General features: G+C 44.6%; 125 protein-coding genes, 5 tRNA genes, 1 other RNA gene and 1 pseudogene (2 of these 132 cut by a window edge). 121 read left to right on the top strand and 11 right to left on the bottom strand.

The genetic code is table 11. From position 1 onward, the window contains the following. Window positions 1-960 carry the final stretch of a SpaA isopeptide-forming pilin-related protein gene (locus ACAW68_10155; protein XGA15804.1) on the top strand. It extends 2190 nt beyond the left edge of the window, so 960 of the gene's 3150 nt are visible here — the last part of the coding sequence; the start codon falls outside the window, past its left edge; the stop codon is at window positions 958-960. Window positions 961-1174: 214 nt separating this feature from the next. Here the strand turns inward: ACAW68_10155 and ACAW68_10150 are convergent, their stop codons facing one another. From ACAW68_10150 to ACAW68_10135, 4 genes are all read right to left on the bottom strand, one after another. Continuing rightward, entirely contained in the window at window positions 1175-2323 is a 1149-nt protein-coding gene (locus tag ACAW68_10150) for a tyrosine-type recombinase/integrase (GenBank protein ID XGA15803.1), read from the bottom strand. Between the two features lie 174 nt (window positions 2324-2497). After that, the gene (locus tag ACAW68_10145; GenBank protein ID XGA15802.1) at window positions 2498-2875 is read right to left on the bottom strand and encodes a DUF1304 domain-containing protein; all 378 of its coding nucleotides are present in this window, start codon (window positions 2873-2875) and stop codon (window positions 2498-2500) included. A 49-nt stretch (window positions 2876-2924) separates the two neighbouring features. Continuing rightward, window positions 2925-3332, bottom strand: a complete 408-nt coding sequence (locus ACAW68_10140; GenBank protein XGA15801.1) for an ImmA/IrrE family metallo-endopeptidase — start codon at window positions 3330-3332, stop codon at window positions 2925-2927. Window position 3333: 1 nt separating this feature from the next. Then, entirely contained in the window at window positions 3334-3699 is a 366-nt protein-coding gene (locus ACAW68_10135; GenBank protein ID XGA15800.1) for a helix-turn-helix domain-containing protein, read from the bottom strand. A 272-nt stretch (window positions 3700-3971) separates the two neighbouring features. On the opposite strand from ACAW68_10135, the gene ACAW68_10130 reads away from it, so the two are divergent. The 38 genes from ACAW68_10130 to ACAW68_09945 all read left to right on the top strand — a co-directional run bounded on the left by ACAW68_10130 (window position 3972) and on the right by ACAW68_09945 (window position 32464). Beyond that, window positions 3972-4172, top strand: coding sequence for a helix-turn-helix domain-containing protein (locus tag ACAW68_10130; protein XGA15799.1), 201 nt, complete (start codon window positions 3972-3974; stop codon window positions 4170-4172). Window positions 4173-4237: 65 nt separating this feature from the next. Next, window positions 4238-4867 carry a Rha family transcriptional regulator gene (locus ACAW68_10125; protein XGA15798.1) on the top strand — a complete coding sequence of 210 codons (630 nt, stop codon included), beginning with the start codon at window positions 4238-4240 and terminating at the stop codon, window positions 4865-4867. Continuing rightward, window positions 4860-4991, top strand: a complete 132-nt coding sequence (locus ACAW68_10120) for a hypothetical protein (GenBank protein ID XGA15797.1) — start codon at window positions 4860-4862, stop codon at window positions 4989-4991. Before ACAW68_10125 ends, ACAW68_10120 begins: the two co-directional genes overlap by 8 nt. A 90-nt stretch (window positions 4992-5081) precedes the next feature. Continuing rightward, complete coding sequence (locus ACAW68_10115; GenBank protein XGA15796.1) at window positions 5082-5675, top strand: hypothetical protein; 594 nt, start codon at window positions 5082-5084, stop codon at window positions 5673-5675. Between the two features lie 290 nt (window positions 5676-5965). Further along, complete coding sequence (locus tag ACAW68_10110) at window positions 5966-6220, top strand: hypothetical protein (protein XGA15795.1); 255 nt, start codon at window positions 5966-5968, stop codon at window positions 6218-6220. 12 nt (window positions 6221-6232) lie between these two features. Continuing rightward, the gene (locus ACAW68_10105) at window positions 6233-6601 is read left to right on the top strand and encodes a hypothetical protein (protein ID XGA15794.1); all 369 of its coding nucleotides are present in this window, start codon (window positions 6233-6235) and stop codon (window positions 6599-6601) included. Beyond that, the gene (locus ACAW68_10100; protein XGA15793.1) at window positions 6594-6965 is read left to right on the top strand and encodes an HTH domain-containing protein; all 372 of its coding nucleotides are present in this window, start codon (window positions 6594-6596) and stop codon (window positions 6963-6965) included. The genes ACAW68_10105 and ACAW68_10100 overlap by 8 nt, the downstream gene beginning before the upstream one ends. 82 nt (window positions 6966-7047) lie before the next feature. After that, complete coding sequence (locus ACAW68_10095; GenBank protein ID XGA15792.1) at window positions 7048-7323, top strand: hypothetical protein; 276 nt, start codon at window positions 7048-7050, stop codon at window positions 7321-7323. 10 nt (window positions 7324-7333) lie between these two features. Next, complete coding sequence (locus ACAW68_10090) at window positions 7334-8239, top strand: hypothetical protein (protein XGA15791.1); 906 nt, start codon at window positions 7334-7336, stop codon at window positions 8237-8239. Further along, a complete protein-coding gene (locus ACAW68_10085; GenBank protein XGA15790.1) occupies window positions 8239-9501 on the top strand; it encodes a phage/plasmid primase, P4 family in 1263 nt (420 codons plus the stop codon). The genes ACAW68_10090 and ACAW68_10085 overlap by 1 nt, the downstream gene beginning before the upstream one ends. Window positions 9502-9744: 243 nt before the next feature. Next, window positions 9745-10056, top strand: coding sequence for a hypothetical protein (locus ACAW68_10080; GenBank protein ID XGA15789.1), 312 nt, complete (start codon window positions 9745-9747; stop codon window positions 10054-10056). A 19-nt stretch (window positions 10057-10075) separates the two neighbouring features. Further along, complete coding sequence (locus ACAW68_10075; GenBank protein XGA15788.1) at window positions 10076-10231, top strand: hypothetical protein; 156 nt, start codon at window positions 10076-10078, stop codon at window positions 10229-10231. Window positions 10232-10510: 279 nt separating this feature from the next. Further along, window positions 10511-10906, top strand: a complete 396-nt coding sequence (locus tag ACAW68_10070; protein XGA15787.1) for a hypothetical protein — start codon at window positions 10511-10513, stop codon at window positions 10904-10906. Window positions 10907-10909: 3 nt separating this feature from the next. Further along, a complete protein-coding gene (locus ACAW68_10065) occupies window positions 10910-11224 on the top strand; it encodes a hypothetical protein (GenBank protein XGA15786.1) in 315 nt (104 codons plus the stop codon). A 559-nt stretch (window positions 11225-11783) separates the two neighbouring features. Next, window positions 11784-12251: a phage terminase small subunit P27 family gene (locus tag ACAW68_10060; protein ID XGA15785.1), complete on the top strand. Its 468-nt coding sequence runs from the start codon at window positions 11784-11786 to the stop codon at window positions 12249-12251. After that, entirely contained in the window at window positions 12251-13048 is a 798-nt protein-coding gene (locus ACAW68_10055; protein XGA15784.1) for a terminase large subunit domain-containing protein, read from the top strand. The genes ACAW68_10060 and ACAW68_10055 overlap by 1 nt, the downstream gene beginning before the upstream one ends. Beyond that, a complete protein-coding gene (locus ACAW68_10050; protein ID XGA15783.1) occupies window positions 13020-13325 on the top strand; it encodes a transposase in 306 nt (101 codons plus the stop codon). Before ACAW68_10055 ends, ACAW68_10050 begins: the two co-directional genes overlap by 29 nt. Beyond that, window positions 13322-13723, top strand: coding sequence for a DDE-type integrase/transposase/recombinase (locus tag ACAW68_10045; protein ID XGA15782.1), 402 nt, complete (start codon window positions 13322-13324; stop codon window positions 13721-13723). The genes ACAW68_10050 and ACAW68_10045 overlap by 4 nt, the downstream gene beginning before the upstream one ends. Before the next feature lie 256 nt (window positions 13724-13979). Then, entirely contained in the window at window positions 13980-14186 is a 207-nt protein-coding gene (locus ACAW68_10040) for a MerR family transcriptional regulator (protein ID XGA15781.1), read from the top strand. A gap of 146 nt (window positions 14187-14332) precedes the next feature. After that, window positions 14333-14944: a transposase gene (locus tag ACAW68_10035; GenBank protein ID XGA17030.1), complete on the top strand. Its 612-nt coding sequence runs from the start codon at window positions 14333-14335 to the stop codon at window positions 14942-14944. 106 nt (window positions 14945-15050) lie between these two features. After that, entirely contained in the window at window positions 15051-15239 is a 189-nt protein-coding gene (locus ACAW68_10030) for an IS110 family transposase (protein ID XGA17029.1), read from the top strand. An 892-nt stretch (window positions 15240-16131) separates the two neighbouring features. After that, entirely contained in the window at window positions 16132-17022 is an 891-nt protein-coding gene (locus ACAW68_10025; GenBank protein XGA15780.1) for a YveK family protein, read from the top strand. A gap of 15 nt (window positions 17023-17037) precedes the next feature. Further along, complete coding sequence (locus tag ACAW68_10020) at window positions 17038-17814, top strand: CpsD/CapB family tyrosine-protein kinase (GenBank protein ID XGA15779.1); 777 nt, start codon at window positions 17038-17040, stop codon at window positions 17812-17814. A 21-nt stretch (window positions 17815-17835) separates the two neighbouring features. After that, the gene (gene rfbA / locus ACAW68_10015) at window positions 17836-18720 is read left to right on the top strand and encodes a glucose-1-phosphate thymidylyltransferase RfbA (GenBank protein XGA15778.1); all 885 of its coding nucleotides are present in this window, start codon (window positions 17836-17838) and stop codon (window positions 18718-18720) included. Continuing rightward, a complete protein-coding gene (gene rfbC, locus ACAW68_10010; GenBank protein XGA15777.1) occupies window positions 18710-19282 on the top strand; it encodes a dTDP-4-dehydrorhamnose 3,5-epimerase in 573 nt (190 codons plus the stop codon). Before rfbA ends, rfbC begins: the two co-directional genes overlap by 11 nt. Next, window positions 19282-20319, top strand: a complete 1038-nt coding sequence (gene rfbB, locus ACAW68_10005) for a dTDP-glucose 4,6-dehydratase (GenBank protein XGA15776.1) — start codon at window positions 19282-19284, stop codon at window positions 20317-20319. Before rfbC ends, rfbB begins: the two co-directional genes overlap by 1 nt. A gap of 60 nt (window positions 20320-20379) precedes the next feature. Further along, window positions 20380-21225 (top strand): dTDP-4-dehydrorhamnose reductase, encoded by an 846-nt coding sequence (rfbD, locus tag ACAW68_10000; GenBank protein ID XGA15775.1) that lies wholly within the window; start codon window positions 20380-20382, stop codon window positions 21223-21225. A gap of 72 nt (window positions 21226-21297) precedes the next feature. Then, complete coding sequence (locus tag ACAW68_09995) at window positions 21298-21960, top strand: sugar transferase (protein XGA15774.1); 663 nt, start codon at window positions 21298-21300, stop codon at window positions 21958-21960. A gap of 9 nt (window positions 21961-21969) precedes the next feature. Then, complete coding sequence (gene cps2T / locus ACAW68_09990) at window positions 21970-23136, top strand: beta 1-4 rhamnosyltransferase Cps2T (GenBank protein ID XGA15773.1); 1167 nt, start codon at window positions 21970-21972, stop codon at window positions 23134-23136. A gap of 11 nt (window positions 23137-23147) precedes the next feature. Continuing rightward, window positions 23148-23987 carry a hypothetical protein gene (locus tag ACAW68_09985; GenBank protein XGA15772.1) on the top strand — a complete coding sequence of 280 codons (840 nt, stop codon included), beginning with the start codon at window positions 23148-23150 and terminating at the stop codon, window positions 23985-23987. Window positions 23988-23990: 3 nt separating this feature from the next. Next, complete coding sequence (locus tag ACAW68_09980) at window positions 23991-24803, top strand: phosphorylcholine transferase LicD (protein ID XGA15771.1); 813 nt, start codon at window positions 23991-23993, stop codon at window positions 24801-24803. Between the two features lies 1 nt (window position 24804). After that, window positions 24805-25719 (top strand): glycosyltransferase, encoded by a 915-nt coding sequence (locus ACAW68_09975; GenBank protein ID XGA15770.1) that lies wholly within the window; start codon window positions 24805-24807, stop codon window positions 25717-25719. Window position 25720: 1 nt separating this feature from the next. Beyond that, window positions 25721-26971: a hypothetical protein gene (locus ACAW68_09970; GenBank protein XGA15769.1), complete on the top strand. Its 1251-nt coding sequence runs from the start codon at window positions 25721-25723 to the stop codon at window positions 26969-26971. After that, window positions 26968-27894, top strand: a complete 927-nt coding sequence (locus ACAW68_09965) for a glycosyltransferase (protein XGA15768.1) — start codon at window positions 26968-26970, stop codon at window positions 27892-27894. The genes ACAW68_09970 and ACAW68_09965 overlap by 4 nt, the downstream gene beginning before the upstream one ends. 46 nt (window positions 27895-27940) lie before the next feature. Then, entirely contained in the window at window positions 27941-29368 is a 1428-nt protein-coding gene (locus ACAW68_09960; protein XGA15767.1) for an oligosaccharide flippase family protein, read from the top strand. A 34-nt stretch (window positions 29369-29402) separates the two neighbouring features. Continuing rightward, window positions 29403-30485: a glycosyltransferase family 4 protein gene (locus tag ACAW68_09955; GenBank protein ID XGA15766.1), complete on the top strand. Its 1083-nt coding sequence runs from the start codon at window positions 29403-29405 to the stop codon at window positions 30483-30485. A gap of 9 nt (window positions 30486-30494) precedes the next feature. Further along, window positions 30495-31463: a capsular polysaccharide synthesis protein gene (locus ACAW68_09950; protein XGA15765.1), complete on the top strand. Its 969-nt coding sequence runs from the start codon at window positions 30495-30497 to the stop codon at window positions 31461-31463. A 5-nt stretch (window positions 31464-31468) separates the two neighbouring features. Further along, a complete protein-coding gene (locus tag ACAW68_09945; GenBank protein ID XGA15764.1) occupies window positions 31469-32464 on the top strand; it encodes a DUF6625 family protein in 996 nt (331 codons plus the stop codon). A gap of 595 nt (window positions 32465-33059) precedes the next feature. Here ACAW68_09945 and ACAW68_09940 read toward each other — a convergent pair. Next, on the bottom strand, window positions 33060-33947 hold the full coding sequence (locus tag ACAW68_09940; GenBank protein XGA17028.1) for an LCP family protein: 888 nt from the start codon (window positions 33945-33947) through the stop codon (window positions 33060-33062). 107 nt (window positions 33948-34054) lie between these two features. Here ACAW68_09940 and ACAW68_09935 point away from each other — a divergent pair. After that, a pseudogene (locus ACAW68_09935) lies at window positions 34055-34800 on the top strand (tyrosine-protein phosphatase). 322 nt (window positions 34801-35122) lie between these two features. Beyond that, a complete protein-coding gene (locus ACAW68_09930; GenBank protein ID XGA15763.1) occupies window positions 35123-35437 on the top strand; it encodes a hypothetical protein in 315 nt (104 codons plus the stop codon). Between the two features lie 836 nt (window positions 35438-36273). Here the strand turns inward: ACAW68_09930 and ACAW68_09925 are convergent. Next, window positions 36274-36345, bottom strand: a tRNA-Asn gene (locus ACAW68_09925). A gap of 201 nt (window positions 36346-36546) precedes the next feature. Here ACAW68_09925 and ACAW68_09920 point away from each other — a divergent pair. From ACAW68_09920 to ACAW68_09715, 42 genes are all read left to right on the top strand, one after another. Further along, window positions 36547-37269, top strand: a complete 723-nt coding sequence (locus ACAW68_09920) for a MucBP domain-containing protein (GenBank protein ID XGA15762.1) — start codon at window positions 36547-36549, stop codon at window positions 37267-37269. Window positions 37270-37306: 37 nt separating this feature from the next. Then, complete coding sequence (gene manA / locus ACAW68_09915) at window positions 37307-38272, top strand: mannose-6-phosphate isomerase, class I (GenBank protein XGA15761.1); 966 nt, start codon at window positions 37307-37309, stop codon at window positions 38270-38272. 190 nt (window positions 38273-38462) lie between these two features. Continuing rightward, complete coding sequence (locus tag ACAW68_09910; GenBank protein XGA15760.1) at window positions 38463-39815, top strand: MurT ligase domain-containing protein; 1353 nt, start codon at window positions 38463-38465, stop codon at window positions 39813-39815. 5 nt (window positions 39816-39820) lie between these two features. After that, entirely contained in the window at window positions 39821-40531 is a 711-nt protein-coding gene (locus ACAW68_09905; GenBank protein ID XGA15759.1) for a type 1 glutamine amidotransferase, read from the top strand. Window positions 40532-40670: 139 nt separating this feature from the next. Then, window positions 40671-41429 (top strand): hypothetical protein, encoded by a 759-nt coding sequence (locus ACAW68_09900; GenBank protein XGA15758.1) that lies wholly within the window; start codon window positions 40671-40673, stop codon window positions 41427-41429. Window positions 41430-41465: 36 nt separating this feature from the next. Further along, window positions 41466-41780 carry a hypothetical protein gene (locus ACAW68_09895; GenBank protein XGA15757.1) on the top strand — a complete coding sequence of 105 codons (315 nt, stop codon included), beginning with the start codon at window positions 41466-41468 and terminating at the stop codon, window positions 41778-41780. Between the two features lie 120 nt (window positions 41781-41900). Further along, window positions 41901-42500, top strand: a complete 600-nt coding sequence (locus ACAW68_09890; GenBank protein ID XGA15756.1) for a thymidine kinase — start codon at window positions 41901-41903, stop codon at window positions 42498-42500. A 31-nt stretch (window positions 42501-42531) separates the two neighbouring features. After that, complete coding sequence (gene prfA, locus ACAW68_09885; GenBank protein ID XGA15755.1) at window positions 42532-43617, top strand: peptide chain release factor 1; 1086 nt, start codon at window positions 42532-42534, stop codon at window positions 43615-43617. 6 nt (window positions 43618-43623) lie between these two features. Continuing rightward, the gene (gene prmC, locus ACAW68_09880) at window positions 43624-44487 is read left to right on the top strand and encodes a peptide chain release factor N(5)-glutamine methyltransferase (GenBank protein XGA15754.1); all 864 of its coding nucleotides are present in this window, start codon (window positions 43624-43626) and stop codon (window positions 44485-44487) included. A gap of 1 nt (window position 44488) precedes the next feature. Further along, window positions 44489-45517 carry an L-threonylcarbamoyladenylate synthase gene (locus ACAW68_09875; GenBank protein ID XGA15753.1) on the top strand — a complete coding sequence of 343 codons (1029 nt, stop codon included), beginning with the start codon at window positions 44489-44491 and terminating at the stop codon, window positions 45515-45517. Between the two features lie 48 nt (window positions 45518-45565). Next, window positions 45566-46816 carry a serine hydroxymethyltransferase gene (glyA, locus tag ACAW68_09870; protein XGA15752.1) on the top strand — a complete coding sequence of 417 codons (1251 nt, stop codon included), beginning with the start codon at window positions 45566-45568 and terminating at the stop codon, window positions 46814-46816. A 43-nt stretch (window positions 46817-46859) separates the two neighbouring features. Further along, window positions 46860-47489, top strand: a complete 630-nt coding sequence (gene upp, locus ACAW68_09865; GenBank protein XGA15751.1) for a uracil phosphoribosyltransferase — start codon at window positions 46860-46862, stop codon at window positions 47487-47489. A gap of 105 nt (window positions 47490-47594) precedes the next feature. Next, window positions 47595-48239, top strand: a complete 645-nt coding sequence (locus ACAW68_09860; protein XGA15750.1) for an NAD(P)H-binding protein — start codon at window positions 47595-47597, stop codon at window positions 48237-48239. A gap of 223 nt (window positions 48240-48462) precedes the next feature. Beyond that, window positions 48463-49740 (top strand): solute carrier family 23 protein, encoded by a 1278-nt coding sequence (locus ACAW68_09855; GenBank protein ID XGA15749.1) that lies wholly within the window; start codon window positions 48463-48465, stop codon window positions 49738-49740. A 343-nt stretch (window positions 49741-50083) separates the two neighbouring features. Continuing rightward, window positions 50084-50806 carry a F0F1 ATP synthase subunit A gene (gene atpB / locus ACAW68_09850; GenBank protein ID XGA15748.1) on the top strand — a complete coding sequence of 241 codons (723 nt, stop codon included), beginning with the start codon at window positions 50084-50086 and terminating at the stop codon, window positions 50804-50806. Between the two features lie 31 nt (window positions 50807-50837). Further along, a complete protein-coding gene (gene atpE / locus ACAW68_09845) occupies window positions 50838-51056 on the top strand; it encodes a F0F1 ATP synthase subunit C (protein ID XGA15747.1) in 219 nt (72 codons plus the stop codon). Window positions 51057-51080: 24 nt separating this feature from the next. After that, a complete protein-coding gene (gene atpF, locus ACAW68_09840) occupies window positions 51081-51596 on the top strand; it encodes a F0F1 ATP synthase subunit B (GenBank protein ID XGA15746.1) in 516 nt (171 codons plus the stop codon). Then, window positions 51596-52138 carry an ATP synthase F1 subunit delta gene (atpH, locus tag ACAW68_09835; protein XGA15745.1) on the top strand — a complete coding sequence of 181 codons (543 nt, stop codon included), beginning with the start codon at window positions 51596-51598 and terminating at the stop codon, window positions 52136-52138. Before atpF ends, atpH begins: the two co-directional genes overlap by 1 nt. A 75-nt stretch (window positions 52139-52213) precedes the next feature. Beyond that, window positions 52214-53725 carry a F0F1 ATP synthase subunit alpha gene (gene atpA, locus ACAW68_09830; GenBank protein XGA15744.1) on the top strand — a complete coding sequence of 504 codons (1512 nt, stop codon included), beginning with the start codon at window positions 52214-52216 and terminating at the stop codon, window positions 53723-53725. Window positions 53726-53742: 17 nt separating this feature from the next. Further along, complete coding sequence (locus ACAW68_09825) at window positions 53743-54621, top strand: F0F1 ATP synthase subunit gamma (GenBank protein ID XGA15743.1); 879 nt, start codon at window positions 53743-53745, stop codon at window positions 54619-54621. A 45-nt stretch (window positions 54622-54666) separates the two neighbouring features. Next, window positions 54667-56067 (top strand): F0F1 ATP synthase subunit beta, encoded by a 1401-nt coding sequence (atpD, locus tag ACAW68_09820; protein ID XGA15742.1) that lies wholly within the window; start codon window positions 54667-54669, stop codon window positions 56065-56067. A 12-nt stretch (window positions 56068-56079) separates the two neighbouring features. Continuing rightward, complete coding sequence (locus tag ACAW68_09815; GenBank protein XGA15741.1) at window positions 56080-56499, top strand: F0F1 ATP synthase subunit epsilon; 420 nt, start codon at window positions 56080-56082, stop codon at window positions 56497-56499. 99 nt (window positions 56500-56598) lie between these two features. Beyond that, complete coding sequence (locus tag ACAW68_09810; GenBank protein XGA15740.1) at window positions 56599-57384, top strand: D-alanyl-D-alanine carboxypeptidase family protein; 786 nt, start codon at window positions 56599-56601, stop codon at window positions 57382-57384. 70 nt (window positions 57385-57454) lie between these two features. Beyond that, entirely contained in the window at window positions 57455-58105 is a 651-nt protein-coding gene (locus ACAW68_09805; protein ID XGA15739.1) for a deoxynucleoside kinase, read from the top strand. 16 nt (window positions 58106-58121) lie between these two features. Then, window positions 58122-59405 (top strand): serine--tRNA ligase, encoded by a 1284-nt coding sequence (serS, locus tag ACAW68_09800; GenBank protein ID XGA15738.1) that lies wholly within the window; start codon window positions 58122-58124, stop codon window positions 59403-59405. A gap of 229 nt (window positions 59406-59634) precedes the next feature. Further along, entirely contained in the window at window positions 59635-60918 is a 1284-nt protein-coding gene (locus ACAW68_09795) for a serine hydrolase (GenBank protein XGA15737.1), read from the top strand. Between the two features lie 247 nt (window positions 60919-61165). Continuing rightward, window positions 61166-61247 (top strand) — tRNA-Leu (locus tag ACAW68_09790). A 22-nt stretch (window positions 61248-61269) separates the two neighbouring features. Continuing rightward, window positions 61270-61342, top strand: a tRNA-Thr gene (locus tag ACAW68_09785). Window positions 61343-61348: 6 nt separating this feature from the next. Beyond that, window positions 61349-61421 (top strand) — tRNA-Gly (locus ACAW68_09780). A gap of 34 nt (window positions 61422-61455) precedes the next feature. After that, window positions 61456-61528, top strand: a tRNA-Arg gene (locus ACAW68_09775). Window positions 61529-61772: 244 nt separating this feature from the next. Next, window positions 61773-62249 carry a CtsR family transcriptional regulator gene (locus ACAW68_09770; GenBank protein ID XGA15736.1) on the top strand — a complete coding sequence of 159 codons (477 nt, stop codon included), beginning with the start codon at window positions 61773-61775 and terminating at the stop codon, window positions 62247-62249. A gap of 1 nt (window position 62250) precedes the next feature. Further along, window positions 62251-64746: an ATP-dependent Clp protease ATP-binding subunit gene (locus ACAW68_09765; protein XGA15735.1), complete on the top strand. Its 2496-nt coding sequence runs from the start codon at window positions 62251-62253 to the stop codon at window positions 64744-64746. A gap of 268 nt (window positions 64747-65014) precedes the next feature. Further along, complete coding sequence (rpoB, locus tag ACAW68_09760) at window positions 65015-68626, top strand: DNA-directed RNA polymerase subunit beta (GenBank protein ID XGA17027.1); 3612 nt, start codon at window positions 65015-65017, stop codon at window positions 68624-68626. A 163-nt stretch (window positions 68627-68789) separates the two neighbouring features. Then, window positions 68790-72446, top strand: coding sequence for a DNA-directed RNA polymerase subunit beta' (rpoC, locus tag ACAW68_09755; protein ID XGA15734.1), 3657 nt, complete (start codon window positions 68790-68792; stop codon window positions 72444-72446). 439 nt (window positions 72447-72885) lie between these two features. Beyond that, window positions 72886-78426, top strand: a complete 5541-nt coding sequence (locus ACAW68_09750; GenBank protein XGA15733.1) for a KxYKxGKxW signal peptide domain-containing protein — start codon at window positions 72886-72888, stop codon at window positions 78424-78426. Further along, entirely contained in the window at window positions 78423-82472 is a 4050-nt protein-coding gene (locus ACAW68_09745; GenBank protein ID XGA15732.1) for a hypothetical protein, read from the top strand. The genes ACAW68_09750 and ACAW68_09745 overlap by 4 nt, the downstream gene beginning before the upstream one ends. A gap of 155 nt (window positions 82473-82627) precedes the next feature. Then, on the top strand, window positions 82628-83827 hold the full coding sequence (locus ACAW68_09740) for an iron-containing alcohol dehydrogenase (protein XGA15731.1): 1200 nt from the start codon (window positions 82628-82630) through the stop codon (window positions 83825-83827). A gap of 232 nt (window positions 83828-84059) precedes the next feature. Beyond that, on the top strand, window positions 84060-84596 hold the full coding sequence (locus tag ACAW68_09735) for a GNAT family N-acetyltransferase (GenBank protein XGA15730.1): 537 nt from the start codon (window positions 84060-84062) through the stop codon (window positions 84594-84596). After that, window positions 84583-85431: a methyltransferase domain-containing protein gene (locus ACAW68_09730; protein XGA15729.1), complete on the top strand. Its 849-nt coding sequence runs from the start codon at window positions 84583-84585 to the stop codon at window positions 85429-85431. The genes ACAW68_09735 and ACAW68_09730 overlap by 14 nt, the downstream gene beginning before the upstream one ends. Window positions 85432-85568: 137 nt before the next feature. Then, window positions 85569-85970: a helix-turn-helix domain-containing protein gene (locus tag ACAW68_09725; protein ID XGA15728.1), complete on the top strand. Its 402-nt coding sequence runs from the start codon at window positions 85569-85571 to the stop codon at window positions 85968-85970. Window positions 85971-85982: 12 nt separating this feature from the next. After that, window positions 85983-86828, top strand: a complete 846-nt coding sequence (locus ACAW68_09720) for an SAM-dependent methyltransferase (GenBank protein ID XGA15727.1) — start codon at window positions 85983-85985, stop codon at window positions 86826-86828. A 115-nt stretch (window positions 86829-86943) separates the two neighbouring features. Further along, a complete protein-coding gene (locus ACAW68_09715) occupies window positions 86944-88173 on the top strand; it encodes a chloride channel protein (GenBank protein XGA17026.1) in 1230 nt (409 codons plus the stop codon). Between the two features lie 106 nt (window positions 88174-88279). Here the strand turns inward: ACAW68_09715 and ACAW68_09710 are convergent, their stop codons facing one another. From ACAW68_09710 to ACAW68_09700, 3 genes are all read right to left on the bottom strand, one after another. Then, window positions 88280-88582 carry a type II toxin-antitoxin system RelE/ParE family toxin gene (locus ACAW68_09710; protein ID XGA15726.1) on the bottom strand — a complete coding sequence of 101 codons (303 nt, stop codon included), beginning with the start codon at window positions 88580-88582 and terminating at the stop codon, window positions 88280-88282. An 8-nt stretch (window positions 88583-88590) separates the two neighbouring features. Then, window positions 88591-88905, bottom strand: coding sequence for a type II toxin-antitoxin system RelB/DinJ family antitoxin (locus ACAW68_09705; GenBank protein XGA15725.1), 315 nt, complete (start codon window positions 88903-88905; stop codon window positions 88591-88593). 283 nt (window positions 88906-89188) lie between these two features. Next, window positions 89189-90997: a M3 family oligoendopeptidase gene (locus ACAW68_09700; GenBank protein ID XGA15724.1), complete on the bottom strand. Its 1809-nt coding sequence runs from the start codon at window positions 90995-90997 to the stop codon at window positions 89189-89191. A gap of 189 nt (window positions 90998-91186) precedes the next feature. Here ACAW68_09700 and ACAW68_09695 point away from each other — a divergent pair, with 189 nt between their 5' ends. Both ACAW68_09695 and ACAW68_09690 read left to right on the top strand, forming a co-directional pair. Continuing rightward, window positions 91187-91393 carry a hypothetical protein gene (locus ACAW68_09695; GenBank protein ID XGA15723.1) on the top strand — a complete coding sequence of 69 codons (207 nt, stop codon included), beginning with the start codon at window positions 91187-91189 and terminating at the stop codon, window positions 91391-91393. A 104-nt stretch (window positions 91394-91497) separates the two neighbouring features. Further along, window positions 91498-92463 (top strand): alpha/beta hydrolase, encoded by a 966-nt coding sequence (locus ACAW68_09690; protein ID XGA15722.1) that lies wholly within the window; start codon window positions 91498-91500, stop codon window positions 92461-92463. A gap of 46 nt (window positions 92464-92509) precedes the next feature. Here the strand turns inward: ACAW68_09690 and ACAW68_09685 are convergent, their stop codons facing one another. Continuing rightward, a complete protein-coding gene (locus ACAW68_09685; protein ID XGA15721.1) occupies window positions 92510-93064 on the bottom strand; it encodes a TIGR00730 family Rossman fold protein in 555 nt (184 codons plus the stop codon). Window positions 93065-93180: 116 nt separating this feature from the next. Here ACAW68_09685 and ACAW68_09680 point away from each other — a divergent pair, with 116 nt between their 5' ends. The 18 genes from ACAW68_09680 to tsaD all read left to right on the top strand — a co-directional run bounded on the left by ACAW68_09680 (window position 93181) and on the right by tsaD (window position 105499). Continuing rightward, window positions 93181-93798 (top strand): class I SAM-dependent methyltransferase, encoded by a 618-nt coding sequence (locus ACAW68_09680; protein XGA15720.1) that lies wholly within the window; start codon window positions 93181-93183, stop codon window positions 93796-93798. After that, the gene (gene tadA, locus ACAW68_09675; GenBank protein XGA15719.1) at window positions 93779-94324 is read left to right on the top strand and encodes a tRNA adenosine(34) deaminase TadA; all 546 of its coding nucleotides are present in this window, start codon (window positions 93779-93781) and stop codon (window positions 94322-94324) included. The genes ACAW68_09680 and tadA overlap by 20 nt, the downstream gene beginning before the upstream one ends. A gap of 14 nt (window positions 94325-94338) precedes the next feature. Further along, window positions 94339-94437: signal recognition particle sRNA small type (gene ffs / locus ACAW68_09670), an RNA gene on the top strand. Between the two features lie 119 nt (window positions 94438-94556). Further along, window positions 94557-96362, top strand: a complete 1806-nt coding sequence (gene dnaX, locus ACAW68_09665; protein XGA15718.1) for a DNA polymerase III subunit gamma/tau — start codon at window positions 94557-94559, stop codon at window positions 96360-96362. A gap of 30 nt (window positions 96363-96392) precedes the next feature. After that, window positions 96393-96701, top strand: coding sequence for a YbaB/EbfC family nucleoid-associated protein (locus ACAW68_09660; GenBank protein XGA15717.1), 309 nt, complete (start codon window positions 96393-96395; stop codon window positions 96699-96701). 38 nt (window positions 96702-96739) lie between these two features. Then, entirely contained in the window at window positions 96740-97339 is a 600-nt protein-coding gene (recR, locus tag ACAW68_09655; GenBank protein XGA15716.1) for a recombination mediator RecR, read from the top strand. Continuing rightward, entirely contained in the window at window positions 97339-97599 is a 261-nt protein-coding gene (locus tag ACAW68_09650) for a YaaL family protein (GenBank protein ID XGA15715.1), read from the top strand. The genes recR and ACAW68_09650 overlap by 1 nt, the downstream gene beginning before the upstream one ends. Before the next feature lie 30 nt (window positions 97600-97629). Continuing rightward, complete coding sequence (locus ACAW68_09645) at window positions 97630-97845, top strand: hypothetical protein (protein ID XGA15714.1); 216 nt, start codon at window positions 97630-97632, stop codon at window positions 97843-97845. Between the two features lie 83 nt (window positions 97846-97928). Next, entirely contained in the window at window positions 97929-98573 is a 645-nt protein-coding gene (gene tmk, locus ACAW68_09640) for a dTMP kinase (protein ID XGA15713.1), read from the top strand. A gap of 13 nt (window positions 98574-98586) precedes the next feature. Beyond that, the gene (locus tag ACAW68_09635) at window positions 98587-98916 is read left to right on the top strand and encodes a cyclic-di-AMP receptor (GenBank protein XGA15712.1); all 330 of its coding nucleotides are present in this window, start codon (window positions 98587-98589) and stop codon (window positions 98914-98916) included. Window positions 98917-98925: 9 nt separating this feature from the next. Then, window positions 98926-99933, top strand: a complete 1008-nt coding sequence (gene holB, locus ACAW68_09630; protein ID XGA15711.1) for a DNA polymerase III subunit delta' — start codon at window positions 98926-98928, stop codon at window positions 99931-99933. Next, window positions 99933-100808 (top strand): 16S rRNA (cytidine(1402)-2'-O)-methyltransferase, encoded by an 876-nt coding sequence (gene rsmI / locus ACAW68_09625; GenBank protein XGA15710.1) that lies wholly within the window; start codon window positions 99933-99935, stop codon window positions 100806-100808. The genes holB and rsmI overlap by 1 nt, the downstream gene beginning before the upstream one ends. Next, a complete protein-coding gene (locus ACAW68_09620; GenBank protein XGA15709.1) occupies window positions 100808-101551 on the top strand; it encodes an acyl-[acyl-carrier-protein] thioesterase in 744 nt (247 codons plus the stop codon). The genes rsmI and ACAW68_09620 overlap by 1 nt, the downstream gene beginning before the upstream one ends. Window positions 101552-101593: 42 nt before the next feature. Continuing rightward, window positions 101594-102586, top strand: coding sequence for a UDP-glucose 4-epimerase GalE (gene galE, locus ACAW68_09615; protein ID XGA15708.1), 993 nt, complete (start codon window positions 101594-101596; stop codon window positions 102584-102586). Between the two features lie 162 nt (window positions 102587-102748). Beyond that, on the top strand, window positions 102749-103471 hold the full coding sequence (gene tsaB / locus ACAW68_09610; protein ID XGA15707.1) for a tRNA (adenosine(37)-N6)-threonylcarbamoyltransferase complex dimerization subunit type 1 TsaB: 723 nt from the start codon (window positions 102749-102751) through the stop codon (window positions 103469-103471). Next, window positions 103455-104042 carry a ribosomal protein S18-alanine N-acetyltransferase gene (rimI, locus tag ACAW68_09605; GenBank protein ID XGA15706.1) on the top strand — a complete coding sequence of 196 codons (588 nt, stop codon included), beginning with the start codon at window positions 103455-103457 and terminating at the stop codon, window positions 104040-104042. The genes tsaB and rimI (ACAW68_09605) overlap by 17 nt, the downstream gene beginning before the upstream one ends. Further along, window positions 104020-104472, top strand: coding sequence for a ribosomal protein S18-alanine N-acetyltransferase (gene rimI / locus ACAW68_09600; protein ID XGA15705.1), 453 nt, complete (start codon window positions 104020-104022; stop codon window positions 104470-104472). Before rimI (ACAW68_09605) ends, rimI (ACAW68_09600) begins: the two co-directional genes overlap by 23 nt. Window position 104473: 1 nt before the next feature. Then, complete coding sequence (gene tsaD, locus ACAW68_09595; GenBank protein XGA15704.1) at window positions 104474-105499, top strand: tRNA (adenosine(37)-N6)-threonylcarbamoyltransferase complex transferase subunit TsaD; 1026 nt, start codon at window positions 104474-104476, stop codon at window positions 105497-105499. A gap of 49 nt (window positions 105500-105548) precedes the next feature. Here the strand turns inward: tsaD and ACAW68_09590 are convergent, their stop codons facing one another. Continuing rightward, complete coding sequence (locus ACAW68_09590; GenBank protein ID XGA15703.1) at window positions 105549-106538, bottom strand: polyprenyl synthetase family protein; 990 nt, start codon at window positions 106536-106538, stop codon at window positions 105549-105551. Window positions 106539-107020: 482 nt separating this feature from the next. Between ACAW68_09590 and rpsJ the strand changes: the two genes are divergently transcribed. The 18 genes from rpsJ to rpsE all read left to right on the top strand — a co-directional run. After that, window positions 107021-107329: a 30S ribosomal protein S10 gene (gene rpsJ / locus ACAW68_09585; protein ID XGA15702.1), complete on the top strand. Its 309-nt coding sequence runs from the start codon at window positions 107021-107023 to the stop codon at window positions 107327-107329. A 90-nt stretch (window positions 107330-107419) separates the two neighbouring features. Then, the gene (gene rplC, locus ACAW68_09580) at window positions 107420-108046 is read left to right on the top strand and encodes a 50S ribosomal protein L3 (GenBank protein ID XGA15701.1); all 627 of its coding nucleotides are present in this window, start codon (window positions 107420-107422) and stop codon (window positions 108044-108046) included. 24 nt (window positions 108047-108070) lie between these two features. Continuing rightward, window positions 108071-108694, top strand: a complete 624-nt coding sequence (gene rplD / locus ACAW68_09575) for a 50S ribosomal protein L4 (GenBank protein XGA15700.1) — start codon at window positions 108071-108073, stop codon at window positions 108692-108694. Further along, window positions 108694-108981 carry a 50S ribosomal protein L23 gene (rplW, locus tag ACAW68_09570; GenBank protein ID XGA15699.1) on the top strand — a complete coding sequence of 96 codons (288 nt, stop codon included), beginning with the start codon at window positions 108694-108696 and terminating at the stop codon, window positions 108979-108981. The genes rplD and rplW overlap by 1 nt, the downstream gene beginning before the upstream one ends. 16 nt (window positions 108982-108997) lie before the next feature. Continuing rightward, complete coding sequence (rplB, locus tag ACAW68_09565; protein ID XGA15698.1) at window positions 108998-109831, top strand: 50S ribosomal protein L2; 834 nt, start codon at window positions 108998-109000, stop codon at window positions 109829-109831. Window positions 109832-109888: 57 nt separating this feature from the next. Then, on the top strand, window positions 109889-110170 hold the full coding sequence (rpsS, locus tag ACAW68_09560) for a 30S ribosomal protein S19 (protein ID XGA15697.1): 282 nt from the start codon (window positions 109889-109891) through the stop codon (window positions 110168-110170). Between the two features lie 17 nt (window positions 110171-110187). Continuing rightward, window positions 110188-110535, top strand: coding sequence for a 50S ribosomal protein L22 (gene rplV / locus ACAW68_09555; protein XGA15696.1), 348 nt, complete (start codon window positions 110188-110190; stop codon window positions 110533-110535). 13 nt (window positions 110536-110548) lie between these two features. Next, a complete protein-coding gene (gene rpsC, locus ACAW68_09550; GenBank protein XGA15695.1) occupies window positions 110549-111217 on the top strand; it encodes a 30S ribosomal protein S3 in 669 nt (222 codons plus the stop codon). 1 nt (window position 111218) lies between these two features. Further along, window positions 111219-111638 carry a 50S ribosomal protein L16 gene (gene rplP, locus ACAW68_09545; GenBank protein ID XGA15694.1) on the top strand — a complete coding sequence of 140 codons (420 nt, stop codon included), beginning with the start codon at window positions 111219-111221 and terminating at the stop codon, window positions 111636-111638. Further along, window positions 111638-111844: a 50S ribosomal protein L29 gene (rpmC, locus tag ACAW68_09540; protein ID XGA15693.1), complete on the top strand. Its 207-nt coding sequence runs from the start codon at window positions 111638-111640 to the stop codon at window positions 111842-111844. The genes rplP and rpmC overlap by 1 nt, the downstream gene beginning before the upstream one ends. Window positions 111845-111863: 19 nt before the next feature. Beyond that, entirely contained in the window at window positions 111864-112130 is a 267-nt protein-coding gene (gene rpsQ / locus ACAW68_09535; protein ID XGA15692.1) for a 30S ribosomal protein S17, read from the top strand. A 45-nt stretch (window positions 112131-112175) separates the two neighbouring features. After that, window positions 112176-112544 carry a 50S ribosomal protein L14 gene (gene rplN, locus ACAW68_09530; protein XGA15691.1) on the top strand — a complete coding sequence of 123 codons (369 nt, stop codon included), beginning with the start codon at window positions 112176-112178 and terminating at the stop codon, window positions 112542-112544. Between the two features lie 32 nt (window positions 112545-112576). Continuing rightward, window positions 112577-112885, top strand: a complete 309-nt coding sequence (rplX, locus tag ACAW68_09525) for a 50S ribosomal protein L24 (protein ID XGA15690.1) — start codon at window positions 112577-112579, stop codon at window positions 112883-112885. A 30-nt stretch (window positions 112886-112915) separates the two neighbouring features. Next, window positions 112916-113458, top strand: a complete 543-nt coding sequence (gene rplE / locus ACAW68_09520; GenBank protein XGA15689.1) for a 50S ribosomal protein L5 — start codon at window positions 112916-112918, stop codon at window positions 113456-113458. A 43-nt stretch (window positions 113459-113501) separates the two neighbouring features. After that, window positions 113502-113900 (top strand): 30S ribosomal protein S8, encoded by a 399-nt coding sequence (gene rpsH, locus ACAW68_09515; protein XGA15688.1) that lies wholly within the window; start codon window positions 113502-113504, stop codon window positions 113898-113900. A gap of 32 nt (window positions 113901-113932) precedes the next feature. Then, window positions 113933-114469, top strand: a complete 537-nt coding sequence (rplF, locus tag ACAW68_09510) for a 50S ribosomal protein L6 (GenBank protein XGA15687.1) — start codon at window positions 113933-113935, stop codon at window positions 114467-114469. Window positions 114470-114561: 92 nt separating this feature from the next. Continuing rightward, the gene (gene rplR / locus ACAW68_09505; protein ID XGA15686.1) at window positions 114562-114918 is read left to right on the top strand and encodes a 50S ribosomal protein L18; all 357 of its coding nucleotides are present in this window, start codon (window positions 114562-114564) and stop codon (window positions 114916-114918) included. Between the two features lie 19 nt (window positions 114919-114937). Next, window positions 114938-115343, top strand: partial view of a 30S ribosomal protein S5 gene (gene rpsE / locus ACAW68_09500; GenBank protein XGA15685.1) — the 5' portion only. The gene runs 98 nt beyond the window's last position; only the first 406 of its 504 coding nucleotides appear in the window; it begins with the start codon at window positions 114938-114940; its stop codon lies off the right edge, out of view.

Below are 115343 nucleotides of genomic sequence, written 5' to 3'. Positions count from 1 at the left end.
AACGGCTCAGACTGGGCAGTCGGGGTTAACGTACGTCATTCGGTTGCGGAATATTTGACTGATGCAACCTACACCCAACAAGCCGCGGTTTCATATACGTTCAATAACGTGTTGTGGAACCGTACGCAGCAATCAAACGTGGTGAGCCACCAACGTAAGGGAAAGGAGGAAGCGCCTGCTGAAGAGAAGCAGATTTCCTTTGCGGTTAAGAATACGAACCGTGCCGGTGACCTAACGTTGCTGGGTGGTGAATTCGAACTGTTTGATGAGTCTGGTAAGCAATTGGCTAAGCAAAATTCAGGTAGTCACACGACATTGTGGACAGGTTTAGCAGATGGCAAAACCTATACGTTGCGCCAAACTGGTGTTGCCCACGGTTATTGGATTGATGAAAATGAGTATCAAGTTCATGTGACAGACGGTATTGTGACAACGGATTTGCCGACAAGCAAGCATCGTGCTGCGACAGATGTGCATGAGGTTCTTTTTGCCAATGAAGTTAACGGCGTCGTGTTCCGCAAGTTTGCCTTCGGGGATGACCCTGATAAGCCGCTTGCTGGTTCTACTTATCGATTGACGCGTGTCAGTTCAGGTCACGGCCGTGAGTTTACGACCCGTGAATCAGGCCAAACGTTGCCTGGATTGAGTCAGGGGCTTTATACGTTAGAAGAAGTTGAAGCACCGGCTGGGTTTGAAGTTGATCCAAAGGTCTACTGTTTTGAAGTTACAGCGGGCGGTATTAACGGCGAGCCGGCGGAAATGTCGGTGGATTGTGTGCCACTGGGTGACAAGCTGAAGTTCGACACCGGACGTGGTGAATGGTTGGTAGACCTACCGACGAAAAAGATGAAGTCGATCTTCCCACGTGTTGGTGGACCAGGCGTCCGAATCTTTTGGGTTGTGCCAGGCGTGCTATTGCTTATTAGTGGCGGCATGGCTTACCGCCAACGTCGACGATAGAAATAGTTATTGAGATGCGTAGTGATACGCATCTTTTTTTATATGGCAAACAAATAGCGCCGGCTCCAAACGGAACCGGCGCTACATGCGAAATTACTGACTGCTCTGGCTGGGAACCGACCAATCAGCTTGAAACCCTTGTCGTATAGGCGTTTTAAGTATTGAATTCTATTCACTCCCCCAGTTACTCCCCCAGTTACTCCCCCAGTTGTCGTTAAAAGCTGACTAACTGAGTGAAAATATCGGCCGTCTTTGATCGCATTTCATCTGTGACGGTAGCATAAATTGCTAAGGTAGTTTTTACGTCATCGTGTCCAACTTGTGACTGCAAAGTCTTAATATCCATGCCAGCTTGAACTGCAAGTGTGATATATGTGTGCCGTAACCCGTGAATGTTAATTTGAGGGACGTCCGTATCACGTATGGCTGATAGTAGCCACGAACGTGGTTGATTGCCTGAAATACGATTATCAAGTCGCTGGTTGGTCCAAACAATGCCATTGGCAGATATACCACGTTTCATCATTTGTTGTCCTTGAATAGCCCGCCAGTGTCTTAGGATGCCGGCGGTTTTTTTGTCTAACATAACCTTGCGATTGCCCGCCTTTGTTTTAGGTGGGTTAATAACGACACCATGGCCAGTTGTTTCGCTAGTGGTCTTGCTAACGATAATATGTGGCTCATTGCCATCTAAATGAATATCGGACCATTCAAGCGCACGAACCTCACCATTGCGCATCCCCGTAAATGCTAACAAACGGAGATAGGCGTACTTGTGATAGTTGATAGCATTATCATACTTGTCTTGTACAGCTTGCATGAATGATTGGAGTTGCTGGCGATCGTAAAATTCAACTCGATATGACCTATCAGGCTTTGACACTGCCGTAGGGTATCGAACGTCATTAAGCGGGTTACTTTCTAGCAGTTCATAAGATACAGCAATATCTAATGCTTTTCTGAAGTGATCCACTTTGCGTTTGTACGATGAGAACTGGCCAGCTAACCAATTAATCCAGCGTTGTAATTCAACTTTGGATAGTTTGGCCACTTTAACGTTATCGAACCATTTAGGCGTGAGTACGTACATTTCAAATGAGCGGGCCACCTTGCTTGTGGTTGATAGCCTTTTACCGCGCACGTATTCTTGCAGATACATATCAACAAGTTCATTAACGGTTAAGTCAGTCGTGACACCGTCAAATTTGCCGGCGTCAGCATCCAATGTTGCTTGCCGTTCCCAATGCTTTGCTAGTGTTTTAGTTTCAAATTTAGTTTTTGTCTTTTCACGGCGCTTGCCCTGTTTGTCCGTCCAACGGATACGCACGGAGTAGGTGCCGTTTTTTTGTTTCGTAATACTCATAGTTAAGCCTTTCCATGCGAGCAGCCAACTCTATGTATGGCATTAAGGTTTGAGTATGTGAAGAGGTGGCCGAATTTTCGGCGGGCCTCAATTTTTAAGGTATCGTCAAAATTAACGAACCCCCATTTGGTTGGCGCAATATTGCGCAGACCCCTGATTAGCAATGCCTGCTAATTATCCCAGAATCATTTGAACTAACAACAAAACTACCACGATGACGGCCAAAGTTCCTTGCTTGAAGAAAATTGACTTGTTTCCTGATGAGAAACTTCCGTATAATGCCACCAAAATAATGTATAGCATAATGGCAAACAAGCTATTGTTGTAATTTTGCGTAAAAATCAACAAATAAAGTATTCCAACGCCAATAAGACCGTTATAAATACCTTGATTTTTAAGTAGAGTGTTTACCTTTTCATTTTGAAGATCATCTTTTGACATTCTGAAAGTTTCAGCAGTGCGAGATGAAGTTGTTGCGAATGTTTCCAAATACATAATGAAAAAGAACTCCAAAGCAACTAGTACACTTAAAATAGCGATTAGAATATTCATTATTTAATTCTCCTTCAGCTTTTAACGTCGATCCTTTCTGGACGTTTCATCAGTCGTAAATAATTTCCTTTACAATGCCTTCGAAATAACTGGGTAGGTTGAAAATATCAATAAAGTGTTCCCAATTTCTGCATTCAAGTGGCGTATCGCGGTAGACAAAGTCAGAAATCAGTCGGATCGCGTTCTTGTTGGCAATCTTTTCTTCAGTCTTTCTGAACAACAATGAAAAAGGGTAGTACTGTTCGCCATTAGGATCGCCGTAAATGGCATGGGCCAGTTCGTGAGCTAGTCCAAATTCATAAGTTGCCTTTGTTTCATTCGGATTCATAAATATCTTGTTGAACACGCGGACGTACATATGTGTACCTGAAGTGGATAACATATCCTCAACGTCAATATCGTGTCGGCGGGCAAGGCTAAGTAGGTAGTCTCTCAACTCTCTCAATTCATCGGTCAAATTACTTACCACCTTGTTGATTGTTGCGTGACATCTCTTTAGCCATGTTATATAGGAGCATCCTCTGGTCGTCTGTTAATTCGGCACCACCAAACATCACAGGGTTAACCTGCTTCAAAACTTCCTCTAAATCATTGGGTAGTTCTGGTTCTGTGCTGGTAGGGTGCATCTCATCAGTGTTACCTAATAGGTAGTCTACTGATACGCCGAGGACGTCCGCAACGGCTTTAAGCGTGGGGTATTTTGGTTCAACTCCTTGGTTGTACCTGTATAGAGCATTTTCTGACAGGCCTGCATTTTTGGCCACCGTCTTCAGGTTCATTCCTCTTGCTTTTGCAACTTCTTTTATTCGTTCAAATACAGTCATATCAATCGGTTCCTTCAACTAATAGGGTAGCTGACGAAAAAATTACACAAAATTAACACAAACACTTGTATTAATTTACACTACGTGCAATAATGAATTCATCAAGTAATTGAGCAACAAAAAAACAGACCTAAAATAATCAATGCTTTGGCGAGCGAATGTTGATATACAGGCGTTTATTGTGCTTTTTTTGTATGCCTTTATATTACACCTTGTGTAAATAATGTGCAATAACTTGTGTAAACAATCAACAACATAAAAGGAGACGCAAAATGACAGAACTAGAAATTGCAGCAAAGAAGACTAAGGAAAAATTTGATATTGCACGTATTAAAAGTGGTTTGGGGTACAAAGATGTGGCAGCAATGCTAAACGTTAAGCCACAACAATTCTCAAGGGCTTTAACAGGGACGCAACCGCGTGATATTCAAATTCAAAAGGCAGCAGCACGTATTTACAACATTGAAATTTAAAGACAAAAAAACACCACAGCGAGCAGGCCGTGGTGTCAGATAACTATAAGGAAGGTAATTATACCATGGATGAATTGGTAATGTACGGCACACCAGCAGAAGGTGTTTATACAACAAGTGAAATTGTGGCGAAGTATACGGGTGTATCTGTTGAACACGTCCGACACCTAACTAACAAGTATCACGATGAATTAGAACGATTTGGAGTTTTGGTTTTTGAAAACCCAAAACTAGGAGAGACCGGAAGACCACAAAAGCTTTGGCACTATAACGAACAGCAAGCAACTTTGCTTATCACATTTATGCGTAATACACCGGCAGTCATTGAGTTTAAGAGCGATCTAGTGGAGGCGTTCTATTCACAACGTGAGGAACTAGCACATAAGACAATTGCCCTTGCCAACATTAAGCCAGTGAATAAATCCATTAGTGAAGTGGTCCATGATAGTTGGCCAGATAACCCGCATATGTATTCAACGATCCATAACTTAGCGTTAAAAGTTGTCACGGGCAAGAATGCAAAGCAACTCAAGACAACGTTTGATGTAACTGATGCAAAAGAGGCGTTGAACTCAACGCAGTTGGAACATTTGGAACGTGTTAAAGAGTTGATGAAGCAGCTTATTTTGAACGGGTACAGCTACCAAGAGATTAAGGCAACGGTATTAAAGGAACGAGGTGTGGTTAATGCTTAATCAATGGCACGTTTTATTACCGATGTTTTGGTTGCTGACTGGCTTAGGTGGGTTAGCGTGGGTAATTTCAATTATCACAGATTTTTACTGGGGCGCATTGGTGATTGAAGAAGTAGACGATTAACGATGTGACCTCGGCAAGTCTGAAAACTACCACAGTATCTAGTAACGCATGGGGATGCATCCCCAATACAAAAGAAAGATGGTTTTGATTATGAATAAGTATGACTACACGGCGAAGAAGCACCCAGCACTACAAACGGAACGGTATGTACCTGTAACGGTCAATGTACCTGATAAGTACGATTTAGTGGGGACTGTGTCTGAATTGTTGACGGCAATGCACGCAGTAGACATGGAGACGGTAGAAGGTGATGCCGTTGAGACAGTCGAGCGAAGCCCAATGGTAACGGATGCATGGGTCCGCCTAACAATGGCTATTGAAGAATTGGCCAAAGATATGGGGACAGAAGCAACGTTTGATTTCGTACCGGCTAGTCAACAACCTAATGACCCAATGGGGCTATATGACGCAACTGGAAAGCTATATAAGGCGATTGAGAGTAAAGACATTGAGAAGGCGCTAACACACGTTAAGTACATGGAAGAAATTGCCCGTACTTATGCAGACCCACGCTGCGCTGCACACGATCCTTTTAACTTGTTTGAATTAACCGAGAAGTTGAACGGTGCCATCGATGCAGAGGACAAGAGCCAAGCAAATGATGTACTAGCAGAATTGGCCGAAAAGGTGCAAGACGGCTTGAAACGTGCCAAGGCAGACCGAGAGTTTAACGAAAACAACTAAACACAGACGCCACAGGGCTCACTGGTGGCGTCATACATACACAACAAACTAATTAAAGGACAACTTTATTAGTTATTGCCGTGCCAGCGCCTTGTATGTGGTGGCTGGTGTACATAACGTGACCCAAGCAAGTCCTTAAACTGCCCAGTGGACAGTCTTTGTGTTTATCAAAAATAAACCGAATGCGAGCAGCCAACTCACCACAAAGAAAAACGACTAGTAACCTGTGCCGACCAAAGCCCGTTACTAATCGTTACCACGCACCCAAAAGAAAGGACACGGTTTTATTTATGAATGCTACCAGTATACCAGATATTGAGAGCTTAGTTGCGGCGCTAGACCGGCTAACCGCAGCAGTCATGGCGCCAGAGAAAAGCCCATGGTTATCTAAGATTAAGGCTTATAACTATTTGGATGTGTCGCCTAAGACCTTTCAAAAATTGATAGATAAAGGCGTGATTAAGCCACATTCACTGTTTGAATTTGGAGTAGCCCGGGAATTATTTAATCAATCAGAATTAGATGAAGCCATAAAGCGATTATAAGGAGGTGATGGGATGAAAGGACTAGACAACGCCACAATTAGACTGGTGGCAAGTGATGTGAATGATTTGATTAAGGAAAGTGGGCACAGTCAACTAGCCGTTATTGCAACGAGTGGGGTGGCTTTGACCTTGCAAGCACTTATTAGTGCAAAAACGGCTGACGAGTTGCCATATATGGTGACAAGCAATGTACGTAGTCTATTGCGTGAATTGAATAAGTCGAAGATGAGTTCAGATTTTGAATTAGGTTTCATGTTGGCAGTATCAGTAGCTGCACAAGCTATTACAGAAACAGATCTAACCCAGTATACGAAGAAACATGTACTTGAAGTAATAAACGCTAAGTTAGGTGATTTGAAAGGAGTGGACACAGATGAGTGAAGAAACATTAACGGAACAGCTTGAGCAGTTGGTGGCAATGTTGCCAGAAGGCGCAGAGAAGCCCGTAAGTATCTCTGAAATTGCGACACGCCTAAATACCAACAAACGTACAATCACGGCATGGGTGGCGTTCCTGATTAACCATAAGGGTGTACCAATTGGTAGCCGACGCAGTGCGCCGAGTGGGTACTACCTGATTACCAGTGATGAAGAACGAAACAATGCGATTGCCCCACTCGCGGCCCAAGCATTGGAGGAGTTGAAGCGTGCTGAAAAGTTGCGGTCAATTGACTTGCATACGTGGCGTAATAATTTCAACGATAACAAAAAAAGCAACCACAGGCGTTCCGTTGAACACGCGTAGTTGCTTTGTACCTTACTCACGGCGAAGTTTCCCGACCGATACCGTGAACACTCTCAAAAACAAAAGGAGATTTCTATACATTATGGAACAATCGACAAAAACGTGCAAGCTGGCAGATATATTGGATGAAGCTGAACAACGAAGCGCAGCATTAGCTGGATTGGCTGATGTTGTATCTGACTTAAGCGAAGATGAAGGATCAGTAATCGTTACTGTTAATTCAAGTAAAGAAACATTTGAGTTAGCCAACAACAGTTTAAACAACTACCGAAAAATAAGTGGCGTCTCATTATCATTGCTAATACTGGCTAACGACGTTTTAAAGCTAACTAGTGAAGCAAATATGTCTGCTGAATAGGTGGAATCTAATGATTTATACACAAACAGGCGTATTGGCCAAACAATATACAGTAGTCGACGGTATGGATGATTTTGCACACCTTGTCACGACCACGGCAACACCGACACAAGCGCAGAACCTGACGAACAATCAACTGGAGACCTTTAAACATACCAGTGCACCGTACGTCGTTTATGGGCTTTTTGACGGAACAGACCGGGCCGATAGTGAAGTGACAGCCCGGACCATCTTGTTTTTGGATGTGGATGGTAATGAAGCCGCGTATAACGAAGTGAGAGACAGTATAACTACTGGGTTATTAAACCAGTACAATCTAGTCGCCTATCCAACAATCAGCAACGGTATTAAGGAAGGTGCACGAATACGTATTGGTATCGACTTAAGCCGACCAGCACCACCAGATGACTATATCAAGGTGTGGCGAGTAGTGAGCTATTTACTAAACGTCACAGCGGACGAAGCTGGGGCGACAAGGCAGTTTAAGCAGTTGGCTGGTACATATGTACTAACAACGCAAAACAGGCACAGTGAGCCTCTTATTAACGCAAACGACACGGTAGCTTTGCCGGTTGATGAGTTCGTCAAGATATTTGACGAGAACCCAAACCGATATGAACCTAATCAATCAAAAAGCTCGCAACGTTTTGAGAACAACGAAGATCGAAAACCTTGGATGGTCACTAACGCACGAATGGTTACAGCACTACTAGACCCTGAGAATAATTACGGGTTGTTTGGAGGCTGGGATAACATGCTAACAAGTGTATGCGGTTGGGTTTATCGAAATACTGGTGGCAATATACGATTCACGTTGGATGTCGTCGAGCATTTAAATAGTTTAGGAAGTGACCCGATTCCAATTAGTGAATTGGGTCCAAAGTTTAAAAGTTGGGTGAAGAATTGGAGGTACTAATGGCGGAAAGTTTGAATGAGCAAGAGCTAGCAGAGTTATCGGCAGAGCAACCTATTAAGGTGGAAAAAGATAAGGAACAAGTTTTGCTAGAAGAATTTGCAAAGGAGGCGCCAGTATTTGGTGAAAATGCGGTGTATGTGTTCCTAAAGCGTAAAGGACGTTTGAACAGCCGTCTTTTGAAGAATATTACAACCTTGGTAAAGGCTGAAGCGAATAGCGTAGGGGTAAATAATGACCCGAATCTAATTAACACTTATCACGGGGTATTCAACATTGATACAAGACAATTGGAACCGCGTGGCAGTCGATTATTCGATCATATCCTGCCAGAGTACGACCCACGAGCAAGTGCACCAGCCTTTACAACGTTATTGAATAATTACAATACACCTGAATACCCTAATTTATCTGATGATTTGTTGAAGTTATTTGGGTATCAGCTTTTTGGAAATAATCGACTAAAGACTTTTTTTATTATTCATGGGGACGGTGACAATGCTAAAAGTACCCTGTGGAATCTGATGGAGAACGCCTTGGGGAGTGAGGAATCTGATGGTTATGCCACTAAGCTAGACAGTGAGACATTCATCAATAAAAGTAGCAACTTTGTAGTTGGCTTGAACTCGATTAACAACAGTCGATTCTTGTTTTCGGATGAGATGAAGCAAGGGGTAGAACTAGAAGGCAACCTGATAAAACAGTTAGTAGCTGGTGAAGGTTCAACTGTAAAATTTGAAGCAAAAGGTAACAAGAAGCAACAGAGTGCTAATGTCATTAGCCCCGTTGTATTGCTGGTAAATGATGTACCAAGTTTTAAAAATGCAGATGACGCCACCCGCAATCGAATTGCCATTGTGGAGTTCACGAAAAAATTTGTACGTAATGACCCAGAAGCGGCAAAGCTAATTAAGCAAGCAAAGGATGAACGTGCCGGTATATTCAATATGATTGTGAACGCTTATGATCCTGATTGGCAAGTACCTAAGCGTTGGCTATCTGATGCAACTAATATCGTAACCGCACAAGCTGATGATGAAGATGAGGTATACCACTTAGAACAGTCTTTGCCATTGGTTATCGTTGAAACGGGCGATACACAAGACCGGGTCCGACGTGGCGAATTACACCAAGCGTTGAAAGCAAAATACTATTTACCAAAAGAAGTTAGTTTTCCAAACACAAGACGGTTGGCTATCTTATTACCTCACAATTTTAATATTGGAGTTGATGGTAACTTTTACACGAAGGTAGAACTGCTTTGATGCTCACTTATCAAAACTTATCATCTCCTTATCAACGCAAAGACCGGTATTATCACACTTATCACACTTATCAATATTTAATTAGTTATATAAGGTCAGATGTAGTGCTTACTGTGTATGTAAGTAACAAATTATTGATAAGTTGATAATTGCGATAATACCGCGGTTTATAGCGATAAGGGAGTGATAAGAGAGTGATAAGTTTGGAAATTGAACCCGATTTTTAGAGAGGAGGACAGCAAGGTGAGATACGAACATTACGAGCCAAGAGCAACATTAGACAACACCAAGGAATTGCGTAACGCAGTCATGAAAGCATTGACTGTGATTGATGGTGAGGCATTACGTGACGCACTATTTGATTCTTTAACAGCGACTAAGGCGTACGCTGACAATGAAGACGAAAATATGGACGGCCACGTAAACGAACTAGAAGCACGATTGGATGGCTTAGAAAATGATCTGATGGCTGCATGTTATGACGATACAAATATGCGTGAATATGCTGAAAGATTAGAGGCACGTATTGAAAAGTTAGAAGCGTTTATGCAATAAGTAGAAAAGAGGAACGAGCATGGCAGCATGGAACAGTGGCGAATATTACGAGGGCGAACGCATTAAGTTGCATAAATTTTTAGATACTGTTGATACATCAAAACTAAGTGAGCTAGGACGTATCGAGTATGTAAAGGCAGCCGCCCTAATGGAAATTGTCCGTAAGTTGAAATAAATATAATTAGAACGCTGGTAAGTTTCACGACTTGCTGGCGTTTTTTCTTTATAAGAACAGTTACATGTTTACACTTGTTGACCTTCACAGAGTGAACAACCTAATAAAACTCCACGATATGAATAAAAGGGGGCCTATGGTTAGGCTAAGGAGAACCGATGCAGTAGTCTCGTTTTCCATAGCGAGCCAATTTTTCGTATGAGGGGGGAGTTATAAACGTTGAACACGTTGTACAATAAATAGATGTAATTTGCATGCGTGAAAAGATGAGGTGAGTATATGGCAAAATTGATTGAAACGGTAGATAACGCAGCAACAGCAAAAGAGGTTAGGGACTTTTTAAAGTCGGAGGCAATTAGAATTTTGTTCATTTCCCAGTTTGATGTTTATCAGGCAGACCCCGAACAGCTTAACAGGGTTCCGATGACGGGGAAATCATCAACTGATGATGTGGTTGGATATGCCAACAGCTTAATAGAAGCCCTTATGAGTTTAGACAAGCTAAAGCGTGTGTTGATATGGCGTAAATACATTTTAAAAGAAACCCACGGAGCTATTAGTTGTGATACTCATCTTTCGTCTAGGCGATCACAGGAAATAATGCAAGAGGGGTTGATAGAGTTTGCTATCACTTTTCGTGATACGTATGATTTCACAGTGACGCTGCAGGGGTGAATAATGGCTGATAGATACGATAAGTTATTAACTGACTATTTCAACGGTATACTAGACAAGCATGTAGCAAGCTATGAGGTGTCAGGTTGGTTTTTAGAAACACATAGAGATGAGTATGACGATGTGAAGCGGGTGAGTTTGATTGTAGATAACGTGGTGTATGATACGCTTACAACTTTCTATCAGAATGTATTTAAAGCAAAGTATGGAGATAGAATGACGTTTGATGATCTACACACCACTTTTGACGGAACACCAACAGCCATACGGAAGCAGAAGTACAAGGTGAAGCGAAAACTTAAAGAGGCTGGTTTATAAATACTACAATTGTTCTAGTAAGAGCTGTACATGGGTAGCGCGTCTATATGATTGATGACCTAAGGGTATTGTCAATGGAATTCAAATTATTTGTTGGCTGCTTTGTTTTATCAAGTTACTATGACTACTGTGTAAAATTGATTTTGTAGTTCGTGAGTTAAGCTACCTTTTACAAGGTATAGTTAATAAAATTCTCTCTCTCTCTCTCAGAATGGCTTAATTTACACTCAAAATTAACTGTTAATGTTTGTTTATTGTCCACCTTCGGTATTTTTGACGGATTCAGCATTTACCGAACGAACAATGCAGTGTTTTCGGATCACACTAGGTAGCAATCAAATAGATTGCTGCCTTTTTATTTGGCGTAACGTATTGCGTGAGAAACCATAGGAGCGCGTGTGAGACGTTTTAAATCTCAGTCAGTAATTAGCTGATTGTTCATTTTAAATCATTTATACCCCCACCTGCGTCGCTTAGGAAGTAACCGAATATCAAATAGTGCCGTCTCTTCAACACGCTGCAGTTATTATTATTTTTTGGATTGAAAGGAGGTGAGACCGTGCCACGAAAAGCAAAGTTAACAAGCGATGAATCGGATCGTAAAGACCAACGTGAGCGCACAGAGAAGCTTCACATGACGTTGGAAAGTGCTGATAAGTTATCTGAGATTGCACCGCAACATTTGACTGGTGAGGCCAAGAAAATGTGGGAAACAATCGTGCCTTTCTTAAATGAATCAGGTTACGTCATTAATGCAGATAGTTCAGCAGTTGAGACATTGGCCATGAATTACCAGATGTTGCGTGAAGCATATGAGTCAGTGAAGTCCATTGGTATCTTGTATGAAGCAGGCGAAAAGTATTTTAAAAATCCTGCTGTTGGAATTATTGATTCAGCAACTAAGGTTATTAAATCGGTTGGGAGTGATTCAGGATTATCACCGCAAAGTCGAGCAACCTTAATTGATATGGCTAGTTCAGACGACGATGATACCAAAGATTGGGCAACTCATTTCGGGGGTGAATAATGCGGAAGTATAAAGAATTATTTGAAAAATACCCAGACGATCCAGCGTTAACGTACGCAGTCGATGTCTTACGTGGTCGAATTGTTGCCGGTGAGAAAATTAAACGTGCAGCGGAACGTCACGTTTCAGACTTGGAACGCATTAAAGATGATGCTGGATTTATCTACACATATAACGCTGATGAGGCTAAGAAGATTGTTGAGTTTGCAACGTTGCTGAAAGATGTGACGTCAGGTGAACCTTTCAATCCTTCACCTTATCAGCATTTTATTTTGGCCATGATTCAAGGTTGGCGTAATCCCGAAACGCAAGGTATGCGGTTTAAGAATATCTTCATCAGCATGGCGCGAACGAATGGTAAGACACAATTGTTGTCAGCTTATACCTTGTACAATTTCCTGTTTGGATTTCCAAAGGTTAATCGACAACTAGCCGTTTCAAGTATTGATATTAGTCACACGAAACCACTGTATAAGTACATGACTTATAATTGGACGCAATTGCAAAATGGTCCGTTTAAGAAGTTGGCCAAAATGTGGGGCGTTGAATATAACCAAAATGAAATGCGTATTGAATCACAGTCGACATCAATGAAGCGCTTATCTGCTCAAGGTAGTGATTCCGATGGAGACCACTACACAACAGGTATTGTTGATGAGTATCATTTATTTGGCCAAGGTGAACGTAGTTTGGTGCTTATGCTAGTTTCATGGAGTGTTTTTAGAACCATTTCCTGTAAAATGAAACCAGCAGGAGCGTCTTTTTATTATGACTACACGAAATTATTATTCCCCTGAACAGAAGGCAGCTATCGCTGCCCTACATTGGGATGAAAAACAAACATTAAGCCAAATTTCACGTGAAAATAAAATCTCAATAAGCGCCGCTCGGCGCTGGGTCCGTGAGTATTCACCTGCGGTGAATGACAATGGCGAAAAAATTACCAAGAAAACAGTCTCTGAACTTGAAGCGAGAATTGCCGAACTCGAACAAGATAACCAAATTTTGCGTGAAGCAGTCACTTTAATGGACAAATACTCACGTGAACAGATAAAAAAATCCAACCGACGATGAGTTTAGCGGAGCGCGCCGTCGTTGGCTATGATATGACATCTGATTTAACTAAACGAGCACTTCAAACAGCTATGCATCAAATTCCTAAATCGATTCTCAACGCCGAAACATCAATCATTTTGCACTCAGATAACGGTTCCCACTTCATCAGTGAGGAATACGAAGATACCGTCTCATTTTATGGCCTCAAGCACTCATTCAGATCACCAGGGCATCCCGAGCACAACACAATCATCGAAAACTATCACTCATTTTTCAAATCAGAATTCTTCAACCCACGTCGCTTAAGTTGGTCAATCAATGCGATTATTGCAGGAGCGCATCGCTATGACTACTGGTGGAACACCACCAGAATATCTACAAATACCCGTCCGGTAGCTATACCACTTGCTGCTTAACATAATGCCGGTTATCGGCACTAGCCGGTACGACGCCGTTTATAAGCCGTCACTTGTGAATTTCAAAAATTCACCTTGTGAAGGCTTATTTGTTGCACGATACAACTTGTGAAATTCGGCTGGTTCACAATCTATACCACCTGTTTTCTCTCACCGGTAGGGCTCGGCCTGTTCCACCTACAAAAACACCCAGAAATCACGCCGTTTTAAGCTGAAATCCGGGTTTTGAAAAATTTTCGGAGTGCGGTACCTCTAGGTGCCAAAAAAGCCTGTCCATAATCTTGACATCAGCGCCGTGTTCGAAGACGACCCGACTACCATTCCAGCCCGTAAAGACATTCTAGGCGAAGCAATTAATACGCTTAACGAAAAGGTAAAAGAAAATGTTGATGCCCGTGATTATTTACAGTGGAAAATTGACAACTATGATTCTCACATGATTGAATCCGAAAATAAATTATAGAAAACAAACGAGGTCCGGGCGATGATTGCCTGGACCTCGTTTATTCTTTTTGATTAAACTTTCGGGGTAGCTCCGGCCCCTCGCGGGGCTATCTAAAAACCACTCCAAAGTATTGACATTATTCCCAAACGACTCACAACGGTGATATCACTCTCGATGCCATTGGGTTTCAAAGTTTAAAGTCAATTATCCAATCCTATGGTGGTCCGGAGGTCGAATTAGAGGCAACCGGCGTCTACTCACGTCGACTAGAGAAATATCTTATCGACAACAGCATTCTGTATCACATACTTAATCCCCTAGTAGCTAAGAAGCGTCTAGATGATGGATCCCGAATGCGCAAGAACGACGTTCGTGACGCACGAGGCCTTGCCATAACAGAATTCACCAAGGAACCAGTGCCTTACGTGCCCCGTTTCTCAGATCCCTTGTATCGTGAGCTGTCAGACATGAGTCGATATTACGACCAACAAACTGAAGATATAAAGCGCGAGAAAAACCGCGTTCATAAATTGATTCAGTTTTCATTTCCCAATTTCACAGATGAAATTGATGTGGATAAAACCTCAAGTCTAGAAGTTCTTCGTTTATTTCCACACCCAGATATGATTGAGGGGCATACGATAACAGAAATCATGGATAGCATTCTTGGATTAGGAATACGTGGTATTGGCCAAGGACGTGCACAAACACTGGCAGAAAGACTGTGGCGAGCCACGGAATTTCCTATCCGGCGATTGAATCAACATCATTCGTAGTTAAACAGCTCCAACATCAAGTCACAAACATCCTCAAAATGACTGTGGAACGAGAAATTGTCATCGCCAACATGGTTTATGTAGCGAAGGCCTTACCGAATTCAAGATTCTCTTAAGCATTCCTGGAATAGCTGACAATACCGCGGTTAGGCTAATCCGTGAACTCGGTGATATTCGACGGTTTGAAAAGCGTTCTCCGTTAAATAGTTTTATTGGACTTGATTTAACGGAGATTCAATCTGGTGATTACGTCGCACAGCGACACATCACCAAGTACGGTAACCCACATGCCTGAAAGATTCTTTATTGGACCGTTGTAAATATGATTAGTTCAACTGCGCAGCCAAACCACATTAGGGATAGATACGAAAAGAAACGAGCAACAGCAACTCGAAAGAAGCCATTACTCGTTTCCTCAATGGATCGCCTTATCAAGACGATTCATTACCTTATAACCACCAATCAATTTTACTCATACGAGCTGGCCGGCTCATTGTAAAACGCTTGGGTCATAGTTAGCTTAACAGCCTTGAAAAAATTTTTATACCCTCAAGGCTTATTCAAGTGTGTCAAAAACCATAAAACTAAGATTTTTAAAACAAAAAATCGTTCTAGTAAGTTGAATAAATCAAATTTACTAGAACGATCAGAATAGCTATATATCAACATCTGTGTTGACAAAGCGTAGAAAAAAAGAGCTGCTATTGTTTTCACCAAAAGGGTGAAAGCGCAAAACCCGCTGAAACGGTATTAACTTGCTGTTTCAGCGGGTTTTTGTTTGTCTTGATGAATAATCCGGGTAAACAGCTCCTACAGATCATTTTCGATTTGCAAGAGCTTTTTTGTAGTCAATATTAATAGTTTGTTACAAATTACAAGGTTTTTGGAATTGAAAAAATGTTATTGATAATTATCCGTAATATCCGGGTTATATTTCTGTAATCTGTTACCGAAATATGAGAAATAAGGGGCAAAAATACAATTTAAGTCCGAATATACAGATAAAAATCATTAAAGAATGGGATAAATACCTGTAAAAATGATACTTTATGCGATTATTTCTTAACATAACCCTACCTTAAAAAATGATAGACTTAAATGTGTCTTTTCTGTGTGCGATTATTTTGCGAAAAACGGAATTTTTTTGAAGGTATTATTACCAATTTAGAATAGGTGGGTTTATTTATATGGATAACGTAATCAATCTTGGTCGACTATGGTTGATTGTTCGTCGTAACTGGACGTTTATGCTGGCACTTGGGGTGATTGTTGGCGGTGTTGCTTTCGGTGTGTCTAAGTTTGTGGTTCATCCACAGTATAGTTCATCAGCTGCGTTGCTTGTTAATCGCAAGCAAGATGGATCGCAACAAGGATTGCAACTTGGTGATCAACAAGCCGATGTGCAAATCATCAATACATATAAGGATATTATTACGCGGCCAATTATTTTGAACACGGTCGTCAATAATTTAACAAAGCCACACAAGGAACAAATTCAAGCGGCAGTACCAGCTCAATATGAGACCGATGCTTATGGTAAGCAGGTGCAAACTGCACCTGCTCAACCGGCTAAGTATAAGTTGGTAGCTGCCAAGTATGACGATACTGACTTAACAGCTGATTCAGTGGCTAAGATGATTAGTATTTCCAACCAGACAAATTCACAAGTGTTTTCAGTGAATGTTAAGTCGGGCGATGCCAAGATGTCTAAGGATATTGCGAATACAATTGCGGAAGTGTTCAAGGACAAAGTTGCTTCAATTATGTCTGTTTCAAACGTATCAATTGTTTCAAAAGCAATGACAAATTCAAAGCCCGTTGCACCAAATGTTAAGTTAATTACTTTAGCTGGATTTTCACTTGGTGTATGTGCTGGCTTTGCATGGGGCTTCATTAAGGAAGTAACTGATCGTACGGTTAAGGATTTGGAATTCCTAACGGATGAATTAAAACTGACTAATTTAGGTGTTATCGGATATATAGGTAAGATTCGCGATGTGAAGGATGTCGTTGCAGCTAATGAAAAGAAGAATACAAGCAATGAAACACGTACGTCACGTCTGGGTCAACGCATTTAACGGGAGAGATAAAAGATGAGTTTTAATTTTTTGAAGAAAAAGCACGTTGTCAATTCTGAGACACAAGATAATGGTGCACGCTTGGTGACTTTCGTTGAACCGAAGCACGTTATTTCAGAGCAATTCCGTACGTTGCGCACGAATATTGAATTTGCTGGTGCAGCTTTGGACAAGTTGCAAGTTGTGATGTTTACATCGGCTGAAATGTCAGATGGAAAGACGACGGTTTCATCTAACGTAGCGGTTACTTGGGCACAAGCTGGAAAAAATGTCCTTTATGTTGATGCAGATTTGCGTCGTCCAACGGCACATTCAACTTTTGATTTGTTGAACACACGCGGATTAACGACGATTTTGGCTAGCAATGCACAACCCAAAGATACAGTGCAAAAGACGTTTGTGGAGAACTTAGAAGTTTTGACTTCTGGACCGGTGCCACCTAATCCAGCAGAACTATTGAGTTCAGCACGTATGGCTTCTTTGGTTGAGTGGATGCGTAATAACTATGATGTCGTAGTCCTTGATGTCCCGCCAGTAATGGCTGTTACGGATGCTCATGTTTTAATGCCACTTGTTGATGGTGCGATTTTGGTTACGACATTTGGTAAAACACTTAAAGTTAACCTCCAACGTACTGTTGAAACGTTGCGTTTAACGGATACAAAAATTTTGGGAATTGTGCAGCGTGTTCGTGGTGGTAAAAATGATGCGGGTTATGGCTATGGCTACGGTTATGGCTATGGCTACGGTTATGGCTATGGCTACGGTTATGGTCATGTAGAATCAAATTAAGTAAGAGTAGGTGAGTGAGTTTTGAAAGGAATTATTTTAGCCGGTGGGTCCGGCACACGTCTGTATCCAATTACTAAAGCAACCAGTAAGCAATTGGTTCCTATTTATGATAAGCCAATGATTTACTATCCAATGTCTGTTTTGATGTTGGCAGGGATTAAAGAAGTTTTGATTATTTCTACTGATGAGTTTATCAACCAATTTGAAGAGCTGTTTGGAAATGGTCACGAATTGGGCTTGAAAATTGAATACAAAGTGCAACCAGCTCCTAATGGATTGGCCGAAGCTTTTATTCTTGGTGAAGAATTTATTGGCGGTGACTCTGTTGCCTTAGTTTTGGGCGATAACATCTATTACGGTGCGGGCTTGTCTAATATTTTGCAAGAGGCTGCATCAAAGAAAACGGGAGCAACTGTATTTGGATACCAAGTTCATGATCCAGAACGATTTGGAGTTGTTGAGTTTGATGAGAATAATAAAGCAATTTCTATTGTTGAGAAGCCTGAGCACCCTAAGAGTGACTATGCAGTTACAGGTTTGTATTTCTACGATAATGATGTTGTTCAGATTGCAAAGTCTATCGAGCCATCACCTCGTGGAGAACTTGAAATTTCAGATGTGAATGCGAAGTATTTGGAACGCGGTGATTTGGATGTACAAGTTATGGGACGTGGGTTTGCTTGGCTAGATACCGGTACACACGATTCACTTCTTGAGGCGTCAAGCTACGTAGCTACAATTCAGAAACAACAAAATTTGAAGGTAGCTTCACTTGAAGAAATCGCATACCGAATGGGGTACATTTCAGTTGAACAACTAGAAAAGTTAGCACAACCACTTAAGAAAAATGATTATGGACAATACTTACTTCGTATTGTCGAGGAGGATAAGAAAAATGGCAATTAAGATTATTCCTACAAAGTTGCAGGACGTTAAGCTTGTTGAAACAGAAGTGTTTGGTGATCACCGTGGCTTCTTTACGGAGACTTACACACGTAACAAGTTTGAAGAAGCCGGAATCAACTTTGATTTTAATCAAGACAATCAATCATTGTCTACACAACCTGGTGTGCTCCGAGGAATGCACTACCAACTAGCTCCTTATACACAAACAAAGATTGTTCGTGTTGTAACTGGTGCGGTGTATGACGTATTGGTTGATATGCGTAAGGGATCACCTACCTATGGGGAATGGGAAGGTTACATTTTGAGTGAGTATAACCACCGCCAATTGTTGGTACCACGCGGGTTCGCACACGGGTTTGTGACATTAACGCCAAACGTAAACTTTGCATATAAGGTGGATGGATACTACGAGCCAAAGGCAGATCGTGGTATTGCGTTTGACGATCCAGAAATCGGTATCAAGTGGCCAATGTCAGTTGATCATTTGGTGATGTCTGACAAGGACAAGGCACACCCCTCATTGGCAGAAGCAGAAAACAACTTTATTTACGGAGAAATTTAATGTCACAATACAAGCATATCTTAGTTACTGGTGGTGCCGGATTTATTGGTGCCAATTTTGTTCGTTACGTAGTAGATGAGCACCCGGACGTTTTTGTTACTGTTTTGGATAAGCTGACTTATGCAGGTAACGAAGCTAACCTTGCCGGATTGCCTGAAAGTCGTGTCAAGTTAGTGGTTGGCGATATTGCAGATGCTGAATTGGTCGATTCACTTGCCAAGGACGCTGACGCCATTATTCACTATGCAGCAGAGAGTCACAATGACAACTCATTGAAGGATCCATCACCATTTATTCAAACTAATTTGATTGGTACGTATACTCTGATTGAGGCGGCACGTAAGTACGACATTCGTTTCCACCACGTATCAACAGATGAAGTATACGGTGATTTGCCTCTTCGTGAGGATTTGCCAGGGCATGGCGAAGGGGAAGGTGAGAAGTTTACACCAACGACTCGCTATAATCCATCGTCACCTTATTCGTCAACAAAGGCTGGATCGGATTTGCTCGTTCGTGCCTGGGTTCGTTCTTTCGGATTGAAGGCTACAATTTCAAACACGTCAAACAACTATGGACCTTACCAACACATTGAAAAGTTTATTCCACGACAAGTCACGAACGTTTTGAGTGACATTAAGCCAAAACTTTATGGAAGTGGCAAGAACGTTCGTGATTGGATTCACACTTATGATCACGCTACTGGTGTTTGGGCTATTTTGGAAAAGGGTCGTATTGGTGAAACGTACTTGCTTGGTGCTGACGGTGAAAAAGATAACTTGACTGTCTTGAAGATGATTCTTAAGGACATGGGCAAGGCTGAAGATGATTTTGATTTCGTTCAAGATCGTGCAGGTCACGATTTGCGCTATGCAATTGACGCTACTAAAACACGCACAGAGCTTAGTTGGGCGCCAAAGTATACAAACTTCGACGAAGGGCTTGCTGCCACTATCGCTTGGTATCGGGATAACGAATCTTGGTGGGCTGGTGAAAAAGCTGAAGTCGAAGCAAAATATGCTCAAAATAATCAATAACATTGAAATGCTCGGATTCCGAGCATTTTTACAATGAAAAACAAAATGGAGTTTAGATATATGAAATATCTAGTAGTAGGTGCAAACGGGCAACTTGGTCAAGAGTTAGTGAAGCTGTTACGTGAGCGTCAGGAACAATTCGTTGCTTTTGATTCGCGTGGTTTAGATATAACTAATCGTAGCCTTGTTTTTGAAGTATTTGAAACAGAAAAACCAGATGTCATTTTAGACGCGGCGGCCTATACCGCGGTCGATGCGGCAGAAGATGAAGGCAAGGAATTGAATTGGTCTGTAAATGCAGATGGTTCAAAGAATTTAGCTGATGCGGCGAAGTTTATTGGCGCTAAATTAGTGTTTGTTTCAACTGATTACGTGTTTAGTGGTGCTAAGAAAGGCATGTATCTAGAAAGTGACCCAGTTGAACCAAAGAATGAATATGGCAAGGCTAAGTTGGCGGGTGAACGTGCTATACAAGCTAGTGGGGTACAGTACTACGTTGTGCGTACATCCTGGGTCTTCGGCGAGTTTGGCAACAATTTTGTGCACACAATGCAAAAGTTGGGGAAAAAACTCGAGAAACTAACGGTTGTGGATGACCAAAAAGGACGACCAACATGGACTCGTACTTTGGCCGAATTTATGATGCACTTGATTAAAGTTGATGCAGAACAAGGTGTTTATAACTTAAGTAACGATGGTGAAGCCTCTTGGTATGAATTTGCCAAAGAAATATTACGTGATGAAGAGGTTGATATCGAGCCTGTTTCGTCAAACGAATTTCCGACTAAAGCCTATCGTCCTGCAAACTCTGTATTGCATTTGGGTAAGGCGAAATCTACGGGATTTGAAATTCCAAGCTGGCAAGATGCTTTGCACATGTTTGAAGCGAGCGACCACCAGGGATAGGTGTATTGCATCTCTTAAGTCGTCATTAAATAACTTGGTTGCCACTCGACGTTTATATCAGAGATTGAACAAATGTTAACGAATAACGGATTTGATAAAAAACGTTTGAAGCAAATTGATTTTGGAATGAGTTGGAGAAATATGTATAGAAAAATTGTAAAAAGGAGTTTTGATGTTATGTTTTCAGCAATGCTAATAATAGCATTGCTGATACCGATGGCAGTTATTGCGATAATTGTAAAATCAACTTCTAAAGGTCCGATTTTGTTTAAACAAGAACGTTTTGGTATCGGGAATACAACGTTTGTGATACTGAAGTTCCGATCGATGGCTAACGATGCGCCGATATTATCAAATCAAAATTTTTCTCAAATAGATTCCTTCGTGACCCCTTTTGGTTCGTTTATGAGGAGAACGTCACTAGACGAATTACCTCAATTATTCAATGTTTTGTGGGGGAAAATGAGTTTTATTGGACCACGTCCTCTCGCTAGAACGGATATTGATGTGGTTAATTTAAGGAGTCAATCAGGGGCAAATCGTGTACAACCGGGGATTACAGGATTAGCTCAAGTCAGTGGAAGAAACATGATTTCTGATCAGGCAAAGGCTAGTTTTGATGCGGAGTATGCGGCAAATGTTAGTTTTTGGTTGGATTTAAAAATAGTTTTTTACACGCTTGCTAAAGTTGTTTCGCAAGAAGGCATTAATCAGAATGATTATGAAAGAAAGTAGGAGAATTAGTTGAGAAATGTATTTGTTATTGGTTCACGGGGGTTGCCAGCACGTTACGGCGGGTTTGAGACTTTCGTAGAAAACCTTATAAAAAACCAAAGCGATAAGGACATTAAGTATTACGTGGCATCTCAATGGGATAATTCGGATTTTTCAGATGAGAAGTACTTTGACTTCGAAGGAGCGACCGTATTTCAAATAGAATTACCTCAAATCGGATCCGCTAAAGCAATTCTATATGATTTATATGCCTTCCGCGAATCTTTCAAAATCATTAAGGATAAAAAAATCGAGGCACCTGTTTTTTTGCTATTAGGTAATACAATTGGTGGGTTGATTAGCATTGTTAAAGCGAAGATTGATAAGGTCGGAGGACGTTTAATTGTTAATCCTGATGGGCTAGAGTGGCGCAGGGCTAAATGGGCCTATCCAGTACGTAAATATTTCTTGTTTGCAGAGGGACGAATGGTTAAATATTCTGATCATATCGTTGCTGATAACGAGGGAATTCAACAATACCTATCAACAAAATATCAAAATAAACTCGGTTCAAATTCCGTTATTGCTTATGGTACGGATGTGGCTACTTCCGATTTAAATGAAAAATCCGAAACGGTCCAAGCTTTCTATTCTAAAAACTCAATTGCTGATAAGGAATATTACTTGGTTGTTGGGCGATTTGTACCTGAAAATAATTATTCGACAATTATCGAATCTTTTTTGAAGTCAAACACGAAGAAAGACTTAGTTATCGTCACAAATTATAAAGAAGGACATTTGTATGATGAGCTGGTGGAAAAAACTCACTTTAATCTAGACCCTCGAATTAAATTTGTGGGTACGGTATATGATAAAAATCTTCTTGTTTATTTGCGTGAGAATGCATATGGATATATACATGGTCATTCTGTCGGCGGTACGAATCCTAGTCTGCTGGAAGCACTTAGTCACTCAAAGTATAACTTGCTGTTTGATGTATCGTTTAACAGATTTGTAGCAGAGACATCAGCATACTATTGGCAGGATTCAGATGCCTTGACAAAAGTGCTGAACAACCCTGCGTCAGATAATGAGGTGGAGTTGAAGGGCGCGGAAGCTAAAGCAATTATCCAACAAAATTACACTTGGCGGAAAATTGTGGATCAGTATGAGCAGCTCTTTAAAGAAGAAGTTTAGGGACGCGTTGAATGAGCAAGATTGCATTTATTGTAGTTTTATATAATACCCGTTGGAAAGATTCTATCGCAGCACAATCATTAGAATCTGCGGGTATTTCTTTATCGAATGTGTTCGTCTATGACAACTCAAATGACGGACATATTCAGAAAAGTAATGAAGACTTTAGGTTGGCAAACTATTTTTCGTTAGGTGAGAATAGGGGCCTTTCTTTTGCCTATAATTATTTGGTAAACGAGATCGGGAATGTTCCCGACACGCAGTACGATTATGTCGTGTTTATGGATTCTGATACTGTTTTTTCAAACACTTACTTTGATGCTTTGAGAGATGTGAATCAACAGAAGACAGATGTCTTTTTACCTATCGTAGAAGATGTCAGTAAACCTGGAACTATTGTGAGTCCAAATCAAAAAGGGGTTTTAAAAAATAAATTTTCATCTGAAAACGAACTGCCTAATCTTACTAAAATTAACGCCATCAACTCAGGTATGGTAGTTTCTAAATTGGTTTTAAATCAAATTAAATTCGATGAAACACTTTTCTTGGACGAAGTAGATTCGGCATTTTTCGACGAGTTAAGACGAGCAAGAGTAACTATCGGATTGTTACAGGTGAAAATTCAGCAGAATTTTTCAGCATCATCGATTTCAAATTCCGATGGAAGTAGATTCAGGTTTAGACTTCGTGCAAGAGATTTGCTGATTTATTATTCGCACCAAAAGTGGTTTGTAAGACCGTTTGGAATGGTTAAAGTTTTGCTACTTGGATTACGGAATGGATTACATGCGAGAAGCTTACGCTTTTTCGGTATTGCTGTCAGTGAGATTTTTAATTATTTTTGGAGGTAGTTAATGTTGTCTGAAATTCAACAGGTAGAACTTGAAGCAATCAAGTTGATCAAGGCTGCACTTGAAGAAGAAAATATACCCTTTCTTTTAAGAGGGGGGTCAGTTATGGGTGCCGTGAAGTATCAGGGATTTATTCCTTGGGATGATGATATGGACATAATGATTCCTAGACGCTATTTTTCAGAAGCTATCATTGCTTTGCAACGAAATGCTAATTTGAATATGCATTTCTACGTCGCTTCATACAAGAACGGTGATGAAATTCATTCTTACATTCCACGCCTCTTAGTCTCTGAAGAATATAGAAAGCTAAAGAAACTGCCTCAAAATAATCATCTAGGTTTAACGATAGTAGATATTTTGCCACTTGATAGGGTGCCGACGAATCCAATTTTTAAATTCTTGTTTGTAAACTATGTTCGCATTATACGTATGTTTGGCGCTGTTTGGTCGTTAGATGTGACAGATTCAATTTCAAACTTTAGTTCTAAGAGGGAAAGAGTCCTTAATATGTTACGTAAGATAGGAGTAACTAAATTTTATACTCAAAATCAAACGTACAATTATATCGACAAAGTGTACACATGGGTTGACGGACATAGTTCAAAAGGAATCGGTAATATAACAGGGTCTTTGTTTGATCGTGAGCTGTTCGACCATGACGTTTTTTTACCTGCAAAATACGTTGAATTTGAGGACACGATTTTGCCTGTTCCGGGAGAGTATGACGCATATTTAAAACAGCTATATGGTGACAACTACGCCACATATGAACCCGAGTACAAGAAATCACATTTGGAAAGTCACAGGTCCTGAAATGTTGTTTGCGTATATTATTTTAAATTTCCGTACTAGTGATATTACAGTACAAAGTGTGGAAAATATAACGTCGACTGTCCTTGGTGATTATAAGATTATAATTGTCGACAACAATTCGAATGATGGAACTGCAGAGAAGCTTCAGGAGCTTAGCGACTCTCATTCGAATATCCATGTGTTATTTTTAGACAAAAACGTTGGTTTTGCAGAAGGCAACAATGCTGGTATTTCATATGCTAAGCAATTTAATCCGGACTATTTTGTAGTTATGAACAACGACGCTGAAATTGTTCAACCAAATTTTCAGGACAAGGTTTCCAAATCTTTTGCTGATAATGCCGTCGGAATCATTGGTCCGGATATTGTTGTTAAAAATACAAATGTTCATCAAAACCCAAAAAGGCACGAACCTATATCTGAAGGTGAGGCCAGAAGAAAACTGGCGGCAAGTTCAAAGTTAATGTCTTATTCTGATAGATACTTAGCCACGCGAGAATGGTTTAAGTCGAATAAGTGGTTGAAAAATACGGTTCGGGTTGCAAAAGATAGAATCAGCGGATCGAGAAAAAAGGCAGATTATGACATTAGCGAAATTGGTAATTTAATTTTACACGGGTCTTTTTTTGTAATTAGTAGCGCTGCCGTTGTAAAGCTAGGCACTGTCTTTGACAGGCGAACATTCTTTTACATGGAAATGGAAATACTAAGTTTAAGACTTAAATCATTGGGGATTAAGAGTAAATACGACAATAGTATCAAAGTTTTCCATATGCAAAATGCGTCTACGAACGCCACATTTCACTCGAGAATTAAAAAAATAAGATTTCAAGGAAATCAAATGAAGGAATCAACGGCTGTATATTTGAAGGTGCTTGAAGAGCTCGGAGAGCTCGGAGACGTTGAGGAGGGGTGATGTGTCAAAACGATTCATATTAAAAATACTGATTTTTATTGTGCTGGTCACACAATTTTATTTTTTTGACCTCGTTCCAAAACTTAACTATGGAATTGGAGGAATTAATTCGGAGGCGTCTAAAAAATTACTCTTCGGATTTCTTATAGCTATAGTAGTGATTTCTATTCTTCCGGAAAAAACGAATATTATTGAAAAAAACCGTAAATATCTTTTTACTTTGCCTGTTTGGTTTCTTGTGGTTGCTGATATATACGTCACAATCATGACAGCAAGACTATACGACCAAACAATAGTTGAGAGTTTAGCTAATGGATATAATTTTCTTTTGATAATTGGATATTTTGGGTTGGCATATTTCTTGACTGATCAACAGAATTTTGAATTTTTTTACCGAGTTATTAGAGGATTTGGTTTTTTTTATCTAGTTTTGCAAATTTTGCAAGGGATTCTCTACAAGTTAACGGGTGCTATTTTTCTCCAATATCTCGGTGGAACGCTAGCTAATTTAAGTAATTTAGGTAGATTCACAGAAGGAACGGATATTGTCACATTTGCAAGTGTTTTAGTATCTATTTCACCATTTCTCTTTAAAAGAAAATGGGAGGTAATGGATATTTCGTTGATGATCCTTGGAATTGCATATCATGCAATATTCGCACAGGGGCGAATGTATTTGGTGATTTCTGTGGGAGCAATTGTTATTTCAACTATGTTTCAATTGGGTAATTCACGTTACTTTTCAATATTTAAGTATGCCTTTTATTTTGTAGGAGCGTTGTTACTTGTTGTTGTTGTTCAAAAAATGAACTTTTTCAGTAGTGGTGAGAGAGCCTTGAGTCTATCAATGCGTCAATTGTCATTTGAGTATTACTGGAACAAAATTTTTAGCAATGTCACATTTGGTATTGGCTTTCCCAACCCAATCACATATAAAAACTTGCTAAAAGGGACTCCAGGTATCGATACCGCCGGAGGGTACTACAATCCTGCGGACGTTGGAGTTGTGGGTACGGCTGGTATTCTTGGTGTCTCGGCTATGGTTTTCTTTATTTGGGTGTTGTTAATTATGATAAAAACCTATTCAAAAATGAAGGATGCACAAAAAAAAGCGTTGTTAATAGTAATGTTTTATATTGGACTGTCCTTAACCACGCTATCACCGTTAGATATGCAGCGAGTATTTTTGCTTGTTTTGACACTCGCAACTGCAGACTTTATCTACAACCAAAAGGAAGAGGTATCGGTATGAGCGATGTTCAACGAATTGCAGTGATTATGTCGACGTATAACCCCGGGAATGAAGCGGAAGCACAGGTGAAAACGATTTTGGAACAAGAGAATGTTTCAGTTGAATTGTTCATTCGAGACGATGGCTCTGCGATTGAATCTCGAGAGCTATTGAAAAAACTAGCAATTTCAGATCGAAGGATACACCTTACGCTGGCTGATAATGTTGGATTTAAGAGGAGCTTTATGCTTGCAATCAAGGCGGCGCCCGATTTTGATTTTTATGCATTTTCAGATCAAGATGATGTTTGGAGTCCCACTAAGTTATGGAAGCTGATTCAAAAAATTCAATTAGAAGAGTCTGATGTTCCTGTATTAGGTTTGGGAAATGGTGTTGTTACCAGAGATTCAAAATTTTTAAGCAAGTTATATCCAAATATTCAAATGTATCAAACGCCCATGGACGTGTCCTTTAGAGCGACATATGGTATGAGCTTTGTTATGAATAAGGCGTTATTTGATTACTTAGAAGATGAAGATGTTGCGGCGTTTGATAAGTTCGCTCATGATCAGTTAGCGGCATTGCTGGCGACGTTATTGGGAAAAATCGTAGTTGTTGATGAAAATATGATCGAATATATACAAAGTGATCGAAATGCATCAGGGTACAAGGAAACTCATAATACTTTGTTCAAAAAACTATCGTTGTACTTCGAAAGATTTAAAGATTGGTCAGATAGGTTGAGCCAAAACCTTGTTGAAGTGGCATATTTTCTGCAAACGAAGGAACTGACTGCGCAGGCAAATGATATTTTAGAAGTGGTGCTTTCTTCAAAACGCACTATTTTTGGGAAATTAAAACTAATTATGACACCCACTTGGCATAGTCATAGTTTGCCGCAAAATATAGTTACGTTTATTTTGATAATTAAAGGTAGAGTGTAGGTTGTAGCGCTAGTGATTTGCGGTTAACCTTGAAGGGAGATTCAGATTGAAAGTTCTAAAAAATTATCTGTTTAATAGTGCATTTCAAATTTTTCAAATTTTTTTACCGCTGATAACTGCGCCGTATGTATCACGAGTACTTGGACCGACTGGTGTTGGTGATTACGCGTTTTCGAATTCAGTAGTTGTATACTTTGGCATCCTCGGAGTTTTAGGCTTAACCCAATATGGGAATAGAATGATTGCTTTTTATATGGATGAATTCGAGAAGCGTTCACAATTGTTTTGGGATGTATTCATTGTTAGAGCAATATCAGTCAGTGTTGCGCTATTGATTTATTTAGGGGTCTTAATGCTACTCCCTAGAGGCCAGCGTATCTTATTTTTAATCCAAGCAGTGTATCTATTTTCTGTTGTATTCGATATAAGCTGGTTTTTTAACGGTATCGAAAATTTCAAAATCACTGTTACTCGTAGTTTTATAATTCGAATCTTAAGCGTAGTTTCTGTTTTTGTTTTTGTGAAATCAAATGACGACTTGTGGTTATATGCATTAATAATGGTTGGCGGAACGACGTTAGGGAATTTAACTCTATGGCCATTTTTAAAAGGGCTTATTCGTCCTCCTATGATTAAATTTGGCAGATTGCTGACAGTCTTAAAACAATCTATGGTCTACTTTTTACCAGGTATAGCGTCATCTGTCTATTTAGTATTGAACAAAGTAATGATAGGAGTATTGGATTCGAATGTAGCTGCGGGATATTTTCAGCAATCTGATCAAATCGTTAGACTAGCTCTGTCCTTAGTTACTGCTATGAATGCGGTCTTGTTGCCGAGAGTGGCGAATGAGTTTAAAAATAAAAACTTCGAGTTGATAGAAAAGTACATACACAAGTCAGTTTCGTTAACATTATTCATTAGTTTGCCTGTTATGTTTGCATTATTTGAGCTTGGTAAAGTATTTGCACCGGTGTATTTTGGACCGGGGTTCTCAGAAGTTGGAAACTTAATGGCAATTGAAGGAACCATGGTTGTGTTTATTGGGTTGAACAGTGTGGTCGGATGGCAATATATGATGCCGATTGGAATGGTAACTCAAATGTCTACCTCAGTTTCCGTGGGAGCTGTTGTTAATTTTGTCCTAAATGTTGTTTTGATTCCTTTTTTTGGAGCTAGAGGAGCTGCGCTATCTTCAGTCCTTTCTGAGTTGGTGATTCTGGTAATTATGGTAGCTTATACAAAAAATAAATTGAATTTTGCCAATGTTTTCAATGGTATGTGGAAGTATGTTTTGGCAGCCATTGTAATGTATTTAACGTTGCTAGTCTTACATGCTTTTATACCCTCAAATGTTGTATTTCTTTTTGTTGGCATTTTGCTGGGTTTTATAGTCTATATGATGATGTTAGTTTTGTTCAAAGCATCGATCGTATTTGATTTTTTGAAGATGATACATTTTTTTAAATTCTGATGTGATCAACGTGTAGTTCGGAGAAAGTATATATATGAAGATTTTAGTAGTTGTAGGATTTCACGATGATACGCCATCTGGTGGACGCAAAATATTATATGAATACTCCAATTTATTGGCTGCAGATGGCCATGACGTAGAGATGAAGTTTGTTGCGAACACACAATTTCCCGGGAGAAAGCGTAACCTCTTGGTCAATGTAAAAAATGTGATTAGATACATTCGAGATGTTAAAAAACAGTATGATGTTTCATGGTTTAAGTTAAATAAAAAAATAAAAATATCAACCATTTTCCGTAGTAGCCAAATCGATTATTCTGGATTTGATCGTGTTATTTTATTTAGCTTTGCTATTGCATTGGGTGTGGATCTTACGAACAATAATCCAGAGAAGTTTTTTTATTTTGTCCAAGCAGATGAAAAAGTTAACTATGACACTAGAGTTGTTCGAAAAGCTTGGCAATTACCAATTCGTAAAATAGCAGTTAGCAAGTGGTTAGCAAATCAAGTTTCAACATATGATTCCAACGTCAAGGTTGTTCAAAATTATGTTGATGTAAATGAATTTTATATTACAAGGCCAATTGCTTCTCGAAAAGCTATTGCACTCCTGAATCATGCAAGTCCCGCTAAAGGAACTGCGTTTGGAATCGATGTGTTACAAAAAGTGCTCGTAAAATTTCCAAATACGGAAATTATAATGTTTGGCAATCCGACCAAGCCTGATAATCTGCCATTTGATGTTACTTATTATCAATCTGCGAATCACAATGAGTTACGTGAAAAAGTATATAACAAGGCTGCTGTTTTTTTGTTCACAAGTAAACTTGAAGGATGGGGACTGGTGGCATCGGAAGCTATGGCGTCTGGTGCGACGTTAGTTACAACGAAAAATGGTGGAGTCGAAGACTTCGCGTTACAAAATCAAACGGCTTTGTTAGGTGAATTTGGAGAAGTAGATCAAATGGTTGAAAACATTACGACACTTCTTTCGAATGAACAGTATCGAGTACGGCTTGCACAAGCAGGTGCTTTAGAAATGGAAAATTTCACGATTGAAAAAAGTTTTTCAAAGTTCAAACGGGCGCTTAATATCGATGATAAAGCTACAGAATAAGGAGATGTCATGCTTAATTTAAGCGGGATTAGCATTAATAGAGCGTTTCAAGAGTTTCATACGATGAAACAGTTTTTAACTGCTGGGTTTGGTTTGCTTGTTAATGGAACGTCAAAAACGTCGTTAGAGTTAATAAGGATGCAAAAAATGTTGCAGGTAAAAAACAAATTGGCACGACGTTACAAAGACAAACTTGTTATCACTCACCAGGAAACCGTTGAACGACAACCTGGAGATACGGTTTGGGTTTATTGGAATTCGGAAAGAGTAGAAGATGCGCCTTTACCAATTCAAGCTGCAGTGCGAAGCATTAAGCGAGCCTTTCGAACAAAACGAGTTGTTGTTTTAAATGATTCGAATTTGGAAAAGTACATAACTATTCCTCAAGATATTTTAACAAAGAAAGAAAATGGCGTTATTAGTTTGGCTATGTTCTCTGACATTGTTAGACTGAACCTGCTGATAAAGCATGGTGGCATTTGGCTAGATTCAACCGTACTGGTCGAGGATGATATCGAGAACACTAAAATTTACAAAGCTATAGATGATAGTAAGTTATTCTTTTTTCAAAATTTACGACCGGGCAGAATGGGAAATAGTATATATTTATCAAGCTGGTTGATTTCAGCCTGGTCTAATGATCCTACGATGATTAAGACTTTAGACATTGTAAATGATTACATTTCAGGAGTTCACAGCAAGTGGCAAATTGCTGATTATTTCTTATTGCACATTGTTTGGCATTTGGTTTTTGAAAATAATCCCGGTTATCTTGAATCAGTAAAGAAAGTCCCTAATAGTTTGCCACTTTCTTTACTGTATGAGTTGACTAGTGATTATGAAGAAGAGAAAATAAACGCAATTTTTGAAATGATGCCGTTACAAAAGATTACGTACAAGGGGTTCGATGAGGCCAAAGAGTCGAGCACCTTTAAAAAGGTAGTAGCCAAATACTTAGTGAATAAGAAGGAGCAGTGAACTTAATGAAAATTATGATGTTAACTGTTTACTTTGGACGGTTACCGCAAACGTTTAAATTGCTGATTGAATCAATGAGGCACAATTCTTCTGTTGATTTTCTGATTATCACGGATAATGAATTGTTAGAGTATGATGTGCCAGCAAATGTCAAAGTTGATTTTACTACTTTCGAAAAGTTTAAAAGAAACAGAGTCAGCAAAGTATTTAAAAAATATAAGATGCTAAATCCATACAAAATATCCGATTATAAACCAATGTTTGGTGTGCTTTTTAGTGAAGAGCTGACAGGATACGATTATTGGGGATTCATGGACAGTGATATAGTATTGGGCGATATAAGAACGTTCGTTACGGATGAATTGCTGAAAGCAAATACAAAATTGTACTCGTTTGGCCATTTTCAAATTTATAAGAACAATGATACTGGCAACAATCTCTTTAAAGTTAAAACGAGAGATTTCGAAACATACCAATGGGAAGACGTAGCAAAGTTCAACCAAGCTATCGCTTTTGATGAGTGGTCTGGTAGTTTGGGAGGTGGCTTGAGTCGAAAGCTATATAATGCTGGATTCAGTTATTATGACAATGTTGATTATTTGGACGTTTATTCAGAAAAATATGATTTGTTCATGGTGGATAGACCGTGGAATTTGAAGCCGATTACCAATTTGCGGTATATACAGGGACGTTTGCTTGCTGAAATTGAAGGAACAAAAAGGGAGTTTTTGTATGTGCATTTTCAGAAGAGACAAATGAAAGTGCGAGTAAATCGATTTAATGAGTACAGTATTTATCAATCCCTAATTACTGATTCTGACGAAGAAATAATTTCGGATCAATTTGATAAGAAGGCATGGGAAGAAACTAGGCGTAAACGAGTCTGGAAGCATCGGGCTAAAATGATGGTTTCATATGAATACTGGTATAGGAAAATGAAATTTTCTAAGCCGGGGAAACAAGTGCGTAAGTTTGTTTCAAAGCTCAGAAGGAATGACTGATGTTTGATATGCAATCAAACGGTGCTAGTGATTGGCAAAGTCTAAAGGCGATAGCGTGTTAGTTTAGAAGACAATATTCTGCATATAAATGAAGGTTCAAAGTCAAATGGTACTGATGACCGGTAAAATTTAATATTTTGAACCTTACTTAGGCAGCTGATTTCACATTGTTGAGATCAGCTGCCTTTTGCTTATAGTTCAGTAAGCCGGTAAACACCACACGGGTATAAAATAAAACGCCAGCAGGTAAACTGAAATCAGAAATGATCAGTTCGCCTGCTGGCGCTTTTGATTTTAACGGCAAGTTTGTTGAACTTCATCAGCCCATGGCCCTTTACACCAATCTGTCCTTTTTATTTTGTCACAAAAAAAGGTACCGACAACCAATCACGTAAGTGAGTGGTCATCAGTACCAAAAATTATAGAGCCGATATACATGGGTTTGCGCCTGCTTTTATTCAAAATATTCAGCTGAGTTTTGTCCCAGCCTCATTTTTTCTGATTTCAGTTTACCTGATGGATTTTCGGATTTTACCCATGCGGTGTTTACTGGCTTACAACCAATTAAAATATTTTGCGATGAATTTATTGATGCTTACTTTCCCGCATCCCCAATCTCATCATGAACACGCGTAATCTCATCTTGAGACATCTCTTGATAAGAAACGCCATCAATCATCACGCCAGTACCAGTCATCTGGTCGCGGTTGATTGTTTCACCTGCATCACGGTACTTGGTAGCCAAGTTACGCATTGAAGTCAGTGAAATGTTTGAACGAACGTTATCTGAAACAGCATCAAGGAAGTCGTTGTTCAGCGCTGACTTTGGATCGGCCTTCAACTTGTTCATGACGGCTTCGATTACCAATTGTTGACGAATTTGACGACCGTAGTCACCACGTGGATCATCATAACGCATGCGAGAGAAGGCCAATGCTTCCGTACCGTTCATTGTGACATCTTTGTTTTCAGTAAATGAGTATTCTTCATATGAGAAGGTGAGGGGAGATTTAACAGTCACGCCACCAACGGCATCAACTAATTGCTCCATCCCCTTCATATTAACCAATAAATACCCATCGAGCTTAATATCAAGCAATTGCTCAACGGTTGTCATGGCTTGCTTGGCGTCCCCAAGTGCATAAGCAGCGTTCAACTTTTCAGTCATACCATCAATAGTAATCTTAGTATCACGTTGCAAAGAAACCATGGTCGTTGTCTTCGCATTAGGGTTAACCGTCATTACCATCATGGTATCGGTACGACCCTTTTCCGTGCGACCTAATGCACCGGTGTCAGTTCCCAACAAGAGGTAGGAAACTGGCTTACCAGCAGAAGTCTTTGTATCTGATGCCTTGCTCAATGAGCTATCCATTGAGTGAATCTTCGAAGCCGTGTTGTGTAGGGCAAATGCAGCGACGCCACCACCAATCACAATCAGGGTAACAGCGATACCCAAAATCCAAAGCAACACCTTTTTAATCATGGGAAAAACTCCTTAATATGTATTCAAAACATAAATAATTATATAACAATCCATGAATAATTAGGGTATAGTTACAGAAAGAGAAAAGGTTTAAGGAGACGGACATGATTGATATTCACACCCACTTATTACCCGGTATTGACGATGGGTCAGAGAGCCTTGACGTTTCGTTGCAGATGGCGTGACGCACGCGCTTATGACGCCACACCACATGAACGGAAGTTATGTAAATCATGCATCAGACGTGATTAAGTTAACGGCTGATTTTCAAACTGAATTGAACAATGCGAATATTCCATTGGCGGTTTTCCCGTCTCAAGAAGTTCGCATCAATGGTGGCTTGTTGTCAGCGTTGGATGACGGGGACATTCTCACAACGGATGAGCAGGGAACCTACATATTAATTGAATTTCCATCAGATGATGTACCAGCATTTACGATGGATATGTTGTTCCAAATACAACAACGCGGTTTGGTACCAATCATTGTGCACCCAGAACGCAACACGCGCCTAATGAAGGAACCACAATTGTTGTATGACATGGTGTCACGGGGGGCATATGCACAAGTGACCGCTAGTTCATATGTTGGTACATTTGGTAAAGCGGTGACGGCCTTTAGTGAAGATATTATCGCTAATGGGTTGGCACACTTGTTTGCATCAGATGCACACCATATTCCAGGTCGCAAATATAAAATGACAGCTGCATTCGATAAACTAAAAGCAGCATATGGCTCTGATTCAGCAAAGCAATTTGATGATAACGCCAAGGCGTTGGTCAACGGTGAGCGTTTATCTCGTCAGCACCAAACACCAATTAAGAAAAAGCGTTTCTTTTCAGCATATTAAAAAATGGGCAACGACTCTAGCGTATAAGTTTACATGTGAACTTGAAGGCTTAACAGAAGCTCAGGCAGATTTACTAGAAGGTAAAGCTATAGAGTTGTTTGATAGAAAAAAAGAAGTCCTGCTCATGAGAATTCCCGAAACAGGAAAGCAAGTTGAAATTGATTACCAAACAGCTAGTGTAACAAAGAGACTGAGTAATCCAGAATTATGTTACATCAGTTCGTTTGTAATTTTAAATTAAGATACTGATTTTGATGAAGACGGACATATAAGTATTGAATTTATCGAAGATGTTAGTGATATAGCTAACGGGAGACCATTCATGCTTATTGAACTGAGTTCATTAAAAAGAAGTGTAACGAATTTTCTTTCAGAGCAAGACAACTATGACGACAAGGCATATAGCGGACCTATAGAATATACAGATGAACCGTTTAGAGATGAAGATGCTGTGTCTTTAATATTCCGAAAGAGATTGAAATATAAAGGCCAAAGAGAATCCAGGATAGCAATACTTAAACCCGAAGGAACTAGTTACCCACCAACAGGAATAGATATAAAAAGAATGGATCAACCTGTACAGGTATTTGATTATGACTCATTGAAATCTATCAAAAAAATGATTAGCGAGTTATAAGCGGATAGTAGATTATTTGAACATGACTGTCTCTATGCGGTTATTATTTTCCAACAGGAGTAGCATTTGAATATACGTAAGAGAGCAAGTTGTGAGTGGTGGGGTAACGTATTGCTTGAGAAGCCACAGGGGCGTGTGTGAGACGTTTTATATTTCAACGAGTAATTAGCTGATGGATATTTAAAAATCGTTTATCCCCCCGCCCTGTTGCTTAGGAAGTAGCCGGATATCAAATAGTGCCGTCTCTTCAACGCGCTGCAGTTATTATTATTTTTTGAATTGCTGGTACGGGCACTCTTTAACTATTAACATCATGCTGATGCCTCATATGTCAGTCCAAAATATAGTTACCCCCCCTATGTAAAATTTTTCAAAATCCAACTTTTCTACAAGAACACAGTAATGTGTGTGCTTTTCTTTTTGTGAAGTAGGGGCGGGGGGTTCTTTTTTAAAGACTTGATAAAACATAGATTTATCGGTGATTTGCCAATCGGGTCGTTGTTATAACTTGATTTAATGTTGTGTAGTGAGTAGTATTCACTTGAGAAAGTCAACTAATTGTGAGAAAAACACAGGCTTAACGTTATTAAGCGAGTATAAACCCGATGTGGTGAGTTAAAAAACAAATAAAAAAGCCGTTTCAATATTTAGAAACTGGCTTGGATAGAGTTGGTTGCTCGTATTAAATTTTACTCCCCCTTTTACTCCCCCAGTTTGATGCCAATTGGTACAAATCAGTGCCAAGAAAAAGGGGGAGTAAGTGGGGGAATTGGTGCTAAAAACCCCGCCATACAGGCGTTAAGCCTTGATATGACAGGGTTTCGAGTTTTCTATGACTGCTCTGGCTGGGATCGAACCAGCGACCTCCTCATTAACAGTGAGTTATTCTACCGCTGAACTACAGAGCATTTATTCCTTTTGCTAAGGTATGTTTATAATATACCGGATGGTTTATGAGAAGTCAACAAGTTAAATGAGAATAATTTAATATTCGTTTATGAACAATTTTGACACCTAAACAAAACGTTAAGCAAGGACAGTCATGTAGGCGGTTACATGGTTTCCCTGTTAGAATAGACATAAGAAACTACAACTAGGAGGCAGCAAAGATGGCTGACTTTGAATTACAAGGCATGCCCGTTTGGGTATACAGCAAGGATGCTGATTCAAAAGCATCTATTGCGCCATCTCGCTTGATTGAGGGGACAGTTGGGGAGCATTTCTCACTTGATCCAGCGGATGTTGCAGGATATCGCTTTGTTTCATCAGAAGGAACTCTAACGGGAACGTTTGATGAGAAGACGATGCACACGGTAACGTTCTATTACCGCCGTGATGCTATTGCAGAAACTGAAAAAATCCATGATAAGTACTTGCACATGCTAGATAGCGTGCAACCGGTTGATGAAATTGAATCAACGACGCCGCTGGGCCAAAAGCTTTGGGCGGATTCATACATGAAGGTCGTGGAACGTGTTGCGACACGCGACGGTAAGTTCTGGTATCAACTAGCCGATTCACGTTGGGTGGCTTATGACATGCAAACGATGAAGCTAACCGATACCGACGGTCGCGTGACGAAGCCGGTTTCTGAATGGAACCGACCAACGACGTGGGCACCTAAGCCATTTGTGGCCCGTGCGACGATTGATTACCTGCCAGGTGGGGATGTGGCAGTGTATGCACAACCATACGGACGTGAAATCGGTCGTGTGATTCACGGCGCTGTTGTGGATATCACAGAGCGCGTGGACGATCCATCTGGTGTCGTTTGGTACCACGTGGCACAACACGGTTGGTTGTCAGGTATTTACCTACACTTCAACAATTAAATAGATAGTTTCATGTACATTTCGGGGGAGATTTATTATGACTGAACCATTGATTTTGCAACCAGCATTGCACGAAAAGATGTGGGGTGGCACTGCGCTACGTGACGTTTTTGGCTTTGATATTCCATCAGAGACCACGGGTGAAGCTTGGTTAATTTCGGGACACAAGAATGGGAATGTGTTCTGTGAAAATGGTCGATTCGCTGGGAAGACGGTGGCTGAATTGTGGCGTGAGGAACCACAACTGTTTGGCAACACGAATCCTGACAAGCCGTTTCCACTGCTAGTAAAGCTGTTGGATGCGCACCAGGATTTGTCAGTGCAGGTTCACCCAGATGATAGCTACGCTGGGGAACATGCTGGCGAATTGGGGAAAACAGAATCTTGGTACATTGTGGCTGCGGAGCCGGGTGCTGAGATTTATTACGGACACAACGCGCAGACAAAGGCGGAATTTGATGCTGCCGTTGATACGGGTGACTGGGACAACTTATTGCGCAAGGTACCAGTAAAGGCGGGCGACTTCTTTTACGTGCCAGCTGGAACACTCCACGCTTTGGGGGCTGGTGTGCTAGCACTTGAAACGCAACAATCATCAGACGTAACGTATCGTGTTTACGATTTTGACCGTGTTGATGCCAAGACGGGCGAATTGCGTGAGCTGCATTTGGAAGATGCGAAGAATGTGACGACGGTACCGTTTGTACCTGAGCAGCCAGAACGCAAGTCAGCCCAATATGCTGGCTTGAATGTGACGACGTTGGTCGAAGCGCCATACTTCAATGTTTACAAGTGGACGTTGGACGGACGCGCAACGTTGGATGCACGTGATCCATATCTATTGGGAACTGTTATTGACGGTGAACTCGACATGACTGTTTTCGGGGTGACCTATCACCTTGAAAAGGGTAAGAGTTTCATCTTGCCAAACGACATTGAGGCTTGGACATTGCAAGGTGACGCGACCCTTATTGTGTCTACACCAGGACCGCTATCTAAATAAATTTTCGAGACCGGAATAATCCGGTCTTTTTTGTTATTTGCGTCACCTATTGAAACCAAGTCCAAAATTGCGTACTATTAAGTTTCGTTTGTTTACCTATTACCCTAACTTTTTATGCGGGACAATGGTAAACTGTAAGTTAGTTAATTTGACAGATAAACATCGTTTAACGATGCAGTAGGAGGACGACATGAGCTTTAAGAGTGCATTGGCAACTTTTGTTGGTAAAAGTTCATACGTGGTATTGCACGACATTTTGCGTCGTGGCGGTACATCATTGCCAGGAAAGTTGGCAACGAAGATTGATCCTGAAGTGATGACGACGTTGGCAGAACACTACGACGTTATTTTGATCACAGGAACTAACGGAAAGACGTTGACGACAACTTTGACGACCCGCGTTTTGCGTGAAAAGTACCCTGACGTTATCACGAACCCATCAGGTTCAAACATGATGCAAGGAATCACGGGAACGATGTTGACGGCCAAGGTGACCGATAAGTCACAACGCCCAATCGCACTTTTGGAAGTTGATGAAGCTAACGTGGAAGCCGTTGCGCGTCAATTGAAGCCTAAGGCGTTTGTTTTGACAAACATCTTCCGTGACCAATTGGACCGATTCGGTGAAATTTACACGACCTACGACAAGATTTTGAAGGGAATTCGTTTGTTCCCTGAGGCAACGGTTATCGCCAACGCAGATTCACCAATCTTTATGCGTGGTAACTTGCCAAATCCAAAGGTTTACTTTGGTTTCAACCACTTGCCAGCTGATGGTGACATGAAGGCACCACACAATACTGACGGTATTTTGTCACCAACTGACGATACGGTGCTACACTATCACTTTATGACGTTCGGGAACCAAGGTGACTACTTCTCAGTTACCGACGATTTCAAGCGTCCAGAGTTGGATTATGCCGTAACAAAGGTTAATGAGATGACGCCACGTTTCTCAAACTTTGATATCGATGGTGAGACGTACCAAATCGAAATTGGTGGGATGTACAACATCTACAACGCCTTGGCTGCTTACGCCGTTGGTCGTTACCTAGGTGTTTCTACGGAACAAATTCACCACGCCTTCGAATCAAATGCCCAAATCTTTGGTCGCCAAGAAGCGGTTAAGGTGAACGGCAAGGAAGTGACGATTGTCTTGATTAAGAACCCAGTGGGTGCGAACCAAGTTATCGACATGATGAAGACGGATGATCAATCATTCTCATTGATTGCTTTGTTGAACGCCAACTATGCTGACGGTATCGACACAAGCTGGATTTGGGACACTGATTTCGAGTCTTTGCAAGATTCTGGTATGCAAAAGATTGTCACTGGTGGTGAACGTTATAAGGACTTGTATGTCCGTTTGAAGATGGCTGGTTACGGTGATCTTCCGGTCTACCAAGACCTCAAGCAAATTGTTAAAGCAATCGACAGCATGCCTACTGAGCGTGTTTACATTGCGGCAACCTACACTGCGATGTTGCAATTGCGTGCTCAATTGGCACAAGAAGGCTTCATCAAGACTGGTATGGGAGAATAAGGAACATGGCAGCAGAATACGTTTTGCACACCGCACACTTGTACGGTGATTTGATGAACACTTACGGTGACTATGGAAACATCGTGGCGATGCGTTATTACGCTTCACAAATCGGTGTCGACGTAGATGTTCAATTGATTTCATTGGGCGATGAGTTTGATGATAAGAAGTACGACTTCGTTTTGTTCGGTGGTGGTCAAGACTACGAAGAGCAAATCGTTGCGGAAGACTTGAAGTTTAAGGCAGATGCCATCAAGCGTTACATCGAATCTGATGGACCTTTGTTGGGCGTTTGCGGTGGCTTCCAATTGTTGGGTCACTACTTCTTGATGGCTGATGGTACGCGTGTTGAGGGTATCTCAGTTATGGATCACTACACGTTGAACCAACAACACAGCCGTTTCATCGGTAACGTGTTGATCAAGGACGAAGTTAACGGTAACGAATACCGCGGTTTCGAAAACCACCAAGGACGTACGTTCCTAGGTGAAGGAGAGCGTCCTTTGGGTATGGTTCTTCAAGGTAAGGGAAACAACGGTGAAGACGGCGGTGAAGGTTTGGTTTACCGCAATGTTTACGGTACGTACTTCCACGGACCTATCTTCACGCGTAACGGAAACTTGGCTTTGCACGTTTTGCAAAAGGCATTGGAGCGCAAGTACCCTGAAGTGAACTGGGCAGAAAAGATGGCCAACATCGAGCCAGAATCATTCTAAACAAGAAATTGAAGCACTCACTGTCATGGTGGGTGCTTTTTATTCGGCATTAAGCAGACTTATTAAAAGACAATCCTGCAAACTTTTTGTAAACTGTTTGTATTAATCAAAAACAAAAAGTTGAAGGTGGGACTGTACGATGGAGTTCAAGAAATCAGCAATCGTTTTGGGAGCGATTGCAGCAGTTGCTGGCTTGGGGCTAATGACCTCACATGCTCATGCAGCTGGTATTGAGTTTGGGATTACGAATGCGCGTGCCGATAAGGACGTCGACACATATGTTCACAAGACGTTTGCTAATCAAGTGAAGGCATACCACAAAGTTGCGCCATCACTTTGGCCAAAGAACAAGAATGTTAATCAATACGCCATCGTTAATGGTGTGGACGATAAGAAGTTCTGGATGGTCACGCCGACTGGTAAGGTGTCAGACATGACTAAGAAGGAAGCACTTAGCTATGACATTGACCCACAACCAATATCAGGTTGGTTCATGGCATTTAATGCACACGGCAAGTCAGGTGCGTTCATGGCTGTAACGAATGAGGAGTTGCACGACACGAAGCGTTTGGTACGTTACCCACACTTGGGAACGTACGATTTGTTCATCACATACGCGCACGAAATGTTCCACGCAACGGAACAAGAGGGCTGGCCTTCACCAAAGAAGCACTACAATGCTGAGCAAAATGAATTCATGAAGCATACTGATGCGCGTCGTATTCGTTTGCAATTGCAAGAACAATTGATGGCGGCTTATACGAATAAGTCTGAAAAGTCATTGGCGCAAGCATTGGCAACGTACCGTTACTACAAGCAAAACTACGAGAAGGACTACAAGGCAACCTTTGAGGACGATCGTATGGAAGGAACGGCGTACTACTACGAGATTCGTTGATCACTATTTGCGGGTTATCCAGATAAGGTGAAGACGATGAAGCAAAACGATGCCGCTGTGCGCACGCTGTTTAAGCAAAACCGCTTGGCTTACCTAGACAGTGGTGCATATGCTGAGACATACAATGTCGGAGCATTGGCGTCATTTGTGCTCGACTGGCAAGCCGACAAGCAAGGTGTGTCACGTGATACGTGGAAGAAGGCCATGGATTCTGCTAAGACGAACCCAATGGACTACCTTGATAAGCACGCCAAGATTTTCTATATCCCACCATACAAGGCCACGATGACGAACGCTGAGTATAAGACGATGTACAAGAAGATTTTGAACTATAAGAATCTAGCTGACTAAAATTTCAAGAAGGGAACTGTTGCGAGTTCTCTTCTTTTTTTATAGGCGAAATTTCGTTATACTGTTAAATGAGTGTCAAACTAACTAATTTTCAATTTGGCAGAAGGAAGGTGGCAACACATGGCGCAACTGTTTTTTAGATATGGTGCAATGGCGAGTGGAAAAAGTATTGAGATTTTGAAGGTCGCTCACAACTATGAAACGCAACAACGTCACGTGTTGCTACTAACAAGTGCCTTAGACAACCGTTCAGGGGTTGGTGAAATTGCGTCACGTATCGGGATGCAACGTTCAGCGTTAGCGATTAGCGATGCGGATGACTTGTTCAAGTTGATTCAAGATCAACAAGACGATGTCGCAGCAGTCTTGATTGACGAGGCGCAATTTATGACCAAGGAGCAAGTGCTTGAGTTGACGCAAGTTGTTGATGACTTGAACATTCCGGTGCTGGCGTTCGGGTTGAAGAACGATGCCTTCAATAACTTGTTCCCAGGTTCAGAAGCGCTATTGATTTATGCCGACAAGATCGAGGAAATGAAGACGCTTTGTTCATTCTGCGGTCGCAAGGCAACGATGAATTTGCGTATTTCTGATGGGCAACCAGTTTATGAAGGTGCTCAAGTCCAAATTGGTGGGGATGAAGCCTACATGCCTGTATGCCGTTACCACTACAACCACCCTGATATGGCTGCTATTGCACGTCGTATGGCAAAGAACTAATACATATTTAAGAAAAGGAATTTGAATCAACATGGATGAGATTTTTGAGAAGGTCCAAGCGGTTGTTGACCGTTATGATGAAATCAGCGAATTGATTTCTGACCCTGATGTCATTTCAGATACACAACGTTTCATGGCGCTTTCTAAGGAAGAAGGTAGCTTGCGTGAAACAGTTGAGACGTTCAAGCGTTACAAGGAAGTCGTAGAAGGCATCGAAGGTAACGAAGAGATGTTGAACGAAGGTCTTGGCGACGCTGAATTGGAAGAGATGGCCAAGGAAGAGTTGAAGGAGTTGAAGGGCGAGAAGGAAGAGATCGAAGAGAAGTTGAAGATCTTGCTTTTGCCTAAGGACCCTAACGACGACAAGAACATCATCATGGAAATCCACGGTGCTGCTGGTGGTGACGAAGCTGCTTTGTTCGCTGGTGACTTGTACGACATGTACTCACGCTACGCTGAAAAGCAAGGCTGGAACGTTGAAGTCATCGACGAGAACAAGACTGAAATCGGTGGTTACAAGGAAATCGTTTTGATGATTACTGGTGACAACGTTTACTCAAAGTTGAAGTTCGAAAACGGTGCGCACCGTGTGCAACGTGTGCCTGACACTGAATCAGCTGGTCGTGTTCACACGTCAACGGCGACGGTTGGTGTTATGCCTGAATACGAAGATGTCGACATTGAAATCGAAGACAAGGATTTGCGTGTCGATGTTTACCGTTCATCAGGCGCCGGTGGACAGCACGTTAACAAGACGTCATCAGCCGTTCGTATGACCCACTTGCCTACGGGTATCGTGGTTGCCATGCAAGACCAACGTTCACAGCAACAAAACCGTGCGAAGGCCATGGAAATCTTGAAGGCCCGTGTCTACGACTACTACGCTTCACAAAACGAAGCTGAGTATGCTGAGCAACGTAAGACGGCCGTTGGTACTGGTGATCGTTCAGAGCGTATCCGTACGTACAACTACCCACAAAACCGTGTGACGGACCACCGTATTGGTTTGTCATTGAACAAGTTGGACCGTATCATGAACGGTGAATTGGGCGACATTATCGACGCCTTGATTATCGCTGATCAAACGGCCAAGTTGGAAGAATTGAAGCAAGGATAAGACACAATGTTTGATGAACAATGGATAATTCAAGCAGTTCGCGATTGGGGTGATTGGCAACTTGAGCCATACATTCACGATGAAGAAGAGCGACTAGCACAAATCGATTATCTACTAACTGGGATGATGGATTGGAATTATGCGCAATTGGCGAATAACTTGAATACCGTCTTGGAAGATGAGAAGCGCTTGCGTTTCATGGTGGCCGTGCGTGCCATCAAGGGTGGTCAACCGGTGCAATACGCATTGGGCCACGCGGCTTTCTACGGGCGCGAGTTCAACGTTGATCGACGTGTATTGATTCCCCGTCAAGAAACTGAAGAGTTGGTGGAATGGGTTCTCAATGATTACAAAGCCAGTGGTGAGCCTAAGCGCGTCCTTGATATTGGGACGGGTTCAGGTGCCATTGCGGTAACCATCGGGGCTGAACGCCCAACTTGGGATGTGACGGGCGCTGATATTTCAGTTGACGCCCTTGAAGTTGCCAAGTCAAATGCTGAGCAATTTGCCAAGCAAGTGCAATTGATTGAGAGTGACTTGTTTAGTGCGGCTTCAGGCCAATACGACATCATCATTTCAAACCCGCCTTACATTAGTGAGCAAGAGCGCGACGTGATGGATGAATCAGTCATTATGTACGAACCAGATTTGGCGTTGTTTGCGGACGACGAAGGATTGGCGTTGTACAAGAAGATGGCTGCTGAACTACTAGATTATCTAAGTCCACAAGGAGCAGCGTACTTTGAAATCGGCTATCAACAAGGACCAGCTTTGCTAGCGGTCTTTGGCGAGTTGCCAGGTGTCTCAGTATCATTGCGCCAAGACATGAGTGGACATGATCGCATGATTAAAGTGTCACGGGAGGCATAACATGGCAGAGACAAAAATTTGGTCAGCTGATGAATTGCCCGCAGCGGTTCGCGCCATTAAGCGTGGGTCACTCGTTGCATTCCCAACTGAAACAGTCTATGGCTTGGGCGCGGATGCGTTTAACGATACGGCTGTTGGTAAGGTGTACGCTGCAAAGGGTCGTCCATCTGACAACCCGTTGATTGTGCACGTTTCCGACCCAGAACAAGTTGACCGCTTTGCTGAGGTGAACGACTGGGCGAAGAAGTTGATGGACGCCTTTTGGCCTGGTCCATTGACAATGATTTTGCCAGTTAAGCCTGGCACGGTGTCAACGACGGTGACGGGTGGCTTGGACACAGTGGCAGCGCGCATGCCAGATAACGATTTGACGCGTGCATTGATTCGTGAGGCCGATGCGCCATTGGTTGGGCCATCTGCTAACACATCAGGTAAGCCATCACCAACCACGGCGAAACACGTTTACCATGATTTGCATGGTAAGATTGCCGGCATCTTGGATGATGGGGCAACAAAGATTGGGGTTGAATCAACGGTCATTGACCTATCAACTGATCAACCAGCCGTTTTGCGTCCAGGTAAGATTACGCCTGGTCAAATTGAAGACGTGTTGGGTGTGGCGGTTGATTCTGAGATTCGTCACGTGGATGCTGATGAAGCACCCAAGGCACCAGGTATGAAGTACCGCCACTACGCACCTGACAAGGATGTGTACATGGTGGCACCAGAAGACTGGACGCAAGCCATCATTTGGGCCCAAGGACAATTGGAACCGGTTGGCTTGATGTTGACGAATGATTTAATTATTCAACACCAGTTGGCTGGCATGGACTTTGTGTGGTCTCTCGGGGATAATGGAGATACCGCAGCAGCAAAATTGTTTGCCGGTTTGCGTTACTTTGATGATCGCAAGGATGTGCGGACGGTTTTGGTTGCTGCCATGCCATCGACACCAGAAAACAGTGCCTACAATAACCGTCTTGGAAAGTCTTCCGGCGGACATTGGGTAACGGAACTGTTAGCTGATTAATTTTGGGGATATCGTTTATATTTGGGGATTTAATAGGAGGTCATGTGAATGACAAATTATCGTGAGTTTGATCCGGAGTTGTGGGCTGCCGTTGACCGCGAGGCTGACCGTCAAGAGCACAACATCGAGTTGATTGCATCTGAAAACATTGCATCAGCAGGGGTGCGTGCTGCGCAAGGTAGCATTTTGACGAACAAGTACGCTGAAGGTTATCCTGGCAAGCGTTACTACGGTGGAACTGAGTTTATCGACCAAATCGAGCAATTGGCGATCGATCGTGCCAAGGAATTGTTCGGTGCGGACTACGCCAACGTGCAACCACACTCAGGTTCACAAGCCAACGCAGCTGTTTATGCAGCTTTGCTTGAGCATGGTGACCACGTGTTGGGGATGGACCTCGACGCTGGTGGTCACTTGACGCACGGTTCTCCTGTTAACTTCTCAGGTAAGACGTACCAATTCCACGCCTATGGTTTGGATGAGAACGAGTTGATTGATTATGACCAAGTCCAAGCTTTGGCTGAAGAATTTAAGCCTAAGTTGATTGTGACGGGTGCATCAGCCTACTCACGTTTCATTGACTTTGACCGTTTCCGTAAAATCGCTGATTCTGTTGGCGCATACTTGATGGTTGATATGGCACACATCGCCGGTTTGATTGCTGCTGGGGTTCACCCATCACCAGTTGGTATCGCTGATGTGGTCACGACGACGACGCACAAGACATTGCGCGGACCTCGTGGTGGTATGATTTTGGCCAAGGAAGAGTTGGGTAAGAAGTTGAACTCAGCCATCTTCCCTGGTACGCAAGGTGGACCTTTGGAGCACGTGATTGCTGGTAAGGCCGTTGCGTTCTACGAAGCGATGCAACCAAGCTTCAAGGAATACGGTAAGCAAATCGTGGCTAACGCTAAGGCTATGGCTGAAGTATTTAGCCAATCAGATTTGGTTCGCGTCATTTCTGGTGGTACGGACAACCACTTGTTCAACCTTGATTTGACGGCCACTGGTTTGACGGGTAAGGAAGCCCAAAACTTGTTGGACAGCATTCACATTACGACCAACAAGGAAGCCATTCCAAATGAGCCTCGTAGCCCATTCATCACATCAGGTATCCGTATTGGAACGCCAGCAATTACGACGCGTGGATTCAAGGAGCATGAAGCTCGCGAAGTCGCACACATGATTTTGCGTGCCTTTGAGAACCACGATAACCAAGAAGTTCTTGATATGATTGCCAAGGAAGTTATTGCATTGACGGATAAGTTCCCATTGAGTGGAATTGAACACGCTGAATAACAATTACCTGTATAATAGTAGAAAATGAATTGGAGTACATGACATGAGCAAGCTAACTGTTTTTGATCACCCACTAATCCAACACAAGTTGACGATTATCCGTGATAAGAATGTTGGAACGAAGGAATTCCGTGAGATCGTTGATGAAATTGCTTCATTGATGGCCTATGAAGTCACACGTGATTTGCCAGTTGAAGATGTTGAAATCGAGACACCAGTTGCCAAGACGACGCAAAAGCAATTGGCTGGTAAGAAGTTGGCCATCGTGCCAATCTTGCGTGCTGGTTTGGGGATGGTCGACGGAATCATGAAGTTGATCCCAGCTGCACGTATCGGTCACATCGGTATGTACCGTGATGAAGAGTCATTGGAGCCAGTTGAATACTTCGTTAAGTTGCCAGAAGACATCGACCAACGTGAAGTTTTGGTTGTTGATCCAATGTTGGCTACTGGTGGTTCAGCTGTTATGGCTATTGACGCTTTGAAGAAGCGCGGTGCAACTAAGATTAAGTTGATCACGTTGGTTTCTGCACCAATCGGTGTTGAGACTGTACAAAAGGCCCACCCTGATGTTGATATCTATACGGCTGGTTTGGACGAAGGTTTGAACGAGCACGGATACATCATCCCAGGTTTGGGTGACGCGGGTGACCGTTTGTTCGGTACTCACTAATTAGTTAAAGAAAATTTGGAGACTGCAAGAATTAATTCATGCGGTCTCCATTTTTGTCTTTGATAATAGTAGTGAAGATGATAATAGAAATTGAGGAGATACGCGATGAAGGTATTAGTAGTAGGCGCAAGTGGGCGCGTCGGCGAAGAGTTGGTTAAGAATCTTGTGGCGGATGGCCGTCAAGTGATTGCGGGAACGCGGCACACGGACCAAGACTTTGGTGAAGGTGTTGAAGTAAAGAACATTGATTTGCTGGCAGATGAAGCAACGTTGGTTGGCGAATTGCGTCCATTGGAATTGGATGCCATTTACTTCGTGGCTGGATCACGTGGTAAGAACTTGTTACAAATCGATGCTTTCGGTGCCGTGAAGCTTGAAAATGCTGCGGACAAGTTGGGCGTCAAGCGCTTTATCATGTTGTCATCATGGCACTCACTATCACCTGCTGAGTGGCAAGACGAGAGCATGATGAACTACAACATCGCGAAGTTCTTTGGTGATCACTGGTTGATGCACCACACGGAATTGAACTACACGATTTTGCAACCGGTTGGATTGACGGAAGAACCTGCCACGGGCAAGGTTGACTTGAATCCAAAGAACGCCGGTACGGGCAAGAACACGATTGCCGATGTGGCTAAGGTGTTGTCAGAAATGTTGAAGTGTGAGAACACATTCCACCGCGTTATTTCAATGCGCCAAGGTGAAACTGACATCAAATTGGCACTAGATACACTTAAGTCAATTTAATATAGAAGGTTAAACGTTTAATGTGGAGCTGGCTTGTTTACTAACTTTGTTAACTAGTTTATACTGAGTGAAGTTAAGAAAAGACGTCTTTAAGTCAGCCCAGCGAGACTGACAAGTTCGGGTCAACGTGCAACCGTACGTTAGAAGATTTTTTACAGCTGGGATGACATGGTCGTCCTGGCTGTTTTTTGTATAAAGACGGGAATTATAGAGGAGTTTGCTCATGGATATGAAGCGTGACGTCGTACTTGACGTTAATGAGAAGCCTGGGTTCTTGCAATGGATTGGATTGTCATTGCAACACATGTTCTCAATGTTTGGGTCAACGGTTTTGGTACCGTTGTTGGTTGGTTTGAATCCTGGAATTGCCTTGTTCAGTTCTGGTGTGGGAACTTTGCTCCACATCTTGATTACGAAGAAGCAAATTCCAGCGTACATGGGTTCTAGTTTTGCCTTCATCATTCCGATGGTGGCCTTGATGAAGACCACAGGATACCCTGGTGTTGCCACTGGTGTTATCTCAGTTGGTATTGTTTACTTGATTGTGGCTGCAATCGTTGCCGTAATCGGTACGAACTGGATTGAAAAGTTGTTGCCACCGATCGTGGTCGGGCCAATCATTATGGTTATCGGTTTGTCATTGTCATCATCAGCTGCACAATCAGCAACGTTGTTGAACGGTAAGTACGACATCCGCGTCTTCGCGGTTGCGATGATCACGTTGGGATTGACGATTGTCTTCAACATGTTCTTGAAAGGCTTCCTTGGTTTGATTCCAATCTTGTTGGGAATCGTTGGTGGATATATCTTCGCTATCTTGTTCGGGTTGGTTGATTTGGCACCAGTTGCACACGCTGCTTGGTTCGCCTTGCCAGACTTCGACATTCCATTCGTTGATTACAGGCCAGTCATGCACTGGGGCGCAATCATCGTTATGGCGCCATTGGCTTTGGTAACGATCACGGAGCACTTGGGTCACTTGATGGTCTTGGATGACTTGACGGGACGCGACTTCATGCGTAACCCAGGTTTGCACCGTACGTTGGCTGGTGACGGTACTGCCTCAATCTTTGCCGGATTGGTCGGTGGACCTTCAGTGACATCATATGGTGAAAACATTGGTGTTATGGCCATTACGAAGGTGCACTCAGTTTACGTTTTGATTGGTGCCGCCGTATTCGCCATCTTGTTCTCATTCGTTGGTAAGTTGTCAGCGTTGATCCAATCAATTCCTGGCGCCGTTACGGGTGGTGTGTCATTCTTGCTATTCGGTGTTATCGCAGCGTCAGGTTTGCGTATCATCGTTGAAAACAAGATCGACTTCAACTTGAAGCGTAACTTGATGATTGCCTCATCAGTTTTGGTTATCGGTATCGGTAACGCTTACCTACAAGTGGGTGAGGGTAACGACATCATCCAATTCTCTGGTGTTGCCATCGCCACTGTCTTGGGGATTTTCTTGAATTTGGTATTGCCAGAAAAGGCTGCTTCAGAGAAATAGTTAATAATTATACAAACTCAAACCGCGGTTTCCGATATGGAATACCGCGGTTTTTTCTTGTAAAAAGTGGGAATAGGCGTTGGTATGACTAGGATTATGCTATTTTTTAGAATATCTAAAATATCAAATTATGGATATAAATATGAAACTATTCCGAAGTGGAATGTTTAAAACCGCGGTTTTACGGCGTTTCTAAATCTGATTGCACATTTGGGACAAAAGTGTTGAAGCTTAAAACGTTGAATTCACATATAAAAGGCGTAATATTAGGGGGTAAAAGTTTTAAACGGTCTGTGTTCTGCGCATCACCGCGATTATTTAGAAAGGAAAGAGGTGGATTTCTGTGGGTGAGAAGACCGCAACCTTTAGCATTGCGGGGCTAACGTTCGACTGGAGCATCATTATTTCAACGACTGTTACATTCGCTATTGTTTTCTTCTTGGCGTTTTGGATGTCTCGTAAGCTGGTTATGAAGCCAGCTGGCGCGTCAAAGCAAAACTTCCTTGAGTGGATTATCGATTTTACCAACGGTATCGTTGATGGATCGCTTCCAAATCGAACTGGAACTAATTTGAAGTTCTTCGCATTCTCAATGTTCATGTTCATCTTTGTTGCCAACCAACTAGGTGTTGCCTTCGTGGTTGACTTCAATGACGTAACGTTCTTGCGTTCTCCAACGGCTAATCCGTTGGTCACGATGACCTTGGCATTGATTGCAATCGGAATGTCCCACTACTTGGGTGTTCAAAAGCTCGGATTCAAAAACTACTTCAAGTCAGTTTACTTGAGTCCATTCAGCGCATTGCTGCCAATTAACATTATTGAACAATTCACGAGTTTCTTGACATTGGGACTTCGTTTGTTCGGTAATATTTTTGCCGGTGAAATGGTCTTGTCTCTTCTTTGGGAATTGGCAAAATCAGCCGGTGTCGTATCATTCGTTCCAGCATTCTTGCTAACGATGATTTGGCAAGCATTCTCTTTGTTTGTCGGAAGTATTCAAGCTTATGTCTTTGTGACGTTGACGACAGTTTACGTTTCAGAAAAGACTGAGATTGAAGAGTAATTTTTTCTTAATTAATCGGAGGATTAAAAAAATGGACGTTGCAACCATTGGTGTTGGTGTTGCCGCAGCGGGTGCCGCAATTGGTGCCGGAATTGGTAACGGTATTGTTATTTCAAGCATGATCTCAGGTATGGCTCGCCAACCTGAATTGGAAGGTAAGTTGCGTTCTAACATGTTCATCGGTGTTGGATTGGTCGAGGCCGTGCCTATCATTGCCATCGCCATTGCCTTCATGTTGTTGAGCAAGTAATAGTAACGCGGAGGCCAACTAATTATGATTAATCAAATTGTTCTAGCAGGTGCTAGCGAAGGGTTGGCTTTGGGTAACATGTTGTTTGTACTAGTGGCATTCCTTGTGTTGATGCTTCTTTTGAAGTACTTCGCTTGGGGTCCAGTAGTAAAGATGATGGAAAAGCGTGCGAAAAAGGTTTCTAACGATTTGGACTCTGCTGAAGAGGCCCGTAAGCAAGCCGAAGCTGATGCAGCTGAGCGTTCAGCTCAATTGCAATCAGCTCGCACTGAAGCAAACGGCATCATCGCTGACGCTAAGACTGCTGCAGGAAAACAACGTGATCAAATCGTTGCGGACGCGCACGCAGCTGCCCAAGCTACTAAGGATCAAGCTTCAGCTCAAATCGAGCAAGAGCGTGCCGAAGCAATGGCTGGCGTTAAGAACGATGTTGCTGAATTGTCAGTGACGATCGCACAAAAGATTATCCAAAAGGAACTAAAGTTAGATGATCAAAAGGCGTTGATTGACGCCTACATCGAAGGGTTAGGTAACAAGTAATGGCATTGGATCAAGCAACGATTGCTAAGCGATATGCCGTTGCTTTGTTCGAATTAACCCATGACCAAAACACGGATGCTGCTACTTTGGCCGAATTGGTTGAAGTACGTACAGTATTGGTGGAAAACCCAGAATTGACGAAGGCTATCGAATCAATGCGTGTGCCTGAGTCAGCTAAGCAACAAATGGTAGCAACGCTATCTGATGGTGCTAGCCAAGTGGTTAAGAACTTGTTGCAAATGGCGTATGATTATCGCCGTTTCAGCGACCTACCTGCAATTATCACAGCTTATGAAGACTTGGTTAACAAGTCTGAAGGTGTGGTATATGCCGAGGTTAAGACTGCTGTTGCTTTGAGCGACGAACAAGCTGCCCGTATGACGGAACAACTTGCAAAGCGCTTTGAAGCTAAGGAGATTAAGTTGACACAAGTTGTCGACGAAGCCTTGCTTGGTGGTGTTGTTGTACAAGCGAACAACCAGATTTTGGATGGGTCATTAGCAACTAAGTTAGCTGCTATTCGTCAGAGTATCATCCGCTAGTAATCTGAAAATCTAGTAGAAATTGATGTTGTGTGTGATGAATAGACACACTTTAAAGAAAGAGGAACTGCTGAAATGAGCATCAAAGCTGAAGAAATCAGTTCACTCATCAAGAGCCAATTGGCCAACTATCAAGACGAATTGACTGTTCAAGAAACGGGAACTGTTACCTACGTTGGTGACGGTATTGCCCGTGTAACCGGTTTGGAGAACGCTCTTGCCGGTGAATTGGTCGAGTTTGAGAACGGCGTATTTGGTATGGCACAAAACCTTGAGTCTAATGATGTTGGTATCATTATCTTGGGTAAGTACGACGAGATTCGCGAAGGCGATACTGTTAAGCGCACTGGTCGTATCATGGAAGTGCCTGTTGGTGAGGGATTGATCGGACGTGTTGTTAACGCATTGGGTCAACCAATCGACGGAATGGGACCAATTAACACGACGAGCACTCGTCCTGTTGAAGTAAAGGCCCCAGGTGTTATGGAGCGTAAGTCTGTTTTCGAGCCACTACAAACTGGTTTGAAGGCCGTCGACGCTTTGGTTCCAATTGGACGTGGACAACGTGAATTGATCATCGGTGACCGTAAGACTGGTAAGACGTCTGTAGCCATCGATACAATCTTGAACCAAAAGGATCAAGACATGATCGTTATCTACGTGGCTATTGGTCAAAAGGATTCAACTGTGCGTACGCAAGTTGAAACTTTGCGTCAAATGGGCGCTTTGGATTACACGATTGTTGTGTCAGCCGGTCCTTCAGAACCAGCTCCTATGTTGTACTTGGCTCCTTATGCCGGTGCAGCTATGGGTGAAGAGTTCATGTACAACGGCAAGCACGTCTTGATTGTGTACGATGATTTGTCAAAGCAAGCTACGGCTTACCGTGAGCTGTCATTGATTCTTCGTCGTCCTCCTGGACGTGAAGCCTACCCTGGTGACGTCTTCTACTTGCACTCACGTTTGCTAGAACGTGCTGCTAAGTTGTCAGACGAATTGGGTGGCGGTTCAATGACTGCTTTGCCAGTTATCGAAACGCAAGCGGGTGACGTTTCTGCGTACATCCCAACTAACGTTATCTCAATCACTGACGGACAAATCTTCTTGGATGCCGACCAATTCTACGCCGGTGTTCGTCCTGCCATCGATGCCGGAACTTCTGTTTCACGTGTTGGTGGTGACGCCCAAATCAAGGCGATGAAGAAGGTTGCCGGAACGTTGCGTTTGGACTTGGCTTCATTTAAGGAGTTGGAGTCATTCGCACAATTCGGTTCTGACTTGGATGCGGCAACGCAAGCTAAGTTGGCCCGTGGTCGTCGTACGGTTGAGTTGTTGAAGCAACCTTTGCACCAACCATTGCCTGTTGAAGAGCAAGTTTTGTCATTGTACGCCTTGACTCGTGGCTTTATGGACGATGTTGCTGTTGAAGATATCCAACGCTTCGAATCAGAAATGATCGCTGCTGTTCGTGCTTCACACAACGACTTGTTGCAAACGATTGTTGACACAAAGGACTTGCCTGATGCAGATGCTATGAACGCCGCTATTACGGAGTTCAAGGCAACCTTTGCGCCAAGTGCCCAATAATTAGGGAGGGGCGATAAATGGCAGCTTCTTTGCAAGATATTCAACGCCGAATTGCCTCAACAAAAAAGACGCGACAAATCACGAGTGCCATGCAAATGGTCTCAACGGCTAAGTTGAGCCAAATTCAACGTCACGGTGGATCATACACAACGTATGCTAACGCCTTGCACGACGTTGTGGCTCACTTATCTAATGCGCACATCAACAATGTTTCTGGTACTTTGCTAGAACAACGTGATGTGAAGAAGGTTGGCTTCTTGGTCATCTCTTCTGATCGTGGTTTGGTTGGTGGTTATAACTCAACGCTATTGAAGGGTATGATGGCGATTATCGAAGAGCGTCAATTGACGCCTGACCAAGTGGTTATTTTGGCCGTTGGTGGTAATGCCTCAGACTTCTTCAAGAAGCGTGGCTACAACGTTGCGTACGAGTACCGTGGTGTGTCTGACGTGCCTACCTTTAACGAGGTTCGCGAAATCGTTAAGACCGTTACGACGATGTACGATAACGAAGTCTTTGATGAGTTGACTGTTGCATACCAACACTTCGTATCACGTATTCAAAATGAATTGCGTTTGGAGAAGATGTTGCCAGTTTCTACTGACGACATGGAACCAACGTCTGAAGATTCAGTGAAGGCGGATTACGAAATGGATCCTTCTCCAGAACAAATTCTTGGTGTGGTTTTGCCACAATATGCTGAGAGTTTGGTCTACGGTGCTATCTTGGATGCCAAGACGGCTGAGCACGCGGCTTCTGCCAACGCAATGTCATCTGCAACTGATAACGCTAAGGAAATCATCCGTACGTTGGAATTGCAATTTAACCGTGCGCGTCAAAGTGCGATTACGACGGAAATTACAGAAATTACAGGTGGTATGGCTGCTTTGGATTAATCCAAGCGTCATAGCAACCTTTTGAAATGAAGGAAGGAAACGACAATGAGTACCGGACGTGTTGTTCAAGTCATTGGTCCAGTCGTCGACGTTGCCTTTCCATCAGGAACTCAAGTACCTGACATCAACAACGCTTTGATCATCGATAAGGGTGAGCAAGGTACGTTGACGGTCGAAGTATCTTTGGCTTTGGGTGATGGTGTCGTACGTACGATCGCCATGGACTCAACTGATGGTTTGCAACGTGGAATGGCCGTAGAAGACACTAATGCACCAATTAGTGTGCCTGTCGGTGAAGCTACGTTGGGACGTGTGTTCAACGTTTTGGGTAACCCCGTTGATGGTGGTGAAGAGTTGGGTGAGGATGTTCCTCGTGACCCTATCCACCGTGAGGCCCCAGCTTACGACCAATTGGCCACATCTACTGAAATCCTTGAAACTGGTATCAAGGTTATCGATTTGTTGGCACCTTACATCCGTGGTGGAAAGATCGGATTGTTTGGTGGTGCCGGAGTTGGTAAGACAGTTTTGATTCAAGAGTTGATTCACAATATCGCTCAAGGTCACAACGGAATCTCTGTATTTACTGGTGTTGGTGAGCGTACCCGTGAAGGTAACGACATGTACCACGAAATGCAAGATTCAGGCGTTTTGAAGCAAACGGCCATGGTTTATGGTCAAATGAACGAGCCTCCTGGAGCACGTATGCGTGTTGCGTTGACTGGTTTGACAATCGCTGAGCACTTCCGTGATGTTAACGGACAAGACGTGTTGTTGTTTATCGACAACATCTTCCGTTTCACGCAAGCTGGTTCAGAGGTTTCAGCCTTGTTGGGACGTATCCCATCAGCCGTTGGTTACCAACCTACGTTGGCAACTGAAATGGGTCAATTGCAAGAGCGTATTACGTCAACGCAAAAGGGTTCAGTTACGTCAATCCAAGCCGTTTACGTGCCTGCCGATGACTATACTGACCCTGCTCCTGCGACGACATTTGCCCACTTGGATGCCACGACTAACTTGGAGCGTGCTTTGACGCAACAAGGTATCTACCCAGCCGTGGATCCATTGGCATCAACGTCAACTGCTTTGACGCCTGAGATTGTTGGTCAAGAACACTACGAAGTAGCTACGGAAGTACAACGTACTTTGCAACGCTACCGTGAGTTGCAAGACATCATCTCAATCTTGGGTATGGATGAGTTGTCAGATGAAGAGAAGACGATCGTTAACCGCGCTCGTCGTATTCAATTCTTCTTGTCACAACCATTCTCAGTCGCTGAGACGTTTACTGGTTTGAAGGGTGAGTACGTACCAGTTGCTGAAACTGTACGTAGCTTCAAGGAAATCTTGGAAGGTAAGTACGACCAATACCCTGAAGATGCCTTCCGTAACGTTGGTGTCATCGAACAAGTAGCTGAAAAGGCTGCTACGATGGCTCAATAGTGAGGGCGCGCCATGAATGAACACAGCCTACATGTTAAGGTGGTAACGCCGAACGGTGTCGTGTTCGATTATGAGACTGCTACGTTGGTTGTGCTTAGCACGACTGGCGGTGAAGTAGGTGTCATGGCGAACCACGCACCAATTATCGCTGCTTTGAAGGTTAGCGAAGTTAAGATTGTCGATGACGTCAACGGTGTTGAAGAACGCCTTGCCGTTAGTGGCGGTTTTGCCGAGTTTTCTTCAAACGAGTTGACGGTTGTCGCTGACGCTGCAGAGCGTGCTGCTGACATCGACATTACTCGTGCGGAGTCAGCCAAGGAACGCGCTGAGCGCCGTTTGGCTGATGATAACTCAACTCGTGATGTGGAACGCGCACAGGTCGCTTTGTTGCGTGCCGTAAACCGTATCCACGTTGCTTCTGGAAAGAAGTAATAGATTGCGAATTTAAGGGTCTTGAACATTTTGTTCAAGGCCCTTTTTGCATACAAAATGGTACACTAGAAGCAATGATATTATGAGGGGAATGCGAGAATGAAATTTGGAAAACTTGTTGGTACCGGTCTGGTCGTCGTTGCATTGGCCGGTGGTGGTTATTGGTTATTGCACCAAGACCAACCAGCCGAGAAGACGCAAACAACGACCAAGCAACCAGCTAAGCAACAATCAAGCAGTGAGAAGAAGGCATATCCGGTGACGATTAAGCCAGGTAGCGAAGAAGCAACACTATTGATGGTTGTGAATAAAAAGCACCCATTGCCAGCTGACTACAACCCTTATAACGGTGGTTTGAGTCCGCGTACGGAAACGGCTAAGGATGAACTGATTGCGGCGATGAAGCAAGCTGGCTTTGACGTTGGTGACACAGTCTCAGGTTACCGTGGCTATGATTATCAAAAGACGTTGTACGATGGTTATGTCGCTTCTGAAGGGCAAGCTGGAGCTGATGCGGTGTCAGCCCGTCCAGGTTACTCAGAGCACCAATCTGGGTTGGCGTTCGATTTGCGTAACGGTAGCGGTGGCTTGTTTGCGGAAGGTGGTTCTGATCCAGCTGCCGCAAAGTGGTTGCGCGACAATGCCTACAAGTATGGTTTGATTGTCCGTTACCCAGCTGACCTAACGAGTTCAACCGGATATTCCCACGAGGAATGGCACATGCGCTATGTTGGCATGACCGCTGCCAAGGTGATTAAGGAACAAAATATCTCCCTTGAGCAATACACTGGTAATGCCGGTGGCGATTACAACAAGACAAAGAGCGATGATATTCCAGCGCTCGAAGAATATACGGCAAAATACAGCGACCGCTTAACCAAATAAGGGAGTTTTAAGCACGCGGAAAATTTGCTAAAATAGAATTAATTATGATTTGAGAAAGCAGGACGACACGATGATTGTATTATCGGGAACTATTGGAGCTGGGAAGACCAGTTTGACGACGATGCTCGCTGAGCACTTGGGAAGTGAAGCATTTTATGAGTCCGTAGATGATAACCCAATTTTGCCTTTGTTCTACGAGAATCCAAAGAAGTACGCGTTCTTGCTACAAAATTATTTCTTGAACAAGCGTATGGATAACATCAAGGACGCACAAGGAAGCAAGTTGAACGTTATTGACCGTTCAATCTTTGAGGACTTGTTGTTGTTCCAATTGAACGCTGACTTGGAGCGTGCAACGCAAACTGAAGTTGCCATTTACGGTGACTTGTTGAACAACATGATGGAGCAAGTTGATTTTTCTGACGATGCCATTGTGAAGACGCCAGATTTGTTGATTTACATCCACGTTAGCTTCGACACGATGTTGGCCCGCATTCAAAAGCGTGGTCGTGACTTCGAGCAAATCGACCACGATCCATCATTGTACGATTACTACAAGAAGTTGAACGAACGCTACATTGCTTGGTTCGAAAGTTATGATCGTTCACCAAAGCTAAGTATCGATGGTGACAAGCACGACTTTGTGAATGACCCAGAAGCTGCTAAGGCAGTATTGGCATTGATCGACGAAAAGATTGATGAATTGGGTTTGCGTGATTAATTAGGAGAATAAGAATATGTTAGATATGAAGTTGATCCGTAACGAAACGGAAAGCGTCAAGGAACGTTTGGCAACGCGTGGTGTTGACCCATCAGAAATTGATGCATTGATTGCTGACGATGCTAAGCGTCGCGAATTGTTGGTGCAAACTGAAGAGTTGAAGGCGCGTCGTAACACGGTTTCAGATGAAATCGGTTTGAAGAAGCGCAACAAGGAAGATGCTTCAGAGACTATCGCCGAGATGCAAGCAGTATCTGCTAAGATCAAGGAATTGGACGAAGAAGTTGCTAAGGTTGACGAGGCTATCCAAGACCGCATGTTGCACTTCCCTAACTTGCCAAACCCAACGATTCCAGTTGGTGCTGACGAAGAAGCCAACCGCGAAGAGCGTACTTGGGGAGAAATTCCTTCATTCGACTTCAAGCCAAAGGCCCACTACGAAATTGGTGAAGACCTTGGTATCTTGGACTGGGAGCGCGGTGCTAAGGTTGCCGGTGCTCGCTTTGTCTACTACGTTGGTCAAGGTGCCCGCCTAGAACGTGCCGTTTACAACTTCATGTTGGACGAGCACCAAAAGGAAGGCTACAAGGAAATGATCACGCCATACATGGTTAAGGATGCTGCTATGTTTGGTACGGGACAATACCCTAAGTTCATGGAAGACGCTTACCGTGTTGGAACTAACGAAGATATGACGTTGATTCCAACGGCCGAAGTGCCTTTGACGAACTACTTCCGCGAAGAAGTGATTGATGCTGACAAGTTGCCATACTCAGTAACGGCTGTTTCACCATCATTCCGTCAAGAAGCTGGTTCAGCTGGTCGCGACACGCGTGGATTGATTCGTATGCACCAATTTAACAAGGTTGAAATGGTTAAGTTTACGAAGCCTGAGCAATCATACCAAGCTTTGGAAGACATGACGGCTAACGCTGAAAACATCTTGCAAAAGTTGAACTTGCCATACCACGTTATCACGTTGTCAACGGGAGACATGGGATTCTCAGCTGCCAAGACTTATGACTTGGAAGTTTGGATGCCTGAGCAAGACATCTACCGTGAGATTTCATCAGTTTCAAACACGGAAGCCTTCCAAGCACGTCGCGCACGTATCCAATACCGTGACGAAGAGGGTAAGTTGCAATTTGTACACACGTTGAACGGTTCAGGTTTGGCTGTTGGACGTACGGTTGCTGCTATCTTGGAGAACTACCAAAACGAAGACGGAACGGTTACGATTCCTGAAGTTTTGCGTCCATACTTCGGTGCCGATAAGATTGTGCCAGAAGACACGTTGTAAAATTAAACAGTAAATTAGCTCAACAATCAGTTTTTGGTTGTTGGGCTTTTTGTTTGGCGATTTTTATGTAGTGGTGTGTGTCGACGCACACCACAAACTCCCTTTTCCCAACGACCACATTTTCTTCATATTTCAGGCAAATAATGCATAAGTTATTTGTAAATAATAAGTATATTAAGTAATGCGTTACGGAATGATGACTGTGGCGCGATAAGAGTGAGGAAAAGATATGCGTAAGGTTACGAAGCAAATGATGGCAGGTTTGATGGCAGCAGGTGTGTTGGCATCAGTTGGGACGAGCGCGAGTGCCGCTTTGGTTGACCCAGGCCTACAATCAACAAAGGCGGGTGTTGTGGTTGACGCCCAAACTGGTCAAGTTATCGCTGATCAAAACGGAACGGAGCGTTTGCCAATCGCTTCAACGACTAAGTTGATTACGATGTACATGGTTAAGGAAGCTATCAAGTCAGGCAAGATTTCATTGTCACAAAAGGTGAAGGTGCCTGAGGACATCGCGGCCTTCAGTCAAGACTTGTCAGTGGCAAACACGCCAATGACGGCTGAGAAGACGTACACGGTGCAACAATTGATCGACGCGATGATGGTGCCATCTTCAAACGGTGCTGCTTTGTTGTTGGCGAACTTGTTGGGTGGTAGCCAAGCTAAGTTCGAAAAGATGATGGAAGCTAAGTTGGAAAGCTGGGGAATTGCTGGCGTGAAGATTTACTCACCCTCAGGTTTGACGAACGGTGACATGAAGAAGTTCAAGGATTCATCAGCTGACGAAGATGTTGAAAACGAAATGTCAGCCCGCGAATTGGCTGTGGTGTCCCGTCGCTTGGTATTGGACTTCCCTGACGTGTTGAAGACAGCACAACAAAAGACGGTTGAGTTCCCTGCTGTTTCAGGTGGTACTGAAACGATGAACAACACGAACGAATTGTTGGGTAACGAAACGTTTGATTTGAACTGGCTTGGTTTGAAGACGGGAACGACGCCTAACGCCGGTGGAAACTTTGTTGGTGTAACGAAGATTCAAGGCCGTCCAGTTGTCTCAGTTGTTTTGAACTCAGGCGACAATGCTGATGCCGCTGCTAAGTTTAACGCAACGTTGACGATGGTTAAGAAGGCTGACGATGCAGTTAAGGTGCAAAAGGTTGCCTCAGGTTTGAAGCCAGCCAAGAATACGGTCTCAGTTTTGACGGCCAAGGATGGTAAGATCTCATACAAGACTAAGGGAACAGCTACTTTCTTCGTGCCAGCTGGTGAGTCAGCAACGACGAAGGCTGTGAACGCAAAGTTGAGCAAGAAGATCACAGCACCATTGAAGCAAAACGAGAAGTTGGGAACGGCGCAATTGGAATCATCATTTGCAGCAGCCAACGACTGGTTGACGGGTGCTCCTGAAGTTGAGTTGGTTTCAGTTTCAGAAGAGCCACGTGCAAACTGGTTCGCAACGACTTGGCGTGGTATGTTCGGTAAGAGCAACTACGACATTACGGCAACTAAATAATTAGATAGAAGGGTGATCACAACAGGTGGTCACCTTTTTTGTATGAAATGCGTTTTTTCTATGAAAAAAGTATTGCCAAATGGCATTGGGGCGAGTATTATATATCAAGTGGTTAGGCGACATGCCTACCGGGGCCGCTGCCAAGCGTTCCAAAATAACAAAGTCTGAAAAAAGTGTTGACACTTGCTTCTGTACTTGTTATTATATAAAAGTTGTTTCAAGCGAATAACTTGAAAAGACGTCTGTTGCGGATGTGGCGGAACTGGCAGACGCGCTGGATTTAGGTTCCAGTGCCTTCGGGCGTGCAGGTTCGATTCCTGTCATCCGTATTATCGGTTATCCGATAGACATGCCGACTTAGCTCAGCTGGCAGAGCACTTCACTAGTAATGAAGGGGTCGCTGGTTCGAATCCAGTAGTCGGCATTTGATGCGAATATAGTTCAGTTGGTAGAACGCTACCTTGCCATGGTAGAGGTCGCGGGTTCGAATCCCGTTGTTCGCTTCTGATTCTTTATAGGATCAAATAATTAAATAATGGGCTTATATGCTAATTGGATAAACACCCCGGCTACGAACCGGGTATTGCAGGTTCGAGTCCTGCTAGGCCCATCGATTGGAAAAACCATCAAGTAATAACTTGGTGGTTTTTCTGTCGTGTTTTACCACAAGATTTCGAACTGAATAGGCAAACTTGTTTGGTACGATTTACATAATCGATTAAGTGTGAAATTTTTTGTTTGGTTTTTGTGTTTAATGGTAAACTTACCTTAAGTCAGAACGACGTGACGAATTATTGGCATTAGTGAACCGCACGTTCTATAATAATGTCAACATTGGTCAAGGAGGCGCAAAGATGGCTGAACAAAATATGTCAGACTATATCGAAGCATATCTCAAACAGATTTTGCAGCAATCAGAACAGATTGAAATTCGGCGCGCAGAGCTTGCGGAACGATTCGACGTTGTGCCTTCGCAGATCAACTATGTCATTAAGACACGGTTTTCAATTCAACAAGGTTATCGCGTGATTTCAAAACGCGGTGGCGGTGGCTTTATCCGCATTGAGCGGGTGCCGCTGAGGGCTGATCCTCATTATATTGAAGAGTTGTTATCAAGTCTTTCTGACCAGGTGAGTGTTCGTGAGGTTCGCGATATCTTATCTAGTCTAGTACGCGATGAGATATTAACGGAACGGGAGCAGGAGCTGCTGCTGACAATGTTGTCGAAGGAAGCGTTGGACGTTGGGGATGTTCAAGTTGAAGGACGTCTACGCGGACGATTGCTACGTCAATTATTAAACCGAATGCGGTTTGAAAGTGAGCGTAATTAATATGGATAATCAATACACACCAAGCGCCAAGAACGTACTTGTTTTGGCGCAAGAACAAGCAAAGTATTTTAAGCACCAAGCAGTTGGTACTGAGCACCTTTTGTTGGCTTTGGCCATCGAGAAGGAAGGTATCGCTAGCAAGGTAATGCAACAATTTAACATCTCTGACGATGATATTCGTGAGGAGATTGAGCGATTCACTGGTTACGGTACGTTGTCACGTGCTGAAAAGGAAGCTTACTTGCCATACTCACCAAAGGCTGGTGAAGTGTTGCAAATGGCCGGTGAAGAAGCACGTAACATGCAACAAGGCCGCGTTGGTACGGAACACATCTTGTTGGCATTGTTGGCTGATGATTCAATTTTGTCATCACGTATCTTGATTTCATTGGATGCAAATCCAGGTGAGATGCGTCGTGTCATTTTGCGTAAGCTTGGTATCAATGATACGGCACGCAAGAAGGATGCTCGTGGTGGCCGTCGCGGTAACCAACAAGCACAAGAAGGAACGCCAACCCTTGATTCATTGGCGCGTGATTTGACGCAACAAGCGCGTGATCACCGCATGGATCCAGTTGTCGGCCGTTCTGCTGAAGTTAAGCGTGTCATCCAAATTTTGTCACGTCGTACGAAGAACAACCCAGTCTTGATTGGTGAGCCTGGTGTTGGTAAGACGGCGATTGCTGAAGGTTTGGCCCAAAAGATTGTCGCTGGGGATGTGCCAGCTGACATGGCAAAGAAGCGTTTGATGATGCTTGATATGGGTTCTTTGGTTGCCGGCACGAAGTATCGTGGTGAGTTCGAAGACCGTTTGAAGAAGGTTATCGACGAAATCCAACGTGACGGAAACGTCATCTTGTTCATCGATGAGTTGCACACGTTGATTGGTGCTGGTGGTGCAGAAGGTGCCATCGACGCCTCAAACATCTTGAAGCCAGCTTTGGCTCGTGGTGAGTTGCAAACGATTGGTGCGACAACGTTGGATGAGTACCAAAAGTACATTGAAGCTGATGCTGCTTTGGAGCGTCGTTTTGCCCAAGTGCAAGTTGACGAACCAACGGAAGCTGATGCCATTGAAATCTTGAAGGGCTTGAAGTCACGTTATGAGCAACACCACCAAGTTGCCATTTCAGATGATGCCGTAGTTGACGCTGTTAAGTTGTCAGTGCGTTACATCACGGATCGCTTCTTGCCAGACAAGGCCATCGATATCATGGACGAAGCTGCGGCTAAGGTTCGTATCGATCGTTCAGGTCACAAGACGCCATTGGCTAAGTTGGAAGAGAAGTTGCAAGCTATCCGCGCTGAAAAGGATGCCGCTATCGAGTCTTTGGACTTCGAATTGGCAGCGCAACTTCGTAAGAAGGAAATGACGCAAAAGAAGAAGGTTGATAAGTACATCGCCGAACGTGATGCTGAGCAACCTGAAGGAACGTCAAACTACGACTTGGAAGTTACGACGCACGATGTTGCTGAAGTGGTTTCAGAGCAAACTGGTATTCCACTAACGCAAATGGAAAAGTCAGAACAAGAGCGTTTGTTGAACTTGGAGAAGGTTTTGCACGACCGTGTTATCGGTCAAGACGAAGCCGTTTCAGCAATTGCCCGTGCCATTCGTCGTGCCCGTTCAGGTTTGAAGGATCCACAACGCCCAATTGGAACATTTATGTTCTTGGGACCTACTGGAACTGGTAAGACTGAATTGGCTAAGGCATTGGCTGAAGCAATGTTTGGTTCAGAAGACAACATGATTCGTGTTGATATGTCTGAATACCGTGAAGCATACTCAGCAAGCCGTTTGGTTGGTTCAGCACCTGGTTACGTCGGTTATGACGAAGGTGGTCAATTGACTGAAAAGGTTCGTCGTAACCCATACTCAGTTGTCTTGTTGGACGAGGCTGAAAAGGCTCACCCAGACATCTACAACTTGATGTTGCAAGTGTTCGACGATGGTTACCTAACGGATGCTAAGGGACGTAAGGTTGATTTCCGTAACACGATTATCATCATGACGTCTAACTTGGGTGCAACGCGTTTGCGTGATGAGAAGTCAGTTGGATTCGGTGCGGTCGACAAGTCTAAGGACTACGACGCAATGAATGCGACTGTTCGTCAAACATTGCGTGAGACGTTCCGTCCAGAATTTATTAACCGTATTGACGAAGTCGTGGTCTTCCACGCTTTGACAAAGCCAGAACTACACCAAATCGTGAAGTTGATGGCCAAGTCAGTGTTGAAGCGTATTTCAGAACAAGGATTCGATGTTAAGATGACGCCAGCTGCTATTGATGCAGTGGCCGAAGCTGGCTTCGATCCTGAATACGGTGCCCGTCCAATTCGTCGTGCGCTACAAACGAAGGTTGAAGATCGTTTGTCAGAGGAATTGTTGAGCGGTAAGATTACAACGAATGATGTTGTGACAATCGGTGCGAAGGCCGGTGAAATCACGATTAACGTGAAGGCGAAGGCTGAGCCAAAAGAGACGGTCACAGAATAACCATAATTTATTTGAAAAAGCGAGTATTGACAAAGGACGCAAACCTTGATAATGCTTGCTTTTTCTTGTATACTATAAGGTAGTTTAATTGTGCATAGACAACGGCTGACAGGAAATATTGTCCCTGAAAGCCTTTATAGCAGGGGCAGTGGCGTTTTCGAAGTCGAAAATGTCGTTGTCTTTTTTGCACTCAAAAACCGGTAAAAAACAGATTTTGTAATCAAACTGTAAAGAAACTGGTGTGCGCAGTTGGCCAAATCAAAGCGAGGTGGAAAACTTGGTAGGAACGCTTGTAAAGTACGGTAAGCACCGTGTTCGTCGCAGTTACGCACGAATCAAGGAAGTCCTTGATTTGCCTAACTTGATTGAGATCCAAACGGACTCATACAACTGGTTCTTGGATGAAGGATTGCGTGAAATGTTCACTGACATTTTGCCAATCGAAGATTTCCAAGGAAAGTTGTCATTGGAATTTGTGGACTATAAGCTCATGGAGCCTAAGTACACAGTAGAAGAAGCTCGTAACCACGATGCAAATTACTCAGCACCATTGCACGTAACGTTGCGCTTGACGAACCAAGAAACTGGTGAAATCAAGTCACAAGACGTGTTCTTCGGTGACTTCCCATTGATGACGCCATCAGGTACGTTCATCATTAACGGAGCTGAGCGTGTTATCGTTTCACAACTTGTTCGCTCTCCTGGTGTTTACTACAACGAGGAATTGGACAAGAACGGTCGTCCTAACTACGGTACGACGTTCATCCCAAGCCGTGGTGCTTGGTTGGAATTTGAAACAGACGCAAAGGGATTGAGCTACGTACGTATCGATCGTACGCGTAAGTTGCCTGTTACTGAATTGGTTCGTGCCTTGGGTTACGGATCAGATTCAGAGGTTTTGCAAATCTTGGGTGACCAATACGATTCAATCTCATTGACGTTGGATAAGGACGTTCACAAGGACATCAACGACTCACGTGTCGAAGAGGCCTTGAAGGACATCTACGAACGCCTACGTCCAGGTGAGCCAAAGACGGCCGATTCATCTCGTGCCTTGTTGACGGCTCGCTTCTTCGACCCAAAGCGTTACGATTTGGCACCTGTTGGTCGTTACAAGATCAACAAGAAGTTGTCATTGAAGACGCGTTTGATGGGCTTGACGTTGGGTGAGACGTTGGCCGACCCTGATACTGGTGAAGTTATCGCCGAAAAGGGAACGGTTGTCGACAAGAAGGTTATGGCTGCTTTGGCACCATTCCTTGACCGTGACGACTTTAAGACGACGACATTTACGCCTTCAGACGAAGGTGTTGTGACGACGCCTATGACGTTGCAAACTATCTTGGTTGAAAACCCAGAGGATCCTGAAAAGGTTTTGCCAGTGATCGGTAACGGTCAATTTGACGAATCTGTTCGTACGATCCAACCAGCTGATATTATCGCTGGTATGAACTACTTCTTGAACTTGCCATTGGGCATCGGCGCAACGGACGACATTGACCACTTGGGTAACCGTCGTATCCGTCGTGTGGGTGAATTGTTGCAAAACACATTCCGTATCGGTTTGAGCCGTATGGAGCGTGTGGTTCGTGAGCGTATGTCTATCCAAGACCCAGATACGGTTACACCACAACAATTGATTAACATCCGCCCTGTTGTGGCAGCTGTTAAGGAGTTCTTCGGTTCATCACAATTGTCACAATTCATGGACCAAACTAACCCTCTTGGAGAATTGACGAACAAGCGTCGTCTATCTGCCTTGGGACCTGGTGGTTTGACTCGTGACCGTGCCGGTTATGAAGTCCGAGACGTGCACTACACGCACTACGGACGTATGGACCCTATCGAAACGCCTGAAGGTCCTAACATCGGTTTGATCAACTCATTGGCTACGTACGGTCGTGTTAACCGTTACGGATTCATTGAGACGCCATACCGTCGTGTTGACTGGACGACTCACAAGGTTACGGACAAGATTGACTACTTGACGGCCGACGAAGAAGATAACTTCATCGTTGCCCAAGGTAACTCAGTTTTGAACGAAGATGGATCATTTGCTTCTGACGTTGTTTTAGCTCGTAAGAGTGAGGAAAACGTCGAAGTTTCTATCGACCAAGTTGACTACATGGACGTTTCTCCTAAGCAAATTGTTGCCGTTGCCACGGCCGCAATTCCTTTCTTGGAAAACGATGACTCTAACCGTGCCTTGATGGGTGCCAACATGCAACGTCAAGCGGTTCCTTTGATCGATCCACACGCACCATTGATTGGTACGGGTATCGAATACAAGGCTGCCCACGACGCCGGTGTTGCCATTATCGCTAAGTACCCTGGTACGGTTGAGTACGTTGACGGTCGCGAAATCCGCGTTCGTCGCGAAGATGGTTCACTTGATAAGTACGAATTGATGAAGTTCCGTCGTTCAAATGCCGGTAAGAACTACAACCAACGTCCAATCGTTAAGGTTGGGGATGCAGTTGATGCCGACGAAGTTTTGGCCGATGGTCCATCAATGGAGCAAGGTGAATTGGCTTTGGGACAAAACCCATTGATCGCCTTCATGACTTGGCAAGGATATAACTTTGAAGATGCCATCATCATCAACGAACGTTTGATCCGCGATGATGTTTACACGTCAATCCACATTGAAGAATACGAATCAGAGGCTCGTGATACGAAGCTTGGCCCTGAAGAGTTCACTCGCGAAATCCCTAACACTGGTGAAGAGCAATTGAAGAACTTGGACGAGCGCGGAATTATCCGTATCGGTGCTGAAGTTGAAGACGGTGATCTTTTGGTTGGTAAGGTTACGCCTAAGGGTGTTACTGAATTGTCAGCTGAAGAGCGTTTGCTACACGCCATCTTCGGTGAGAAGGCCCGTGAAGTTCGTGATACGTCATTGCGTGTTCCTCACGGTGGTGGCGGTGTCGTTCAAGACGTTCGTATCTTTACGCGTGAGAACGGTGACGAATTGGCACCAGGTGTTAACATGATGGTTCGTGTTTACATCGCACAACGTCGTAAGATTCAAGTTGGTGACAAGATGGCCGGTCGTCACGGTAACAAGGGAACTGTTTCAGTTATCGTGCCTTCAGAAGACATGCCATTCATGCCAGACGGAACGCCTATCGACATTATGTTGTCACCAATGGGTGTGCCATCTCGTATGAATATCGGACAAGTGCTTGAATTGCACTTGGGTATGGCTGCTCGCGAATTGGGTATCCACATCGCATCACCTGTCTTTGACGGTGCCCGTGACGCGGATATCTGGGACGCTTTGAAGGAAGCTGGTTTGCCATCAGACGGTAAGACTGTCTTGTACGATGGTCGTACTGGTGAAGCCTTCGACAAGCGTGTTTCTGTCGGAATCATGCACTACATGAAGTTGGCCCACATGGTCGACGACAAGATGCACGCCCGTTCAATCGGACCTTACTCACTTGTTACGCAACAACCACTTGGTGGTAAGGCGCAATTCGGTGGACAGCGTTTCGGTGAAATGGAAGTTTGGGCCCTTGAGGCCTATGGTGCTGCGCACACTTTGCAAGAAATCTTGACGTACAAGTCAGATGACGTTGTTGGTCGTGTTAAGACTTACGAGGCCATCGTTAAGGGTGACCAAATCCCTAAGCCAGGTGTACCGGAGTCATTCCGTGTCTTGGTTAAGGAATTGCAAGCTCTTGGTTTGGACATGAAGGTCTTGGACGCAGATGATCGTGAGATCGAATTGCGTGACATGGATGATGACGATTCAATCGTTAACATCGAAGCCGCTAATGCAGAAGCACAACGTTTGGCACAAGAATTTGCTGCCGACGGTGCCGAAGCATCAGCTCCTAAGGCTGACGGTGTCGTTAACTTGAACGACGCTGAATAAGAGATTATTCTTAGCCCTGCGCTACTTTTAAGAGATTGTTAGCCAACCTAGCACATTGCTAGGTTCGTGCTTACTGCGTTTGATCATTCGAACATGGTAAGCACGGACTTAGTGAAGTGCTGGATTGGATTGTATATAGGAACCTACGAAAGGGGTCAAACCATTGATTGATGTCAATAAGTTTGAAAGCATGCAAATCGGACTGGCTAGCCCAGACAAGATTCGCAGCTGGTCTTATGGTGAAGTTAAGAAGCCTGAGACAATCAACTATCGTACGCTCAAGCCTGAAAAGGATGGACTTTTCGACGAGCGTATCTTTGGACCTACCAAGGATTACGAATGTGCGTGCGGAAAGTACAAGCGTATTCGTTACAAGGGAATCGTTTGTGATCGTTGCGGCGTTGAAGTAACGTCTTCAAAGGTCCGCCGTGAGCGCATGGGTCACATCGAGTTGGCCGCTCCTGTATCACACATCTGGTACTTCAAGGGAATCCCTTCACGTATGGGATTGGTCTTGGACATGTCACCACGTTCATTGGAAGAGATTATTTACTTCGCTTCTTACGTGGTTACAAAGGCCGGTGATACACCTTTGACTGAAAAGCAATTGTTGTCAGAACGCGAGTACCGCGAGTTGAAGGCAGAATATGGTAGCGCATTTGAAGCTGGCATGGGTGCTGAAGCTGTACAAACGTTGTTGTCAAACGTTGACTTGGAAGCCGAAGTTGAGACGTTGAAGGCAGAATTGCGTGAGGCCACTGGTCAAAAGCGTGTTCGCGCCGTTCGTCGTTTGGACATTATCGAAGCTTTCGTTAAGTCAGGTAACAAGCCAGAGTGGATGGTTATGGATGTTATTCCAGTTATCCCACCTGACTTGCGTCCAATGGTGCAATTGGAAGGTGGACGTTTTGCAACGTCTGACTTGAACGATTTGTACCGTCGTGTTATCAACCGTAACAACCGTTTGAAGCGTTTGTTGGAGTTGAACGCACCTGGAATCATCGTGCAAAACGAAAAGCGTATGTTGCAAGAAGCCGTCGACGCGTTGGTTGACAACGGTCGTCGCGGACGTCCTGTAACAGGTCCTGGTAACCGTCCATTGAAGTCATTGTCACACATGCTTAAGGGTAAGCAAGGACGTTTCCGTCAAAACTTGCTTGGTAAGCGTGTTGACTACTCAGGACGTTCAGTTATCGACGTTGGTCCTTTCTTGAAGATGAACCAAATGGGATTGCCACGTCCAATGGCTATGGAATTGTTCCGCCCATTCATCATGAAGGAATTGGTTGCGCGTGACTTGGTTGGAAACATCCGTGCCGCAAAGCGTATGATCGACCGTCGTGATGACGCTGTTATGGACGTCTTGGATGACGTTATCAAGGAGCACCCAGTTCTTTTGAACCGTGCACCAACGCTTCACCGTTTGGGTATTCAAGCGTTCGAACCTGTCCTAGTGCCAGGTAAGGCTATGCGTTTGCACCCATTGGTTACTGAAGCTTATAACGCCGACTTTGACGGTGACCAAATGGCCATCCACGTTCCTTTGTCAGATGAAGCTCAAGCAGAAGCTCGTTTGTTGATGCTTGCCGCTGGACACATCTTGGCACCTAAGGATGGTAAGCCTATCGTGGCCCCATCACAGGACATGGTTATCGGTAACTACTACTTGACGACTGAAGAAGCTGGTCGTGAAGGTGAAGGTATGGTCTTCAAGGATATCAACGAAGCTCGTACTGCATTCCAAAACAAGTATGTGCACTTGCACACTCGTATTGGAGTTCAAACGTCTTCATTCCCTGCAGAAAAGCCATTCACTGACGAGCAACGTTCACGTATCATGACGACGACTGTTGGTAAGTTGTTCTTTAACGACATCTTGCCAGTCGACTTCCCATACTTGAACGAGCCAACCGAGGCTAACTTGCACGCCATTGACGACCGCTTCTTCTTGGAGCCAGGAACTGACATCAAGGCACACTTTGCTGAGACGCCAATCTTGCCTCCATTCAAGAAGGGATTCTTGTCAGACATCGTTGCCGAAGTCTACAAGATCTACAAGGTTACTGAAACGTCATTGCTATTGGACCGCATGAAGGACTTGGGTTACGATGAGTCAACTAAGTCTGGTTTGACGGTTGGTGTGGCCGACGTTACTGACTTGAAGGAAAAGCCAGGAATCATCGAAGAAGCTCACAAGCAAGTCGCTACTGTTTCTAAGCAATTCCGTCGTGGATTGATTACTGACGATGAGCGTTATGAGCGTGTTATTGCCATCTGGAACCAAGCGAAGGATGACATTACTGCTAAGCTTATTGAGCACTTCGAGCCTGATAACAACATCTTCATGATGTCAGATTCAGGAGCTCGTGGTAACATTTCTAACTTTACGCAATTGGCCGGTATGCGTGGTTTGATGGCTGCGCCTAACGGACGTATCATGGAGTTGCCTATCATTGCCAACTTCCGTGAGGGATTGTCAGTTTTGGAAATGTTCTTCTCAACTCACGGTGCTCGTAAGGGTATGACTGATACGGCCTTGAAGACGGCCGACTCAGGTTACATGACTCGTCGTTTGGTTGACGTTGCGCAAGACGTTATCATTCGTGAGATCGACTGTGGTACTGATCGTGGTTTGGATGTTTCTGCAATCATGAACGGTAACGAAGTCATCGAGTCATTGTACGAGCGTATTTTGGGACGTTATGCACAAAAGGCTGTTATCGACCCTAAGACTGGTGAAGTCATCGTTGCTCACAACCAAATGATCGACGAAGACAAGGCTAAGGCCATTGTCAACGCCGGCGTAACGACTGTTAACATTCGTTCAGCCTTTACTTGCAACACGGAACACGGTGTCTGCGTATACGACTACGGTCGCAACATGGCTACTGGTGACGTTGTTGAAGTTGGTGAAGCTGTTGGTACTGTTGCCGCACAATCAATCGGTGAGCCTGGTACGCAATTGACTATGCGTACTTTCCACACTGGTGGTGTTGCCGGAAACGATATCACGCAAGGACTTCCTCGTGTGCAAGAAATCTTTGAAGCACGTAACCCTAAGGGTCGTGCTATGATTACTGAAGTTACTGGTGAGGTTACTTCTATTGAAGAAAACCCAGCAGAACGTACTAAGGAAGTTACTGTTCAAGGTGAGACGGATACGCGTACTTACACGTTGCCAATGACTGCACGCATGCGTGTGGCCGAAGGTGATCAAATCCACCGTGGTGAGACGTTGAACGAAGGTTCAGCTGACCCTAAGGAAATCATCCAAGTACGTGACACGTTGGCTACGGAAAACTACATTGTGCGTGAAGTGCAAAAGGTTTACCGTATGCAAGGTGTTGAGATCTCTGACAAGCACATCGAAGTTATGGCTCGCCAAATGCTTCGTAAGGTGCGTGTCATGGATCCGGGTGAAACGGACTTGTTGCCAGGTACGTTGATGGATATCGCGCAATTCCGTGATGCTAACGAAGAGACGTTGTTGAAGGGTGGTTTGCCAGCCACAGCACGTCCAGTTTTGCTTGGTATTACCAAGGCATCATTGGAGACGAACTCATTCTTGTCAGCCGCATCATTCCAAGAGACGACTCGTGTCTTGACTGACGCTGCTATCCGTGGAAAGAACGATCCATTGGTTGGTTTGAAGGAGAACGTTATCATCGGTAAGTTGATCCCAGCTGGTACTGGTATGAAGCAATACCAAGCTGTTGAAGACAAGGTCGTTGCAGATCCTGTTGTTGTATCAACTGAAGAGGGTACGAAGATTCCTTCAATCGCTGATATTGAAAACTCAATGAACTTGCACAACGACTAATCTCGGTTAATCGCTGTTAGTTCATAACAAAAAGCACTTCAACTTAGATGTGAATCTAGTTGAAGTGCTTTTTTGTATACATATGAAAAAAGAGCAACTGATACTTTTCTGCGATATAAGTACCAGTTGCTCTTTTCTTTTCAATGCTAAGCTCGTGGGTTGAGCCAGCATATCTAGCGAAATTTGGGGTAGTCAGCTAGATAAAACGTCTTAGTTGAGAATTAGTAAGAGAATCTCACGACGTATTAACTATAAACCCAAGACGACCGATTGCAGATGCATTCCCATTTTCTTCTGGAATACAGTACACAAGGCACTTGTCCCACCCCAGAAACTAAAATTAGCGGGCAAAACGCTTGAAATTCACATTTTCTTCATAATTCGACCTTACAATAAATGCTTATAAAGAGTAAGAGAGAAGTAAGAAGGACGTTGTGTCATGCGACAAATGAATATTAATAAGGGTAACTATGAGGTAAAGTCTCACTACAAGATGTACAAGGCCGGTAAGCGTTGGGTAGTCGCTGGAATGGCCACGGTATCATTGTTAGGGGGGCTTTTAATGTTGTCAGCGGACGCATCTGCTGATAGCGTCGATGCTGTGGTTCCAGCATCAGAAAGTTCAGTAACAGCTGAGGTTAGCACCCCAACTGACTCAGTTGTATTAGATAGCGCGAGTGCATCAGTAGCACCCGCTTCTTCAGTGAGCGCTGAAGTTTCAGCCTCATCAGCAAGCTCAGTTGCACCGGTATCAGTTTCAACGTCAGCGTCTGTTGTTTCAGCAGAAGCTTCTTTGAGTGCGTCACAATCACTAGCAAGTAGTGTTGTTGTGCCAACTGATGCAGTGAAGGTGCAAGATGATGTGGACGCCGATGGTAATGTGCGCAAGGCGTATGCTTTGGGCACGTCAACTGATGCTAATCAAGATGTGCAAACGCCAGCATCAGCTAACACTAATGTTTCAACGTATAATGCCACACCATCAAGTGCAGATTGGACGATTACGAAGCCAGGATCTTTGGCAGCATCTGAGCACGTGGCTACTTCAAACGCTGTCGCAAAGTCTCAATTTACGTATATCGGTTCTGGTTCTGATGGTAACACGAATGTAAACCCTAACTTTAAGCAAACGGGTGATATCACGGGAGATGTTACTTGGAATAATAGTTACAAGGCATCAACAGTATCAAATGCGACTGACCTGCAGAGCGTTGTGTCCGTTGCAAACTCAGTAGCAGATAGTGTTGTCTCAAGTTTGTTGCCAGGTAAGGAAAATAGTATCGACTGGAAAGCCATCACGCCACAAATTTCTAACGAAGGTGGAACTTTAGCATATGGTTCTAAACTAAAAACAACTAATGAGTTTGAAATTCGTGGTGGGTATGTACTTTTGCCTATTTTGGCAGACGGTACTACTGGATCGAAGTCTAACCTTTATACCAGTGGTCAAGGTGTTAGTAACGGAATGTATGGTGGAGGTCAAGCTGTTGGTGTGATTATGACAACAGCCGAACCAACAGATATGGGAACTTTGAAAATGGGACCTAAGTTGGCTACTCTGAACTTGAGTGATGGTATTGAAGGTGTACCAAATGCCGTTATTGCGGGACGAGACTTGTACATTGCTCGTCAGGGTGACATCGATCCACTTTTGGTCCACGTTCGACAAACTAATGCTAACGGGGCGCTCTACGCCGACAATAGTACTGCAAACACTATTAATGGTGTGAATGGCTCGAAAAACATTGAAGGTAATGCAGTTACTAAAAATGTTAATGATCAGACTGGATATGCCTATGCCAAAGAAGCGTATGACGGTAATGGAAACAAGATATCTGTGTCTAGCACTGCATCAAACGCAACATATGTCGGATCTGACTCAGACAAGTATACGGCTATTCAAAATTATCTAAGTAAGGGTGTTTATTTTGATTACCTATGGGTACCACAGAAAAATGCTGATGGTACCTTAAAGATGACAACTATCAATGGAGAACAGTATGTGAATGCCACGCTAACGTATACTGAGTACGCAAACGCGGATGCCATTGCTGTGAACGCAACAGCAGCAACAAAGGCCAAGTACCTATTGAGCACCGTTACGAGCAATGTAATTGTTCAACAAGAAATGTCTATCGGTTTGTTTGCAGGTAACGGTGGTAATGGACAATCATTCTTCGGTGGTATTTCTTACTTCCGTGGAACTAACGTTACTGATGATGTTCAAGTGAACTATCAATTCAAGAAGGACCCAACTAGCCTGGTACAGACGAACACTGTTACTGCGTTGGCCGGTGAAACTGTTCAAATTAATGGTGGTAAGGATACTGTAGCAGCGACTGACGGTCACTATGTCTCAAACTATGACGCACCTGAAATTAAGGGCTTCAAGATTGATTCATCAAGCAAGTTGTCAGCTGTTGCTGGAACGGACAAGACCCTTACTGTAATTTATACGACTAACCAAGATGATTTTGATGCACAAGTAACGACTGCTCAAAAAGCCAAGGACAGTATTGATGCAAGTATCACGACTGCTCAAGACGCTTTGAAGAATGCTAAGACTGACCAAGATAAGTCTGATATCAATCAAGCAATCAAGCAATTGCAAGGTATGTCTACCAAGGTTCAAGGTATTATTGACCAACTTAAGACAGATACTGACGCAAAGAAGATATCGGCGCTAGACACTGTTAATGCGGTAACATCAACGTTGACTGCGTTGGAGAAGAGCGCAGCCAGTGCAACTGCGATGGCAGACGACGCAACAAAGTTGACCAGCGCTGTAACGTCATTCTCAGACGCTAACACAACTGATAAGGATGAAGACATCGCCCACACGCGTGCTGAACTTGAAGGCCAAACGACAAGTAACTCAGTAACAGCCGAGATGGGAACGAAGGTTCAAGAAGCCAAGAAGGCATTGGATGAAGCGATTGCGGACAAGACTTCAACGACTGCAGATATCGTTTACAAGCGTTCAGTTTTGTTGGCCGATATGGCAACTGACGAACAAGCAAGCAACGATGATGTAGCAGTTGCAGCAGCAACGAAGCGTTTGAATGATTTGGTAGATGGTGGCATGGATAAGGCCAGCGCAACTGATCTTGACGATGCACGTGTAGCACTTGCGACAGCGGTTGAAAACGTTGTTAATAAGAACGTTTTGGACGACGGTGATGTGCAAAAGGCACAAACTAACTATGCCAATGACCTTGCAACTGGTAAGGACACAACAGATAGTTTGAAGGCTTTGCAAGACGCCGTTGCTAACGCTAATACTGCTTTGCAAGAGGCTGAGACTAAGGCCAAGAACGACGCTGTACCAAGCAACTTGTTGGATCAAATTAACAGTGAAGCTAGCTCAAGCTTGGCTGCAATTGTAACTAAGACGAACAGTATGGGTGCCGATTCAACGTACACGAAGTCACAATTGGTTGATCAAATGAGCATCTTGTCTAGTGCTTTGTCAGGATTCTCTGCTGCACGTACCGAAAAGAGTTTGGCTGCTAGCTCAGTTTTGACGTCACTAGGTACAGCAAGCCTGGCTGGCGATTTGTCAGATGCTGTTTCAGCATTGCGCTCTACTTTGAGCAACAGTTCAGCTACTAAGACTGAAATCGAAAACCGTACTGCGGTTGTGAACGCTGACTCTGTTTTGTCATCATTGGCAAACCCAGACATGAAGACGACATCAATGTCTAGCTACGTTTCTTCAATTGCAAGTTACGTATCAGCTTTGGCAACTTCAAGTGGTGTAACGTCAGCTTCATTGGCGACGGCTGTTGGTGCATTGCAATCAGCAATTGACACGCCGGTTTCTTCAGTTGTTGAAGATAACACTGCTGTTAAGTCTGCTGAATCAGCATTCGCTTCAGACCTGATTGCTGGTAAGGATATTGCGTCAGCATCTTCAGCATTGAGCGTTGCAGTTTCTACGGCTAACACTGAATTGACTGCTGCTAAGAAGTCAGCAGCATCATACGCAATTCCAAGCAACATTGCTGATCAAACTGAGGGTAACTCAGCGTTGAACTCAGAATTGGCAAAGGTGCAATCAATGGGTGCAGATTCAATCTACACGAAGAGTGCATTGGACTCAGAGATGGCCGTTTTGAGTGATTCATTGTCACACTTTACGTCAGTTTTGAACACGGCTAAGACATCAGCTGCTTCAACTGCTAAGACGACGGGTAATGACATTGTTAACTCAATGGCATCTGTATTGAAGAGCGTGGCTGCTAACTCAGATGCAACGCTATCAATGGTTGCTTCAGCAAGTACGGCTTTGAAGTTAGCAACGTCAACGGTTGTTGATTCAGATATTGCTGATGATGTAGCGGTTAAGAATGCCGAGACAGATTATGCGTCAGCTTTGAACTCAGGCGCCACAACGTCAGATGCATTGTCATCAGTATCATTGGCACTTTCTGTTGCAACGTCAGCAGCGACGTCAGCTTTGAGCAACATGAAGAGCGCTGCTTCAGTAGCGGTCGTTGACAGCAATTTGACTGACCAAGAAGATGCTTCAATGGCATCTATTGTTACTAAGTTGAACTCATTGGGAGCCAAGTCAAATGGCGTAAAGGTTGCTGACATGAGCTCAGCTTTGTCAGCATACAACTCAGCTGTTGCGTCATATAAGACGGTCTTGTCAGATGCGAAGTCAGTTGCTTCAGTAACTGCTTCAAAGACGACAGGAAATGACATTGTTAACTCAATGGCGTCAATTTTGACGAGCATCGCTGCTAATTCAGCCGCAACGTCATCAATGGTTGCTTCAGCGAGCGCGGCCTTGAAGTTGGCAACGTCAACGGTTGTTGATTCAGATATTACTGATGACGCAGCAGTTAAGTCAGCCGAAACAGCCTATGTTTCAGCATTGAAGTCAGGTGCCAAGACACCAGATGAACTTGCTACGGTAAACAAGGCCCTTTCAGCCGCAACGTCAGCTGCAACGTCAACGTTGAACAGCATGAAGAGTGCCGCTAAGGTAGCGGTTATTGATAGCAACTTGACTGATCAAGAAGATGCGTCAATGGCAGCCGTTGTGTCAGACTTGAACTCATTGGGAGCCAAGTCAACCGGCGTTAAGGCAACTGACATGAGTTCAGCTTTGTCAGCTTATGATTCAGCTGTTAAGTCATACAAGGCTGTTTTGTCAGATGCAAAGTCAGCTGCCTCAGTAACTGCTTCAAAGGCAACTGGTAATGACATCGTTAACTCAATGGCTTCAATCTTGACGAGCGTCGCTGCTAATTCAGCCGCAACGTCATCAATGGTTGCTTCAGCAAGCACGGCCTTGAAGTTGGCAACGTCAACTTCAGTCGCAGCAAATGTCGCAGATGACGACGCTGTTATGTCAGCTGAATCAGCTTACGTTTCAGCTTTGAACTCGGGTGCAGTGACGTCAGCTGCTTTGTCATCTGTTGCAACGGCACTTGATAGTGCAAAGTCAGCTGCAGCAACTGCTTTGGCAACGGCTAAGTCAAACGCGACGACGGAAGAACCAGCAAACTTGACGGATCAAATTGCTGATTTGCCAGCAGATGATCGTCAAAAGTTGACGGACACGATTGCAGATTTGGCAACTAAGGTTGGTGATGACGCAACGACGTTGAAGCAAATCCAACATGACCAAGATATTATTGATGGTATCTTGTCAGGTTTGAAGACGAAGTTGAACGATGCCAAGACTGGTGCCAAGGGTGATGTTACTGCTTGGGATAAGATTTCATCACTTTACGCAGATCAAACTGACGTGACTAGCGCTATCCAAAAGGATATTGATACGTTGAATGGTTTGACGGCCGACAAGACGGCTACCAAGAAGCAAATCGATGACGCTCGCAAGCAATTGCAAGACGACATCGACGTTGTGAAGGGTGTTCGTAACGATGCCGTTACTGACGTAAGAACACTGCCGACGCCAACAAGGACAACGGTGATGCCGAAGTTACAAAGACGGTTGGTAAGTTGAATGACGCCCTTGATAACGGAACGGCTTCTGACATCAAGACAGCCATCGAAAACGTTAAGACAGCCGTTGATACGGTTGTTGTGCCAAATATCTCAGATTCTGATGATGTGGCTGACGCGAAGAAGGCGGTTAACGATGCTTTGAACGCCCCTAAGTTGGATAAGACTGTCGTACAAAACGCAGTTGATAATTTCAACACGGCCGTTGCCAAGGCACAAAAGGATTTGGCAGATACGAAGGATGGCGCAGCTAACGATGAGAAGTCATGGACTGCTGATGCCCCTAAGTATGCCGATCAAACAACGACGGCTATTCAAAACGACATTGACCACTTGAACGAATTGACGTCTGACAAGACGGCAATGAAGAAGACCATTGATGCAGCTCGCAAGCAATTGCAAGATGACATCAAGACGGTTGCTAGTGTTCGCGATGTAGCGGTTAAGACGGCTGACGATGCTGACAAGGCAGTTGTAAATGGCGACAACGACGACGTGAAGAACTACCAAGCAGCGGTTGATAACGCTATGAAGACTGGTACGGCTTCAGATATTGCCAAGGCAGTTGCTAAGTTGCAAACGGCTGACGCAACGGTTGTGCCAACAAACGTTTCAGATGATGCTGATGTGACGGCTGCTAAGACCGCTGTTGATGATGCATTGAAGAACGATGGTGACGTTGCCAAGGCTAAGGCTACTTATGACAACGCTATTGAACAAGCTAAGACGAAGTTGGCTGATGCGAAGCAAGACGCCAACGACGACACTTCAGCTTGGGATAAGGCTGCCTCACTATACACGGACCAAGATACTGACGATATCCAAAATGACGTTAAGAAGTTGAACGATTTGGTGGCTGACAAGAATGCTACGAAGTCTGACATCGATGACGCGCGCGAGCAATTGCGCAAGGATATTGCAGTTGTAACGGGTGCCCGTGATGGCGCAGTGGATGATGGTAACGATACGGTTGATGCAAACGCAGATAACGACGATGCCGAAGTTAAGACGACGGTTGATACGTTGAAGGGTGCAATTGCCAACGGTACGAAGAAGGCCATCGAAACGGCAATCAACAAGGTAAAGACAGCGGTTGATACGATTGTGGCTGCTAACATTTCAGATGATGCTGATGTTAACGCTGCCAAGAAGGCTGTTAACGATATCTTGAACGCTGATGGTTTGGACACGGACAAGTTGACCAAGGCAACAGACAAGTTGACGACGGCCGTTGCGGATGCCAAGAAGGCCTTGCAAACAACGAAGGACGGCGCTTCTGATGATGAATCATCATGGAACGATGACGCACCTAAGTATGCAGATCAAGACATGACGGCTATTCAAAACGACATCGATCATTTGAACGAGTTGACGGCTGATAAGACGGCAACGAAGACTGCTATTGATGACGCTCGCAAGCAATTGCAAGATGATATCAAGGCAGTTGATGATGTTCGCCAAACGGCAGTTGATAAGGCCGACGACGCGGTTGTGGCTGTGAAGAACGGTGACAATGACGACGTAAAGAACCGTGTTGCAGCGGTTAAGGATGCTGCAAAGACGGGTACAGCCACTGATGTTGCGAAGGCAGTTGCTAAGTTGCAAACGGCCGATGCAACGGTTGTGCCAACGAACGTATCTGACGATGCTGACGTAACAGCTGCCAAGAAGGCGGTTGACGATGCACTGAACAACGATGGTGATGCTGACACGGCTAAGACGGCTTACGATAACGCGGTCGCTACGGCGCAAGCAACGTTGAAGCAAGCGGTCGCTGATGCCAATGCAGTGAAGGTGCCTGCCAACTTGCAAGACCAAGTTGAAATGGCTAAGAAGAACAAGCTTGGTGATGTTAACCAACAAGTGACGGACTTGCAAAACGCAGCCGGCCAAGACGATACGACGGCAACGACGCTTCGTTCAGGCATGAGTGATATCCAAGCTCGTTTGGATGACATGACGGCTAAGTTGAACACGACCCGTGAGGCTGCGCAAAAGTTGGTTGATCAAACGGCTGATGCAACAGACACGAATGTGGTTGCTGCGCGCAAGCAAGTGACGAACTTGTTGGCTAACAACGACACAACGACGATGACGGACTTGCAAAACGCGATGAACGTTTTGACTGCCACGTCAAAGCCGGCTGATGCCAATGTTGTGAAGACACCAGCAGCACCAGTTAAGTCAGGGCAAGTTTCAACGACGGTTGCTGACGGTGATACGGCCTTCGCGATTGTGACGGACGATAACGGTAAGCAAACGGTTGTGCAAATGAGCAAGGACGCAAATGGTACGGCTACGGCTAACGTGCCAGGTGCTAAGGATGCCCAAGTTGTGACAGTTTCAAAGAATGGTAACAAGCCGTTTATCTTTGTGACTGACGGTTCAGGAACGGCACAATACACGGAGTTGACGCCAAATGGTGTTAAGACGACGATTACGCCTGACGGAACGTCAACGAAGACGACTGATGGTAAGACGTTGGATGTGCCTGCTGATGGGGATGTCACGGTGATGTACTTGCCAACGGCTGAAGTGTCAGTGCAAGCTGGTGCTAAGAATGTGCAAGTGCCTGGTAAGACTGGTTACACGGCTACGGTAACGGATGCGCAAGGAAATGCAGTAGCATTGACTGACGGCATGATTGCGGTTGATGGTGTGCCTGCTGGTACGAACTACTTGGTAACGTACACGCCAGATCCTGCCAAGGTTGTCGTGAAGTTGGGAACTGATTCTGGTTTCGATAAGGGCGAAGAGCCAGCTGCTGGTAACGCAAACGCGCAAAAGTTGACGACGGTTGCTGATGCCTTGGCTAAGTTGCAAAAGGATGATGCCACGCTTGCATCCATTGTTTCAACGGGTTACACGGATACGAAGGTTAACGTGACGAACGCTGTTGAAGCTATGAACCGTGTTGATCAAAACTTGAACATCGATGGTTATGCCCACCGTGTTGTTGCACCTGATGGTACGCAATACGCTTCATTGGAAGAAGCCGTTAAGGCGAACCCAACCTTTGCTGCGGGAACCACGCAAATGAAGGTTGTTTATGCACCGTTGGATGGTCAAAAGATTCAAGTTAAGGATGAAGACGGCAACGTTATCGGTACGGTAATGGGTAAGTCTGACGCCGAGATTAACGTTGATGACTTCAAGTCTGTTGATGCTGAGTTGCAAGCTAAGGCTGAGCAAGGCAAGCTAAAGATGACGGTTAAGGCACCAGATGGTAAGACGTACGACTCATTGATGGCAGCACTTCAAGCGACGGGTTACTTTGACCACGTTGGATTGGAAGATGGTCCATCAACCTTTGACCAAAGCGACGCCAAGTTCGTAGCTACGGCTTGGGATGAGAATGGTAAGGCAACTGCCGGGTACATGGTTCTTGGTGAGCCTGCTACGCCAAACGATATGGACATCCAAGACTTTGTTGTGTCATTCGCACCAGCAAATGATGGTGCTGATCAAAACAACACGGACAAGGGTAACAAGCCTGGTTCATCTGTTGCGGATAACAACCAAAACGGTGACCACACGAACACATCTGGCGCAACTGCTAACAACAACAGCGGTGCCCAAGGTGAGCAAGTGAACGTGGCTGGACCAGCTAACGAGTCACGCGATGGCTCTGAAGCGAACAACGTAACTGTTGCTGGTCAAACGGCTGGTGCACAAGTTACTGGTTCACAAACGGCAGGCCAAACTAGTGCAACTGCTAACACGACGCAAAACGTCGCTTGGCAAGCGCAAGGTGTTGCACAAAATGCAGATAACAACGCTTCACTACTAGCAGCTGCTGGTAATGAGCAACAAGCAAAGACGGCTAACACAGCTGATGCACGCATCACTGAGTTGCCTGAAACGGCAGCTGTCATTCAAGATTCAATTGTGCCTTTGGAAAGTGCAAAGCAAGCAATGAATTTGACAGGTCGCGTAACTGAGAATGACTTCTTGGTTGTGATTGCTGCCATGGTTGCGAGTGGTTTGTTCGGTCTTTTGTTGGCGTTCTGGCGTCGACGCAAGGAAGATGAGCAAGCAACACGCTAATCGGTAGAGAGTCCCTGGACGGGTAAAACTGTCCAGGGACTTTTTGCGTTGATTGCCAATGGGTCTTACTTGAGTATCTGGGGTTAAAAGCGTATAGTGTATGTTACGTTTAGTAAGTAAAGTAGTCTGCACAAGTCATTGGAGGACGATAAATTATGGAAGATTTTCGCTTTGTAAATAAGACGGATATTCGCTTTGGAAAGAACCACATCGATGCTGAGTTGCACGATGCCGTGGCCCAATTTGGTCAAAACGTTTTGTTGACGTACGGTGGTGGTTCAATCAAGCGTTCTGGCTTGTATGAGCGTGTTATGAAGGCTTTGGAAGGTTTGAACGTCGTTGAATTGGACGGCATCGAGCCTAACCCAAAGATTGATTCAGTTCGCGAGGGTCAACGTTTGGCCAAGGAGAACGACATCGACGTCATTTTGGCCGTTGGTGGTGGATCAGTTATCGATGCATCTAAGGTGATTGCATCAGCAAAGTTTTATGATGGGGATGCCTGGGACTTGGTCGCTGACCACGGTGTAAAGTACCGTTCAAAGTTGAACCAATTGCCAGTTGTCGACATCTTGACGTTAGCTGCAACGGGTACTGAAATGAATGCCGGTTCAGTTATCTCAAACCCAGAATTGAACGCTAAGATTGGTACGTATGGACCAAACACACCAGCTGTTTCATTCTTGGACCCACAATTGACGTACTCAGTTTCAAAGTGGCAAACGGCTGCCGGATCATTCGACATCTTCTCACACTTGACTGAGCAATACTTCGACCGTGCCGAGAACACAGACATTTCTGACGGTATGATTGAAGGTATCATGCGTGCCGTTATCAAGTGGGCACCAGTTGCTTTGGAAACGCCAGACAACTACGATGCCCGTGCTAACTTGATGTGGGCCTCAACGATGGCTTTGAACGGTTTGGTACGTTCAGGAAACGTGAACGGCTGGACGGTTCACCCAATTGAGCACGAGTTGTCAGCCTTCTACGACATCACTCACGGTGTTGGTTTGGGAATCTTGACGCCACGTTGGATGAAGCGTGCTTTGTCAGCAGCCACGGTTGCTAAGTTTGCTCGCTTCGGACGTAACGTTTGGGATATCCAAGACGCTGACGACCAAGTCGTTGCTGAAAAGGCTATCCAAGCCACTTACGACTGGGTAAAGTCATTGGATGTCCCAACGACTTTGCAAGGTGTTGATATCAACGATGACACGAACTTCCGCGCAATGGCTGAGTCAGCTGTTAAGATCGGTGGTTTGGATCACGAGGGTGGTTACGTGAACTTGACGGTTGATGATGTTGTGGCTTTGTACCAAGCATCAATGACGACTGAAGGTTTCGAAGACTAATTAACATATTGAAGGACAAAGTACATGTTTGTGCTTTGTCCTTTTTAGTTTTCCGGCAACAAAAAACCACCCGGCAAGGAGTACCGTGTGGTGAAAGAAGGTGCGGCGATGGGATTCACCGCAAATCATTTATTATGACTGATATTATTATCGCAACCAGGTATGACGTTTTTGTTGACAATTGTTGCCCGAAAACGGCGTATAATGTTGCTTATTGAAGTGAGGTGGACGGATGGCTAATATAACTTACCGGCAGGCAACTATGGCTGATGCCGATGCAATTTGGCAAATTATATCAGATGCTAAGGCAGTCATGTCTATTGATCATAATCCACAGTGGGATAATGGCTATCCATCCCCAGAAATCATCAAAGCCGACATCGCTAAAGGGTACGCGTACATTCTGCAACTCGATGACGAAATCGTCGCCACAGCCACGCTTTGGCAAGAGAAAGACGTGAACTACCAGCGTCTCCAAGGCGGTCGCTGGCTGTACCCAACTAAGCGTAAGCCTTATGCGGTTATTCATCGCATGGCGGTGTCATTCCAACACCAGGGCTACCATTTGTCGACAGAGCTGTTCACGCATTTATTTGCGACAGCCCGGGCAAAGGGGTATGATTATATTCGGATTGATACACATGATAAAAATAAGAAAATGCAAGCCATTATTGCACGTCGTGGCTTTACTTACCGTGGCCAGTTAGCCGGTAGCCGACGAGCATACGATATTGACTTGAGTAATGAGGATAAACATGAAGAAGATTGAAAAAGGGATTAAGTTCGTCAGCGAACACTTGGACATGTTCCGCTGTACTGTAGATGGCGAGCCTTATGACCACGTTGAAGGCAATACCTTGGTATGTGCGCATAACCACCGTTTGGACATTAATAAGAAGGGTTCCCTTTATTTCTTGAACCACGCAGTCAATACGGAGTATGATGATGCCATGTTGGCGGCTCGTCGTCGTGTTTTGACGGCCGGTTTGTTCGATGGCATCGTGGACGCGGTTGCGGACCAATTGCCTGCCGACCCACAACGCATCATGGATGTGGGAACCGGTGAAGGGACGCCATTTGCCCGTTTGATAGCCAAGCGTGGCAACATCGATACCGGTATTGGTTTCGATATTTCTAAGGCAGGGGTTAACTTGGCAACGCAATTGGACACAGATGCGTTCTTTGCAGTCGCTGACTTAGCGAACCTACCATTTAACGACAATAGCTTTGACAGTATCGTGGAGTTCTTCTCACCAAGTGCGTATGAAGAATTCAAGCGTGTCTTGGCACCCGAGGGAACGTTGGTGAAGGTGGTCCCATCATCTGGTTATCTACACGAATTGCGTGAAATGTTGTACCCTGTGGATTCACCAAATCACACGTATAGTAACCAAAAAGTGGTCGACCGCTTCATGGAGAACTACCCAGACGCCACACAAACAGAGATTTCATACCAATGGCAAATTCCAGCTGACTTGTATGTTGATCTGTTACACATGACGCCATTGCACTGGGGCGCGCGTCCAGAAGCCCAAGCGGCAGCGGAAGCCACACCATTACCAGCTGTGACAGTCAACGTGGTTGTGCTAACTGTTAAGCCTTAATTCACAGCGTGTGGATAAAAGAAGTGGTTTTCCACAATTTGGGTGTGGAAAAATCGGTTAATGTTCGTTAAAATAGAAGTATATTAGGGCTTTTAGTGTGCCCGCATGACATTTTATGAAAACGGAGAACGACGCACATGTTTCCAGATCGTCTGCGTGAGTTGCGCAAAGGCCGTAACATCACATTGGAAACCTTGGCTGAAGAGATGAATAAGCACCTTGAACCAGGGCAAAAACCAAATACAGCTGCGCAAATCGGAAACTGGGAGCGTGGTGACCGTTCGCCTTCGTACATTGAAGTTCGAAAGCTAGCGGATTTTTTCAATGTTTCAATGGATTTCTTGGTCGGCCGTGCCATGTCAGAAAAGACTGACTTGTCATTGCTGTTCTTGTCAGGTAAGGAAATCGACTTTAACGGTAAGCCACTAACTGACCAGCAACGTTTCGACATTTTCCAGTATGTTAACTCATACTTGAACCCGGTATCATACACGCCGGAGGATGATGTGCGTAGCAACCACCAAGAAAGCCTGTTCTAAACAAAGGATATTATGATGACAACAAACCAAGCAATTCGGTTTGGGTCTGGTCAACAGCTCACTGAGATGGATTATCTTGGTGAGCTGTTGCCATATCTAGGCCGTTACCAAAACATCCCCACGATGGCTAACCTCATGCAACAAGCAATTGATACGCTTGAACAATTGAATGCGGGTTATTTGCCAGCTGCATTGCCAACAATGGAAGTACCAGAGTCAGTGATTCCAGAACTGCAAAATTATGTCTTGGCCCAATACCCAGACAACGCAGACGCCGGTAATGCCCTTTGGCTTGAGTTAACGGAACCACTAGAAGATATCGACTTCTTGCTCCGTCATCTACGTGATGCGTTAATCGAATACTTCAGCATGTACGGTTTTGTCTCAAGTGACTTTGTACGTGACTTGTCAGCGTACACGGACGGCCAACCTGTATTGGAGTTGATGGCTGGGCATGGGTATATCTCAGCCGGTTTGAAGGCGATTGCGCCGGAACAAAAGATTATCGCGACGGACAATGAAGATTGGCGTACGCAACCAGATCCAACGTCGGCTAAGCCAGTGACGGATGTGGAAAACATGGATGCCATCGCAGCGTTGGATATGTACGGTGAGAATGTCTCAACGGTCATTATGAGTTGGGCGCCGGATACGACTGACGCGGACTGGCAGGTATTGCAATACATCCGCAATAACCAATACCGCTTTGATTTTGATTTCATCGTGATTGGTGAAAAGGATGGGGCAACGGACTCGGATGTCTTCTGGCATGAAGCCGAGTTAGAAGAAGTACCCGCATTGAACGCGCACCATCAATCATTCGACTTGATTGACGAGCGCGTGTATTTAGTGAAATAACCATAAGCCCAGTTTTTCGACTGGGCTTTTTAGGTGTTATAATAACTTTTTGTAAACGATTATTTGAGATGAGGTTACTGTTTTGGAAGAGAAAACTTACAGCGAGCGCCACAAGATGGGGGTCTTGGCGCTATCTACCGTTATTTTGGGGATTGTTGTAGGGTTAAGTTCAGTGTTGCTCAGCTTGTTCTTGGAGCTTGTTGAGCACTTCTTCTTGGAATTTGAAGAAAACACACTGATGCCGGTTTCAACGCACATTGCTGGCGGACAACGCTTTTTATCAGTATTGATTGGTGGAATTATTGCGGCGATTGTCTGGTTCATTGTGCAAACGAAGATGAAGCCAACGGTTGGTATCAACAAGGCCATGGATGGGGATGAGATGCCATTCTGGCCATCTGTTGTGCACGCCGTGACACAAGTCTTCTACGTGGCAACTGGTGGATCAGTTGGACGTGAATTGGCACCTCGTGAACTTGGTGCCTTGCTTGCCCAACGTTGGGAGAAGTTACTCCGCCGTTGGCACATGGATTCACTAACAGCTGACGACCGTCGCTTGTTGATTGCTGCAGCTGCGGGTGCTGGTTTCGCCGGTATTTATATTGCGCCAATCACAGGTATGTTGTTCGCCGTTGAAATCTTGCACAAGAACGTGTCAAAGCGTTCAGTGGCAGTTAGTTTGACGATGTCAACGATTGCCATGTGGGTTGGTATGTCAGTGCACGGCTTCCACCCATACTACTTTGTGCCTGATAAGCACTTCACGTTGGGGATGATTCCATTCGTGATTGTGGTTGGACCATTGATGGGTGTGGCCGGTGCCTACTTCCATAAGGCCTTCCAATGGGCTGGCGGTAAGGCCAAGGCTAAGCAAGTGCAGGTTTTGTGGCAATTGCCATTGGCTGCAGCCGTAACTGGTGTGGTCGCCATTTTCTTCCCACAAATTATGGGAAACGGACGTGGCTTGGCTGAGTTCGCCATCAACAGCACGAGCACGAAGGTGATTGGTGTCTTGTTGATTGGGATGTTGCTTAAGGCGGCCATTACGGTGTTCACGTTGAAGGCTGGTGCTTACGGTGGTACGTTGGCACCTTCAATTGGTATCGGTGGATCATTCGGTGCCATCCTTGGCTTCGGTTACATCATGATGGTGCCTGGTGCATCAATTGCCCAAGCAGCTGTTATTGGTGCCACGGCATTGCTAGCTGCATCACAACAAGCACCATTGATGGCCTTGTTCATGATGTTCGAAGTGAGTCATTTGGACCACACTGCTTTGATGCCAATGGGCTTGGCAGTAGCACTTGCCATCCTAACGTCAAAGATGATTTTGGATAAGAAGTAAAAAATAACGTCGAATTCGGAAGTATAGTTCTGAATTCGACGTTATTTTGTTATTTTCGGAAGTATACTTCTGAAAAATGTATAAAGCATATTAAATGTTGTTTGTTCTAATCGGTAACAGTGATATCTTGACTTCCGTGGAAAATCTTAACTATCTCAACTGAGTTATCCAGTACTACATAGAGCATGGCATAGTTATTGACGTTAATTCTTCGATATTCTATTCCGCTTTCCGTTCGGATGTACACTTGATATAAAGTGGCATTAATTTCTAATGATTGGATTGCTGACAGGAAATCTTGATACTGTTTAATCGCAGCGGCTTCGTTTTGAAGTTCTGTGCGAATGTAATCAATGATATCCAGCAGTGCCGCAACCGCTGAGGGGTGGGTACTAACAAGATACTGCATTGATTACATTACCATTCCTTTCGTCGTTCTTCGAACATTGTTTCTATTTCTGAAGTTGATAATCCAGGCTTCTTTTTTGCATCTTCAACAAGTTGAATGAGTTCAGCCATGAATTTTGGATCAATGTCTTTCTCAGACAAAGGGTGGTTTTCTTTAGTGGTTGGTTGGAATGGGAAGCCACCGTCATGAACAAATTGTTCTACACATAAATTAATTGCAGATGTTAATGAGATACCCATTCGCTCAGCCAGTTCATCAGCTTTTGTCTTTGTATCTGAATTGATACGAAGGGTAAAAGCAGTTTTATCTAGCGCATGTGCCATGTCTACACCTCCTGTTTGATACCTAAATGAGATACCATTTTGGTTTCTTAGTGTACACGGGGAAAATCAATTGAAATTCGGAACTATACTCCTGAATTCGAGAGATTGAGTAAAAGTGAGAAGTATCCTTCTCAAGATGATGATAGATTAAGGGGAATACTGAAAGCGGGGGGGCGTCATACGGTGGTATTCAAAAGATGAATGCGCTAGATTGGTTGATGAGTTAATTGATACGCAAAAATGCCTGCAAATCTCAAATTGAGATCTGCAGGCATTTTCATCATTACTTTACAAATTGCTCTGACAAAGCCAAGAATTCGTCGATGTCCTTCTTAACCAAATCAGCACCGGCTTGCCAGAAATCTGGCTTGGTCAAATCAACACCGAGGTGCTTTTGGGCCAATTCTTCCGTTGACATGTTGGCCGTATCGCGAAGCAATGCGATGTAAGCCTCTTCGAAGTTATCTTGCGTGTGGGCCCAGGCGTAGATACCTTGGCTGAACAAGTAACCGAACGTGTATGGGAAGTTGTAGAATGGCACGTCATCAATGAAGAAGTGCAACTTTGATGACCAGAAGTGTGGGTGACGGTGATCCAAAAGACCATCGAAGGCTACCTTTTGTGCCTCATCCATCAATTCGTTCAAACGCGCTGCAGGGACGAAACCTTGCTTACGCTCCGTGTAGAAGTTGTCTTCAAAGATGAAACGGGCGTGGATGTTCAAGAACATGGCAATTGGGTTCGTCATCTTCGCATCCAACAATACAACCTTTTCCGCATCTGATTGGGCAGCTTGCACGTTGGCATCCGCAATCAACATTTCAGCAAACGTTGAAGCGGTCTCAGCAACGTTCATGGAATAACCGTCACGCCAAACTGGCAAGTCCGTCAAGACTGAAGAATGGAACCCGTGACCAATTTCATGGGCAATCGTCGCCGCGTCGTTCACTGAACCTGTAAACGTCGTGATGATACGTGACTCGTGAATGTCAGGCACACTTTCCATCCAAGCACCTGGTGTCTTACCAGGACGGTCTTCCGCTTCAATCCATTGATTCTCAAATGCGTGTTGGGCGAATGCAGCCATCTTAGGTGAGTACTTGCCGAAGTTCTTAATAATGAAAGCAGCCGCTTCATCATATGACAACGTGCTTGGCTTGTAGTCACCCAAATCCGTGATGGGGGCTACTTGGTCTTGCCAACCAAGCTCCGTTAAACCAAGCAATTCCTTCTTGCGGTCGAAGTAGGCCTTGAACATGTGCTTGTTGTCATCGACCATTTGCCACATTGCGTCCAATGTCTCACGTGACATACGGTTCAACTCAAGTGGTTGATCCAAGTGGTTTTCATAACCGTGGGCCGCTTGTTCTGTCAAACGGGCACCAGCCAAGTGGTTAATCGTGTCGGCGGCCAGGTTCTCGGCGCTACCCCACATCTTTTCGTAGTTGGCCATGATGTTAGCACGAACCTTGTTGTCAGGGTAACCGTCCAATTGGTTCAACGCTTGTCCAGCAGACAAAGCTTGTTCGTCGCCGTTTTCATCCGTGTACGTCATTGAAAGACCAGATGAAATCGTGTCGTAGTGTTCTGACCAAGCTTGCAAGCCGTCCAAACGCAACTTGTTGAGCAATTCTTCAGCACGGTCATCCAACAAACGGGCGGCGTCATCACGCAACTCGTTCAAGTGGAAGGCAACCTCAGCGATGCCAGGCAACGTGCTGACCTTAGCGAACGTCTCATCATCAAATGACGTCAACAACTTCGCAAAGGCATCCAATGGTGCTTGGTAAGCGACTTCCAAGTGTGACACCTTTGTTTGGTAGGGACGGTAAACAGGGTTCGTATAGTCGGCTGAGTAAAGGGCGTTGACGAAAAGCGCCACTGTGCCCAAACCTGAACGAATCACTTGCGCGTCGTTAACCAAAGCAACGAGCTTGCTGAAGTCCGTGTCAGTGAAACGGTCGTAAGCCGTCACGTCAGATGCGAATTGCTTAATTTGTTGATCAAGTAAAGTTAGCTTGGCAGCGAACTCAGGTGATTCGATACCACCAGGGTAGATGGGATCCAAATCCCAGTTCAATGAATAGCTCATGTTGGTGCTCCGTATTTCTCATAGTTTTCTAATAGTTTAGCACAAGGACAACCAATTTGAGAAAAACTTGTTAAGGATGTTACGAATTTGGATACAAAACATTTACACAATCGTGACCGAAAACCTGCTAAAACCTGACAATTGGCGACTAGACTGAAAGGCAACAAAAAGGAATGGGGGACTTGTGGCATGCGAAAGAAATTAGTGAGATTACTAGTGGTGTTCAGCTTGGGTGTTTGGATTGTTGGGGCAGTTGCGGCGATTACGACGCAAAATCAACCATTGCCGGCTGGAAGTGAGAAGTCGTTAAGTGGCAAGTCACTTTGGGAACGACAAAATCAATATATGGATCGAATGGGCGATAAGTTGATCGACTCATTGTTGCATATGAAGTAGTCACTTATTTGCTTAACGGGGTATACCTTTTATTTTCTAGTGTTCTTCCTTATAATGGACAGGTTGCACTTATCAGATTTTAGAAGAGTAAGAGGTTAGCGAATATGGCTAAGCAAAAGAAGCGCTGGTCAACGCCGCGTAAGATTATCACTTGGGTGGTTTCAGTCGTGGTTGTCTTGGCAGTTATTCTTGGGGCTGCTGGTGGATATTTCTTCCACGTCGCCGAGGTGCGTGCGAAGAAGGACTTTATCGGTAGTGGTGTGTTGACGAAGAAGGATCCCTTGTATTCACGTCAACAAGAGTTCCTAGCGTTGGATTCACAAACGTGGCATTTGACGGCGAAGGACGGCACGAAGTTGGTGGGTAATTATGTACCAGCTGAAAAGAAGACCAACAAGACGGTTGTTGTGATTCACGGATTCGGTGTGGAGCACAAGGCAATGGCACCTTATGGTCAAATGTTCCATGACATGGGTTACAACGTGTTGATGCCCGATGATCGTGCATCAGGTAAGTCAGGCGGTAAGTACATCGGATTCGGTTACTTGGACGCTAAGGACTACAAGCAATGGATTAGCAAGGTCATCACGAAGAATGGTCAAGACAGCCAAATCGTTGTGATGGGTGCTTCAATGGGTGGTGCTACAACGATGATGTTGTCAGGAATGAATCCACCAGCACAAGTTAAGGCGTACATTGAAGACGCTGGTTACACGTCAGTTTATGATGAGTTGGAATACCAAGCTGGTGATATGTATGGCTTGCCAACTTGGCTAGCAAAGATTATCGTGCCAGTTGTGTCATTGTACTCAAAGGTTTTGGCCGGTTACGACTACGCTGAAGCTGATTCAATTAAGTTGTTGCAAAAGAACACACGCCCAATGATGTTTATTCACGGTGGGGATGACACATTTGTGCCAACGAAGTTCTTGAACCAAGTGTATGACGCCTCAAACGGACCAAAGGAAAAGTACTTGGTCCCAGGTGCCTCACACGTGCAATCATATGCAACTAACCCAGCTAAGTATGAGCAAAAGGTTGCTGATTTCTTGGCAAAGTATTTTAAGTAAACAAAAAGGCGACGTTTCCAAATTAATGGAGACGTCGCCTTTTGTATTATTCACCAAATTCACCTTCAAGGTACTTGAACGTTTCATCAACGCTTGGCATCAAGGCTAAACGTGAAAGACCTTCGCGGGTGACGAACTCAGCTTCGATGGCTGTTTCGAACCAAGCCACCATGTCATCCCAATAACCATCGATGTTCACCAAGACGATTGGTTTCTCGTAGTAACCTAACTTCGTCCATGACATCACTTGGCCAAGTTCTTCCAAGGTTCCCATGCCACCTGGCAAAAAGACGAAGGCATCTGCGCGATCGAACATCATGCGCTTACGAGTATCCATGTCTGGTACGTCGATGTGTTCCATTTTCAAATCATGCCCAGCTTCTTCTGGCAGGAAGCTCGTTGGGCGGATGCCGGTCACCTCGGCACCAGCGTTGATGGCGTTAACTGCGACTTTGCCCATCAAACCACTCTTTGAACCACCGTAGACCAAGGCCCAGTTACGAGCTGCGATTCCTTTGCCCATCGCAGCGGCTGCTTCGTGGAATTCTTCTAGGTGACCATATTGGGCGCCCATAAAGACACCAATTGTCTGCTTTTTCATGTCATACTCCCCCAAGTACTTTGCTTTTATAATTAGTCTCTATATCATACAATGGTTTATATAGAAAACTTTGAAGATTATCAGGATTCTGATATTGAGAATAGAAAGAGGTTCACATGGCTGAACATTATTACACGGCGAATCCAAGCGTTGCCCACGACGAGCATACTTGGACGTTCCCGCTTTTTGACCACACCTTGACGTTCACAACGGACGCCGGTGTCTTCTCTAAGTCTACCGTAGATTTCGGAACGCGCACGATGTTGGATGCGTTTGATCAAGATATTCCCGCTGGTAAGATTTTGGATTTGGGTGCCGGATACGGACCAGTTTCAATTGCATTGGCAACGGTGATGCCTGAGCGCGAGTTCGTGGCTGCTGAAATCAACGAGCGTGCAGCTGAATTGGTCAAGCGTAACGCGCAAAAGAATGGGGTTGGCGACCGCATTAACGTGGTATTGTCAGACCGTTACTCTGGCGTTGACGGTAAGTTTGCGGCCATTTTGACGAATCCACCGGTACGTGCTGGTAAGGACATCGTGTCAGATATGATTGCCGGGGCGAAGGATTATTTGGTTGATGGCGGTACGCTGACGGTTGTTTTGCAAAAGAAGCAAGGTGCGCCATCTGCTAAGGCATTGATGGCTGAAACATTCGGTAACGCTGCAACGATTGCTAAGAACAAGGGTTACTATATTTTGGAGAGTGTCTACCATGACGACGCTAACGCCTGAACAAGTTGATTACTTCATGGGTGAAGCCATCAAGGAAGCCAAGAAAGCGGGCGCCTTGGGCGAAGTACCGATTGGAGCAGTCGTCGTGCAAAAAGGGCAAATCATCGGACGTGGCTTTAACCTACGTGAACGTTTGGAGGATGCCAGCCAGCACGCTGAGCTACAAGCGATTACTGAGGCGAATCGTTTGGTGAAGTCATGGCGTTTGCCAGATGCCCAATTGTTTGTGACATTGGAACCATGCATTATGTGCGCGGGCATTATTCAACAGTCACGTATTAGTGATGTGTATTATGGCGCTGAGGATCCAAAGGCCGGTGCGGTGCATTCCTTGTACCACATCTTAGAGGACGAGCGTTTGAACCACCAAGTTAACGTGCACCAAGGTGTTCGTGAGCAAGAGAGTGGCGACTTATTGCGTAACTTCTTCCGTGAGATTCGTAAGCAGAAGAAGGCTGAAAAGAAGGCACGCCGCGCAGCCGAATTGGCAGCACAAGAATTGTCGAATGAGATTGCAGAAAAGTAATCCACCTGCTATAATATTATTTGTGGGGCAAGTGTGCACTTCGAACCGTGTCAGGGTCGGAAGGCAGCAGCACTAAGGAGACCGTGCATTGTGCTTCACTTCTTATGAACTTTAATCGCTAACCGATGAACTAATCGGTTGGCGTTTTTTTTACTATTTTCTGTTACTATAAGAGTAGGGAAAATTCAAACGTTACTGTCAAAATAGACAGTGGTGAAAGGGGTCACACACAATGGCGTATCAAGCGTTGTACCGGACATGGCGTCCGCAAAAATTTAGCGACATGATTGGGCAAGAAGTTGTGACCAAGACGTTGAAAAACGCAATTATGACGGGGCAAACAACCCACGCCTATTTGTTCAACGGACCGCGTGGAACAGGTAAGACATCAGCAGCGAAAATCTTTGCTAAGGCCATCAACTGTTTAAATCCAATTAACGGGGAGCCTGATGGTGTATGTGCGATGTGTCAAGCTGCCGATAACGGCACACTTGGTGACATCATCGAATTGGACGCGGCTTCAAACAACGGTGTTGATGAAATCCGTGAGATTCGTGAGGACGTTAACTACGCCCCAACGCAAGCGAAGTACAAAGTCTACATCATCGATGAGGTCCACATGCTTTCAACCGGTGCCTTTAACGCTTTGTTGAAGACATTGGAAGAGCCACCAGCAAACGTTATCTTTATTTTGGCTACGACGGAACCACAAAAGATTCCGGCAACCATTATTTCACGTACACAACGTTTCGACTTCAAGCGTATTGATGCCAAGGCAGCTTATGACCGTATGACGTACATCTTGGATCAACGTGGTGACACGTATGATGAAGCTGCGATTCGCGTAATTGCGAACGCCGCTGATGGTGGAATGCGTGATGCGTTGAGTATCTTGGACCAAGCGTTGTCATTTGGGGATGGTCACGTGACGTTGGAAAACGCCTTGCTTGTGACTGGTTCAGTCACGCAAACGTTGCTTGGTGAATATGTGCAAGCGGTTGTTAAGCAAGACACGAAGCAAGCTTTGGCTAAGCTATCTGAGGTATTATCAGCAGGTAAGGATGCCAACCGCTTTGTGGAAGACTTGATTAGTTATGCCCGTGACTTGTTGCTTCACACTGAAGCGCCTGAGTTGATCAGCATTGTGCCTGATGAGACATTCACGGACTTGGCAGCCAACACACAAGCCAATGTTTGGTATCGCATGATTGATACCTTGAATGACACGCAACAGCAATTGCGTTTCACGAATCGACCAAGCATTTACTTGGAAGTGTTGACGGTTAAGTTGAGTCAACCAATCGCGACGACGGCACCGGTGACGGTAGAGCGTGTGTCAGCGCCACAAGTGGTTGCTGAACCGACGCCAACTGCACCAAAGCCGGCTCCGGTTGCCTCAGCAGCGCCAGTTGTTGAGACACCAACGCAGCCAGCGGCACAACCTGAACCAGTGGCATCTGCAGCACCAGCTGAACAACCAGCTACGCCGGCACCAACGCGTGTCGCACCACGTGTTGCGGATGATCAATCAGCTGTGTTTGGCGTGCTTAGTGCAGCGACCCGTGGCGACCTAGACCGTGTGCAAACAGTATGGGCTGACATGGTTAACATGTTGCCGGTACCACAACAAGCGATGCTGAACGTCGCGAAGCCAATTGCAGCTTCGCCAGACGGATTGGTTGTGGCCTTTGACTTTGAAGTTATCAAGGCCAACGCCATGCGTAATGCAGAATTGTTGCACACGATGGTGACGCAAATTCGCTTGTTGACGCAAGCGCAAAACGAGCGTCAATTAGTCTTTGTCACGACTGATGACTGGCCAAAGATGCGCGCTGCGTTTGTGGCCCAACGCCAAGGAACGGCTGCGACGCCATCTGTTCAACAGCAAGTGCCACAACAAGTGGCAGCTGCCGTTGATGACGACTTAGCAAGTCTAACGGCAATGGATGATCAAACCGAAGCAGCTGGTCCAGCACCAGTTGTGGCGGAAGCTGAACGTTTGTTTGGCGCTGATATCGTAGAAGAAATTGATGATTAATAACAAAAACTAGAAAACGAGGGTGATATTATGTTTGGTGGACAAAACATGCAATCAATGATGAAGCAAGTGAAGAAGATGCAAGAGCAAATGCAAAATGAGCAAGAAGCCATTGCAGCAACTGACTACACTGGTCACGCCCCTTCAGACGTTGTTTTGGCAACGTTTAACGGAAACCGTGAGTTGAAGGACTTGCAAATCAAGCCTGAAATCGTTGACGCTGATGACGTCGACGGTATGGCAGATATGATTTTGGTTGCAGTTAATGATGCATTGCAACAAATCGAAGCTGACCAACAAAAGCGTTTGGGACAATACGCACCAAAGGGTATGTTCTAAAAAGTTGGCCCTTTATTGAGAGAAAGAAGGTCTGTAACGTGCAATATCCAGAACCGATTGCTAAACTTATTGATAGTTATACGAAGTTGCCCGGTATCGGAATTAAGACAGCGACACGCCTAGCTTTCCACACAATTGACATGCAAGAAGAATATGTGACGGGGTTTGCCCAATCATTGATTTCTGCTAAGCGTGATTTGCGCTTTTGTTCAATTTGTGGAAATCTGACGGAGACGGATCCTTGTGCAATTTGCTCTGACCCAACACGTGATCAAAGCCAAGTTTTGGTTGTTGAAGAAGTGAAGGATTTGATGGCAATCGAAAACACTGGCGAGTACCGTGGGTTGTACCACGTGCTTCACGGTGTGTTGTCACCACTATCTGGAAAGGGGCCCGATGATATCAACATTGAGTCATTGGTAACGCGTTTGCAAAAGGATGACGCCATCCAAGAAGTTATTGTTGCAACGAACGCTAACGCAGAGGGTGAAGCGACAGCTATGTACCTATCACGTCTATTGAAGCCAGCCGGTCTAACGATTTCACGTTTGGCCACTGGATTGTCAGTTGGTAGTGATATTGACTATGCTGATGAAATCACGTTGATTAAAGCGGTTGAAGGAAGGACGAAGCTCTGATGTTTAACATGTTTAAGCGACCAAAAGTTGATACAGCAGCTTACGATGAACGTCTGAACAAGGCGATTGATCAAGCGAAGTTCGACTTTGAAAAAGCAAAAATGTCAGAAGTAGCTTTGTTTGAAAGTGACATTGACCCACGTTTGATTAAGGCTGAAACAGCCAAGGCACGTCAGAAGTACTTCTTTTTACTTCGCGTGGCACGTCAACGTGACATGAAGGGTCACTGGTCAACGGCTTTTATCCACCCAGAGATTTAATCACTAAACTCAGGATAGGAGGTGTTTAGAATGAGCGATAAGACTTATACGAACGCCCAATTTGGTGCTTTGATTGCGAAGAACACGCAATGGACAGAGGCCAATGCTAAGTGGGTGAAGGAACGTCTCATTGAGAATTCACGTTTGTTGCCAGACCACGGTAAGAAGTGGTCACAAACGCGCATTTCTAACTATTTGTTCGAATTGGCTTTCGTAAAGCCAGAGAACATCGACTGGAACGTTTAGCCAAAGTCGGTTCAGGTGTTATGCCTGGGCCGGCTTTTTGCTATAATAAGAATTAACAACACAATTAGAAAGTGGTGGCGAGAATGCCAGGGACATTTATTTCGTTTGAAGGCCCAGATGGAGCTGGAAAGACATCAGTATTGCGTGCGATTGTCGCACGGTTGCAACCAGAACTAGGGGATCGCTTATTGCTAACCCGTGAGCCGGGCGGAACCGACAATAAGATTGCGGAAGCGATTCGTGACCTCGTCCTTGATCCAGCCAATACAGACATGGATCAACGAACGGAAGCGTTGCTGTACGCAGCCTCACGTCGACAACACTTGGTGCAAACGATTTTGCCGGCCTTGGAAGCTGACAAGGTTGTGATTACTGATCGCTACGTTGATAGCTCAATTGCTTATCAAGGTGGGGGCCGTGAATTGGGAACTGATGCGGTGGCAGCAATTAACGATTTTGCTATCGAAGGGTTTATGCCTCAAGCGACGGTCTACCTTGATATTCGACCAGAGATTGGTTTGGAACGTATTCAAACGACGCGTCAAGACGAAGTGAACCGTCTTGATGTCGAAGCGTTGTCGTTCCACCAACGTGTGTCAGATGCTTACCATGAGTTGGCTAAGCAATACCCAGACCGCTTTTTGATGATTAACGCAGAACAAGAATTGGATGCCGTGATTGCTGATACATGGGCAGCGTTGGCACCAATTTTGGGGATGAAGGACTAGGAGGTTCAGCTTTATGAAGATGGTAATCGCAATCGTTCAAGATAAAGATGCAAACAAGTTGGGAACTGAATTTGTGAAGGCGAATGTGCGTGCCACTCGTTTGGCGACGTCAGGTGGGTTCCTTCGTTCAGGAAACACAACTTTTATGATTGGTATTGAAGATGAGCGTGTCGACGAAGTACTTGAGTTGATTAAGGAAACATCACACACTCGTAAGCAATTCATGACACCAGCGGTTAGCCTTGATGTCTCAATGGAATCAACGGCTTCAACACCAATGGAAGTTCAAGTTGGTGGTGCAACGGTCTTTGTTCAAGATATTGAGCAATTCCACCGCTTCTAAGGGGAAAGTATGGACGCGAAAGAATTAATTGCACAGGCAAATGCACAACAACCGCAGTTAATCGCGCAATTCAAACAGGCGGTGGCAAGTGAGCAACTTGCCCACGCCTTTTTGTTTACTGGGCCACGTGGTCGTGGTCAAGACTTGGTAGCTGATTGGTTGGCAATGCGTTTGATGTGTCGTAATGTCACGGCTGACGGGCAACCGGACGGTATGTGTGATCAATGCCAACGTATTGCATCACACGAACACCCAGATGTGATTCAATTGGCACCCGACGGTAACAGCATCAAGGTTGATCAGGTACGCTACTTGCGTGATGAGTTTACGAAGACTGCTGTTGAAGGTAATCAAAAGGTGTTTATCGTTTCTGGTGCGGACACGATGACCAGCAGTGCCGCTAACGGTCTGTTGAAGTTTATCGAAGAGCCAGTTGGCCAGCAAACGGCTATTTTGATTGCTGAAAACCGTGCTCAGATTTTGCCAACGGTTGTCTCACGTACGCAGGTCATTGATTTTCCAGCCTTGGGACCTGAACAGATGCGCACGTCATTGGAAGCAGTCGGCTTCACGGCAGCACAAGCTGAATTGGCGCGTACGTTGACGGATAGTGTGGATAGCGCAGCTGAGTGGCTAGCCGATGATTGGTTTAATTCAGCTGAGAAGGCCATTAGCGATATTGTGACTGGGACACTGAAGGGGGACGATACCACCTTTACCCACGTGCAAACAGCTTTGGTGCCGTTAGCTGGTGAGCCAGCCCGTGCCCGTGTGCTGTTGGCGATGTTGGCCCAAGCGTGGCGTGATATCTTGCTTGGTCGGACTGGGGATGCGAGTGTTCGCTTCCCGGGTGCCGGTGAGTGGCAACGTTTGTCACAACGATATACGACGGCCAAGCTATTGGAAGTGTTGGATATCGTGTTAGCAGCGCCACAACGTTTACAGAAAAATATTAGTTTTCAAACGACGGTCGAATCAACCGTCCTTGAAAGTCAGTTTAAGTTAGCAGGTTTATGATGAATCAACAGAAAAGTTTTGCAACACATACAACAGGAACGCTTTATCTTGTCCCAACACCAATTGGTAATTTGGGTGATATGACGGTTCGTTCAATTGATACATTGAAGGCTGTGGCTGTAATTGCAGCGGAAGACACCCGTCACACGCAACAATTGCTCAACCAGTTTGATATTCAAACGAAGCAAGTATCATTCCATGAACACAATAAAGAGAGTCGCATTCCCGAGTTGGTTGCACGCTTAGCTGCTGGTGAAGATGTGGCCCAAGTGTCAGATGCGGGGATGCCATCAATTTCTGACCCGGGTCATGAGTTGGTGAAGGCTGCCATTGCGCAAAACATTCCAGTTGTGCCACTACCAGGGGCGAGTGCTGGTATTACGGCATTGATTGCGTCTGGTTTGGCACCACAAACCTTTATGTTTTACGGTTTCTTGGCGCGTAAGCCAAAGGAGCAATTGGCAGAACTGCAAGGTTTGAATTCACACACGGAAACCATGATTTTCTACGAAGCACCACACCGTTTGGCTAAGACGTTGCAAAATTTGGTGAAGGCGTTTGGCCCTGATCGCCAAGTTGTGTTGGCTCGTGAGTTGACGAAGCGTTATGAAGAGTTCTTACGTGGGTCAGCCCAAGAATTGGTTGATTGGGCAAGTGAAAACGAAGTCCGTGGTGAGTTTGTTATGATGGTAGCGGGAAATGATAACCCAACTACTGATGGGGATGAAGACCCGCTTGCTGAAATGACTGCTGTGGAAGCAGTACAAGCCCTTGTTGCATCAGGGCTAAAAGCAACGGCTGCGGTTAAGCAAGTCGCCAAAGCGCGTAACTTGGACCGTCAAGCGTTGTATTTGGAATATCAAGGAGAGAATTAATGGCTGAAGTTTACAGTATGCAGCACGAGGTGTTGTACTACGAAGCTGACGTGACAGGCAAGTTGAGCCTGCCCATGATTTTTAATCTTGCTGTGTTGAGTTCAACGCAACAAAGTGTCGACCTTGGTGTCGGACCGGATTATGCGCACGCAAACGGTGTTGGTTGGATTATTTTGCAACACGTCGTTGATATTAAGCGCCGTCCTAAGATTGGTGAAAAGGTGGCCTTGGAGACCTTGGCTAAGGAGTTCAACCCATTCTTCGCCAAGCGTTTGTACCGAATTGTCGATGAAGCCGGAAACGAATTGGTAAGCATTGATGCCTTGTACGCCATGATTGATATGGAGAAGCGTAAGATGGCGCGTATTCCACAAGATATGGTGGATGCCTACGCACCTGAACGTGTGAAGAAGATTCCACGTCAACCAGAGCCAGACCGCATGATTGGTGATATTCCAGTTGATTTCGATCAACAATATGCGGTGCGTTACTTGGATATTGACTCAAACCGTCACGTGAACAATTCGAAGTACTTTGATTGGATGCAAGATGTCTTGGGTCCAGCGTTCCTTGAAACGCACGAACCAACGCACTTGAACATCAAGTACGAACACGAAGTTTTGTTGGGTGATATGATTCGTTCAGAAGCGCAAATTATGGAAGACAAGTCAGTACACCGTATCTGGTCTGGTGACACATTGTCTGCCGAAGCGCATATTGATTGGACGAAGTCAGAAAACTAAAGTAAACTAATTAGTGAAGAAAGTCATTTAAGGAGAAAACACATGGCCATTTTGGTTCTAGGTGGAGCCGGATACATCGGTTCTCACATGGTTGACACATTGTTGTCAGACGGTCGCGATGTTGTCGTTGTCGACAACTTGTTGACGGGACACCGTGCTGCGGTGCCTGCAGGCGTACCTTTCTACGAAGTTGATATTCGTGATAAGGCTGCTTTGCGCGAAGTATTTGAGAAGGAAAACATTGAGCAAGTCGTTCACTTTGCGGCTTCATCAATCGTGCCAGAATCAATGGCTGATCCGCTAAAGTACTTCGACAACAACACGGCAGGAATGATTGCGTTGTTGGAAGTTATGTTGGAGTTTGATGTTAAGCAAATCGTCTTCTCATCAACGGCTGCAACGTACGGTATTCCTGAGGAAAACCCTATCAAGGAAACGACGCCACAAAACCCAATCAACCCATACGGTGAGTCAAAGTTGCAAATGGAACACATCATGAAGTGGGCTGATGAAGCTTACGGCTTGAAGTGGGTTGCTTTGCGTTACTTTAACGTTGCCGGTGCAAAGGCTGATGGTTCAATCGGTGAAGACCACCCAGTTGAGACGCACTTGGTACCAATCATCTTGCAAACGGCCTTGGGTCAACGCGAGAAGATCATGATGTACGGTGATGACTACAACACGCCAGATGGATTCAACGTCCGCGATTACGTTCACGTAATGGACTTGGCTAACGCCCACGTGTTGGCTTTGGACTACTTGGCTAAGGGTAACGACTCAAACCAATTTAACTTGGGTTCAGCAAACGGCTTCTCAGTTAAGCAAATGGTTGAGGCTGCGCGTGAAGCAACTGGTAAGGAAATCCCTGCCGAAGTTGGTCCACGTCGTGCCGGTGATCCTGACTCATTGGTTGCGTCATCAGACAAGGCTCGTGAGATTTTGGGCTGGGCACCTAAGTACGATGATGTTAAGGAAATCATCAAGACGGCTTGGACTTGGCACCAAAAGCACCCAAATGGTTATGAAGACCGCTAATATTTGATTATCAAAGACAGTTATCAGTTTTCTGGTAACTGTCTTTTTTGTTTATGCTAGCGCCGACACAAACCACCACCTGAATTTTATGTTAATGAAAAGTCCGGTAAAAAGTTGTATGATAAATACCATATGACTAAAGAGTAAAGGAAGTAGTGTGGCATGAAGGTTATTGCGTTTGATACGTCTAATCAACCATTGTCGGTGGCCTTGTTTGAAGACGACAAGCTAATCGGCCAACGTGAAACAAACGTTGCTAAGAATCATTCGGTGCAATTGCTACCGTTTATTGATGAACTAGTGAAGTCAGCAGGGTGGGCACCGGCTGATCTTGACCGGGTTGTGGTTAGCCAAGGACCCGGTTCTTATACAGGGTTGCGTATTGCAGTTACGACTGCAAAGACGTTGGCCTTTACGCTAGGTATCGAACTGGTCGGTATTTCAAGCTTGGGATTGTTGGCTACGAACGTAACGACGTCCGACGTGACGATTGTGCCAGTGATGGATGCGCGTAATGCGAACTTATATGCTGGTCAATATGAGTTGCGTGATGGCAAGTATATTGCCACGGCAGCTGACCGCCACACAAATGTTCCTGCTTTGATTAGTCAATTGGCAGAGGAGAATCAACAAGTGGTTTTTGTTGGTGAATGGGCTCGGTTTGAGGAAGAGTTGCGACAGGCGTTGCCAGATGCACAATTTGCATCTGATAATTTGCCGCATGCCGCAAATGTGTTGCCGCTGGTTACGGATGCACAAGTACTAACAGACATGACGGATATTCACCAATTTGTGCCAAACTATTATCGTTTGTCGCAAGCTGAGGCTGATTGGGCCAAGGCTCACCCCGATGCAGGTGATGGTGTTTATGTGGAAAAGGTTTAAGAATTGGGTTCATTGGTTGATGCACCCATTGCCACAAAGTTTACGAGAATTTCGTCAGGTGATTGCGGTTAATGGTTTTGAGTTCCACTTAATGCCAGCGCAATACACGGACGTTGAAGAAATGGTTGTTCTAGAGCGAGCAGCGTATAACGGTGAGGAACCATGGTCGGAGGATATCTTCCATAATGAGTTGCACCGTTCACGCGAGCGTTTGTACGTGGTTGTTCGTGAGCCGGAGACCGGGACGATGGTTGCCTATATTGGGGCAGCGTTCCGGCCAGGTATTCATGAAGTGCATATTACGAACGTCACGGTGACGCCACACTGGCAAGGTCGTGGCTTAGGAACGTTTTTGCTCATGTATATGATGACGGTTGCGAAGCAGATTCGCTTCCACCGTGTGTCATTGGAGGTGCGTGTATCGAATGTGAGTGCACAACGCCTATATGAACGACTTGGTTTTCAAACGGTTCGTCGTAAAACAAATTATTATGGAGATAACGGGGAAGATGCGTTTGATATGGCGCAGATTCTCGGGAGAAAGAGTGATGGATTTTACATTCAGGGATAGTACGGACGCCGAAGAGTTGTACGCGATTGCTAAGGCTGCTTATAAAGGATCACCTTGGTCAAAGAAAGTTTTTCAGAATGATTTGAAAGGTAAGTTTACGAAATACTTGCTGATTGAAGCAGATGGAGAGACAGTTGGCTTTGTTGGTGGGACACATTTGGGTGATGAACTTGAGATTACCAATGTGGCAGTTATGCCTGGTTTCCAAGGGCAACATCTTGGCGAACGACTACTTCGTGAATGGTTTGGTCGCTTTGAGGATGGTACACGGGTACTGTTAGAAGTGCGTCATCGTAATAAGCGAGCCATTCGTTTATATGAACGCTTAGGTTTCATAATCTATAACATACGAGAAGATTACTATCGTGACCCAGTGGAAGACGCTTACTTGATGGACGTCACATTGCCGTTGCGTGGAGAAGGAGAATAGCATGAGTGAAACACGTTATATCATGGCCTTTGAATCAAGTGCCGATGAAACAAGTGTGGCGATTGTCAAAAATGGTACTGAAATTGTGAGCTTAGAGACAGCGACACAAATCAAGAGTCACCAACGATTTGGTGGTATCGTACCGGAAGTAGCGAGCCGTCACCACATTGAACAAGTAACGGTGTTAGCTGATGCTGCTTTGGAAGATGCGCAATTGACGTATGATGATTTGACGGCCATCGCAGTGACGCAAGGACCTGGTTTGGTTGGGGCGTTGTTGATTGGTGTTACGGCGGCTAAGACGATTGCTTGGGCGCATAACTTGCCATTGGTGCCAGTCATTCACTTGGCTGGGCACATCAGTGCAGCAAACTTCGTGCAACCAATCGAATATCCAGCATTAGCCTTGATGGTTTCTGGTGGTCACACGGAATTGGTCTTGATGCGTGAGGAATACGATTACCTTGTCATTGGGGATACACGTGATGATGCTGCCGGTGAGAGTTATGACAAGGTTGGTCGTACGATGGGGTTGCAATACCCATCTGGTAAAACCATTGATGAAATGGCGCATGAAGGTGAACCAACGTATGATTTGCCACGTGCGTTGATTAACGATGACCGTTATGACTTTTCGTTCTCTGGTTTGAAGAGCGCGGTGATTAACTTGATGCATAATGCTGACCAACGTGGTGAGACAGTTGATCATATTAACCTTGCTGCCTCATTCCAAGAAGCGGTTGTTGATGTGCTGGTGACAAAGACGCGTCGTGCGTTGGAGAATTATCCTGTGAAATCATTTATTGTCGCTGGTGGTGTTGCAGCTAACCGCGGTTTGCGTGATGGACTAACGGCAATGATGACTGAATCCCCTGAGACGACGTTTATCCCAGTGCCAATTAAGTTGGCTGGTGACAATGCCGCTATGATTGGCGCAGCTGGTGATATCGCTTATCGTCACGGTAAGCGTGGTGGTTTGGACTTAAATGCCAACCCTGGCTTGGAATTTGATTACTTAGAAGACTAACAAAAAAGGTACCGACATCGATTTGTCGGTACCTTTTCTACTATATATATTAATCGTTACGTGAGAGTAGTGAACGACTAATGCTGAACAAGATATCTTTTGACTCGTGTTCTGGCATATCGTCTAGATAGTTTAATGCGGCTTCTGTATAACGCATTGCCATATCACCAGCTTCATCAAGGGCACCAGAGTCACGGACAAGTTGGGCTAATTCTTCAGCCTCAGCAGTCGTGATTTCAGTTTGCTTTGCGAGCAGGTCTTGAATACGGCCATTGTTTTGCATGGCAATGATTAGTGGTGCAGAGTACACACCTTCTCGTACGTCGTTCAACGTTGGCTTACCAAGTGTCGTGCTATCTGATTGATAATCAAGCATGTCATCCAAGATTTGGAATGCCATACCGACGTTGTAGGCAAAGTCACTGGCGAGTTCAGCGAAGTCATCTGGAGCATCACTAGCTGAGATACCTAGCTTAGCCGCTAGTACGAATAGGGCAGCGGTCTTACCAGAGATTTGTTCTTCGTAATCCGCGATGGTCATATCAGTACGGTAGTGGTTTGTACGCTGTGTGAGTTCACCAGATAGGATGCGTTCTAGATAGCGGGTCGCCATACGAACGGTTTCGATATCATTAGTGTTATCCGCCAACGTACGGAACGTGACCGCAAATAGGTAATCACCGGCATAAGCAGCAACGTCCTTACCAAAGCGTGACTGTATTGATTCGGCGTGACGACGAGTTGGTGAATCATCGATAATATCGTCGTGAACCAGAGAAGCAGTGTGGAGCATTTCGACCGTGGCAGCGAGATTTAGTAAAGACTCGCGTTCGGCAGGGTAGAAACGACCAATCAATAAGGTGAACGCAGGACGGAGTAACTTACCGCCAGCATTAAACATATCGAATAGGGCCGCTTCGACTTCTGGATCATTAGCATCCATATTAGCTTCAATACGATTCAAGACTGCTTGGAGTTCCTTTTGGATAGCAGGGAAGTCTTGCCAAATCGGATGAAGTTGTGAGAGTGATTGCGTCATTACTAAGGAACTCCTTAATTGTTTATCTACTATAATATGTATGTGTTCATAACATGGTATGAATAAGCTATCTACTATTATATAGGAATAAGTCTGAATAAACACATGCAATTCTGAGAGGGACTTACGAATATTTTTAAATAGAACCAAAACGGTGGAAATTAGTAAGTAAATCAGTTATTATAGTTTTCGGAATAAAATATGAACACGACATGAACGGGGTTAAGAAATTAATTCAAGAAAGTTGTTCAAAAGGCTTGCCAACGCGGTTAGCCTGCTGTATTATATTCTAGTACGTTAAATACGGGGTGTATTATGCACCCGGGTATTAGCGTGCCATCGACAAGCGATGATGTGGGAGGTTGCGACACACCCGGCAGCATTGCCACGGGGCCCATTGCCATGGAGCTCTTTGGGGTGCGTCGGTAGTTTCCACGGAGTTAGTTTCATATTCCAATATGGACGAAGGGAGAATTTATATCATGGCAAGTAAGAAGATTCGTATCCGTTTGAAGGCGTACGAGCACAAGATCTTGGACGCTTCAGCAGAAAAGATCGTTGAGACGGCAAAGCGTACAGGTGCTGAAATTTCAGGTCCTATTCCATTGCCTACTGAGCGTACGTTGTACACGGTTTTGCGTTCACCACACAAGCACAAGGATTCACGTGAGCAATTCGAAATGCGCACTCACAAGCGTTTGATCGATATCGTGAACCCAACTGCTAAGACGGTTGATGCTTTGTCAAAGCTTGAATTGCCAAGCGGTGTTGACATCGAAATCAAGTTGTAATTTTTACAACGCAACAACAGCAACAACAACTTGCCTGATTAAGCATTTAACTGATCAAAAATTTAGATTTACTATTCAAAGGAGATAGTCATGACTACTAAGGGTATCTTAGGCCGCAAGGTCGGCATGACTCAGGTATTCACTGAGAACGGTGAGCTTATCCCCGTAACAGTAATTGAAGCTACGCCAAACGTAGTTCTCCAAGTTAAGACTTTGGAAAACGACGGTTACAACGCAGTTCAATTGGGTTACCAAGATAAGCGTGCCGTTTTGAGCAACAAGCCTGAGCAAGGTCACGTTGCCAAGGCAAACACGGCCCCTAAGCGCTACATTCGTGAAATCCGCGACGCTGAGGGAGAATTCAATGTTGGGGATGAAGTTAAGGTTGATATCTTCGCTGCTGGCGAAGCTGTTGACGTAACTGGAATCACAAAGGGTCATGGTTACCAAGGTAACATCAAGAAGGATGGACAATCACGTGGTCCTATGGCGCACGGTTCTCGTTACCACCGTCGTCCTGGTTCATTGGGTGCCATCATCAACCGCGTCTTCAAGGGTAAGAAGTTGCCTGGACGCATGGGTAACCACAAGCGCACTGTACAAAACTTGCAAGTAGTTCGCGTTGACGTAGAAAACAACGTGATCTTGGTTAAGGGTAATGTTCCTGGTGCCAACAAGTCACTTGTTACTGTTAAGTACTCTGTTAAGGCTAAGTAATAAGGACGAAGGGAGGAAACTAACATGACTAAGGTTGCTTTGTTTAAGCAAGACGGCTCAAACGCCGGTGAGATCGAGTTGAACGACTCAATCTTCGGAATCGAGCCAAACAACAACGTTGTTACTGACGCTGTTTTGATGCAACGTGCATCAATGCGTCAAGGTACTCACGCCGTTAAGAACCGTTCAGCGGTTTCAGGTGGTGGTAAGAAGCCTTGGCGTCAAAAGGGAACTGGACGTGCCCGTCAAGGTTCAATCCGTTCACCACAATGGCGTGGTGGTGGTATCGTCTTCGGACCTACTCCACGTTCATACGCATACAAGTTGCCAAAGAAGGTTTACCGTTTGGCATTGAAGTCAGTGTTGTCACAAAAGGTTTTGGACTCAGCTTTGGTTGTTGTCGATGCATTGTCATTCGACGCTCCTAAGACTAAGGAATTCAAGGCAGTTTTGAACAACTTGAACGTAAACGAAAAGACGTTGGTTGTCTTGGACGATGATAACGCTAACGCAGCATTGGCAGCACGTAACTTGGAAAACGTTACTGTTATGACTGCAAAGGGTGTTAACGTGCTTGACGTAATCAACAACGATAAGTTGGTTGTAGTTCAATCAGCTTTGGCACAAGTTGAGGAGGTTTTGGCATAATGGACGCACGCGATATCATTTTGCGCCCGGTCATCACTGAACAAACGATGAGCGTTTTGGATGAAAAGCGTTACACGTTTGAAGTTGATGTTCGCGCCACTAAGCCACAAATTAAGCGCGCTATTGAAGAAATTTTCGATGTTAAGATCGAAAAGATCAACACGGCGAACGTACGTGGTAAGTTGAAGCGTCAAGGACGCTTCGCTGGTTACACTAAGAAGCGTAAGAAGGCAACTGTTAAGTTGACTGCCGCTTCTAAGGACATTCAATTGTTCAACGAAAACTAATTAGGAGGAAATTAGCGTGGCTATCAAGAAGTACAAGCCAACCTCTAACGGTCGTCGTAACATGACGTCTTCAGATTTTGCTGAAATCACTAAGACGACGCCTGAAAAGAGCTTGTTGGAATCAAAGTCAAACACTGGTGCTCGTAACTCATACGGTCACATGACTGTGCGCCACCGTGGTGGTGGACACAAGCGCCAATACCGTATTATCGACTTCAAGCGTACAAAGGATGATGTTCCAGCCAAGGTTGTTGCGATCGAATACGATCCAAACCGTACTGCTAACATCGCTTTGTTGCAATACACTGACGGTACTAAGGCATATATCTTGGCGCCTAAGGGCTTGGAAGTTGGTATGACTGTTCAATCAGGTCCTGATGCCGACATCAAGGTCGGAAACGCTTTGCCATTGGCAAACATTCCTGACGGAACTCAAATCCACAACATCGAGTTGAAGCCTGGTAAGGGTGGTCAATTGGCCCGTTCTGCCGGTGCATCAGCACAATTGTTGGGTAAGGAAGGAAAGTACGTACTTGTTCGCTTGCAATCAGGTGAAGTACGTATGATCTTGGCCGTTAACCGTGCCACGGTTGGAGTTGTTGGTAACGAACAACACTCATTGATCAACTGGGGTAAGGCTGGTCGTCGTCGTTGGAAGGGTCAACGCCCACACGTTCGTGGATCAGTTATGAACCCTAACGATCACCCACACGGTGGTGGAGAAGGAAAGGCCCCAGTTGGTCGTCCAAGTCCAATGTCACCATGGGGTAAGAAGACTGCCGGTAAGAAGACGCGTAACAAGAAGGCTCGTTCAACGAAGTTCATTGTTCGCGGTCGTAAGGGCAAGTAATCAATACTTACACTCCGTAATTAATAAGTTTTTAGCAAACGAGAGGAGGACCTTAAAATGGGTCGTAGCCTGAAGAAGGGACCATTTGCTGACGCTCACTTGTTGAAGAAGGTTGAAGAAGCCAACGCTTCAGAAAAGCAAGCTGTCATCAAGACATGGTCACGTCGTTCAACGATTTTCCCTAGCTTTATCGGATTGACTTTTGCTGTTTACGATGGTCGTAAGCACGTGCCAGTTTTGGTACAAGAAGACATGGTCGGTCACAAGCTTGGAGAGTTCGTCCCTACGCGTACGTTCCGCGGACACGCAGCAGACGATAAGAAGACTAAGCGCAAGTAATATAGGAGGACAATACAATGGCTGAACAAATCACGTCAGCACGCGCCACGGCGAAGATCGTTCGTGTCGCTCCACGTAAGGTCCGCCTAGTGCTTGACCAAGTTCGTGGTAAGTCTGTGGCAGAGGCATTTGCAATTTTGCAATTCTTGCCAAACCACAGCTCAGAAGATGTATACAAGGTGTTGAACTCAGCTGTAGCTAACGCTGAGAACAACTTCTCACTAGATCGCGAAGATTTGGTAGTTGCAGAAGCCTTTGCTAACGAAGGACCAACGCTAAAGCGTTTCCGTCCACGTGCCAAGGGTTCAGCTTCACCAATCAACAAGCGTACAAGCCACATCACGATTGTGGTAAAAGAAAAGTAAGGAGGATTGAGTCATGGGTCAAAAGATTAACCCAACTGGTATGCGTGTCGGCATCATCCGCGACTGGGATGCTAAGTGGTACGCTAACAAGAAGGACTACGCAACGGCTTTGCACGAAGATTTGAAGTTGCGTAAGTACATCGAGACTAAGTTGGCTGACGCATCTGTATCTCGCATCGAGATCGAGCGTACTGCTAACCGCGTGAACATCTCAATCCACACTGCTAAGCCAGGTATGGTTATTGGTAAGGGTGGTTCTGAAGTTGATGCATTGCGTAACGAGTTGTCAAAGCTTGTTGCTAAGGGCGAGCGCGTCCACATCAACATCATTGAGATTAAGAAGCCTGATTTGGACGCCCACTTGGTTGGTTCACAAATTGCATCTGACTTGGAGCGCCGTGTGGCATTCCGTCGTGCAATGCGTGGTGCTATCCAACGTGCTATGCGTGCTGGTGCCAAGGGTATCAAGACGCAAGTTTCTGGACGTATCAACGGGGCTGACATTGCTCGTGTAGAGCAATACACTGAGGGTACGGTGCCTTTGCACACTTTGCGTGCTGACATCGACTACTCATGGGATGAGGCAACAACTACTTACGGTCAATTGGGTGTTAAGACTTGGATTTACCGTGGTGATGTTTTGCCAGAGAAGAAGTCTGTAAAGAAGCAAGGAGGCGAGTAACATGCTAGTACCAAAGCGTGTAAAGTACCGCCGTCCACACCGTGGAAAGATGCGCGGTGAGGCCAAGGGTGGTAAGACAGTTACATTTGGTGAGTTTGGTTTGCAAGCCACTGAATCACACTGGATCACTAACCGTCAAATCGAGGCTGCTCGTATTGCTATGACGCGTCACATGAAGCGTGGTGGTCAAGTTTGGATCAAGATTTTCCCACACTTGTCATACACTTCTAAGGGTGTTGGTGTTCGTATGGGTAACGGTAAGGGTACTCCAGACGGATGGGTTGCACCTGTTAAGCGCGGCAAGGTAATGTTTGAAGTTGCCGGTGTTCCTGAAGAGGTTGCCCGCGAAGCCTTGCGTCTTGCATCTAACAAGTTGCCAGTCAAGACTAAGATCTTGACTCGCCAAGTGGAGGGTGAATAATGAAGATCAAGGATCTACAAAACGAAATCAAGGGTCTCAGCCAAGCTGAGTTGGTTGCCAAGGAAAAGAGCTACAAGGAAGAATTGTTCAACTTGCGTTTCCAATTAGCTACTGGTCAACTTGAGAACACGGCTCGATTGTCAGAAGTACGTAAGCAAATCGCACGTATCAAGACGGTCATTCGTCAACAAGAATTGAACAAGTAGACTAAGAGAGGAGACCGATATGACTGAAGCTCGTAACGCACGTAAGGTTTACCAAGGCCGCGTGGTTTCAGATAAGATGGATAAGACAATCACTGTTGCCATCGAAACTTACAAGAACCACCCTGTTTATGGTAAGCGTGTTAAGTACACGAAGAAGTTTAAGGCTCACGATGAAAACAACGAAGCTAAGCAAGGTGACATCGTACGCATCATGGAGACGCGTCCAACGTCAGCTACAAAGCGCTTCCGTTTGGTAGAAATCGTCGAGAAGGCCGTTATTATCTAATCGTTTAATCTCGAATCTTACCAATAACGGAAGGAGGACAAAATCGTGATTCAACAAGAGAGTCGTTTGAAGGTTGCTGACAATTCTGGTGCACGTGAAATCTTGACTATCAAGGTTTTGGGTGGATCAGGTCGTAAGTTCGCCGGTATCGGTGACATGATCGTCGCAACTGTTAAGCAAGCTATTCCTGGTGGTACTGTAAAGAAGGGTGACGTCGTTAAGGCTGTTATCGTTCGTACTGTTTCAGGAGTTCACCGTGCTGATGGTTCATACATCAAGTTCGATGAAAACGCTGCAGTCATCGTTAAGGATGACAAGAGCCCTGTAGGTACTCGTATCTTCGGACCTGTTGCGCGTGAATTGCGTGACAATGATTACATGCGTATTGTGTCATTGGCACCTGAAGTATTGTAATTACCATCATTAAATCAAGGAGGAAGCCTCGCATGTTTGTGAAGACTGGTGACAAGGTTAAGGTTATCGCCGGCAAGGACAAGGGCAAGGAAGGAGTAGTTGTTAAGACTATTGCTGCTAAGGACCGTGTTGTTGTCGAAGGTGTGAACATCGTAAAGAAGCACCAAAAGCCAAACAACCAATACCCACAAGGTGGAATTGTTGAGCTTGAAGCTCCAATCCACGTTTCAAACGTACAATTGCTTGACCCTTCTACTAACGAACCAACGAAGATTGGTTACAAGGTTGAAGATGGTAAGAAGGTACGTTTTGCTAAGAAGTCTGGAACGACTTTGGCATAATTTTCTAGGTGAAAGGAGGAAATCATTATCATGGCAAATCGCTTGAAGGAAAAGTACGTCAATGAAGTAACGCCTTCATTGATCGAGAAGTTTGAGTACTCATCAATCATGCAAGCACCTAAGATCGAAAAGATCGTGCTTAACATGGGTGTTGGTGACGCCGTATCAAACTCAAAGAACTTGGATGAAGCTGTTGCTGAATTGGAATTGATTGCTGGTCAAAAGCCAGTTATCACTCGCGCTAAGAAGTCAATCGCTGGCTTCCGTTTGCGTGAGGGTATGGCAATCGGTACTAAGGTTACTTTGCGTGGTGAGCGTATGTACGACTTCTTGGATAAGTTGATCAACGTTTCATTGCCACGTGTTCGTGACTTCCGTGGAGTTTCACCAAAGGCCTTTGATGGTCGTGGAAACTACACGTTGGGAATTCGTGAGCAACTTATTTTCCCAGAAATTGATTACGATCAAGTTAACCGCGTTCGTGGATTGGACATCGTTGTTGTAACGACGGCCAACACTGACGAAGAAGCTCGTGAATTGCTTACTCAATTGGGTATGCCTTTCTCAAAGTAATCAACACTGATTTACAGTAATTAATAATAGGAGGCAAACATCAATGTCAATGACTGACCCAATTGCAGATTTCTTGACTCGCATTCGTAACGCGAACATGGTTCGCCACGATTCAGTTGAAGTACCTGCATCAAAGATCAAGAAGGACATCGCCGAAATCTTGAAGAACGAAGGCTTTGTTCGCGACGTTGAATACATTGAAGATGACAAGCAAGGTGTCATCCGTGTCTTCCTTAAGTACGGTGCCGACAAGCAACGCGTTATCACTGGTTTGAAGCGTATTTCAAAGCCAGGATTGCGTTCATACGTCAAGGCAGATGCTGTACCTAAGGTTTTGAACGGTTTGGGTATCGCTATCATCTCAACTTCCGAAGGTGTTATCACCGATAAGGAAGCTCGCGCCAAGAAGATTGGTGGCGAGGTATTGGCTTACGTCTGGTAATAAATAAAATCTAAACAAGGAGGTGTCTACCGATGAGTCGTATTGGTAACAAGGTTTTGACTTTGCCTGCTGGCGTTGAATTGTCACGCGAAGGTAACGTCGTTACTGTTAAGGGACCTAAGGGTGAGATTTCTCGCGAAATCGCATCAGAAATCGAATTCACTGTGGACGGTACTGAAGTATCATTCACTCGTCCTTCAGACGAAGGACGTATCAAGGCACTTCACGGAACTACTCGCGCTAACGTTGCAAACATGGTTGAAGGTGTATCAGCCGGCTTCAAGAAGACTTTGAAGTTGGTCGGTGTTGGATACCGTGCTGCTAAGCAAGGCGACAAGCTTGTCTTGAACGTTGGTTACTCACACCCAGTTGAGTTTGAGGCCCGTGAAGGCTTGACAGTTGAAGTTCCTGATTCAACTACGATCACTGTTGAAGGGATCAACAAGCAATTTGTTGGTGACTTGGCCGCAGAGATCCGTGCCGTACGCGCACCTGAGCCATATAAGGGTAAGGGAATTCGCTACGAAAACGAATACGTTGCACGTAAGGAAGGTAAGACTGGTAAGTAATCTTAAGCTTATAGCTTAAGGCCCGGGAGCAACGTCTCGGGATTTACTTATTGGTATATCTTTCGAGTATATACACAAAAGAGGTTACGAACATGATTACGAAGTCAGACAAGAACAAGGTGCGTCAACGCCGACACACGCGAGTTCGTGGAAAGATTTCTGGTACTGCTGAGCGCCCACGCTTGAACGTTTACCGTTCTAACAAGAACATCTACGCGCAATTGATTGATGACGTAGCGGGTGTGACGCTTGCTAGTGCCTCAACTTTGGACAAGTCAGTTGAGACTGCTCCAAAGACTGAACAAGCAGCTAAGGTTGGAGCTTTGATCGCAGAACGCGCCAAGGCTGCAGGTGTTGAAGTTGTTGTATTCGACCGTGGTGGTTACTTGTACCACGGACGTGTGCAAGCTTTGGCAGAAGCTGCTCGTGAAGCTGGTTTGAAGTTCTAAGGGAAGGAGGAAATTAAACATGGCTTTTATCGATGCAAACAAGCTCGGCGAGCTTGAAGAAAACGTTGTTGCCATCAACCGTGTTACCAAGGTTGTTAAGGGTGGACGTCGTTTGCGTTTCGCCGCTTTGGTAGTTGTTGGTGACCGTAACGGACACGTTGGTTTTGGTACTGGTAAGGCACAAGAAGTGCCTGAAGCTATCCGCAAGGCCGTTGAAGCTGCAAAGCGTAACATCGTTGCAGTTCCAACTGTTGGTACGACCCTTCCTCACTCTGCAAATGGTGTCTTTGGCGGTGGTCGCATCTTGCTTAAGCCAGCCGTTGAAGGATCTGGAGTGGCAGCCGGTGGTGCTGCTCGTGCCGTTTTGGAATTGGCTGGTGTTGCCGACGTGACTGCAAAGTCATTGGGATCATCAACTCCAATTA

This window comes from Weissella confusa, from assembly GCA_041871065.1.
GTDB classification, from domain to species: Bacteria; Bacillota; Bacilli; order Lactobacillales; family Lactobacillaceae; genus Weissella; species Weissella confusa_A.
This window is presented reverse-complemented; position numbering and strand designations above follow the sequence as displayed.

Coding starts and splice junctions, on each gene's coding strand:
- atpH (XGA15745.1), top strand. CDS start 51,596: ATGGCATTGGATCAAGCAACGATTGCTAAGCGATATGCCGTTGCTTTG.
- glyA (XGA15752.1), top strand. CDS start 45,566: ATGACAAATTATCGTGAGTTTGATCCGGAGTTGTGGGCTGCCGTTGAC.
- ACAW68_10150 (XGA15803.1), bottom strand. CDS start 2,323: ATGAGTATTACGAAACAAAAAAACGGCACCTACTCCGTGCGTATCCGT.
- tadA (XGA15719.1), top strand. CDS start 93,779: ATGACGACGCTAACGCCTGAACAAGTTGATTACTTCATGGGTGAAGCC.
- ACAW68_09770 (XGA15736.1), top strand. CDS start 61,773: ATGGCTGAACAAAATATGTCAGACTATATCGAAGCATATCTCAAACAG.
- ACAW68_10145 (XGA15802.1), bottom strand. CDS start 2,875: ATGAATATTCTAATCGCTATTTTAAGTGTACTAGTTGCTTTGGAGTTC.
- ACAW68_10095 (XGA15792.1), top strand. CDS start 7,048: ATGGAACAATCGACAAAAACGTGCAAGCTGGCAGATATATTGGATGAA.
- atpF (XGA15746.1), top strand. CDS start 51,081: ATGATTAATCAAATTGTTCTAGCAGGTGCTAGCGAAGGGTTGGCTTTG.
- rpsQ (XGA15692.1), top strand. CDS start 111,864: ATGACTGAAGCTCGTAACGCACGTAAGGTTTACCAAGGCCGCGTGGTT.
- rplC (XGA15701.1), top strand. CDS start 107,420: ATGACTACTAAGGGTATCTTAGGCCGCAAGGTCGGCATGACTCAGGTA.
- ACAW68_09810 (XGA15740.1), top strand. CDS start 56,599: ATGAAATTTGGAAAACTTGTTGGTACCGGTCTGGTCGTCGTTGCATTG.
- rplP (XGA15694.1), top strand. CDS start 111,219: ATGCTAGTACCAAAGCGTGTAAAGTACCGCCGTCCACACCGTGGAAAG.
- ACAW68_09985 (XGA15772.1), top strand. CDS start 23,148: ATGAGCAAGATTGCATTTATTGTAGTTTTATATAATACCCGTTGGAAA.
- rfbC (XGA15777.1), top strand. CDS start 18,710: ATGGCAATTAAGATTATTCCTACAAAGTTGCAGGACGTTAAGCTTGTT.
- ACAW68_09735 (XGA15730.1), top strand. CDS start 84,060: ATGGCTAATATAACTTACCGGCAGGCAACTATGGCTGATGCCGATGCA.
- ACAW68_09890 (XGA15756.1), top strand. CDS start 41,901: ATGGCGCAACTGTTTTTTAGATATGGTGCAATGGCGAGTGGAAAAAGT.
- rpsS (XGA15697.1), top strand. CDS start 109,889: ATGGGTCGTAGCCTGAAGAAGGGACCATTTGCTGACGCTCACTTGTTG.
- atpA (XGA15744.1), top strand. CDS start 52,214: ATGAGCATCAAAGCTGAAGAAATCAGTTCACTCATCAAGAGCCAATTG.
- atpD (XGA15742.1), top strand. CDS start 54,667: ATGAGTACCGGACGTGTTGTTCAAGTCATTGGTCCAGTCGTCGACGTT.
- ACAW68_09750 (XGA15733.1), top strand. CDS start 72,886: ATGCGACAAATGAATATTAATAAGGGTAACTATGAGGTAAAGTCTCAC.
- rpsJ (XGA15702.1), top strand. CDS start 107,021: ATGGCAAGTAAGAAGATTCGTATCCGTTTGAAGGCGTACGAGCACAAG.
- ACAW68_09900 (XGA15758.1), top strand. CDS start 40,671: ATGGAGTTCAAGAAATCAGCAATCGTTTTGGGAGCGATTGCAGCAGTT.
- ACAW68_09590 (XGA15703.1), bottom strand. CDS start 106,538: ATGACGCAATCACTCTCACAACTTCATCCGATTTGGCAAGACTTCCCT.
- galE (XGA15708.1), top strand. CDS start 101,594: ATGGCCATTTTGGTTCTAGGTGGAGCCGGATACATCGGTTCTCACATG.
- ACAW68_09690 (XGA15722.1), top strand. CDS start 91,498: ATGGCTAAGCAAAAGAAGCGCTGGTCAACGCCGCGTAAGATTATCACT.
- ACAW68_09910 (XGA15760.1), top strand. CDS start 38,463: ATGAGCTTTAAGAGTGCATTGGCAACTTTTGTTGGTAAAAGTTCATAC.
- ACAW68_09930 (XGA15763.1), top strand. CDS start 35,123: ATGCTTATTGAACTGAGTTCATTAAAAAGAAGTGTAACGAATTTTCTT.
- ACAW68_09700 (XGA15724.1), bottom strand. CDS start 90,997: ATGAGCTATTCATTGAACTGGGATTTGGATCCCATCTACCCTGGTGGT.
- ACAW68_09685 (XGA15721.1), bottom strand. CDS start 93,064: ATGAAAAAGCAGACAATTGGTGTCTTTATGGGCGCCCAATATGGTCAC.
- ACAW68_10125 (XGA15798.1), top strand. CDS start 4,238: ATGGATGAATTGGTAATGTACGGCACACCAGCAGAAGGTGTTTATACA.
- prmC (XGA15754.1), top strand. CDS start 43,624: ATGTTTGATGAACAATGGATAATTCAAGCAGTTCGCGATTGGGGTGAT.
- rplF (XGA15687.1), top strand. CDS start 113,933: ATGAGTCGTATTGGTAACAAGGTTTTGACTTTGCCTGCTGGCGTTGAA.
- ACAW68_10085 (XGA15790.1), top strand. CDS start 8,239: ATGGCGGAAAGTTTGAATGAGCAAGAGCTAGCAGAGTTATCGGCAGAG.
- rfbD (XGA15775.1), top strand. CDS start 20,380: ATGAAATATCTAGTAGTAGGTGCAAACGGGCAACTTGGTCAAGAGTTA.
- prfA (XGA15755.1), top strand. CDS start 42,532: ATGGATGAGATTTTTGAGAAGGTCCAAGCGGTTGTTGACCGTTATGAT.
- ACAW68_10130 (XGA15799.1), top strand. CDS start 3,972: ATGACAGAACTAGAAATTGCAGCAAAGAAGACTAAGGAAAAATTTGAT.
- rimI (XGA15706.1), top strand. CDS start 103,455: ATGTGGAAAAGGTTTAAGAATTGGGTTCATTGGTTGATGCACCCATTG.
- ACAW68_09730 (XGA15729.1), top strand. CDS start 84,583: ATGAAGAAGATTGAAAAAGGGATTAAGTTCGTCAGCGAACACTTGGAC.
- ACAW68_10100 (XGA15793.1), top strand. CDS start 6,594: ATGAGTGAAGAAACATTAACGGAACAGCTTGAGCAGTTGGTGGCAATG.
- ACAW68_10050 (XGA15783.1), top strand. CDS start 13,020: ATGACTACACGAAATTATTATTCCCCTGAACAGAAGGCAGCTATCGCT.
- ACAW68_09950 (XGA15765.1), top strand. CDS start 30,495: ATGCTTAATTTAAGCGGGATTAGCATTAATAGAGCGTTTCAAGAGTTT.
- ACAW68_09920 (XGA15762.1), top strand. CDS start 36,547: ATGGCTGACTTTGAATTACAAGGCATGCCCGTTTGGGTATACAGCAAG.
- ACAW68_09660 (XGA15717.1), top strand. CDS start 96,393: ATGTTTGGTGGACAAAACATGCAATCAATGATGAAGCAAGTGAAGAAG.
- ACAW68_09725 (XGA15728.1), top strand. CDS start 85,569: ATGTTTCCAGATCGTCTGCGTGAGTTGCGCAAAGGCCGTAACATCACA.
- rfbB (XGA15776.1), top strand. CDS start 19,282: ATGTCACAATACAAGCATATCTTAGTTACTGGTGGTGCCGGATTTATT.
- ACAW68_09740 (XGA15731.1), top strand. CDS start 82,628: ATGGAAGATTTTCGCTTTGTAAATAAGACGGATATTCGCTTTGGAAAG.
- ACAW68_09825 (XGA15743.1), top strand. CDS start 53,743: ATGGCAGCTTCTTTGCAAGATATTCAACGCCGAATTGCCTCAACAAAA.
- holB (XGA15711.1), top strand. CDS start 98,926: ATGGACGCGAAAGAATTAATTGCACAGGCAAATGCACAACAACCGCAG.
- ACAW68_09905 (XGA15759.1), top strand. CDS start 39,821: ATGGCAGCAGAATACGTTTTGCACACCGCACACTTGTACGGTGATTTG.
- ACAW68_10065 (XGA15786.1), top strand. CDS start 10,910: ATGGCTGATAGATACGATAAGTTATTAACTGACTATTTCAACGGTATA.
- ACAW68_09765 (XGA15735.1), top strand. CDS start 62,251: ATGGATAATCAATACACACCAAGCGCCAAGAACGTACTTGTTTTGGCG.
- rplE (XGA15689.1), top strand. CDS start 112,916: ATGGCAAATCGCTTGAAGGAAAAGTACGTCAATGAAGTAACGCCTTCA.
- ACAW68_09895 (XGA15757.1), top strand. CDS start 41,466: ATGAAGCAAAACGATGCCGCTGTGCGCACGCTGTTTAAGCAAAACCGC.
- ACAW68_10115 (XGA15796.1), top strand. CDS start 5,082: ATGAATAAGTATGACTACACGGCGAAGAAGCACCCAGCACTACAAACG.
- ACAW68_09855 (XGA15749.1), top strand. CDS start 48,463: ATGGATATGAAGCGTGACGTCGTACTTGACGTTAATGAGAAGCCTGGG.
- rplX (XGA15690.1), top strand. CDS start 112,577: ATGTTTGTGAAGACTGGTGACAAGGTTAAGGTTATCGCCGGCAAGGAC.
- ACAW68_10055 (XGA15784.1), top strand. CDS start 12,251: ATGCGGAAGTATAAAGAATTATTTGAAAAATACCCAGACGATCCAGCG.
- ACAW68_09875 (XGA15753.1), top strand. CDS start 44,489: ATGGCAGAGACAAAAATTTGGTCAGCTGATGAATTGCCCGCAGCGGTT.
- ACAW68_09705 (XGA15725.1), bottom strand. CDS start 88,905: ATGGCACATGCGCTAGATAAAACTGCTTTTACCCTTCGTATCAATTCA.
- ACAW68_09645 (XGA15714.1), top strand. CDS start 97,630: ATGAGCGATAAGACTTATACGAACGCCCAATTTGGTGCTTTGATTGCG.
- ACAW68_09795 (XGA15737.1), top strand. CDS start 59,635: ATGCGTAAGGTTACGAAGCAAATGATGGCAGGTTTGATGGCAGCAGGT.
- ACAW68_10105 (XGA15794.1), top strand. CDS start 6,233: ATGAAAGGACTAGACAACGCCACAATTAGACTGGTGGCAAGTGATGTG.
- ACAW68_09650 (XGA15715.1), top strand. CDS start 97,339: ATGTTTAACATGTTTAAGCGACCAAAAGTTGATACAGCAGCTTACGAT.
- ACAW68_09680 (XGA15720.1), top strand. CDS start 93,181: ATGGCTGAACATTATTACACGGCGAATCCAAGCGTTGCCCACGACGAG.
- ACAW68_09995 (XGA15774.1), top strand. CDS start 21,298: ATGTTAACGAATAACGGATTTGATAAAAAACGTTTGAAGCAAATTGAT.
- rpsH (XGA15688.1), top strand. CDS start 113,502: ATGTCAATGACTGACCCAATTGCAGATTTCTTGACTCGCATTCGTAAC.
- ACAW68_09695 (XGA15723.1), top strand. CDS start 91,187: ATGCGAAAGAAATTAGTGAGATTACTAGTGGTGTTCAGCTTGGGTGTT.
- ACAW68_09720 (XGA15727.1), top strand. CDS start 85,983: ATGATGACAACAAACCAAGCAATTCGGTTTGGGTCTGGTCAACAGCTC.
- ACAW68_10120 (XGA15797.1), top strand. CDS start 4,860: ATGCTTAATCAATGGCACGTTTTATTACCGATGTTTTGGTTGCTGACT.
- ACAW68_09945 (XGA15764.1), top strand. CDS start 31,469: ATGAAAATTATGATGTTAACTGTTTACTTTGGACGGTTACCGCAAACG.
- ACAW68_10135 (XGA15800.1), bottom strand. CDS start 3,699: ATGACTGTATTTGAACGAATAAAAGAAGTTGCAAAAGCAAGAGGAATG.
- ACAW68_09805 (XGA15739.1), top strand. CDS start 57,455: ATGATTGTATTATCGGGAACTATTGGAGCTGGGAAGACCAGTTTGACG.
- tsaB (XGA15707.1), top strand. CDS start 102,749: ATGAAGGTTATTGCGTTTGATACGTCTAATCAACCATTGTCGGTGGCC.
- tsaD (XGA15704.1), top strand. CDS start 104,474: ATGAGTGAAACACGTTATATCATGGCCTTTGAATCAAGTGCCGATGAA.
- rimI (XGA15705.1), top strand. CDS start 104,020: ATGGATTTTACATTCAGGGATAGTACGGACGCCGAAGAGTTGTACGCG.
- ACAW68_10020 (XGA15779.1), top strand. CDS start 17,038: ATGAGTTTTAATTTTTTGAAGAAAAAGCACGTTGTCAATTCTGAGACA.
- ACAW68_09715 (XGA17026.1), top strand. CDS start 86,944: ATGGGGGTCTTGGCGCTATCTACCGTTATTTTGGGGATTGTTGTAGGG.
- rplR (XGA15686.1), top strand. CDS start 114,562: ATGATTACGAAGTCAGACAAGAACAAGGTGCGTCAACGCCGACACACG.
- ACAW68_09620 (XGA15709.1), top strand. CDS start 100,808: ATGGCTGAAGTTTACAGTATGCAGCACGAGGTGTTGTACTACGAAGCT.
- ACAW68_10090 (XGA15791.1), top strand. CDS start 7,334: ATGATTTATACACAAACAGGCGTATTGGCCAAACAATATACAGTAGTC.
- rplD (XGA15700.1), top strand. CDS start 108,071: ATGACTAAGGTTGCTTTGTTTAAGCAAGACGGCTCAAACGCCGGTGAG.
- upp (XGA15751.1), top strand. CDS start 46,860: ATGAGCAAGCTAACTGTTTTTGATCACCCACTAATCCAACACAAGTTG.
- ACAW68_09860 (XGA15750.1), top strand. CDS start 47,595: ATGAAGGTATTAGTAGTAGGCGCAAGTGGGCGCGTCGGCGAAGAGTTG.
- ACAW68_10075 (XGA15788.1), top strand. CDS start 10,076: ATGGCAGCATGGAACAGTGGCGAATATTACGAGGGCGAACGCATTAAG.
- ACAW68_09965 (XGA15768.1), top strand. CDS start 26,968: ATGAGCGATGTTCAACGAATTGCAGTGATTATGTCGACGTATAACCCC.
- serS (XGA15738.1), top strand. CDS start 58,122: ATGTTAGATATGAAGTTGATCCGTAACGAAACGGAAAGCGTCAAGGAA.
- ACAW68_09815 (XGA15741.1), top strand. CDS start 56,080: ATGAATGAACACAGCCTACATGTTAAGGTGGTAACGCCGAACGGTGTC.
- tmk (XGA15713.1), top strand. CDS start 97,929: ATGCCAGGGACATTTATTTCGTTTGAAGGCCCAGATGGAGCTGGAAAG.
- ACAW68_10070 (XGA15787.1), top strand. CDS start 10,511: ATGGCAAAATTGATTGAAACGGTAGATAACGCAGCAACAGCAAAAGAG.
- rplV (XGA15696.1), top strand. CDS start 110,188: ATGGCTGAACAAATCACGTCAGCACGCGCCACGGCGAAGATCGTTCGT.
- ACAW68_09955 (XGA15766.1), top strand. CDS start 29,403: ATGAAGATTTTAGTAGTTGTAGGATTTCACGATGATACGCCATCTGGT.
- ACAW68_09975 (XGA15770.1), top strand. CDS start 24,805: ATGTTGTTTGCGTATATTATTTTAAATTTCCGTACTAGTGATATTACA.
- ACAW68_09710 (XGA15726.1), bottom strand. CDS start 88,582: ATGCAGTATCTTGTTAGTACCCACCCCTCAGCGGTTGCGGCACTGCTG.
- dnaX (XGA15718.1), top strand. CDS start 94,557: ATGGCGTATCAAGCGTTGTACCGGACATGGCGTCCGCAAAAATTTAGC.
- ACAW68_09635 (XGA15712.1), top strand. CDS start 98,587: ATGAAGATGGTAATCGCAATCGTTCAAGATAAAGATGCAAACAAGTTG.
- ACAW68_09980 (XGA15771.1), top strand. CDS start 23,991: ATGTTGTCTGAAATTCAACAGGTAGAACTTGAAGCAATCAAGTTGATC.
- atpE (XGA15747.1), top strand. CDS start 50,838: ATGGACGTTGCAACCATTGGTGTTGGTGTTGCCGCAGCGGGTGCCGCA.
- rpmC (XGA15693.1), top strand. CDS start 111,638: ATGAAGATCAAGGATCTACAAAACGAAATCAAGGGTCTCAGCCAAGCT.
- rplW (XGA15699.1), top strand. CDS start 108,694: ATGGACGCACGCGATATCATTTTGCGCCCGGTCATCACTGAACAAACG.
- rpsC (XGA15695.1), top strand. CDS start 110,549: ATGGGTCAAAAGATTAACCCAACTGGTATGCGTGTCGGCATCATCCGC.
- ACAW68_10025 (XGA15780.1), top strand. CDS start 16,132: ATGGATAACGTAATCAATCTTGGTCGACTATGGTTGATTGTTCGTCGT.
- ACAW68_10045 (XGA15782.1), top strand. CDS start 13,322: ATGAGTTTAGCGGAGCGCGCCGTCGTTGGCTATGATATGACATCTGAT.
- ACAW68_10110 (XGA15795.1), top strand. CDS start 5,966: ATGAATGCTACCAGTATACCAGATATTGAGAGCTTAGTTGCGGCGCTA.
- manA (XGA15761.1), top strand. CDS start 37,307: ATGACTGAACCATTGATTTTGCAACCAGCATTGCACGAAAAGATGTGG.
- rsmI (XGA15710.1), top strand. CDS start 99,933: ATGAATCAACAGAAAAGTTTTGCAACACATACAACAGGAACGCTTTAT.